106 protein-coding genes and 1 tRNA gene (2 of these 107 only partly in view) are annotated in these 115,343 nt (G+C 51.7%); 55 read left to right on the plus strand and 52 right to left on the minus strand.

The window, feature by feature from the left end; translation table 11 throughout:
* Positions 1 to 461 carry the 3' portion of an IclR family transcriptional regulator gene (locus DHf2319_RS10075; protein ID WP_243478083.1) on the plus strand. It extends 355 nt beyond the left edge of the window, so 461 of the gene's 816 nt are visible here — the last part of the coding sequence; its start codon lies off the left edge, out of view; it ends in the stop codon at positions 459 to 461.
* An 18-nt stretch (positions 462 to 479) separates the two neighbouring features.
* On the opposite strand, the gene phnE (DHf2319_RS10080) is transcribed toward DHf2319_RS10075, so the two are convergent.
* The 5 genes from phnE (DHf2319_RS10080) to glpQ (DHf2319_RS10100) all read right to left on the minus strand — a co-directional run bounded on the left by phnE (DHf2319_RS10080) (position 480) and on the right by glpQ (DHf2319_RS10100) (position 5,148).
* Positions 480 to 1,292: a phosphonate ABC transporter, permease protein PhnE gene (phnE, locus tag DHf2319_RS10080; protein ID WP_243478084.1), complete on the minus strand. Its 813-nt coding sequence runs from the start codon at positions 1,290 to 1,292 to the stop codon at positions 480 to 482.
* Between the two features lie 7 nt (positions 1,293 to 1,299).
* Positions 1,300 to 2,112: a phosphonate ABC transporter, permease protein PhnE gene (gene phnE, locus DHf2319_RS10085; RefSeq protein WP_243478085.1), complete on the minus strand. Its 813-nt coding sequence runs from the start codon at positions 2,110 to 2,112 to the stop codon at positions 1,300 to 1,302.
* 5 nt (positions 2,113 to 2,117) lie between these two features.
* On the minus strand, positions 2,118 to 2,939 hold the full coding sequence (gene phnC, locus DHf2319_RS10090; protein ID WP_243478086.1) for a phosphonate ABC transporter ATP-binding protein: 822 nt from the start codon (positions 2,937 to 2,939) through the stop codon (positions 2,118 to 2,120).
* Positions 2,940 to 3,040: 101 nt separating this feature from the next.
* On the minus strand, positions 3,041 to 3,991 hold the full coding sequence (phnD, locus tag DHf2319_RS10095; protein WP_243478087.1) for a phosphate/phosphite/phosphonate ABC transporter substrate-binding protein: 951 nt from the start codon (positions 3,989 to 3,991) through the stop codon (positions 3,041 to 3,043).
* A 122-nt stretch (positions 3,992 to 4,113) separates the two neighbouring features.
* Complete coding sequence (gene glpQ, locus DHf2319_RS10100; protein ID WP_243478088.1) at positions 4,114 to 5,148, minus strand: glycerophosphodiester phosphodiesterase; 1,035 nt, start codon at positions 5,146 to 5,148, stop codon at positions 4,114 to 4,116.
* 233 nt (positions 5,149 to 5,381) lie between these two features.
* Between glpQ (DHf2319_RS10100) and DHf2319_RS10105 the strand changes: the two genes are divergently transcribed.
* The 9 genes from DHf2319_RS10105 (at position 5,382) to DHf2319_RS10145 (ending at position 15,394) form a co-directional block, all read left to right on the plus strand.
* Positions 5,382 to 6,377 (plus strand): Bug family tripartite tricarboxylate transporter substrate binding protein, encoded by a 996-nt coding sequence (locus DHf2319_RS10105; RefSeq protein WP_369810182.1) that lies wholly within the window; start codon positions 5,382 to 5,384, stop codon positions 6,375 to 6,377.
* 131 nt (positions 6,378 to 6,508) lie between these two features.
* Positions 6,509 to 6,952 carry a tripartite tricarboxylate transporter TctB family protein gene (locus tag DHf2319_RS10110; RefSeq protein ID WP_243478089.1) on the plus strand — a complete coding sequence of 148 codons (444 nt, stop codon included), beginning with the start codon at positions 6,509 to 6,511 and terminating at the stop codon, positions 6,950 to 6,952.
* Positions 6,949 to 8,472: a tripartite tricarboxylate transporter permease gene (locus DHf2319_RS10115; protein ID WP_243478090.1), complete on the plus strand. Its 1,524-nt coding sequence runs from the start codon at positions 6,949 to 6,951 to the stop codon at positions 8,470 to 8,472. The genes DHf2319_RS10110 and DHf2319_RS10115 overlap by 4 nt, the downstream gene beginning before the upstream one ends.
* A gap of 196 nt (positions 8,473 to 8,668) precedes the next feature.
* Positions 8,669 to 9,973, plus strand: a complete 1,305-nt coding sequence (ugpB, locus tag DHf2319_RS10120; RefSeq protein ID WP_243478091.1) for a sn-glycerol-3-phosphate ABC transporter substrate-binding protein UgpB — start codon at positions 8,669 to 8,671, stop codon at positions 9,971 to 9,973.
* Positions 9,974 to 10,012: 39 nt separating this feature from the next.
* Positions 10,013 to 10,897 carry a sn-glycerol-3-phosphate ABC transporter permease UgpA gene (gene ugpA / locus DHf2319_RS10125; RefSeq protein WP_243478092.1) on the plus strand — a complete coding sequence of 295 codons (885 nt, stop codon included), beginning with the start codon at positions 10,013 to 10,015 and terminating at the stop codon, positions 10,895 to 10,897.
* Complete coding sequence (ugpE, locus tag DHf2319_RS10130) at positions 10,897 to 11,748, plus strand: sn-glycerol-3-phosphate ABC transporter permease UgpE (protein ID WP_243480092.1); 852 nt, start codon at positions 10,897 to 10,899, stop codon at positions 11,746 to 11,748. The genes ugpA and ugpE overlap by 1 nt, the downstream gene beginning before the upstream one ends.
* A gap of 25 nt (positions 11,749 to 11,773) precedes the next feature.
* Positions 11,774 to 12,838 (plus strand): sn-glycerol-3-phosphate ABC transporter ATP-binding protein UgpC, encoded by a 1,065-nt coding sequence (gene ugpC, locus DHf2319_RS10135; RefSeq protein WP_243478093.1) that lies wholly within the window; start codon positions 11,774 to 11,776, stop codon positions 12,836 to 12,838.
* Positions 12,839 to 13,145: 307 nt separating this feature from the next.
* Positions 13,146 to 14,762: an APC family permease gene (locus DHf2319_RS10140; protein WP_243478094.1), complete on the plus strand. Its 1,617-nt coding sequence runs from the start codon at positions 13,146 to 13,148 to the stop codon at positions 14,760 to 14,762.
* Between the two features lie 29 nt (positions 14,763 to 14,791).
* Positions 14,792 to 15,394 (plus strand): CIA30 family protein, encoded by a 603-nt coding sequence (locus DHf2319_RS10145; protein WP_243478095.1) that lies wholly within the window; start codon positions 14,792 to 14,794, stop codon positions 15,392 to 15,394.
* Between the two features lie 41 nt (positions 15,395 to 15,435).
* Here the strand turns inward: DHf2319_RS10145 and DHf2319_RS10150 are convergent, their stop codons facing one another.
* The 7 genes from DHf2319_RS10150 to DHf2319_RS10180 form a co-directional block, all read right to left on the minus strand.
* Entirely contained in the window at positions 15,436 to 17,355 is a 1,920-nt protein-coding gene (locus tag DHf2319_RS10150; protein WP_369810183.1) for a sensor histidine kinase, read from the minus strand.
* The gene (locus DHf2319_RS10155; protein ID WP_243478097.1) at positions 17,336 to 17,557 is read right to left on the minus strand and encodes a hypothetical protein; all 222 of its coding nucleotides are present in this window, start codon (positions 17,555 to 17,557) and stop codon (positions 17,336 to 17,338) included. Before DHf2319_RS10155 ends, DHf2319_RS10150 begins: the two co-directional genes overlap by 20 nt.
* A 268-nt stretch (positions 17,558 to 17,825) precedes the next feature.
* Positions 17,826 to 18,521: a response regulator transcription factor gene (locus tag DHf2319_RS10160; protein WP_243478098.1), complete on the minus strand. Its 696-nt coding sequence runs from the start codon at positions 18,519 to 18,521 to the stop codon at positions 17,826 to 17,828.
* A 265-nt stretch (positions 18,522 to 18,786) separates the two neighbouring features.
* On the minus strand, positions 18,787 to 20,052 hold the full coding sequence (locus tag DHf2319_RS10165) for a DUF4214 domain-containing protein (RefSeq protein WP_243478099.1): 1,266 nt from the start codon (positions 20,050 to 20,052) through the stop codon (positions 18,787 to 18,789).
* Positions 20,053 to 20,341: 289 nt separating this feature from the next.
* Entirely contained in the window at positions 20,342 to 21,604 is a 1,263-nt protein-coding gene (locus tag DHf2319_RS10170; protein ID WP_243478100.1) for an ATP-binding protein, read from the minus strand.
* A 232-nt stretch (positions 21,605 to 21,836) separates the two neighbouring features.
* The gene (locus tag DHf2319_RS10175) at positions 21,837 to 22,910 is read right to left on the minus strand and encodes a PLP-dependent cysteine synthase family protein (protein ID WP_243478101.1); all 1,074 of its coding nucleotides are present in this window, start codon (positions 22,908 to 22,910) and stop codon (positions 21,837 to 21,839) included.
* Positions 22,911 to 23,271: 361 nt separating this feature from the next.
* Positions 23,272 to 24,360, minus strand: coding sequence for a DUF6817 domain-containing protein (locus DHf2319_RS10180; protein ID WP_243480093.1), 1,089 nt, complete (start codon positions 24,358 to 24,360; stop codon positions 23,272 to 23,274).
* A gap of 236 nt (positions 24,361 to 24,596) precedes the next feature.
* On the opposite strand from DHf2319_RS10180, the gene DHf2319_RS10185 reads away from it, so the two are divergent.
* Entirely contained in the window at positions 24,597 to 25,646 is a 1,050-nt protein-coding gene (locus DHf2319_RS10185; protein ID WP_243478102.1) for a hydroxyacid dehydrogenase, read from the plus strand.
* 112 nt (positions 25,647 to 25,758) lie between these two features.
* Here the strand turns inward: DHf2319_RS10185 and glpQ (DHf2319_RS10190) are convergent, their stop codons facing one another.
* Positions 25,759 to 26,871: a glycerophosphodiester phosphodiesterase gene (gene glpQ / locus DHf2319_RS10190; RefSeq protein WP_243478103.1), complete on the minus strand. Its 1,113-nt coding sequence runs from the start codon at positions 26,869 to 26,871 to the stop codon at positions 25,759 to 25,761.
* Between the two features lie 162 nt (positions 26,872 to 27,033).
* Here glpQ (DHf2319_RS10190) and DHf2319_RS10195 point away from each other — a divergent pair, with 162 nt between their 5' ends.
* Positions 27,034 to 27,564: a hypothetical protein gene (locus DHf2319_RS10195; protein WP_243478104.1), complete on the plus strand. Its 531-nt coding sequence runs from the start codon at positions 27,034 to 27,036 to the stop codon at positions 27,562 to 27,564.
* Between the two features lie 16 nt (positions 27,565 to 27,580).
* Positions 27,581 to 28,645: a S1C family serine protease gene (locus tag DHf2319_RS10200; protein WP_369810184.1), complete on the plus strand. Its 1,065-nt coding sequence runs from the start codon at positions 27,581 to 27,583 to the stop codon at positions 28,643 to 28,645.
* A gap of 67 nt (positions 28,646 to 28,712) precedes the next feature.
* On the opposite strand, the gene DHf2319_RS10205 is transcribed toward DHf2319_RS10200, so the two are convergent.
* Entirely contained in the window at positions 28,713 to 29,315 is a 603-nt protein-coding gene (locus DHf2319_RS10205; protein WP_243478105.1) for a glutathione S-transferase, read from the minus strand.
* 178 nt (positions 29,316 to 29,493) lie between these two features.
* Complete coding sequence (locus DHf2319_RS10210) at positions 29,494 to 30,519, minus strand: TerC family protein (protein WP_243478106.1); 1,026 nt, start codon at positions 30,517 to 30,519, stop codon at positions 29,494 to 29,496.
* 395 nt (positions 30,520 to 30,914) lie between these two features.
* Between DHf2319_RS10210 and DHf2319_RS10215 the strand changes: the two genes are divergently transcribed.
* Positions 30,915 to 31,691, plus strand: coding sequence for a putative hydro-lyase (locus tag DHf2319_RS10215; RefSeq protein WP_243478107.1), 777 nt, complete (start codon positions 30,915 to 30,917; stop codon positions 31,689 to 31,691).
* Between the two features lie 108 nt (positions 31,692 to 31,799).
* On the opposite strand, the gene DHf2319_RS10220 is transcribed toward DHf2319_RS10215, so the two are convergent.
* From DHf2319_RS10220 to DHf2319_RS10235, 4 genes are all read right to left on the minus strand, one after another.
* Positions 31,800 to 32,477 carry a DUF2848 domain-containing protein gene (locus DHf2319_RS10220; RefSeq protein ID WP_243478108.1) on the minus strand — a complete coding sequence of 226 codons (678 nt, stop codon included), beginning with the start codon at positions 32,475 to 32,477 and terminating at the stop codon, positions 31,800 to 31,802.
* 77 nt (positions 32,478 to 32,554) lie between these two features.
* Positions 32,555 to 33,838 carry a TRAP transporter large permease gene (locus tag DHf2319_RS10225; protein WP_243478109.1) on the minus strand — a complete coding sequence of 428 codons (1,284 nt, stop codon included), beginning with the start codon at positions 33,836 to 33,838 and terminating at the stop codon, positions 32,555 to 32,557.
* Positions 33,835 to 34,419: a TRAP transporter small permease subunit gene (locus tag DHf2319_RS10230; protein ID WP_243478110.1), complete on the minus strand. Its 585-nt coding sequence runs from the start codon at positions 34,417 to 34,419 to the stop codon at positions 33,835 to 33,837. Before DHf2319_RS10230 ends, DHf2319_RS10225 begins: the two co-directional genes overlap by 4 nt.
* 40 nt (positions 34,420 to 34,459) lie before the next feature.
* Entirely contained in the window at positions 34,460 to 35,491 is a 1,032-nt protein-coding gene (locus tag DHf2319_RS10235) for a TRAP transporter substrate-binding protein (RefSeq protein ID WP_243478111.1), read from the minus strand.
* Between the two features lie 415 nt (positions 35,492 to 35,906).
* Here DHf2319_RS10235 and DHf2319_RS10240 point away from each other — a divergent pair, with 415 nt between their 5' ends.
* The 4 genes from DHf2319_RS10240 (at position 35,907) to DHf2319_RS10255 (ending at position 40,404) form a co-directional block, all read left to right on the plus strand.
* Positions 35,907 to 37,055, plus strand: a complete 1,149-nt coding sequence (locus DHf2319_RS10240; protein WP_243478112.1) for a porin — start codon at positions 35,907 to 35,909, stop codon at positions 37,053 to 37,055.
* A gap of 29 nt (positions 37,056 to 37,084) precedes the next feature.
* Positions 37,085 to 37,924 (plus strand): hypothetical protein, encoded by an 840-nt coding sequence (locus DHf2319_RS10245; protein ID WP_243478113.1) that lies wholly within the window; start codon positions 37,085 to 37,087, stop codon positions 37,922 to 37,924.
* 12 nt (positions 37,925 to 37,936) lie between these two features.
* The gene (locus tag DHf2319_RS10250) at positions 37,937 to 39,337 is read left to right on the plus strand and encodes an inorganic phosphate transporter (protein WP_243478114.1); all 1,401 of its coding nucleotides are present in this window, start codon (positions 37,937 to 37,939) and stop codon (positions 39,335 to 39,337) included.
* Positions 39,338 to 39,447: 110 nt separating this feature from the next.
* Positions 39,448 to 40,404, plus strand: a complete 957-nt coding sequence (locus DHf2319_RS10255; protein WP_243478115.1) for an alpha/beta hydrolase family protein — start codon at positions 39,448 to 39,450, stop codon at positions 40,402 to 40,404.
* 224 nt (positions 40,405 to 40,628) lie between these two features.
* On the opposite strand, the gene DHf2319_RS10260 is transcribed toward DHf2319_RS10255, so the two are convergent.
* Positions 40,629 to 42,893: a DUF945 family protein gene (locus DHf2319_RS10260; RefSeq protein WP_243478116.1), complete on the minus strand. Its 2,265-nt coding sequence runs from the start codon at positions 42,891 to 42,893 to the stop codon at positions 40,629 to 40,631.
* A 235-nt stretch (positions 42,894 to 43,128) separates the two neighbouring features.
* Between DHf2319_RS10260 and DHf2319_RS10265 the strand changes: the two genes are divergently transcribed.
* Together DHf2319_RS10265 and DHf2319_RS10270 are read left to right on the plus strand one after the other, a co-directional pair.
* On the plus strand, positions 43,129 to 44,730 hold the full coding sequence (locus tag DHf2319_RS10265; RefSeq protein WP_243478117.1) for a gamma-glutamyltransferase family protein: 1,602 nt from the start codon (positions 43,129 to 43,131) through the stop codon (positions 44,728 to 44,730).
* 81 nt (positions 44,731 to 44,811) lie between these two features.
* Positions 44,812 to 45,060: a hypothetical protein gene (locus DHf2319_RS10270; protein ID WP_243478118.1), complete on the plus strand. Its 249-nt coding sequence runs from the start codon at positions 44,812 to 44,814 to the stop codon at positions 45,058 to 45,060.
* Here the strand turns inward: DHf2319_RS10270 and DHf2319_RS10275 are convergent.
* The 5 genes from DHf2319_RS10275 to DHf2319_RS10295 form a co-directional block, all read right to left on the minus strand.
* Positions 45,057 to 45,593 (minus strand): chromate transporter, encoded by a 537-nt coding sequence (locus DHf2319_RS10275; protein ID WP_243478119.1) that lies wholly within the window; start codon positions 45,591 to 45,593, stop codon positions 45,057 to 45,059. The genes DHf2319_RS10270 and DHf2319_RS10275 overlap by 4 nt on opposite strands.
* Before the next feature lie 2 nt (positions 45,594 to 45,595).
* On the minus strand, positions 45,596 to 46,192 hold the full coding sequence (locus DHf2319_RS10280; protein WP_243478120.1) for a chromate transporter: 597 nt from the start codon (positions 46,190 to 46,192) through the stop codon (positions 45,596 to 45,598).
* Positions 46,189 to 47,022, minus strand: a complete 834-nt coding sequence (locus DHf2319_RS10285) for a CYTH domain-containing protein (RefSeq protein ID WP_243478121.1) — start codon at positions 47,020 to 47,022, stop codon at positions 46,189 to 46,191. Before DHf2319_RS10285 ends, DHf2319_RS10280 begins: the two co-directional genes overlap by 4 nt.
* Before the next feature lie 146 nt (positions 47,023 to 47,168).
* Positions 47,169 to 47,531: a Rap1a/Tai family immunity protein gene (locus tag DHf2319_RS10290; protein WP_243478122.1), complete on the minus strand. Its 363-nt coding sequence runs from the start codon at positions 47,529 to 47,531 to the stop codon at positions 47,169 to 47,171.
* Between the two features lie 40 nt (positions 47,532 to 47,571).
* The gene (locus DHf2319_RS10295; RefSeq protein WP_243478123.1) at positions 47,572 to 48,687 is read right to left on the minus strand and encodes a DUF3300 domain-containing protein; all 1,116 of its coding nucleotides are present in this window, start codon (positions 48,685 to 48,687) and stop codon (positions 47,572 to 47,574) included.
* 301 nt (positions 48,688 to 48,988) lie between these two features.
* On the opposite strand from DHf2319_RS10295, the gene DHf2319_RS10300 reads away from it, so the two are divergent.
* Together DHf2319_RS10300 and DHf2319_RS10305 are read left to right on the plus strand one after the other, a co-directional pair.
* Entirely contained in the window at positions 48,989 to 50,857 is a 1,869-nt protein-coding gene (locus DHf2319_RS10300) for a potassium transporter Kup (RefSeq protein ID WP_243478124.1), read from the plus strand.
* Between the two features lie 285 nt (positions 50,858 to 51,142).
* Positions 51,143 to 52,729: a cation:proton antiporter domain-containing protein gene (locus DHf2319_RS10305; RefSeq protein WP_243478125.1), complete on the plus strand. Its 1,587-nt coding sequence runs from the start codon at positions 51,143 to 51,145 to the stop codon at positions 52,727 to 52,729.
* A gap of 67 nt (positions 52,730 to 52,796) precedes the next feature.
* Here DHf2319_RS10305 and tcuB read toward each other — a convergent pair whose 3' ends face one another.
* The 5 genes from tcuB to dctP form a co-directional block, all read right to left on the minus strand.
* Positions 52,797 to 53,951, minus strand: a complete 1,155-nt coding sequence (gene tcuB, locus DHf2319_RS10310) for a tricarballylate utilization 4Fe-4S protein TcuB (RefSeq protein WP_243478126.1) — start codon at positions 53,949 to 53,951, stop codon at positions 52,797 to 52,799.
* Positions 53,938 to 55,350 (minus strand): FAD-dependent tricarballylate dehydrogenase TcuA, encoded by a 1,413-nt coding sequence (tcuA, locus tag DHf2319_RS10315; RefSeq protein WP_243478127.1) that lies wholly within the window; start codon positions 55,348 to 55,350, stop codon positions 53,938 to 53,940. The genes tcuB and tcuA overlap by 14 nt, the downstream gene beginning before the upstream one ends.
* A 46-nt stretch (positions 55,351 to 55,396) precedes the next feature.
* Complete coding sequence (locus DHf2319_RS10320; RefSeq protein ID WP_243478128.1) at positions 55,397 to 56,701, minus strand: TRAP transporter large permease; 1,305 nt, start codon at positions 56,699 to 56,701, stop codon at positions 55,397 to 55,399.
* Positions 56,698 to 57,321 carry a TRAP transporter small permease gene (locus DHf2319_RS10325; RefSeq protein WP_243478129.1) on the minus strand — a complete coding sequence of 208 codons (624 nt, stop codon included), beginning with the start codon at positions 57,319 to 57,321 and terminating at the stop codon, positions 56,698 to 56,700. The genes DHf2319_RS10320 and DHf2319_RS10325 overlap by 4 nt, the downstream gene beginning before the upstream one ends.
* 100 nt (positions 57,322 to 57,421) lie before the next feature.
* Positions 57,422 to 58,456 carry a TRAP transporter substrate-binding protein DctP gene (gene dctP / locus DHf2319_RS10330; RefSeq protein ID WP_243478130.1) on the minus strand — a complete coding sequence of 345 codons (1,035 nt, stop codon included), beginning with the start codon at positions 58,454 to 58,456 and terminating at the stop codon, positions 57,422 to 57,424.
* 470 nt (positions 58,457 to 58,926) lie between these two features.
* Between dctP and DHf2319_RS10335 the strand changes: the two genes are divergently transcribed.
* Complete coding sequence (locus tag DHf2319_RS10335) at positions 58,927 to 60,573, plus strand: thiamine pyrophosphate-dependent enzyme (protein WP_243478131.1); 1,647 nt, start codon at positions 58,927 to 58,929, stop codon at positions 60,571 to 60,573.
* 10 nt (positions 60,574 to 60,583) lie between these two features.
* On the opposite strand, the gene DHf2319_RS10340 is transcribed toward DHf2319_RS10335, so the two are convergent.
* The gene (locus DHf2319_RS10340; RefSeq protein WP_243478132.1) at positions 60,584 to 62,248 is read right to left on the minus strand and encodes a thiamine pyrophosphate-binding protein; all 1,665 of its coding nucleotides are present in this window, start codon (positions 62,246 to 62,248) and stop codon (positions 60,584 to 60,586) included.
* Between the two features lie 194 nt (positions 62,249 to 62,442).
* On the opposite strand from DHf2319_RS10340, the gene DHf2319_RS10345 reads away from it, so the two are divergent.
* Both DHf2319_RS10345 and DHf2319_RS10350 read left to right on the plus strand, forming a co-directional pair.
* The gene (locus DHf2319_RS10345) at positions 62,443 to 63,225 is read left to right on the plus strand and encodes an SDR family NAD(P)-dependent oxidoreductase (RefSeq protein WP_243478133.1); all 783 of its coding nucleotides are present in this window, start codon (positions 62,443 to 62,445) and stop codon (positions 63,223 to 63,225) included.
* Positions 63,226 to 63,399: 174 nt separating this feature from the next.
* Positions 63,400 to 63,831, plus strand: a complete 432-nt coding sequence (locus DHf2319_RS10350) for a VOC family protein (protein ID WP_243478134.1) — start codon at positions 63,400 to 63,402, stop codon at positions 63,829 to 63,831.
* 242 nt (positions 63,832 to 64,073) lie between these two features.
* Here DHf2319_RS10350 and DHf2319_RS10355 read toward each other — a convergent pair whose 3' ends face one another.
* The 3 genes from DHf2319_RS10355 to DHf2319_RS10365 all read right to left on the minus strand — a co-directional run bounded on the left by DHf2319_RS10355 (position 64,074) and on the right by DHf2319_RS10365 (position 66,244).
* Positions 64,074 to 64,490: a dihydroneopterin aldolase gene (locus DHf2319_RS10355; RefSeq protein ID WP_243478135.1), complete on the minus strand. Its 417-nt coding sequence runs from the start codon at positions 64,488 to 64,490 to the stop codon at positions 64,074 to 64,076.
* Between the two features lie 35 nt (positions 64,491 to 64,525).
* Entirely contained in the window at positions 64,526 to 65,311 is a 786-nt protein-coding gene (locus DHf2319_RS10360; RefSeq protein ID WP_243478136.1) for an SDR family oxidoreductase, read from the minus strand.
* A 570-nt stretch (positions 65,312 to 65,881) separates the two neighbouring features.
* Positions 65,882 to 66,244, minus strand: a complete 363-nt coding sequence (locus DHf2319_RS10365; RefSeq protein WP_243478137.1) for an HVO_A0114 family putative DNA-binding protein — start codon at positions 66,242 to 66,244, stop codon at positions 65,882 to 65,884.
* 333 nt (positions 66,245 to 66,577) lie between these two features.
* Between DHf2319_RS10365 and DHf2319_RS10370 the strand changes: the two genes are divergently transcribed.
* On the plus strand, positions 66,578 to 66,859 hold the full coding sequence (locus tag DHf2319_RS10370) for a type II toxin-antitoxin system RelE/ParE family toxin (protein WP_243478138.1): 282 nt from the start codon (positions 66,578 to 66,580) through the stop codon (positions 66,857 to 66,859).
* Positions 66,860 to 66,873: 14 nt separating this feature from the next.
* A complete protein-coding gene (locus tag DHf2319_RS10375; protein WP_243478139.1) occupies positions 66,874 to 67,173 on the plus strand; it encodes a HigA family addiction module antitoxin in 300 nt (99 codons plus the stop codon).
* A gap of 381 nt (positions 67,174 to 67,554) precedes the next feature.
* On the opposite strand, the gene DHf2319_RS10380 is transcribed toward DHf2319_RS10375, so the two are convergent.
* The gene (locus tag DHf2319_RS10380) at positions 67,555 to 67,734 is read right to left on the minus strand and encodes a hypothetical protein (RefSeq protein ID WP_243478140.1); all 180 of its coding nucleotides are present in this window, start codon (positions 67,732 to 67,734) and stop codon (positions 67,555 to 67,557) included.
* Positions 67,735 to 67,881: 147 nt separating this feature from the next.
* Here DHf2319_RS10380 and DHf2319_RS10385 point away from each other — a divergent pair, with 147 nt between their 5' ends.
* Both DHf2319_RS10385 and DHf2319_RS10390 read left to right on the plus strand, forming a co-directional pair.
* A complete protein-coding gene (locus DHf2319_RS10385; RefSeq protein ID WP_243478141.1) occupies positions 67,882 to 68,160 on the plus strand; it encodes a type II toxin-antitoxin system RelE/ParE family toxin in 279 nt (92 codons plus the stop codon).
* A 16-nt stretch (positions 68,161 to 68,176) separates the two neighbouring features.
* Positions 68,177 to 68,488 (plus strand): HigA family addiction module antitoxin, encoded by a 312-nt coding sequence (locus tag DHf2319_RS10390; RefSeq protein WP_369810185.1) that lies wholly within the window; start codon positions 68,177 to 68,179, stop codon positions 68,486 to 68,488.
* A gap of 58 nt (positions 68,489 to 68,546) precedes the next feature.
* Here the strand turns inward: DHf2319_RS10390 and DHf2319_RS10395 are convergent.
* The 5 genes from DHf2319_RS10395 to DHf2319_RS10415 form a co-directional block, all read right to left on the minus strand.
* Positions 68,547 to 68,622 (minus strand) — tRNA-Lys (locus tag DHf2319_RS10395).
* A 256-nt stretch (positions 68,623 to 68,878) separates the two neighbouring features.
* Positions 68,879 to 69,565 carry a response regulator transcription factor gene (locus tag DHf2319_RS10400; protein WP_243478143.1) on the minus strand — a complete coding sequence of 229 codons (687 nt, stop codon included), beginning with the start codon at positions 69,563 to 69,565 and terminating at the stop codon, positions 68,879 to 68,881.
* Positions 69,550 to 71,490 (minus strand): sensor histidine kinase, encoded by a 1,941-nt coding sequence (locus DHf2319_RS10405; protein ID WP_243478144.1) that lies wholly within the window; start codon positions 71,488 to 71,490, stop codon positions 69,550 to 69,552. Before DHf2319_RS10405 ends, DHf2319_RS10400 begins: the two co-directional genes overlap by 16 nt.
* Before the next feature lie 15 nt (positions 71,491 to 71,505).
* Complete coding sequence (locus DHf2319_RS10410; protein WP_243478145.1) at positions 71,506 to 73,659, minus strand: glycoside hydrolase family 31 protein; 2,154 nt, start codon at positions 73,657 to 73,659, stop codon at positions 71,506 to 71,508.
* A 211-nt stretch (positions 73,660 to 73,870) separates the two neighbouring features.
* Entirely contained in the window at positions 73,871 to 75,076 is a 1,206-nt protein-coding gene (locus DHf2319_RS10415; protein ID WP_243478146.1) for an FAD-dependent oxidoreductase, read from the minus strand.
* A gap of 50 nt (positions 75,077 to 75,126) precedes the next feature.
* On the opposite strand from DHf2319_RS10415, the gene DHf2319_RS10420 reads away from it, so the two are divergent.
* Positions 75,127 to 75,975 (plus strand): inositol monophosphatase family protein, encoded by an 849-nt coding sequence (locus DHf2319_RS10420; protein ID WP_243478147.1) that lies wholly within the window; start codon positions 75,127 to 75,129, stop codon positions 75,973 to 75,975.
* Positions 75,976 to 75,979: 4 nt separating this feature from the next.
* Here DHf2319_RS10420 and DHf2319_RS10425 read toward each other — a convergent pair whose 3' ends face one another.
* Positions 75,980 to 77,620 carry an AMP-binding protein gene (locus tag DHf2319_RS10425; protein WP_243478148.1) on the minus strand — a complete coding sequence of 547 codons (1,641 nt, stop codon included), beginning with the start codon at positions 77,618 to 77,620 and terminating at the stop codon, positions 75,980 to 75,982.
* A gap of 134 nt (positions 77,621 to 77,754) precedes the next feature.
* Here DHf2319_RS10425 and DHf2319_RS10430 point away from each other — a divergent pair, with 134 nt between their 5' ends.
* A complete protein-coding gene (locus tag DHf2319_RS10430) occupies positions 77,755 to 78,960 on the plus strand; it encodes a M20 aminoacylase family protein (RefSeq protein WP_243478149.1) in 1,206 nt (401 codons plus the stop codon).
* Positions 78,961 to 78,980: 20 nt separating this feature from the next.
* Positions 78,981 to 80,453 carry a magnesium transporter gene (mgtE, locus tag DHf2319_RS10435; RefSeq protein ID WP_243478151.1) on the plus strand — a complete coding sequence of 491 codons (1,473 nt, stop codon included), beginning with the start codon at positions 78,981 to 78,983 and terminating at the stop codon, positions 80,451 to 80,453.
* Here mgtE and ydiK read toward each other — a convergent pair.
* A complete protein-coding gene (gene ydiK / locus DHf2319_RS10440; RefSeq protein WP_243478153.1) occupies positions 80,450 to 81,517 on the minus strand; it encodes an AI-2E family transporter YdiK in 1,068 nt (355 codons plus the stop codon). The two genes, mgtE and ydiK, sit on opposite strands and share 4 nt — an antisense overlap.
* A gap of 201 nt (positions 81,518 to 81,718) precedes the next feature.
* On the opposite strand from ydiK, the gene ppk2 reads away from it, so the two are divergent.
* The 16 genes from ppk2 to DHf2319_RS10520 all read left to right on the plus strand — a co-directional run bounded on the left by ppk2 (position 81,719) and on the right by DHf2319_RS10520 (position 98,549).
* Positions 81,719 to 82,648: a polyphosphate kinase 2 gene (gene ppk2 / locus DHf2319_RS10445; protein ID WP_243478159.1), complete on the plus strand. Its 930-nt coding sequence runs from the start codon at positions 81,719 to 81,721 to the stop codon at positions 82,646 to 82,648.
* 220 nt (positions 82,649 to 82,868) lie between these two features.
* Complete coding sequence (locus DHf2319_RS10450; protein ID WP_243478165.1) at positions 82,869 to 84,551, plus strand: acyl-CoA synthetase; 1,683 nt, start codon at positions 82,869 to 82,871, stop codon at positions 84,549 to 84,551.
* Positions 84,552 to 84,588: 37 nt separating this feature from the next.
* Positions 84,589 to 85,365 carry an enoyl-CoA hydratase gene (locus DHf2319_RS10455; protein WP_243478166.1) on the plus strand — a complete coding sequence of 259 codons (777 nt, stop codon included), beginning with the start codon at positions 84,589 to 84,591 and terminating at the stop codon, positions 85,363 to 85,365.
* A 129-nt stretch (positions 85,366 to 85,494) separates the two neighbouring features.
* Positions 85,495 to 87,279 carry an acyl-CoA dehydrogenase gene (locus DHf2319_RS10460; protein ID WP_369810252.1) on the plus strand — a complete coding sequence of 595 codons (1,785 nt, stop codon included), beginning with the start codon at positions 85,495 to 85,497 and terminating at the stop codon, positions 87,277 to 87,279.
* 93 nt (positions 87,280 to 87,372) lie between these two features.
* On the plus strand, positions 87,373 to 88,149 hold the full coding sequence (locus DHf2319_RS10465) for an ABC transporter ATP-binding protein (RefSeq protein ID WP_243478170.1): 777 nt from the start codon (positions 87,373 to 87,375) through the stop codon (positions 88,147 to 88,149).
* A 62-nt stretch (positions 88,150 to 88,211) separates the two neighbouring features.
* Positions 88,212 to 88,925 carry an ABC transporter ATP-binding protein gene (locus tag DHf2319_RS10470; protein ID WP_243478172.1) on the plus strand — a complete coding sequence of 238 codons (714 nt, stop codon included), beginning with the start codon at positions 88,212 to 88,214 and terminating at the stop codon, positions 88,923 to 88,925.
* Positions 88,926 to 88,971: 46 nt separating this feature from the next.
* On the plus strand, positions 88,972 to 90,186 hold the full coding sequence (locus tag DHf2319_RS10475) for an ABC transporter substrate-binding protein (RefSeq protein WP_243478174.1): 1,215 nt from the start codon (positions 88,972 to 88,974) through the stop codon (positions 90,184 to 90,186).
* 23 nt (positions 90,187 to 90,209) lie between these two features.
* Positions 90,210 to 91,124 carry a branched-chain amino acid ABC transporter permease gene (locus DHf2319_RS10480; RefSeq protein WP_243478180.1) on the plus strand — a complete coding sequence of 305 codons (915 nt, stop codon included), beginning with the start codon at positions 90,210 to 90,212 and terminating at the stop codon, positions 91,122 to 91,124.
* A gap of 13 nt (positions 91,125 to 91,137) precedes the next feature.
* A complete protein-coding gene (locus DHf2319_RS10485; RefSeq protein ID WP_243478182.1) occupies positions 91,138 to 92,103 on the plus strand; it encodes a branched-chain amino acid ABC transporter permease in 966 nt (321 codons plus the stop codon).
* A gap of 112 nt (positions 92,104 to 92,215) precedes the next feature.
* A complete protein-coding gene (locus DHf2319_RS10490; protein WP_243478189.1) occupies positions 92,216 to 93,013 on the plus strand; it encodes an HAD-IIB family hydrolase in 798 nt (265 codons plus the stop codon).
* Between the two features lie 134 nt (positions 93,014 to 93,147).
* Positions 93,148 to 94,167 carry an ABC transporter ATP-binding protein gene (locus DHf2319_RS10495; RefSeq protein WP_243478191.1) on the plus strand — a complete coding sequence of 340 codons (1,020 nt, stop codon included), beginning with the start codon at positions 93,148 to 93,150 and terminating at the stop codon, positions 94,165 to 94,167.
* A 16-nt stretch (positions 94,168 to 94,183) separates the two neighbouring features.
* Positions 94,184 to 95,464 carry an ABC transporter substrate-binding protein gene (locus DHf2319_RS10500; protein ID WP_243478193.1) on the plus strand — a complete coding sequence of 427 codons (1,281 nt, stop codon included), beginning with the start codon at positions 94,184 to 94,186 and terminating at the stop codon, positions 95,462 to 95,464.
* 53 nt (positions 95,465 to 95,517) lie between these two features.
* The gene (locus DHf2319_RS10505) at positions 95,518 to 96,393 is read left to right on the plus strand and encodes a carbohydrate ABC transporter permease (protein ID WP_243478201.1); all 876 of its coding nucleotides are present in this window, start codon (positions 95,518 to 95,520) and stop codon (positions 96,391 to 96,393) included.
* Entirely contained in the window at positions 96,390 to 97,235 is an 846-nt protein-coding gene (locus DHf2319_RS10510; RefSeq protein ID WP_243478202.1) for a carbohydrate ABC transporter permease, read from the plus strand. The genes DHf2319_RS10505 and DHf2319_RS10510 overlap by 4 nt, the downstream gene beginning before the upstream one ends.
* Before the next feature lie 10 nt (positions 97,236 to 97,245).
* Positions 97,246 to 98,103 carry an endonuclease/exonuclease/phosphatase family protein gene (locus DHf2319_RS10515; protein WP_243478211.1) on the plus strand — a complete coding sequence of 286 codons (858 nt, stop codon included), beginning with the start codon at positions 97,246 to 97,248 and terminating at the stop codon, positions 98,101 to 98,103.
* A gap of 8 nt (positions 98,104 to 98,111) precedes the next feature.
* Positions 98,112 to 98,549, plus strand: a complete 438-nt coding sequence (locus tag DHf2319_RS10520; RefSeq protein ID WP_243478213.1) for an acyl-CoA thioesterase — start codon at positions 98,112 to 98,114, stop codon at positions 98,547 to 98,549.
* Positions 98,550 to 98,582: 33 nt separating this feature from the next.
* Here DHf2319_RS10520 and DHf2319_RS10525 read toward each other — a convergent pair whose 3' ends face one another.
* Both DHf2319_RS10525 and DHf2319_RS10530 read right to left on the minus strand, forming a co-directional pair.
* On the minus strand, positions 98,583 to 99,020 hold the full coding sequence (locus DHf2319_RS10525) for a methyltransferase family protein (protein ID WP_243478215.1): 438 nt from the start codon (positions 99,018 to 99,020) through the stop codon (positions 98,583 to 98,585).
* 14 nt (positions 99,021 to 99,034) lie between these two features.
* Positions 99,035 to 99,670, minus strand: coding sequence for an RlmE family RNA methyltransferase (locus DHf2319_RS10530; protein WP_243478217.1), 636 nt, complete (start codon positions 99,668 to 99,670; stop codon positions 99,035 to 99,037).
* 17 nt (positions 99,671 to 99,687) lie between these two features.
* Here DHf2319_RS10530 and DHf2319_RS10535 point away from each other — a divergent pair, with 17 nt between their 5' ends.
* The gene (locus DHf2319_RS10535) at positions 99,688 to 100,314 is read left to right on the plus strand and encodes a YhbY family RNA-binding protein (RefSeq protein ID WP_243478220.1); all 627 of its coding nucleotides are present in this window, start codon (positions 99,688 to 99,690) and stop codon (positions 100,312 to 100,314) included.
* A 22-nt stretch (positions 100,315 to 100,336) separates the two neighbouring features.
* Here DHf2319_RS10535 and greA read toward each other — a convergent pair whose 3' ends face one another.
* Entirely contained in the window at positions 100,337 to 100,813 is a 477-nt protein-coding gene (gene greA, locus DHf2319_RS10540; RefSeq protein WP_243478228.1) for a transcription elongation factor GreA, read from the minus strand.
* Positions 100,814 to 101,063: 250 nt separating this feature from the next.
* Positions 101,064 to 102,830 (minus strand): 2-oxo-4-hydroxy-4-carboxy-5-ureidoimidazoline decarboxylase, encoded by a 1,767-nt coding sequence (gene uraD, locus DHf2319_RS10545; RefSeq protein WP_243478231.1) that lies wholly within the window; start codon positions 102,828 to 102,830, stop codon positions 101,064 to 101,066.
* Positions 102,831 to 103,538: 708 nt separating this feature from the next.
* Between uraD and DHf2319_RS10550 the strand changes: the two genes are divergently transcribed.
* The 3 genes from DHf2319_RS10550 to DHf2319_RS10560 are packed head-to-tail and all read left to right on the plus strand — an operon-like array spanning position 103,539 to position 105,653.
* Positions 103,539 to 104,312: a ferredoxin--NADP reductase gene (locus DHf2319_RS10550; protein ID WP_243478238.1), complete on the plus strand. Its 774-nt coding sequence runs from the start codon at positions 103,539 to 103,541 to the stop codon at positions 104,310 to 104,312.
* Complete coding sequence (locus DHf2319_RS10555) at positions 104,309 to 104,968, plus strand: TetR family transcriptional regulator (RefSeq protein WP_243478241.1); 660 nt, start codon at positions 104,309 to 104,311, stop codon at positions 104,966 to 104,968. Before DHf2319_RS10550 ends, DHf2319_RS10555 begins: the two co-directional genes overlap by 4 nt.
* Before the next feature lie 25 nt (positions 104,969 to 104,993).
* Positions 104,994 to 105,653, plus strand: coding sequence for a histidine phosphatase family protein (locus tag DHf2319_RS10560; RefSeq protein WP_243478243.1), 660 nt, complete (start codon positions 104,994 to 104,996; stop codon positions 105,651 to 105,653).
* Between the two features lie 13 nt (positions 105,654 to 105,666).
* Here DHf2319_RS10560 and DHf2319_RS10565 read toward each other — a convergent pair whose 3' ends face one another.
* Genes DHf2319_RS10565 through carA form a run of 3 tightly spaced genes read right to left on the minus strand, consistent with a single transcriptional unit; the run spans position 105,667 to position 110,860 of the window.
* Positions 105,667 to 106,425, minus strand: a complete 759-nt coding sequence (locus tag DHf2319_RS10565) for an SDR family oxidoreductase (protein ID WP_243478245.1) — start codon at positions 106,423 to 106,425, stop codon at positions 105,667 to 105,669.
* A 24-nt stretch (positions 106,426 to 106,449) separates the two neighbouring features.
* Entirely contained in the window at positions 106,450 to 109,692 is a 3,243-nt protein-coding gene (gene carB, locus DHf2319_RS10570) for a carbamoyl-phosphate synthase large subunit (RefSeq protein ID WP_243478247.1), read from the minus strand.
* Between the two features lie 7 nt (positions 109,693 to 109,699).
* Positions 109,700 to 110,860 carry a glutamine-hydrolyzing carbamoyl-phosphate synthase small subunit gene (gene carA / locus DHf2319_RS10575; RefSeq protein ID WP_243478249.1) on the minus strand — a complete coding sequence of 387 codons (1,161 nt, stop codon included), beginning with the start codon at positions 110,858 to 110,860 and terminating at the stop codon, positions 109,700 to 109,702.
* A 49-nt stretch (positions 110,861 to 110,909) separates the two neighbouring features.
* Between carA and tal the strand changes: the two genes are divergently transcribed.
* From tal to mmsB, 3 genes are read left to right on the plus strand one after another with little or no spacing between them, the layout of a single operon-like run.
* Positions 110,910 to 111,863 carry a transaldolase gene (gene tal, locus DHf2319_RS10580; RefSeq protein WP_243478251.1) on the plus strand — a complete coding sequence of 318 codons (954 nt, stop codon included), beginning with the start codon at positions 110,910 to 110,912 and terminating at the stop codon, positions 111,861 to 111,863.
* Between the two features lie 8 nt (positions 111,864 to 111,871).
* Positions 111,872 to 112,648, plus strand: a complete 777-nt coding sequence (locus tag DHf2319_RS10585; protein ID WP_243478253.1) for an enoyl-CoA hydratase/isomerase family protein — start codon at positions 111,872 to 111,874, stop codon at positions 112,646 to 112,648.
* Positions 112,649 to 112,707: 59 nt separating this feature from the next.
* Positions 112,708 to 113,616: a 3-hydroxyisobutyrate dehydrogenase gene (mmsB, locus tag DHf2319_RS10590; protein WP_243478255.1), complete on the plus strand. Its 909-nt coding sequence runs from the start codon at positions 112,708 to 112,710 to the stop codon at positions 113,614 to 113,616.
* A 39-nt stretch (positions 113,617 to 113,655) separates the two neighbouring features.
* Here the strand turns inward: mmsB and recR are convergent, their stop codons facing one another.
* The 3 genes in view from recR to dnaX are tightly spaced (at most 59 nt apart) and all read right to left on the minus strand, a layout consistent with a single transcriptional unit that may run on beyond the window.
* Positions 113,656 to 114,264: a recombination mediator RecR gene (recR, locus tag DHf2319_RS10595; RefSeq protein ID WP_243478258.1), complete on the minus strand. Its 609-nt coding sequence runs from the start codon at positions 114,262 to 114,264 to the stop codon at positions 113,656 to 113,658.
* 3 nt (positions 114,265 to 114,267) lie between these two features.
* The gene (locus DHf2319_RS10600) at positions 114,268 to 114,594 is read right to left on the minus strand and encodes a YbaB/EbfC family nucleoid-associated protein (protein WP_243478260.1); all 327 of its coding nucleotides are present in this window, start codon (positions 114,592 to 114,594) and stop codon (positions 114,268 to 114,270) included.
* 59 nt (positions 114,595 to 114,653) lie between these two features.
* Positions 114,654 to 115,343 carry the final stretch of a DNA polymerase III subunit gamma/tau gene (dnaX, locus tag DHf2319_RS10605; RefSeq protein ID WP_243478264.1) on the minus strand. It continues 993 nt past the right edge of the window, so the window shows 690 of its 1,683 coding nt (coding positions 994–1,683); its start codon lies off the right edge, out of view; the stop codon is at positions 114,654 to 114,656.

Genomic DNA, 115,343 nt, shown 5'->3' on the forward strand with positions numbered 1-115,343 from the left:
TTGGCGGCTATCCGATACGCGCCAACTATCTGGAGGTTGGCACCCGGCGTCCGCTCGGACTAAGTTCTGGCGGATTGGCATTACTTGCCTGGCTACCGGATGAAGAAATCAATGCACTATTAGAAATCACAGCACCAGCCATTAAACGGAATTACCCCCACATCACGCGCAGCTTCATGGAAGACCAAGTGGCCAAGTCCCGCTCGCAGGGATATGCTTGCGTGCTTAATCTCTTGGTTGAACAAATGGGAGGTATCGCAGTACCACTGTTTGGTGCAGATGGCAGGCCATTCGCATCCCTGGTGATCTCTGCATTAGCGCGCCGAATTCAGGAGCGTCGGCAAACACTGGCTGAACTGCTTCACGAAACCGCCGTGTTGTTCGCAAAAGAATACACGGGCGTTGATCATCATGCGGCTCTCGCCCGTTATAACGGGGCAGCCACGGCCCTATCGGCCTAGTCTTGCCTATCGGCTATATCAAATCAATGCCCCGCGCACCTTGGCTGATACCCACTCGCTCACCACCACGGTGGCCAGAATCACCACCAGAATCAGTGTCACCTGCGGCCACGCCAATACATTCAACGAGGCTTGCAATTGAAGTCCGATTCCGCCCGCACCGACTAAGCCCAGGATCGTGCTTTCGCGTATGTTGATATCCCACCTAAATACCGATATCCCCAAAAACGCAGGCATGACTTGGGACACGATACCGTAATGCATCACTTGTGCAGACGATGCACCAGTGGCTGTAACCGCTTCCACCTGATTGTGGTCGATCTCTTCAATCGCTTCATAAAGCAGCTTGCCGATAAAGCCGACTGAGCGCAAGGCGATGGCAATGATGCCGGCAAAAATTCCTGGTCCAATAATCGCTACCAACAACAATGCCCAGATCAAAGAGTTGATCGAGCGCGAGGCCACAATAATCGCCAACGCGATTGGACGCACGAAAAGAACTGAAGGCGTAGTGTTGCGAGCCGCCAGAAACGCGACCGGCACAGCCATCACAATACCGCCGAGCGTACCCAAGGTTGCGATATTTAAGGTGTCCCACAACGGCAACCACAGCTCGTTGATATAGCCCCACCGTGGTGGGAACATACGGCCAGCAATATCAGCAGCTTGGGTCGGTGCATCCCACACAAATACCCACATGGTGTTCGCATTCATCAACTGCCAAGACCACACAAACAAGGCCACAAGTGTTAACCATGCAAACCAAATCACCAATTTGGCTTTTGTGGTGCGGTAGGTCCAGATCTGTGGCAGTGTCACGGTTTGATTCATACCCCCCTCACTGCAACCGGCGCCGGATCAGGCCAGAGGTATATTCGACCATCAGCACAATACCAATAATAATCAGCAATATTGCGCCCGCACTGTCGTACTCGTAACGATCGATAGCCGTATTCAGTGTCGCACCGATGCCCCCAGCGCCCACAATACCGATCACAGAGCTTTCCCTGAAATTAATATCCAGACGATATAACGACAAACCAACCAAACGCGGCATAACCTGTGGCGCCACGCCATAAGTCAAGACTTGCAACCAAGATGCGCCCGTGGCGCGAATCGCCTCGACTTGGGATTTATCGATATCTTCGATATCTTCAGCCAAAAGTTTGGACAAAAACCCTATCGTGGCGAATGACAATGTCAAAAAACCAGCAAACGGCCCAAAACCGAACATCGCCACAAAAAAGATTGCGATGATGATCTCTTGCAAAGACCTTGAAATAGCGATGATGGAACGACAAATCAGGTACATCCACTTCGGCGCCATGTTGGTCGCTGCACCAATACCAATTGGCACGCTAATGACAATACCAACCACTGTAGCAGTCAGCGTCATGGTCAGGCTTTCCACCAAGCCAATCGAGATATCGCGCCAACGCGTCGTGAAATCCGGCACTAGAAACCCAGCAACAAATCGCTGACCTCTTTCCAATCCTTCCCAGACACGGGTCCAATTCACTTCAATTGAACCAATTGCCAGAAATAGATAGAGTGCAATGCCACTAAAAATTAACCGGCGCCATAGAGGGTGAGTAAAAATCTGGGGCGGGCGTTTCCAGCTAGAGGGATATGGCTGACCAATAGAACTCATGACGACTAATCCCCGACTTCCTGAATGGCACGCGCCTGTTCGGCTTCACTAGCCACATCTTCGTCGTGCGACTTGCGCATGGCAGTCCAGTCCTCTGCACCATAAATTGTCGTGAGCACCTCGTTATCAAGTGCCTCGGGCTTGCCATCAAAGACGACCCCGCCAGCCCGCAAGCCAACAATGCGTTGCATGAACTGTTTGGCAAGCGGCACATCATGAATGTTAACAATCGCGGGTAACGCACGCTCAACACACACTTCGGTAATCAATCGCATGATCTGGCGACTCGTCTTGGGATCAAGGCTTGCGGTGGGCTCATCAACGAGCAATAAGTCTGGCTCCTGCGCCAATGCTCTGGCAATACCCACTCGCTGGCGTTGACCACCAGACAAAGCGTCAGCTCGCTTGTCTGCATGCGCCAACAGACCGACCCGATCGAGTAAGGCGTAGGCACTTCGTACATCATTGGCCGGAAACTTGCGCAAATATGAACGCCAAAATGGCACATACCCCAAGCGACCTGACAGAACATTCTCCATTACCGTCAGACGCTCTACCAGAGCGTATTCCTGGAAGATCATCCCAATGCGGCGGCGTGCACGCCGCAACTCCTTCGCCGATAGTGACGCCAGGTCTACATCATCCAAAAGAATCTTGCCACCCGATGGCTCAACCAAGCGATTGATGCAACGAATCAGGGTTGACTTGCCCGCACCCGAAGGCCCAATCAAACCCACGATTTCACCCTGACCGATGGTCAATGACACGTTTTTTAGTGCCACATCTTTGGCGCCATACTGCTTGGTCAAGTTCTGAAGCACGAGCATAGGCATTACTCAAGAAAATCACATGTTCATCAAGTCACGACAGAGACACTCCTGTCAGCTGAACAACTTTCATCTGTCAGGAGTGTCCATCGCGGCAAACTTTACTTGCAGGCGTAAGAGACGCCATTTGCTTCATCAATCTTACGGATCACTTCCCAGTCTTTCTTGAAAGTAATGGGTATGAACTTGGCCTCACCACTTTTTTCAAATTCTTTTTGTAGCTTGGTGCCATCCCAATTAAACGAGAAAAAAGCTTCCTTAATCTTGTCCTGTAACTCAGGCTTTAGGTTATAGACCACGCCATAACCTGTAGTCGGGAAAGTCTGGGAGGTATAGATGATGTTGATCTGTTCCGGCTTGATCACATCACGTGCTTGCATACGCTTGCGCACCGAATTGGCAATTGATGCTGCTGGGTAATCTTTATTGGCCACACCCAGAATCGAGTTGTCATGCTTACCAGAGAAGACGGCCTCGAAATCACGACCAGGCTCCATGTTGAAGTCTGCCTTCAAAATGGCCGAGGGCGCTTTGAAACCCGAGTTTGATGTCTGTGAAGTAAAGGCTAGCTGCTTGCCCTTGATATCTTCGACCTTCTGAATGCCAGAACCAGGATAAGAAATAATCTCCATTTCGTAACCGAAGCTGTCATCAGCACGCGCCATCATGGCAAACGGTTTGAAACCTGCGCAAGCGACCGCCAGCGGATTTGATCCGGTGTTAAAGCCAGCAACATGCAGGCGTCCTGAACGCATGGCTTCAATTTGAGCGGCATTTGACTGCACCGGGAAGAACTGCACCTTCTTACCGGTTACTTTGGACATATGGTCGATGAACTCAGACCATACATCGGCGTAGACAGCGGGGTCTTCAACCGGCGTGTATGCAAAAATCAGTGTCGAAGGATCAATCTGCTTGGACACATCAGTTGGGGTGTCGGCAGTCAAGTCACCATCACTATCTGTATAGCGGGAATCCAGTGTGAACTGAGCACTAGCAGCGGCAGAGAACATCAGGGATGCGGCAACCACACCCATTGTAAATTTACGCATGTCAAACTCCTGATTAAGGTAGAAGCACTAGTAACCAACCGCAAATCGAGCGATAACTACAAAGCTTTCTAACCTTAAGTCAGCAACATGACAGGTTTATGTCAGCCGCACAGCCAGGGGAATCAATCCCGCGCTTTTAGATAAGCGGCCATCAAATCCGGAAAATCGGTGAACACACCATCGACCTGCGCCACATTTAATAGCCAGTCATGCATGACATCGACATCAGCAGCAAATGGCGGCAATGCATCAGCCCTTAACGTGTAAGAATGAATCGTCAAACCTAGTTGCTTGGCCTGTGCAACCCATGGTGCTGCTACTGGGGTATGTGTACCCGCGTAGGCTGGCTCCTCACCTTCAGCTGTTTGGGCGCTTGCATACAAAAGCGCGATCGCTACGCCCACACAGTCAGCATAGGACGCAATCTTTTTAAGGCCCTCTGGCGTGAGCATCCAGTCCGAATCAACTGGCGCCCATTTGCCGCTCGCATCTCGTTCACAGGTTGTATGCCATTCGTTGTAACCAACGAGTTGACCCAGACGTATATCCATCTGCATTTCTGGCATGAGCTCACGTTTTATGCGCTGCAAGGCTTTAGCATCAAACGTCTCCAGAATGACTGCGTCCGTGCGCTGTGCATAGCCGTACTGCTTTAATGTCTCTAGTGCGGCCGCACAAAGATCAAACCCTGCGTCTTCGTGAAACCAGGGGGCTTTAAGCTCAAGGTAAAGGCCCACTTCGCGCTTGAACGATTTATTTAAACCCTGCAACAGCTCTATTTCTTCTGCCAGAGTATGCATCTGAAATCGTGATTTACCTGGCGGAAAACGGCCGGGGTAAGACGCCACACTGCCAGGGCTATCACTGGCCACCCGCTCAGTCAAGTTAAGCGAGCGCAGTTCTTCTAACGTGAAGTCAATCACATAGAAGTGACCGTCGTCTCTTGAACGATCCGGGAACTTGGTGTCCACATCACTTAAGCCCTCCAGATACAGATCGTGTAACACCACCAATTCACCGTCTTTGGAGGCCAGTATGTCGGTTTCCCAGTAATCGGCTCCTTGAGCATGAGAGACCGCCTTGGCAGCTAGCGTGTTCTCTGGCAGATAGCCGCTAGCACCTCGGTGGGCAATGATTAGTGGTTTTTTTAAGCTCATCTGTATCGGTCAGGTATTCGATTAGGGTATCTACCATGCTCGCGGTGACGATCGGTGCCACCACATGCGGTTAATCTAAACAATAACTTGATTCGGCACGCCAGACGTGTTGCGCAAATGACCGGTCCGACAGATAAATGCAACGCAGTTTTTGCGATGCCACTTTACTTTCCTAGACCTGCCCTGCAGAATCAGGCTTAGTTATAACCACAATTGTTATCGGAGACATGAGTATGTTGACCAAATTGACGCGCCGCAGCTTGATCGCAGCCGCCCTTGGCGTTTCGCTTTCAATGGGATTGGGTACCGTCTCGGCACAACCGAGCAAGCCAGAGTGTATTGCGCCGGCCAAGCCTGGCGGTGGCTTTGATTTAACTTGCCGACTAGCCCAGGCGGCGTTTAAGGATGGTGGCGAACTCACCGAACCATTGCGCATTTCATACATGCCCGGCGGTATCGGCGCTGTCGCGTACAACACCATCGTGGCTCAGCGTCCCGACGAGGGCAATACCATCATTGCATTCTCTGGCGGATCCCTGCTGAACCTAGCTCAGGGCAAGTTTGGCAAGTACAACGTCAATGACGTACGTTGGCTAGCCGCCATTGGCGCTGATTTCGGGGTGATGATCGTGCGGGACGATTCGCCATTCAAGAACGTCAAGCAAGTCATGGACGCCATCAAGGCCGACCCGAGCAAGATCGTGTTTGGCGCCGGTGGCTCCGTGGGTAGCCAAGACTGGATGAAGGCTGCATTAACTGCCCGCGCCGCAGGGATTGATTACAAGAAAATGCGATTTGTCGCATTTGAAGGTGGTGGTGAAACGGTCACAGCCCTTCGTGGTGGTCACATTCAGATTTATATGGGAGATGCGGCTGAAGCCGTCACCATGCTCAATGGTGGGGCACCCATCCGGGTGCTGGCTGTCTATGCCGACAAGCGCTTGACTGGCAAATTAGCTGATGTACCCACAGCCAAGGAACAAGGCTATGACATCCAGTGGCCGATTATCCGCGGTTTCTACATGGGCCCCAAGGTCTCGGATGCCGACTACAACTGGTGGGCAAGTGCCTTCAAGAAAGTCATGGCCACGCCTCAGTATGCCGAGCTGCGTGCCAAGCAAGGTCTGTTTCCGTTTGACATGACTGGCGCTGAGCTCGACACATACGTTAAGCAACGCGTCAAGGACTACACCGAAATTGCCGAGACGTTTGGACTGATTAAAAAATAAACATATCCAACATCATCTTCGCCCGAGTAAGTTAGGGCATCAGATATCCGGGGGAGCAGGCTCCCCCGCTTTTTACCAAGCACTGATCACCAGGTTTAAACTTGGTGAGATGACAACCACTGGATAGTTCTGTGCAGCTAAACGACCGTGTACTAGGAGTTTTGGCGATCGCGTTTGGCGCGTTCCTGTTCTGGTTCGGCCATGATCTGGAGGCACCCTTCTCTTACGAACCAGTTGGTCCAAGGGCCTTTCCGATGCTGGTTGCCACCGTGATCACCCTTTGCGGTATTTGGCTGGCGATTAAGGGTGGCAACCCAGTTCAAGGCAACAGTGCGACTGCGAACTGGCGTATTGCGCTCATGGTCGTGATGGTGGCTGCCTACGCGCTGTTATTTCAGACGCTTGGCTTTATCGTGGCGACTGCTTTGGTAACCGCAGCGGTGGGGCGCCTGTTTGGTGGCAGCTGGAGCAAAGTGGTCATTGCCGGCATTGGCGTGGGAATTGGATTTTTTCTGTTGTTTGATCGGGTGTTTGAAGTGGTGTTGCCAACCGGTATCCTGGGGCAATGGCTATGAGCGGCATCATAGAAAACATTGGCTTGGGTTTCGATGTTGCGTTCAGTCCTTTAAACGTGCTGGTGGCTGCCGTCGGCGCTTTTTTAGGAACGGTCGTCGGTGTGCTTCCGGGATTAGGACCCATCAATGGCGTGGCAATGCTCATTCCGATTGCATTCGCCATGAACTTGCCACCCGAAACAGCCCTCATCTTGCTGGCAGCAGTCTACGTGGGTGCCGAGTATGGTGGGCGTATTACCTCAATTTTGCTAAACGTTCCGGGTGAGGCCGCCTCAGTCATGACCACGCTGGACGGTTATCCGCTGGCGCGTCAGGGCCTGGGTAATGTTGCTCTGTCATTGTCAGCCTGGGCATCATTTGCCGGTTCATTGATTGGCACGCTTGGCATTTTGTTCTTTGCCCCGCTTTTGGCGGACTGGGCACTGGCATTTGGGCCCGCAGAATACTTTGTGCTGATGATTTTTGCGTTTTGCGCACTGACCACCTTGCTAGGTGATCAACCCGTAAAGGGCTTGCTGTCGGCAGCGATCGGACTGGCAATTTCGACAGTGGGTGTGGATGCCAACTCAGGCGTCTACAGATACACCTTTGACATTCCCAACTTAGCCGACGGCATGGCATTCGTGGTAGTGATTATTGGTCTGTTCGCTATTTCCGAATTACTGGAGATGCTGGAAAAAAGTGCAAGCGGTGTGTCCATTGAGGTCCCCAAAAGCACGCGCAAGATGTTTAACGCCAAAGAATGGGTCTACACACTGGCATCGACTATTCGCTCAGGTGTCATGGGATTCTTTATCGGTGTCTTGCCTGGTGCAGGTGCCAGTGTGGCCTCGGCGGTCGCCTACGCCAACGAGAAACGGCACTGTGAAGGCAAGGATCCCAACGCCAAGTTCGGCCAGGGAGACCTCAGAGGGTTAACCGCACCAGAGGCGGCGAACAATGGGTCCGCCACTGGCTCATTTATTCCCATGCTCACGCTTGGTGTGCCCGGTTCTGGCACGACAGCAGTCATGATGGGTGCTTTGTCCCTCTACAACATCACACCAGGCCCAGTACTGTTTGACAGCAATCCCAGTCTTGTCTGGGGCTTAATCGCCTCCCTATTCATAGCCAACGTGATGCTGCTCTTTATGAACATTCCGATGGTGCGTGTGTTTGCTTCGATGCTTCGGATTCCGCCATGGCTATTGGTACCCGCTATTGTGGTGATTAGCTTCGTCGGGGTCTATGCACTGCATTCGGCGACCTTTGATCTAGGGCTCGCTATTGCGATCGGTGTGGTTGGCTATTTCTTGCGCAAGATGGGAGTGCCGTTACCTCCGCTGGTGCTGGGCGTAGTGCTGGGCAACCTGATGGAACAAAATCTGCGCAGAGCCCTATCGATCACCAACGGTGAGCTCTTCATCCTCTGGGAGAGCAATATGGCCAAAGGGCTATGGATCGCTTCGGTGCTGATCGTTGCGGTGCCCTGGCTTTACCGAAGGTTTCGAACCCGAACAAAAATGCCGGGAAATCCCTAGCTCTCCCATTTCCCTACCATCTGCCCTTACTCGGTATTTTGTGCTGCGCAAATCATGTGATTACTGATCTTGCTGTCACAAACATTTCATGTTGGGATGATTAACTCTGACGGTTCGAGTCAAGGGTACGTCAGCCCTAGGTAGGAAGCCCTATCGGACTGGCGTAATGGATGGTTCCTTCAATACGGGTTGAAACATGAAAAAATTCTTGCAGATCGGTTTATTTGCCTCTCTATCGAGCTTGGCTATCAGTGCAGTCGCTCAAACTGAAATACAGTGGTGGCATGCCATGGGCGGTAAGAATGGTGAGCTCATCCAGGGTATGGCTGATAAGTTCAATGCCTCGCAAAACAAGTACAAGATCAATCCGGTATTTAAGGGCAGCTATGCTGAAACCATGACCGGCGCAATCGCAGCCTTCCGTGCCAAACAGCAACCTGCCATTGTGCAGGTCTACGAAGTCGGTACCGCGACCATGATGTATGCCAAGGGCGCTGTCTACTCCGTCGAAAAATTGATGAAGGACAACAATCAGCCCTTTGACCGGGGTGCGTTTGTCCCTGCCGTTACCTCCTACTACTCCACCCCTGAGGGTGAGTTACTTTCGATGCCGTTTAACTCCTCGTCACCGGTACTCTGGTACAACAAGGATGCCCTCAATAAAGCCGGCGTCACGAAGGTACCCACCACCTGGGATGAAGTTGGCGCAGCAGCCAAAAAGCTCGTGGACTCGGGCATGAAGTGTGGTCTGTCGGTAGGCTTTCAGTCGTGGGTGTTGATCGAGAACTACTCCGCTTGGCACAACCTGCCTATCGGGACTCTGGAGAACGGTTTCGGCGGGTTGGGCACACAGCTCGTCTTTAACAATGAACACGTAAAAAACCGACTAGCTACACTGGCCGAGTGGACCAAGGACAAGCGCTTTGTCTATGGCGGTCGTGCCGGGGCATCGCTGCCCATGTTCACCAACGGCGAATGTGGCATGTGGATTAATTCGTCTGCCTACTATGGCAGTATCAAGAGCCAGGCCAAGTTCAATTTCGGGCAGGCCATGATGCCCTTAGACACATCGGTAGCCAAGGCCCCACAAAACTCTATCATTGGCGGTGCAACGCTGTGGGTACTGCAAGGTCGCCCGGCCGCAGAATACGCTGGTGTAGCTGAGTTTCTGTCGTTTCTGATTAGCCCCGAGGTGCAAGCACCGTGGGCCATGGAAAGCGGTTACGTGCCTATCACCAAGGCCGCCTCTGATTTGATGCAAAGCCAAGGCTTTTATGCCAACAATCCAGGTACCGACACAGCCGTCAAAGAGCTGTCGCTCAACCCACCAACGGCCAACAGTAAAGGCCTGCGTTTTGGTAACTTCGTACAGATTCGGGATGTGATTAACGAAGAAATGGAAGCCATCTGGGCCGGTACAAAAACCGCTGACAAAGCCATGAACGATGCTGTGGATCGTGGTAACAAGCTACTGCGCCGCTTTGAACAGTCAGTGCAGTAAGTTGCTTGTATAGTTATTGACCAGAGGCAGCAGTCCGTTATGTTGAAACGCTCACATTTCAGACCTGGACTGCTGCCATATTTACTGGTTGCCCCGCAGATCATCATCACGCTGGTATTTTTCATCTGGCCAGCCCTGCAAGCTCTGTACGAAAGCTTCTATATCCAAAGCGCCTTTGGCCTAGGTAGCACTTTTGTAGGCCTGGAAAACTTCATCTCTCTGTTTGAAGACCCGCTCTATATCGAGTCGGTCTGGCGTACGTTTTTATTCTCGGGACTCGTCGCTGTGTTGGCCATGAGCTTGGCACTCACCTTTGCCGCACTCGCTGACCGAGTGATCCGCGGTGCGTTGGCCTACCGGACACTACTGATCTGGCCTTATGCCATCGCACCCGCAGTAGCTGGCGCTTTATGGATTTTTATGTTCGATCCGACGCTGGGGATTGTCAGTTACACCCTCGACATGTTTGGGATTGAGTGGAACCAGGCCGTTAACGGCACCCAAGCCATGGCCTTGGTCATTATGGCAGCTGCCTGGAAGCAGATTGCGTATAACTTTTTGTTTTTTCTAGCGGGGATGCAGGCAATCCCACCATCGGTTTACGAGGCTGCATCGATTGATGGAGCGAGCCCGATTCGCCGGTTTCGTGACATCACACTGCCGCTGCTGGCACCCACGAGCTTCTTCTTGTTAGTGATGAACATCGTCTATGCCTTCTTTGATACCTTTGGCATTATTGATGCCATGACACAGGGAGGGCCTGCCAATGCCACTGAGATACTGGTCTACAAGGTCTATCAAGATGGCTTTGTCGGACTTGATCTTGGCGGCTCGGCCGCGCAGTCAGTCGTACTAATGTTTATCGTGATTGCCCTGACTGTCGTGCAATTCCGCTTTATTGAGAAAAAGGTGCAGTACGCATGATGGTTGAGCGTCGTCCAATGAGCGACTTTCTGACACATGCAGGCTTGATGCTGAGTGTGCTGCTCATTGCATTTCCAGTATGGGTCGCGTTTGTGGCTGCGACACACGATGCTGCTCGAATGACGCAAGTTCCACTGCCACTCTGGCCTGGCGACCATCTCTGGCAGAACCTGAAAGTGGTCTTAATTGACGGTTATACGGGTTCATCGGGCGGTGTGCCGATGTGGTTAACACTGACCAACTCCTTGGTCATGGCCTTGGCTATCGCCATTGGCAAGATCGTGATTTCACTGCTGGCTGCCTATGCAGTGGTGTATTTCAGATTTCCTTTACGCATGCTGTTTTTCTGGTTGATATTTGTCACACTCATGCTTCCAGTCGAAGTCCGAATCTTGCCGACGTACGAAGTGGTGGCTAATCTGGGGATGCTCAACAGTTACGCTGGCCTCTCCATTCCCCTGATCGCATCGGCCACAGCGACTTTTATGTTTCGCCAAGTGTTTCTGACCATACCAGAGGAAATGCTTGAGAGTGCCCGTATGGATGGTGCAGGTCCATTGCGGTTTTTTTGGGATATTTTGTTGCCACTATCACGCACCAACATCGCGGCACTATTTGTCATTCTTTTTACTTATGGTTGGAATCAGTATCTCTGGCCCTTGCTGATCACCACCGAGCCGCACATGACCACGATCGTCATGAGCATCAAACAAATGCTGGCTGCAGCTGAACAGTCACCGCAATGGAATTTGATCATGATGACGTCGTTACTGGCCATGCTCCCGCCATTGCTGGTGGTGGTGGTCATGCAACGACTGTTCGTCAAAGGCCTGACCGAGACGGACAAATAGCAACATATACCAAGACAAAAATATTATGGCTGACATCATTCTCGACAATCTCAGGAAGTCCTACGGCAATACGGACGTGATTCACGGCATCAATGGCCAAATCAATGACAGTGAGTTTGTGGTGGTCGTTGGTGCCTCAGGTTGTGGCAAATCGACGCTTCTACGCATGTTGGCAGGGTTGGAGACAGTCACTTCCGGTGATATCCGAATTGATGGCGTACGGGTCAATGACCTTGAGCCGTCACAGCGAGATATTGCCATGGTGTTTCAAAACTATGCGCTCTACCCGCACATGACCGTCTTTGAGAATATGGCCTATAGCCTCAAAATCCAGGGGAAATCAAAAGCCCAAATCAAAGACGCGGTGCAGCGTGCAGCCGATATTCTTGAAATCACGGCTTACCTTGATCGCAAGCCCAGACAGCTGTCTGGCGGACAACGACAGCGTGTGGCGATGGGGCGAGCTATTGTGCGCGAGCCTAAAGTGTTTTTGTTTGATGAACCGCTTTCTAATCTTGATGCCAAGCTCAGGGTTCAGATGAGAGTCGAAATCAAACAACTGCAAAAGCGGCTAGGCACCACGAGTGTTTATGTCACCCATGATCAAGTTGAGGCCATGACCTTGGGTGACCGACTTATGGTACTCAACGCCGGCAAGGTCGAACAGTTTGGTGCGCCAATCGATCTCTACGAGCAGCCACAAACGCAGTTTGTAGCTGGCTTTATTGGCAGTCCGGCGATGAATTTCTTTGCCGCCAGGATCACAGACTCTGGCGCCAAAGTCCTGGTGGGCAGTCAGATCGAACTCCAACTCGCCAAGCCATTTACAACCAACGAGCCTGAAGTGACAGTAGGCATTCGCCCGGAGCATATGTTTCTCAACAGCGACGGTCCATTTGAAATCGAACTACAGCTGCAAGAGCATCTCGGCGCAGAGACACTATTGCACGCCAAACTCACCGATAGCGGTCAGTCTGTTACGGTACTTGTTCCTGGCTACCAACAGTTCGATCAGAACTCAAGGCTTAAAGTTGGCTACCAGCCAGACAAAGTCCATGTGTTTGGAAGGGATGGCGGTCGGTTGAATTAAACAGCGCTGACGCCTCAGTTTCTATCGAACCACGCAGCATACGCGGTTGCCTGTTCTAAAAATAAACGCGCGAGGGGCACACCACAGCGATGGTGCATCAAAGCATCAAGCAGTGGGGGTGTCCGCCCGCTTGTTGTTTTATCAATTAACCGCTTTAACTTCGAATCAAGTAAGCCTAACGCAGTTTGTTAGTCGACCGACTCCGACAAAGGCACTCCAAAAAACACTAGCTAAAGACCGAGCCTAAAGGGCATACTGACACCAAGGATCTAACAAAGTGCACCATCGCTCAAAACTTTACTATTGAATGTCTATCGACCACACAGCCCCCACCCTAAAAAAGCAAGCTAGCTTCATTGGTTTGTTGTTCGCCGGTATCGGTGGCATGATCGGTTCAGGCTGGCTCTTTGGTCCATTAGAGACTGCCACCCAAGCGGGGCCGCTGAGCCTTTATTCCTGGATCATTGGGGGTGTGGTAGTGCTACTAATCGCACTGGTATTTGCTGAACTTGCCACCCTATTCCCTCTGTCGGGTGCGTTGGTGCACATGAGCGACGTCAGCCATGGACCACTGGTCGGGTTTGTATGGGGCTGGATACTAATACTGGCCTATATCGCAATTGCACCGATTGAAGCCATGGCGATCGTCAGTTACGCCAGCGCCTACATTCCTGACCTGACGCACGCATCAGACGGGGTGCTCACTGCCAAAGGATTTACAGTGGCGGCCATCATTCTGGCAGTCATGGTAGCGCTTAACTTCCTGATGATTAAAACAATACTTTCCGTTAATTCGTGGATCACCATCTGGAAAATCTTTGTGCCCATCGCCACTGCGATTGTCTTAATCACTTATTCCTGGCATCCCGAGAATTTTTTCTCGCAAACACACAAAGTTGGCACTGAAGGAATTTTCACGGCGATTGCCACTGGCGGCGTCTTCTTTAGCCTTTTTGGATTTCGGCAAGCGCTCGATCTAGCTGGCGAGAGTAATAACCCACAGCGTGATGTGCCAATAGCCATCATTGGTACGGTGGTGATCGGTACCTGCATTTATCTGCTGCTTCAATTTGGCTTTATCGCGGCACTCGACCCCGACATGCTCAGCAAAGAGGGCTGGGGAGATTTGCACTTTAAAGGTATAACCGGCCCCTTGGCGGCCTTGGCTACGGCTGTAGGCGCTGCCTGGTGGGCAACCATTCTGTATGCCGATGCCATTGTCTCGCCAGGGGCCTGCGGCTTCGTGTACACCACGACGACTTCGCGCATTGTCATGGCCAGCGCAGAAAACCATGCCCTGCCCCGATTTTTTGCCAGGGTCAACGATCATGGCGTCCCATGGGCAGCATTAATCCTCACGTATGTGGTCGGACTGCTATTATTTCTGCCATTTCCTTCCTGGCAAAAAATGGTGGGATATATCTCTTCGATCACGGTACTGTCATACGGAATTGGGCCTATCTTGCTGGTCTGTTTACGCAAGGCACTGCCAGATACTCCACGGCCATTTAAACTGGCAGCAGCCAATTGGCTCGCGCCAGTCGCATTTGTTTGTGCCAACTGGGTCATGCTGTGGGCCGGGCTCGATACATTACAGTTCATTTTTGGGATAGTGGCAATCATCATCGTTGTTCACGCCGGGCATCATTTCATCTGGCAGCGCAAAGATTGGGGTAGCTTTCAAGCACAGCATGCCTGGTGGCTAGTACCCTACTTTGCTGGTCTATGGCTTTTGGCGTGGTTGTCTCCGGCTACCCTCGGTGGTACTGGCTACTTGTCATTTGTTCTAATCATGCTGGTATCGGCCATGTTCAGCATTGTGATATTTTTTCTGGCTATCCGACTGGCTCAGTGCCCACAGCAAATGCGCATAACCTTTGGACGCAAGGTTGGTGCAACGACAACAACTGACTCTCAAACCTAACGGTGTGCCATGAGCGAGGATAATTTTCGATGAAACAAAACCTCAGAGATATCAAGCATGCAACCACATCTGTATTCAGTGCTCTATTGATAACCTTTACCATGACCACTCACTCGAATGCCCAAGCCATCATCGAAGATTTTTCTGGCACCCCACAGACGCGCTGGGAGTTCATTGCCGACACCGTCATGGGTGGGGTCTCGAGTGGCCAAGTGCAGTTTGTGCGTGACAACGGACAGACAGTTCTTAAGCTCTCTGGTGCGGTCAGTACAGCCAATAACGGCGGATTCATCCAGGCACGTTTACCACTGGACCAAACAGCCATCAAGCAGCTGCCTGACACAGCCAAGGGCATCTGGCTCACAGCACGTGGGAATGATCAAACGTATTTTGTACATATCAGAACATCTGGCACGGTACTGCCATGGCAGTACTACCAAGCTCAGTTCAAAGTCACCGAGCAATGGCAACAGTTCACGCTTGACTGGGATGATTTCAAGCCCTCAGGCGGCCTATCTGGCAGCCTGTTGCGTGATGTGCCACTGGCAAAAAAGATCAAATCGATTGCCATCGTCGCTTTCGGCCGTGATCATCAAGCCAATGTCGAGGTGGCAAAGATCGGGTATGAATGAGCTTGCTGCCGATTACACCGCACCGTATCGCACTGTGACAGTCAAATCTGCTTGGGCAATCTGACCTCAAACGAAAGTTCTTCTTTGCCTGGCTCAAACACTAGGTCACCCCCGAGAAGTTGGGCGATGTTTTTTGAGAGGTAAAGTCCGAGACCTGAGCCACTTTGGCTCAAAGCACCAGAAGCCCGGTAGTACTTGTCAAACACATGCTCGGGGTCAGGCACACCAGAGCGACCAACCGAATTGGTAAAACGCATAACCACCGAGTTGTCCGCAGATAAGCCAATCGATACTTGGACAGTCGTATTTGACTTGCGATATTTCATTGCGTTATCAACCAGATTCGCCACAATGACGCGCACTAGGGTGGGATCTGACCAAATAGATAAATCAGTATCACCCAAGATCACAATAGCATCGGGCTGATTGCTGTTTCGCGCCACATCACGCACCAGATCATCCAGATTAAGCGCGACTGGTTCAGAAATGGTGGTCGTGTCTAACAAAGCCTCTGCTTGTATGCATTTCTCTAACAAGGCATCAATATTACGGATGGCATCGTTGGAGTAATTCGATGCTCTGTGATCAAGCGCGGCCGATCCCAGCACCATCTTGATGATAGAAAGCGGGGTTTTAAATTCATGAGCCAACATGCCAAGAAACATGGCCTGTTCCTGACTGCGTTGCTGTTGCAGTTTCAGTGCCATGGCAGAAGCTGCAGCCTGCCTTGATTGCGCGCGTGCCCTATAGAGCAACAGTGTTGACATCAGAATGCCAGCCGTCGCTGTAGTGAAGAAGAAACCTACAAATGCGTTCTGAAACACAGGCTCAACACGCAAAGTGACTGATGTGGCTAATGGCGTCGCAAATCCAAACAGTACAAAGAAAAACACGACTAACCAGCGTGGTAACTGTGATGTATGGTCTGCTGACCAATCAATTGCAAACAATACAATCACCAAACCAAGGATCGAATAGGCAATCACCATCAGAGCATTGATGGACAATGCCAAGCGGTCAAAGCCGAACAAAACGGCTAGTAACAAAGGCGTAAAAACTAACAACGGCGAATACACCAACGGTTTGACCCATGACTTTACCGGGAACTGCCCCAGAAAAATCATGCCAAACTGGAATATCGACCACGAATACAAAACCACCACAAAATTCGTGAGCCCATCGACAGAATCCAGACCCAACAACGGCCCCAAGTACTGGCGCGTATAGCCCATCAGCGTCAGCGACCAAATGATCGCCAGACCCTGCTGAACGATAAACATATTCATCACCCGGTCAGGCTGTCCGACTCGAAGTGCAATTGCCAACACAAAGAACACCACCAAAAGACCCAGGTACCCACCGCCAAACAAGTCATAGGTGCGGTTGTGTTTGAGCGCCGCTTTGACTGGCTCCAATACCACCGAGAACACCATGGAACTTGTCGTACTGACTGCAACATAAACATCTCGGAGGGTATCACCACGGGGCAACAGAAAGGTCAGCGAGGATAGATCTAGCTCGGTTAGCGTATTCGGATGTGCATCGCCCGTGACGATGGGCTGACCATTGTTTTGTAGGGGATCGTACAGACGCACTTCATTTAGCAAGGGGTTGGTTAGCCGCAGCACCAATTGATTGCTGTCGATGGTGGCTTGATCTCTTCCCGCCGTCGGATCGATGCGCAGACGCAGCCATACGGTGGCATCGGTATAGCCCAGACTTAAAGCACGTTCAAATGGTTCGAAGTCAGCGTCTGGCTTAGCCCTTACTTCAGCTATGCTCAATTGACTCGTTGGGTCAATAAAGTACCCGCGTGGGTTGGGCTCAGCGGCTGCACCTGCGCTCCATACCAACAAGTAACCTAGCAGTAACAGGATTACCCGCAACTGCGGCGCAGGACTGAACCAGGATTTTATCGGCGGACAGATCATCCGTGCGTCGCTAGAACCCGACACTGGCATTAAGCCAGAAGCGATTGTTCGCCGAGCTGCCGTCCTGGTTTAAGCCGTACGTGTTGGCAAACGGGTTGCTGCCCAGCTGAATCGCCCAGGTGGCGTTGATCAGGATGTTGTACGGTGCTTGCCACGACACACTCAAGCCCACGCCTTGCAAGGTGCCCGAGTTCGGTTGGGCAGCACCAGGGAATTGATTGAACTTACTCACCTTTTTATCTACCTAAGTTACCAATAGAACCGACTATCTTCTGGAATTGTTAAGGACATAATTGACCGTACTCGTGACCGCCCGTTTGATCGTAGCCACGCTGCATCGAACTCGGTGTTGACCTCAATCAAACTTCATCAACTGGTCCTGCCACTAGGGCTGGCTCTCGAATAGCAAACCCATTGACAGAGCAACTTAAAATCAGATTTCCGATCAATTTGATGAGGTGTACCAAATCAAATATGGGATCAGTGATACCAAGACCGCCTCAAACTACCTCTAGCTCAAAACCAAGTCTATAACCCACTCCCCTGATTGACACAATCGGATACTCACTTTGCGTGAAGTCAGATAATTTTGCTCTAAGGCGATAAATCCGTACATCGAGTGTTGAGCGCGACACTTGGTCCGTATTCGTGCTTAGCAGCTCCATGATTTGCCAATGCTCAAGTTGCTTGTCGAGTGAAGTCGATAATGCCACCAGGATTGCGGCTTCACCGGCTGATAGCTTCACAGAACGGCTGCCACATGAGAGCACCTGAGTGGTTCTGGATAAAAGGTAACGCTCACTGGTAAGAGGGTTTACATCGACATACTGTCGCTTGCGACGGATCAGGCTATTGACCGCATCAACCAGTTCGTCCGGTGACACCGGTTTGGGGAGGTAATAGTCTGCGCCTGCCTCGTAGCCTTCAATACGGTTGGTGTTAGAAGTTCTTGTCGTCAAGATCAAGATACCCAAGTTCGGCATTAAGCCTCTTAGTCGTTTGGCTAGCTCCAAACCACTCTCGCCAGGCAACTGAACATCGAGCACAATGACGGCGGTGTCTTTGAGTTGCGCGTACTCGGTGACACTTTCAGCATCAAGAAAACCTTGAACCTCAAAGCCAGACTTTCGCAACGCATCGCAGAGCAATTCGTTTAATGCTTCACTATCTTCAACGACAACGATACGGTGTGACATGCGAACACTAAAAAACATTAATCAGCGCAAGGTTTTATAACAACTTCAAATTAGTCACAACTGTTTTATTTAAGACAAGAACTCACCCAGCCTTAGTGTTGAGAGGCATTGTTTTAAATTACTTAGGACGCACCCATCGGTAATCGTCAATTGGGCGGCATTTTTACAACAACATCAACAAGCAGCCGAGGTCGTTCGCGCGGACAACGATACGGAAATTTAGCAATGCGCTTAACGACAGCGCTCTGGCCGTGAGACTGTTTGGTTAATCAAGAAACGGCGTATACACAATCCCTTGGCTGACATACTGAGCGACGTTCAATTTGTTTTCTGGGGACTCACTGAAGTGGATCAGCACCTGCTCGCGCGTCATGCCATCGGCCATTTTTGATTGCCAATATGCAAATCCCTCGGCATCGGGCGCTCGATCAAGTACGTTGGCATAAAGCAAGTCGATAAACGCAGCGTCGTTCACAGTTGCACCATAGGTAGCTTGAAACTCAGCGCTACTCACGAACCCTGCTGCTGCATCTGTCAGTGACAATACGCTGTCTAGTTTCGCAATCCAGTAACCGAGACCTTCAGCCTCTGGAAGGCGATCGAGTGCGGCTTTGTACAACCTGAAGGCTTGACCAGCGGTGCCGTTGATATCTAGGGCCAAGGACGTATCCTCAAAACTCAGGCGTTCAATATCGATTAATTGATAGTCAGTGGCATTGCCGGCATCATCAAACTCCCGAATCCAGGTTGCCTCCGAATCAACAGTCACCTGAACCTTATCTCGCGTCGTTTGAGCAAACAAGATATCGACTCGTTCTGATCCCTGAATGCTCAATGATTCAGGCGGCCCTTCGCTGGTCACTAAATCTTCAATGGGCACCTGACTGGATGCTTGGTAAAACGGGCTTGAAACTGTGATGCGCAATGTCTCAGCGCCTTCGACCTGATCGTCAGCCAAGATGGGGATAGAGATCGTTGCTTCGTGGTTTTTATCGAGGACAACAAACCCGGATAGATTTCCAAACACCAGGTCAGATGCATCGACCCCGGAAATCACATAGTTCAGGCGATCGCCAGGCCGGTAAACCACATCGTGGTGGGGACTCTGGGCGTTGACTACAAAGGAGGCAGTCCTCCCCTCAAGCACCGATAGATTCTGGGCAACGACATCAAAACGATACACAGGCGTTTGCCATGCACCATCGAGCACTTTCATTTGATTGGTCACCGACCATTGGTCGTCAAACACCCGTAGCCTGAGTATTTCCTCTCCCTCCTGCACACCATCGATCTTTAAGGGAATGCCGACAATCGCTTGCAGATTGCGGTCTAGCGTGACCGTGCCTGACAAGCTCGCAGAGTCAATATCATCTAGCGTCAAACCGCTAATCTGGTACTGAAGCACGTCGCCCGCGCGATAACCTGTGTCGCGATGAGGGCTGCCCGCATCAATGAGAAACTCTGCCACCATGCCTTCGGTGCGCGAGAGGTTTTGTGCAACGAGATCAAACTGAACTTTAGAGGTCGTCATAGCTGTTGATGGATCATTGCTGTCGTTGGTTAAGACTAGTAGCCAACTCACCCGCGACATGTAGTTAATCAGATACTTCTGACGCTAGCAAAGTCCGTCGATTATCACATGAACGCTGTCCAATGATGCCTATGGTCACTGTAGACGCATTCTTTCTAGCGACCTTGGACTTGTGCTCGGTCATCCCAGCTCGTCAGAAAAAGACCCCAAAAACGCTTTCGCAAAAAATGAATCAAGCAGTGTGTCGGGGCACTGAAGGCCGTAAAGACCGGGCTAAATATAGCCAGAGTTACAAAGCCGTTGCGGGCAAAGCCATGACAGAATCGGTGAGTTTTAACGGCTCTTGTATTAGACAAACGACAGCACCGTTGCCTTGACGCTTACCCATGGTTTCAATGACTTGAAACTGCTTGTATGCCTGTCGCGTCGGTGTCGCAGTGCGCTTGATTTCAACAGGGTACAAGGTGTCTCCTGACTCAATCAGCAGATCAATCTCGCGGCCATCCGTGTCACGGTAGTAATACAGTGGCGCCTCCTTGCCGTTATGCCAATAAGACTTAAGCACTTCGCTAACCACCCACGTTTCAAATATCGCACTAGACAAATTACCAGCCTGCAAGGATTCAGGGTCTGGCCACCGAGTCAGGTAAGCGGCTAACCCCGTATCGAGAAAATACAGCTTCGGTGCTTTGACAATCCGCTTGTTCAGATTACTGAAATAAGGTGTTAAGAGATACACCAGCCCAGAGGTTTCGAGCACTGACAGCCAGCTTTTGACAGTTTTATTGTCAACACCTAAGTCTCTAGCCAGAGTGGCATAGTTCAGCAGCTGGCCAGTATGTGCGGCCACAATACCCAGAAACCTATTAAACGCAATGTGATCAGTGACTCGTAGCACGTCTTGAACATCCCGTTCTATGTAGGTCTGCACATAGGATCGATAAAATGCATCGCGTGCCTGGCTACCAAGTTCATTGAGCTTGGGAAATGATCCGAGCCAAATCTGTTCATAAACACTTTGCAAGGTGGCTTGAAGCAATGGCTCTACCCCCTCTGCGCTGACTGCTGAGATTGGCTGGTGAGCTTGCATCTCCGAGAAAACGCCAGGCACGAATGGCTTAGATTGCAACCCGCGTCCTTTGAGTTCAGCCCCAGAGAGTCCGAGCAAGTCGAGCAATCCGACCCTGCCAGCTAAACTCTCGGTCACACCCCTCATCAGGGCGAATTTCTGCGAACCTGCTAGCCAGTACATACCTGGTCGCTTATGACGATCAACCTCGACTTTGATCGCTGACAGCAGTCCCGGCGCATACTGGATCTCATCGATAATGACAGGCGCGGGCCATTGCTGCAAAAACAAAGCAGGATCATTGACGGCCAGATCACGAGCGTTCAAATCATCGAGCGTGACATAACGTCTAAGCTCAGAGTCATCAGTGGCGCAGGTTTGCAGCAATGTGGACTTACCAACCTGTCTTGGACCGGTCACCATCACCACCGGAAACATCTTGGAGAGCGCTAACACTGACTGACGCAAAGTTCGGTCGAACATAATTATTCAGTTAATTTGGACTGATAACCCAATACAACGGATTATTTTAAGTTTCAGAATGAGCGGCAATTAGCAAAAACTACCGCTCAACTAGGATGGCCACAATGGATCAGCTATGGGTTCAGCAAAGCAAACTGCACCCATTTTCTTAGATTCGTCTGTCGTTTTTTCTGTTTTTCGAGGTTGAGTTTCTTGCGGAGAATCTCTTGGCGCCAATCGGTAACTACCCAGCTTATCGAGCCAGTGCACTTTTACGCTCTTGGATGCCGGGGCCATAGTGCTCATCAACCCAAGCATCGTCGTACAAGTGAGCATAACGATCGCCCCCATCACAAATCAGTGACACGATGCTCCCTCGCTCACCGTTGGCTTGCATGCGGCGCATAAGGTTGATGACCCCGATCAAATTAGTGCCGGTTGACGGCCCGACTCTGCGACCCAGCCAGTCAGACATCATGCGCATGGCCGCAATGGAATCGAGATCCTTAATGGGCAAGACATCGCTGACCACCTGACGAATAAACGAAGGCTCAACCCGAGGTCTGCCGATGCCCTCGATGCGACTTGAATGTGAGGATGTGACAGTCGCGTCACCCGTTTCGAAATATGGGTAAAACACTGAGTTCTCAGGGTCGACCACCGCAACCTGGGTTGGCAAGCGCTTGTAGCGCACAAACCGGCCAAAAGTGGCTGACGTACCACCCGTGCCTGCACCAACGACTACCCAAGATGGCACGGGGTAACGCTCATGGGCCATCTGGGCAAACACCGATTCGGCAATGTTGTTGTTACCGCGCCAATCGGTTGCTCTTTCTGCAAATGTGAACTGATCCATGTAGTGGCCACCCGTTTGGACTGCCAGTTCACGCGCAGCCTCATATACCTCGCTTGCTCGCTGCACAAAATGCACCTGCCCGCCGTAAAACCGAATCAGGTCACACTTGGACTGGGCGGTTGACTGCGGCACTACCGCGATAAACGGCAGACCAATCAACCGCGCAAAATAAGCCTCACTAATAGCCGTCGATCCGGACGATGCTTCTACGAGCGTGGTCTTGGGTCCGACCCAGCCATTGCATAGCGCATACAACAATAGTGATCTGGCCAGTCGATGTTTAAGACTGCCGGTCGGATGGGTCGATTCATCTTTGAAGTAAACATCGATCCCGTCGAGTGCCAAGGGTGGTGGCAAATCCAATGTGATCAAGTGTGTGTCCGCCGTGCGGGTGAAGTCGCCTTCGATTTTACGAACCGCTTCCTCGACCCAGGCACGGTCAGATGAATTGAGTGAAAAAGCTGATGACATAAAGCACCTATACCGATAGACAGTGATAGAGGAGTTTGTGAATGGTTTGGTACTAACGGTTTGCCGTGGTTATAGCACCATCAGCTCTTGTGTAGTGGATAGTGCTTGCAAGTGATGGTTGTCAGAAACAACAAGCCCTCAAATGGAGTCGATCAACAAACTCCGGCTTTGGGACGAGAACCCCGGGTGACCGGCTGAACGGGTAAATATTGTCCGAGATCACGGGCGCCATGATTCCATCAACCTTAGCTGCAACAATCAAACGCACACTGCGCGAGGCGATTAACGTCTAGACTTGGCGCGATGCGCATCGCATGTTGACAGCTAGCTGCTCAGCATAGGCACAGGGCAATATTTACCTCTAGCCCAAATCAAGCGCCAAGTTGTTTAGCTTGTTGATGTCTTTAGGCCAGCTGCGCTTTTGTGAACACTGCAACAAAATCCGTCCCCACGCCATCCAGGCATCCCAGCCAATACGCTTATCCCACGTATTACCCCAAATTGACGCTAATTGCACACCGCTTGCTGCCGCAGCCTGCGCATCATCAAACTCATCAAACGTCAGATGCAACTGGGCCAACAACATGTAGGGCTCGGCTACCCAAGGGTTTAAGGCAATGGCTTGCTTTAAGGTTGCTCGGGTGGCATCAGGTGACACCAACGGCTGGTTTTGCTGAGCAACTGACCAGTAGAGCGCACTGGCCGCCGCCTCGTCATCGCGGTCAAGCACAGCCGTGCATTGGTTAAACACGGGTGGCGTGGGCAATATTCCCTTGATCGCCGGATGCTGCAGGATTTGCCCGAGCCTGGACATTTGACTGACACGGTACGTTGTTGGGCGCATGGGACCTGGCCATAGGCCGGCGGCCCAATGGACTTTACCCGGCAAGAACTCGTAGTCCGGATAACCCGAGTAGATGTCATCCTGCCAGCTATACCACTGCTCACAAATGTCAGCCATGGTCATGACGGTAAAGATCGCCACATCACGGGCCGGGAGAATCAGGGTCTTACCACCGTTCTCGAGTGTCACACTGCCGTCGTCAGCGACCTTACCCGTAAAAAGGTTACGAACAAACTCAACCCGGGAAATCGTGCAGAAGGTGTAAATCAATCGCTCGACTTCAGCACCCACCAACTCGGCAAGACGCCCGCGCTCAGACTTGGGATCAAACTTCATGAGATCCACATGCGCATTTCCGTACACGCTATGCAAGAGCCCGAGTAAGCGGACCTCGTCGGGCTGCTGCCAAAGCGTCAACGTGCGGGTCACACCAATCAAATGATGACGAAATGTGCCTGCTTTGTGCCAATCTTGCCCAACGCCACGCCCAAGCACCACTGGCATCACGGCAGCGATTTTAGGATCATCATTCATCCACTCGTCATCGAGCATGTGGATGGCTTGGGTCAACGCCTCAGGCGACAAGGTGTGCAGATCGATTTGCATATCGGAATTCCGTAAAAAATGGTCTTGCCAGTCACCATGGCCAGCAGTGCTTGCCACCCATTTGTGCATGAACCCGACTAGCGTAGTGAAGTTAAGCACTTGACGCAAGCTCGATTCAAGTCGGACTCAAGTTGTGTCAGCCAAAACTTAGTGATTCACCAGCGCGCGTATCGATTAAGCTCAATATTGGTGTGAGAGCACCCAACCAAATTCAAACCATATTCTTGAGCGGCCCTATGCAAGCACAACTTGTTCGTTTTAACTTCTGGCTTGACCCAGTGTTTGATCAGATTGTTCAGGCTAATCCCCACATCAAACAAACACTGTGCCAGTTTGAAGACGCCGATGAACAATCATGGGCAGTGATGGCTAAAGCCCACGCATATCACATCTGCGCTGCACGTGATGAGGTGCCGCCCCAGTGGCAGGTGACGTCCGAGTTTCTGGCACGCACACCGGAACTCTTGTGTGTATCGAGTTCAGGCGCGGGATTTGACCCTGTCGATGTCGCTGCCTGTACCAAGCATGGTGTGCTCGTGCTCAATCAAAGCGGCTGCAATTCGAATTCGGTGGCTGAGCATACGTTTGCACTGTTGTTGGCGTTGCGTCATCGGGTCGGGGAGTCAGAACGCGTGATGCGGTCAGGCAACTACGGGTCTCGCGAAGATCTGATGGGCAACGAGATCCAGGGCTTGACCCTGGGCATCGTTGGGGTAGGCAATATCGGCTCGCGCGTTGCTGAAATCGCACGCGTATTTGGCATGCAAGTACTCGGCTGTGATCCGTATGTGGATAGACAGGAGTTGGTTCGTCGGGGTGTGGAGCCAGTGGGTTTAGATGAATTGATTAATCGTAGCGATGTAGTCACCCTACATTGCCCAAGAAATCATGAAACGTTAAATCTGTTTAACGCCGAGCGGTTTGCACAGATGAGGTCAGGCGCCATCTTTCTGTCCACAGCCCGTGGCGGTATTCATGATGAAGACGCGCTAGCTGATGCACTAGCAACAGGTCACCTATCTGGCGCCGGTCTTGATGTGTGGACGGTTGAGCCGCCTGCCGCTGACAATCCACTGCTGACCATGGAGAACGTGGTGGCCACCTATCACACTGCAGGCGTAACCCATGAAGCCAGACGCAATGCAGCGCGCATGGGTGCTGAGCAACTGTGTAATTTGTTTACCCCCGGCAGAGCACCAACCCGACCACCGCGGCTAATCAACCCCGAAGCATGGCCTTTATTCGAGAAACGGTTCGCGAGGTTTATGTCGGGATCTGGCATATAGACATACGTACCTTTACGTCCATGGTCTTAGCCGTTTGTCCCAGAATCGCTTTAACATCGCAACTAGACGACATTGATACGTGCATGCAGATACGAGTGTTGAGCAATATTGACTAGCGCCCCAAATACTGAACTGCCAAATCAGGGAAATCAGTAAATACGCCGTCGACCCCCACCTGCTTAAACAACAATTCATGTAGTTCATCGATGCTGTTGACTCCCTTGGGCAAAGCATCAGCTCTAACTGTGTAGGGGTGTACGACCAGACCGCGGGCTTGAGCCTGCTTAACAAGTGCATTGGGCGCAAGCTTGGCATCATTGCTATCGAACAGCATGCCAATGTGGGGCCCGATACCATCGGCATATTGGGCGATCACCTCCATAGCACCGGGTGCGAGCATCCAATCGTAGTCATAGTTGGCCCACTGACCATTCGGTAGTCGCTCTTGAGTAAGTTTCCAATTGGTGCGGGCAATCAGTTGCACCAATGGTAAATCCATTTGCATCTGGGGCATGAGCTCAGTCTTCACCCGTTTAAGCTCATGGGGATCAAATGACTGCAGATAAACTGAACCGTCGTTTGTGGTGTAGCCATGATCCTTAAGCGTTTGCAGAGTAGCTGCAGCAATGTCTTGGCCATTCTGATGATGAAACGAGGGGGACTTGATTTCCGGGTAGATGCCAACCGTCTTGCCGGTGGTGCGGTTCAGCTCCCGAATAAGTTCGAGTTCTTCAGCAAATGTATGGATACCGAAGTGAGATTTGTGTAGACCAAACCGCCCGGGAAATGCCATTGTCGGGTCTGCAGCGTTATCGGTCTTGCGACGCTCGGTGATCTTGATCTGCCTGAGTTCATCCAGCGTGAAATCAACCACGTAATGACGTCCGTCCTCACGTGCGCGTTCCGGAAATTTTGTGGCGACATCCGAGACTCGATCAAGATATAAATCATGCAACACAACCAACTCGCCGTCTCTGGTCATCACCAGATCCTGCTCAAGGTAGTCAGCACCCATGGCATGTGCCATGGATTTGGCGGCAATCGTATGTTCGGGCAAGTAGCCACTCGCACCCCGATGGGCGATGACGATTTGTTGCGCGAGGGCTGCCATTTGAAACAACATCAACAGCACACCCGACAGGACACGGATAGACCAAGCGCCAGCTCGCTTTGGGCAAGTACTAACCACACCGGAAGAAAAAAATCGGCTCGATTGGTATCTCATAAGCGATGGAACAAAACAAAATCAGGATTAGAAACTTACAGATAATGCCGTGCACTACGCTCTGGTTGCACTACACTTTTTAGCAGAGGTTTGGCAAACAAGCCACTTGACTTAGCCAAAACCATCAGCTCGAAAAACACTCAAACCAGGCAGTGACATGTCATGCAAACAAGACCTATTCTGAAATACGTATTCATGCTGACTTTATTACTGACTGGCGCGACGGCGCTAGTCGGGTGTGGCGCCATGTCACCACCGAAACCCTCGGCTGAACGCTCGGTATTCCCTAACCCGACCCACTGGCAGGCCTTAAGCCGAACCGCCTCTGGCGTTACAGGTGATATTACGCTGACCAATACGACACTGACGTTCGGCAATCAGGCATCACTGAGAATCTCACCAATTGAACATGATGCTGACACCGGACAGACACTGTTTCGGGTTGACAGCAAAACCAATCCAGAATTGCTCAATGGTAACTTCATGTGTGGTGGCAAACCGATTGACTATATTGTGGTGCAGGTCACTGGTGACGTACCTGGGCAAAGTGACATGCAATTGATGGCCTACTACTACCCAGGACCCATGCAGCTAGCGGATCTACCATTAAAAGACCAGAACGATTTGAATCGGATGATGTGCGCGCTCTATACCTATGTGGGTATAGAGAGCAAACCGATGAAAGCCAAATGAAAGCAGGACATGTGAAATGATGCGTCGCCTATTGAGCTGCCTATTGCTGTATTTGCCACTATCGCTTACCAGCGCCCCCGTAGCAGCCCAATACGAGGCGTTGGTCGCCTATGAAAAAGCCCTCATCGAGCTATTTGAGCGCTCACGAGACTCCGTTGTCTTTATCAGTACAAGTCGCACCGTACGCGATGCCTGGACTCGCAACCTGACCACCATTCCTCGAGGATCAGGGTCAGGTTTCTTGTGGGACGACAAAGGGCACGTCGTGACCAATTTTCATGTCATTCAAGGCGCCTCGCAAGCCACCGTGACACTGGCAGATAGTCGTGAATATCAGGCTCGTCTTGTGGGTGCAAGCCCAGCCCATGACCTGGCAGTTCTGCGGATCGATACCAACTTTAAACGCCCGACCCCAGTGCCATTAGGGACCAGCAACAACCTGCGTGTGGGTCAGCATGTCTATGCGATCGGCAACCCGTTTGGTCTGGATTGGACACTGACCACGGGTGTGATCTCAGCGCTGAACCGATCATTACCCAATGAAAACGGTACCCGTATTATCGAGGATCTGATCCAAACCGATGCGGCCATCAACCCCGGTAACTCGGGCGGGCCGCTACTTGACTCTCGCGGACGGTTGATTGGCATTAACACGGCGATCTACAGCCCATCCGGGGCATCGGCTGGCATCGGGTTTGCCGTGCCCGTCGATACGGTTGCACGCGTGGTTCCACAGTTGATTAAGACCGGCCAATACAATCCGCCCGTGTTGGGCATTGAGATCGATGATCAACTCAACCGGCGCTTGGTTCGTGCACTCGGAACCGAGGGCGTTTTTATCTTGGGGGTTCGACCGAACTCGGGTGCAGCGCAAGCTGGCCTGAAGGGACCAACCCGAGATCGCAGCGGATCAATTGTGCCGGGCGACATCATTGTCTCAATCAACGGGCAGGCCGTGCCATCAGTGGCCAAGCTGCTGTCGACGCTTGATGCCTTTCAGCCTGGACAGACTGTGCGCCTTCAAATCCGCCGAGGACAACAGACTATTGAGAAGTCTGTGAAGCTACAGGCCGCAGGTTGATTTGTTTGAAAAAAATGCTGAAATGCATATTTAGAAATCATTTAAGCGATTTTTTTAATCAACCTAGTCAAGCTGGCTGCGTTGCTTTCATCGATGGTCGTTCGCTAAACGCATTAGTCCATTTGGCGAGATTCGGGCGGTTAGCCAACCACTGCCCTTCCGGATGCCTGAATGCCAACCACTCGAGAGTGCACGCCAAGGCAATCGCGCCGATTGTGGGTTCTTTGGGCAAAGTTTGTGGATTTGCCTCCAACTGATCAAGTGTGCGGTTGATTTTGCCGAACTGCTTGTCGTTCCAGTCTTGCCACTGCAAGTGCTCAGGACGGGTTTTTTCCATACGAACGGCATAACCCGCGTCAAGCATGCCTTGTGCTGTAGCCGCAAAACACTTGTCAGCCAGGTCAATGACCTTACCTGGACCGGTTGCACTCGATGTATAGCCATCCAGATATTCGCAGATCACCGGTGAGTCATGAACCACCCCATCTGCTTGTGTCTCAAGCGCAGGCACTCTACCTAGCGGATTAACCTTCATCAGTGGCCCCGCGAGATCAGCGGTGCTGACTTCGACCAATTCAATCTGATCGGCAATGCCACGCTCAATCGCCAGCACACGCACTTTACGCGCGTACGGAGAGTTTGGTGAATAGTAAAGCTTCATTTGAGCCATCGGATGTCTCCATGATGAGTGTCACTGTCAAAGGCGTTGTTAAGCGCCAAATAAACTTCTGCTCACTCTAAGGGATAGGCAGGGGGCAACACAAGAGATTATTGGTGGCGTCATTAGCAGTTACTTGTAAAGTGACATCCGATCCCCTGCTCTTATGAATGCTTTTCGCCAAATCCAACTACTTGGTCTCATCCGATTCACCATCTCTCTCTTTAGCAGAGAAAGGGAATGCAGTGCCCGTATGCCCTGCCCTTGGCGGTATACGTAATGACAGAATCATCGTCACTGCCAACACAGTCACGGTAAATCCCAAAGAGGCTGCTACCGGAATCTTGTAGATATCAATCAGCAGCATCTTGGCGCCGATGAACACCAATACGATAGCCAAGCCATACGAGAGCAAGTGAAAGCGCTCATGCATGCTCGCCAGCACAAAGTACATGGCGCGCAACCCCAAGATAGCAAAGACGTTAGACGTCAATACAATGAAAGGGTCGGTGGTGATCGCAAAAATGGCCGGAATTGAATCCACCGCAAAGATGACATCCACAATGCCGATCAAGGCAATCACCACCAGCATCGGGGTAGCCATTTTGATGCCGTTGTCTACGGTAAAAAACTTTTCACCATCGTAGTTGGGCGAGATCTTGAAGTGCCGGTTAATCCATTTGAGCGCCGGGTTGTTGTCTAAATCCGGCTCTTCGCCGGTCGCCAACCACATTTTGATGCCGGTAAAGATAAGAAACGCCCCGAAGATGTACATGACCCAGTGGAACTGGTTGACTAACCACGCCCCCACCAGAATCATGATCGCACGCAATACCAGGGCACCAATGATTCCAATCATGAGCACACGCTTTTGATAAGCGGGTGGCACAGCAAAATAGGTAAACAACATCAAGAAAACAAAAATGTTGTCAACGGCCAGAGCCTTTTCAACCAGGTAGCCGGTGATAAATTCAAGCGCCTTGGCATTGGCCAATGTCTTGGTGGCTAAGTCGCCATCAAGCCCTCCCAAATACCACCAAAGCCAGCCCACGAACACAAATGAGGTGGCCACCCAGATCAGCGACCAGATAACCGCCTCACGCATGCTGACCGTGTGTGCGCCTTGCTTGCTCATGGCAAAGAAATCCACGAACAGCGCTACAAATACGAACGCCACAAATAGCGTCCACAACAAAGGGGTTCCAACCGAGATCATGAGGACATGCCTTTATGCCAAAAGGGCAAAGTTTGGCAATTTGTTATTGGTTTTTCTGTAGGCACTCACCAGTCTTGCTGACAGCCGATCAGCAGAAACTCAACAAATAAAAACTGAATTTCCGAATCGGGCAGCTCACGGCACCGGACACGACTGACTGCCAGTTCAGCCGCTGTCGTCTTGACGACACCGTAACACCAAACACAAGACACTTTGGAGCCTGAACTCGTGTTTGGCGCAGCTACTCCCTTTTAGAGGCTTCACGATTAGACCAGTCGGTCAACGCGACGTCAAACCGATTCTCGGGGCTGACAGGTCTGAGCAAACCAGCACAAACCGATCGCCAGACGCTATGATCGATCAACCAATCCCCTGAATTGAACCTAAGGTCCACCATGCTTGAGTCTGAACAAATCCGCTTAGCTGCGAGAAATGGCACCCTCAACCAACCCACGACGGGTCTGGCTTACGGCTTTGTGCAAGCCAACCTGGTGATCCTGCCAGCAGCCGATGCCATGGATTTTCTGGTGTTTTGCCAGAGAAACCCCAAGCCCTGCCCACTGCTTGGGGTAAGCACGCCAGGCGAGCGGGGCATTCCGAGCTTGGGCGTCAACCTAGATATTGCCACTGACATCCCCAGGTATCGAGTCTGGCAGGATGGAGAGATGGTGAACGAGTGCGCAGATGTCAGCCACCTGTGGCGAGATGATCTGGTGAGCTTTGCACTCGGTTGTTCATTTTCATTTGAAGAGGCACTACTTGAGCAAGGCTTGGAATTACGACACATCACTCAGGGCCGCAACGTGCCGATGTATCGCACCAACGTGCCAACCAACACGGCAGGCAAGTTCCACGGCCCGTTAGTCGTGTCGATGCGGCCATTCAAGCCTGCCGACGCTATCCGTGCGATCCAGATCACAACACGCTTCCCGGATGTGCACGGCTCACCCGTACACATTGGCGACCCCGAACTCATTGGAATCAAAAATATCAACCAGCCAGAGTACGGTGATGCCGTGGACATCAAGGAGGGTGAAATGCCGGTGTTCTGGGCCTGCGGCGTTACACCACAATCAGTGCTCATGGATAGCAAGCCTAAGTTCTGCATCACCCACGCGCCAGGCTATATGCTGGTGACTGACCTAAAGAATGCTCAATTAGCGGTCATGTAGGAATTGGCAGTCCTGGCAACGAGATGGTGGCGCTGCTGATTGCCACCCCGAACCGAATTGTTAAAACACAGAAAGGTGGTCTCAGCGCGCCACTACCCCATCCTTCACTCAGGCAGCCACTGGCAAATAAGTACAGTGATACTCATGAATAATCGACTGCCCGAGCACAGGATCAGCAATTTCAAACTTGAAGTACTTTGCTGGTGCAATCGTGCCAATCGTGGGCACTGTGCCACATAGCATCACAGACAACGTCCCGGGCCTATGTTCTCGCGTCATCTGCGACAGTTCAAGCAACTGACCCAAAGGCATGATTTGCATTAGCGAGCCGTCTTGGTACAGACGCCATGAATCAGACTGACTATCTCGCACCCAAGAACGGATGGTTAATTGGTCCTGATGCTCTTTGACATCATTGAATCGCCAGGCTGTGCTTGCAATCGGCTTAGGACACATTTGCTTGGACACTGCGACTGATTGGGTTTCCCAGGCGCGGTCGGTATGGTCTGAACCCGTGCCCAGATATAAATCCTTGCCGTCAAAGATAATCACAGGCTCAACTTCACCCGAGGCGGTATCACCCAGAAAATATTGCTCAGAATCCGCTGAAGCGAGCTCAGGGCTGACTCGATAGAATAATGGAGTCGTTGAGGGTGGTGGTACACCAATGGCTTTCAACTCCTCAATATGGTGTTCAACTGCGGCGCGGTTGCGCCCAGTCCAGCCCGCCACAATCAGGTTACCGACGGGTGCATCGAGATATCCGTTAGGGGTCGAAATTTTCATATGGGTGTGATCTTTTTTAAGAAAGAGTTGAATGCGACCAGTTAATTCAGAGCTTTCGAGCCCATCAGATAGTCCTATTACTTCAAACTAGATGGCAGCCACAGCGCAATCTCTGGCATGGCGATGAGTGCGGCCACCATCACAAACATCACCATAACGTAGGGTAACGCCCCCATCATGACTTGACCAATTTTCCCCTCACCGCGGGCACTTTGCACCACGTATAGGTTCAAGCCCACAGGCGGAGTGATCAGTGCCATCTCTACCAGCACAATCATCAGTATCCCGAACCAGATCACATCAAATCCAAGCGCAACTACCAAGGGCACCACAATCGGGATAGTCACCACCATGAGTGACAAGGTCTCAATGAACATACCCAATACCACGTACATCAGCACAATCACCAAGAGCGTGGTTAATGGTGTCAAGCCCAGACCAGTCAAAAAGGCATCAAGCTTGGTACCGAGACCAGCCGATGCCAATGTGAAATTAAGAAACGATGCGCCGATCACAATGAGCATGATCATGGAAGTAATCTTCACCGTACCCACGACACTTTGAGTCACCATCTGCCAAGAGAACTTGCCAAACGAGATGGCAATCAGCACCGCACCGCCAACACCCACAGCAGCCGCCTCCGTTGGGGTTGCAATCCCGTAGTAGATTGAACCCACAATCGTCACAAACAACAGCAGAATCGGCACTAAATCCTTTAAAGATTTGATACGTTCGCCCCAGCCGAAATGCCGGCGCGGGCCACCTAGGTTTGGTCGAATGGCGCAAATCATGGCCGTCATCAACATGAAACCAACCGCCAATAAAAGGCCCGGGATAAGACCTGCCAGAAACAATTGCGGAATTGAGCTTTGTGTCAGAAAGCCATAGACAATCAGATTGATTGACGGCGGAATCATAATGCCAAGGGTGCCACCGGCGGCGATCGCCCCGGAAAACATTCGCGGGTCATACCCTAAAGCTTTGGCCTGTGGCATCGCCACGGTACTCACGCTCGCAGCTGTCGCCACTGAAGATCCCGATGTGGCCGAGAACATTGTGGCAGTGGCAATGTTGGCATGTACCAGGCCACCCGGCATCCAAGACACCCAGCGATCCAGCGCACTGTAGGTCGTACGTGCAATCCCGGAGCGCACCAGGATTTCTCCGAGCAAAATAAAAAACGGAATAGCGATGAGCGACGATGAGTTCGATGTCGCCCATACCATACGCCCCAGCCCCTTCATGAGCGGAAATGCGCTAAAGAAAGCATCAATCCCAAACCCTAACAGGAACAGCACGATGCCCACTGGAATGGTCAACGCCAACAATCCTAGCAGCCCCACGACCAGATAAGTCATCATGGCTGGGGTCCCCTTTGAGCACTTCGATCGTCATCAGATAGATCATTTAACTCATTGGCAGTACCGATCAGATCAAACGCTCGCAACTTCTCGCTACGAACAATAAAAACCAGAGCGGCCAGAAACTGCACCCACGCAACCAAGGCAAACCATGCCCATCCCAGAAACCATGGCAGTTGCACGGTCCAAAGTAAAGTCTCCAGTGGAGTGTTGGCGCGCGAGTCACTTAGCCAAGAGCGCTCAAATACCGGCCAACCTTTAACGGCAATCAAAGTGACTACCACCGCCACCGAGGCAATGGCCAAGACATCGAGTACGAGTTTCAAATCGGTACCACAACGATCGCGCAATGCTTCGATACGGATGTGGCCCAACGCAGTTAGGGTATAGCCCATGCCCCAAGCTGCAAGAATAGCCATCAGGTAACCACTGATCTCATCAGTGCCACCCAAAGAAGAACCCGCAAGGCGCAGGGTGATGTCTAACAACACAATCATCACCCCGCCCCATAGCAGGACACCCAGCCCTATCAGAATGACGCGGTTGACCGCTTTGATACCTCTCAAAACCGCGTCAATCATGGTTGGTTAACCTGCCTTTCGCGAGTGTGTCAATGCGGACTTATTTAATGGTGACGCCAACAACTTTACCCACCGAATCACTCCAGCGCTGACCCCAATTACCACCAGCACGGGCAGACCACTCCGGCAAAACTTGCTCAATTAACACGGTCTTGGCGCGGTTGAAGTCTGCATCAGAGACTTCGACCAAAGTCATGTTGCGGGCCTGACCAGCCGGGCAAGGCCCATTGCCCGTCAAACAGGCGATGTCGTTGGTCAATGCTGTTTGCGCCGCGGCCCAGGCCGGATCCTCGAAATCCTTCTTGATGGTGTCGGTGATCAGTTTGCGCTGCGCGTCTGTCAGGCTATTCCATTTGTCCAGATTCACAGCGGTAATCACTGGATCCCAACCACCAAGCGGAATGGCCATCAAGTGCGTAGACACTTCCCACCAGCCCGCCGAATAGCCTGATCCAGCGCCTGTGACGGCGCAATTAACCACACCCTTTTGCAGAGCGCCCGGCACTTCGGAAAATGACACATTTACACCCTCAGCGCCCAAGGCTTCAAGAAACTTCGCCGTCATACGACCAGAGCCGCGAACTTTTTTACCTTTCAGATCATCAAGGGTTTTAACCTCTGCGTTGCAAAACACTACTTGGGGTGGATAGGGTGCAATGGCCAGGACGTGGCTGTTGAATTTTTCTTTAAAAATCTCGTCGACCATGGGACGAGCCGCGTCTACCATGGCCCGCGCCTGATCAGCCGTCAATGCCACAAGCGGAACATCAAGACCCTCTAGCGCAGGCGCATCAGCAACCGCGTAATCACCCACCGTCATGGCAACGTCATACACACCGTCACCGAGCAAGCGGAATACGTCACCGACTGCAGTACCCATTTGATTGTGTGTAGTCATCGTGACAGCAATGTCACCGTTGGAGGCTTTAGGCAGTACTTCGGTCCAGTATGGCTTTTCATATTGGTTGTAGAGCGGCAGGCTAGACCAGCTGCCAACCACTGATAACGACTCGGCGTATGCACTGACACAAAAAACTGAAGCCACGGCGGTCATGACGAGCTTGGATTTCATTGGAACACCTCATTATCTAGAGTTAATCACTGAACCAAAATTGTTCTGAAAAGTCTGGCCACTGACCGTCTACTGTAACGAAGTGCGACCCATTTGAATATCCGTTCACAGGTAAACCCCCATAAACTTGGTTAAATCAAAGCCTCATTTACCACACTCTCCACAAAACATACTTAGCTTTGATGCCAACTTCCCGAGGAGGTAGCCCTCCCGTACTCATTGCCTGTAGCAGTCCCACTGACTTGCGCTGACTTAGCCTTACCTGAGCCGGCTTTACAAACACACTCGCCGTTCTTCAGGAGCCAGAACACACTTCAAGGTGCATCAATGACACCAAAACTTCATCGCTAGTTCGCCAAAATGTCATCTAATGCTTGCACACTAAGCAAAATGACGTTTTGTGGGGATAAACACCATGTTTTCGGCTCGCCGTTTACTCACTGCCATGCTGCTACCCACTGCCGCTGGCCTAAGTTCATTTAGCTGGGCACAATCATCGGTCACACTGTACGGATTGATTGATGTGGGCCTGGCTTACCAGTCACGCACAGCCGGGTCTGATGCCAACGTTTTCAAAAATCCCGGCAAAACATATAGCCAGTTTGGACTCGCCTCAGGTCAGGCTGCATCCTCTCGCTGGGGACTAAAAGGCGTTGAAGATCTAGGCAACGGTTTAAAAGCTAATTTCGTTTACGAAAGCGGTGTGAATGCTACAACGGGCACATCAACAGGATTCACCCGACAGGCCACACTGGGCTTGAGCAGCGCTAGCTTGGGATCGATCGATTTAGGCCGTCGCTTGACTCCCGGCACCTACGCCTTCGCGGGCATAGACCCTTTTGACTACAACTACGACCAAGCCGCATTGAGTAGCTCGATGGGCGCTACCAACATTCGACTATCGAACATGATCGCCATCACCACAGCAAGCTTCGGTGGATTCAGTTTACTTGGCGGCTATTCGTTCGACACCGGCCTAGGTGCGATCAATTCGCCCACCCAAGCAGGTACTTTTGGCACATCCAACAAATTCCGGGCACTTTCACTAGGCGCTCGGTTCACTTCCGGCCCCATACTGATCGGTGCCATGTATGACATGTACTTCACGCCTTCGGGGGTCAACGCCATGTCGGTCAAACAATGGAACGTGGGTGCGACCTATGATCTCAAGGTCATTAAGTTACATGCCGCCTTCGGTCAAAACATCGATGGCCGTGTGAACGGTGTAAAGGTTCTGACCAACGTCGAAACATCAGGCGGTGATGGGAATACCAATGGCGCCGTGTTCTACGAGCCTGGGGCGAGAACTAACCAATGGATGGTCGGTATCTCGGCACCACTTGGTGACACCGGAAAAGTTTTTGCGTCTGTCCAACAACTACGCCCAGGTGGTGACTTCACATTCGGTGAGCGAGGCTCACAGACCACAAGCTCGATCGGCTACAACTACAGCCTTTCCAAACGCACCATGCTTTACGCCTACTACTCGTACATGTCTGCACCAGATATGTATGCGAGTGCAAACTCGCAAATCCTCGGTGCTGGTATTCAGCACAAGTTTTAGTGCAACCCTGCCCAAGAGAGACTTTCTGTATGCAAACTTCAATTCAACAAATGGCTGTGGGCTTGTCGGGCAGTAAATACGATGGTGTGGTTATGCATCTAGCCATGCGCCTCGCACAACAAACCGCAGCCAGTATCGATGCCTATCTGATTCGGCCGGTCCCGGATGATCCGCAGTTATTGATGGCAAGTGGTTTCTTGGGACAGACGTTTCAGGATTTTGTGGCGCAAGCAGAAAAAACCATCGCTGAATTTGATCGTACAGCACGCACTTCATTTGAGATGGCAGAGAAGGACTTCCCCACGGTTACCGCCCGCTATCACAACCCCCTGAAGGATCTCGCACGTGAATTCGCAACTGCTGTTTGGGCAACCGATCTAGCTGTCATGGCCCATCCAGCGCTCGTGAACCTGCATTACTACAAGACCGCCGTACTAGATGCCATCGCAGACTCAGCCCGCCCGGTACTGTTGCTGCCAGAGGATAAGCGTATCGGCGACTTCAAACATGCACTTATGGTTTGGCGTGCCGACACGCAGCACGCCAGAGCGTTAGCCAGCGCTTTGCCTATGTTGCACTTGGCGCAGACCGTCACGCTCCTGAGCGTCAATGATGAAGACTACTTGAGTCCATGCAATGACGTTGCGCTGCAATATCTGCAAAACCACCACATTGACGCCTTGGACTTGGTGCTTCCAACCGACGAACGACTAACCCCAAAATTAATCAATGCTATCTGTGATGAGCGTGAAGCGTCGTTACTAATTATTGGTGGTGGCTTGCAAAGCGATTTAATCGACTCATTTGTGACGGGCATTGGCAGACGCGCTGCCAAAAAGCCAACACGACCCATTTTGGCCATTGGCTAATTGGAGATACCCATGGATCAATTGGCAATTGACTTTACATCACTGACCGGCATCATGTTGATCACGGTGTTCGTGCTCATTGTGCTGCAAGAAGCGATCAATGGATTTCACGATGCAGCCAATGCCATCGCGACTGTTATCTACGCCAATGCTTTAACCCCCATGCAGGCAGTCACGCTATCGGCTGTGTTTAACTTCCTAGGCGTACTCATTGGCGGCACGGCTGTCGCTTTCAGTTTGGTCTACCTTCTCCCGGAAAACCTGGTCGCGGGCATTAATACCCGAGGTGAAGCTGCCCTATTTGCTGCCATGATTGTGTCAGCTGTTGTTTGGAACTTTGGTACTTGGTGGCTGGGCATCCCGAACTCCACAACACACGCCTACATTGGATCAATCATCGGCGCAGCCATGGCTGACGCGTTTATACATGGTCAGGCCGTCGCGGGTCAGATTAATTGGTTGCAAGGTGAAAAAATCATGATCGCCTTGATTGTCTCTCCCATCGTTGGTTTCCTGCTTGGATACATACTACTGAAGGCGTTGCGGGCCGCTGTCAAAGATCCAGACCTCTACACCCCTGTGCAAGAAGGACACAAACCCACCCGAGGTATCCGTGCAATCCTCATCGCAGGTGCGGCTGGTGTAAGCATCATGCACGGTTCAAACGACGGACAAAAGAGTATCGGACTCATGATGATCGTGATGTTCGGACTCTTTCCCGCGCTTTATGGTCTGGATCCTGATCGACTCAATGATCAGGATTACTCCGCTATGAAGCAGGTCGTTACTAACGTAGAGGGTATCGGCCGTTCGCTGGGCAATACGCATTTGACCGAGGCTGCTGTCAACTTGAATAGCCATCTCAATGGAAACCTCTACCGACCTGGTGGCTCAGATCAAACAGCAGTTGCGACGCGCGCGGAAATTCTGGCTCTACACACCTCAATCACAAAAGCACTAAAAGACCAGACCACTGCTATCAAACTCAGTACTGAACAGCAACAACAACTGCAATACGCACATGCATTGTTGAAGGATTTTGTGGAGCATGTCCCCTTCTGGATCATCCTGCTATCGGCATTAGCCTTGGGCGGTGGCACTGCAATTGGCTATCGGCGCATTGTCACGACTCTAGGTGAAAAAATGGGCAGCTCGCGCATGAATCCAGGCCAAGGCACCGCCGCTCAACTTTCGGCTGTCATCAGCATCGGCATGGCTGATGCAGGGGGATTGCCAGTGAGCACCACTCACGTACTGTCGTCTTCAGTGATTGGTTCGGTAGCCGCCACACCCCATCAACACATCAACCTGCATACGCTTGGTCGAATTGCGATGACTTGGGTGACCACACTGCCGGGCACGGTGCTGCTGTCATTTGGTCTTGGCGTTGGATTTTTTGTGGCGTTTGGCTAATCAATTTTCGGTAGTGCCACTGGTCTGCGGGATCGAAATTATCTGACCATGGCTTTATGATAAAGGCCAGCTAGGACAATGTTTGTTTGGACCATGAAGGTTGACCGTCGATGATCTCGCCAGCCACAACGGCTAGTGCCCAGCCCATTACATTCAAAGCGGCTGACGGCTATGTGCTGGCTGGGCATTGCTGGACAAATCACCGGGTGCAAGCGCCTGTGGTCGTCATCAACGCAGCGACTTCCGTGGACAGTCGTTACTACGCCAGATTTGCAAGGTATTTGTATGAGCATGGTTTTAACGTCATCACGTATGACTACCGCGGTATCGGCGGTTCACGTCACGGTGCGCTCAAAGAATTGAAAGCTGGATGGCTAGACTGGGGAGAGCTGGATTTTGAAGGGGCGTTATATGAAGTGCAACAGCGATTCCCGGGCAGCTCAATACATACAGTTGGCCACAGCGTTGGTGGTGTGCTGGTAGGTCTGGCGCCGTCAAACCAGCGACTGTCTCGGGTCTTCACCATGGGCGCACAACACGCTTATTGGCCTGACTACCTTCTCTCACAACGTTGGGCAATGCGCCTGCGCTGGCATGGCATCATGCCGATATTGACCAGGCTATTTGGCTACTTTCCGGGCAAGCGTCTTGGATGGCTCGAAGACACACCCGCGGGCGTCGTGCGGGACTGGACTATCGCTTCTGAGGATTTTGTTGACACCTATCTCCCCTCAAAAGGCTACTTGGCTTCAAGACAACTAACCGCGTCGCAATGTGAAGAACTCAGAGGTCGTTTTGCACAGATGACCGCACCAACACTGGCTTTCAGCGTCACCGATGACCCTTACGGTACAGTGCCTGCCATTGAGCGCTTGTTGTCTAATTTCGTGGGCAGTCAAACGACCCACTTACGTCTTTCACCAAATGACATCAACGTGCAGCAGATCGGGCATTTCGGTTTTTTTCATAGTCGGTTTGAAAAAACCCTATGGCCAATTGTTCTAGAGTGGTTAAAAGATGGCAATGTCCGTGAAGATCTTCGCGCCCATTTGGTGCCTTCAGCCTGAACGAAATACCAGCTAGGTTCGACTGCTCCAAGCTACGACTTTGCAGTGAGTTGCAGCCTGAGAATTTTATTTTTTGGTGTGTTCCCCACTAGTCGGTCAGGCCATTAATCGGTGAATTCGAGGCGCAGAGGCAAGACTGGAAACACCTTGACGGCATCAGTGCCCGAGGTGGCGTTCTGGTTCGAACCGATGGTTACGTTTGCGCCCGGATGAGCTAGTCGGGATTAATTGCCAGCCCCACGTCTTGGGCGTTGCGCTGTGCCAGACTGATTGGCACTTCCTCCCTCGTTTTGTAGCAGTTCTTGTGCAACCATCTGCTGCACCACCAGATTAGCGACCAATACGAACTTGGCAACTGGTACCGACAGGCCATTGAGGCGTAACTGTCCATCCACGAATTGGTAATTACCTTTGACCAAGTTGTTATCTACACCGAGCAAACCCATGATTAAACCCTGCTGCACCCAAGGATCAAGCCATGGGCTTTGACCTTGAACTGTCATCTCAGCCTGCATTTGCGCTAAGCGAGCCAAGTCAAAGTTTGCTAATGGAGCCTTACCTAGCCCGGTCAATATAAAGTCACCCCGCCCGGTAACCTGGGCACTATCGATCGCTAATTGCAGCGTCGGAACAGCGAGCACAAATCCGCTGGCTATTGCGCGCCGGACAATTCGGGCGAGCTCTGCTGATTGGGCCTGATCTAGCCCTTGCTCAAATTCAGGCGCCAATTCCGCAAGACGTCGCAAATCTAGTGCCGATAGTCCCGTCAGTTGTACCGTCAGTGCTGAGCGCCCTAAGCGAATCAGAGAGCTCTCCAAAGCGTCGATTGACTTCTCAAGTCGATAATCGGCTTTCCCATCAACCACCCGATTATTGGCGGTAAGCTGATAGTTAAGAATACGGGGGATATCGGTCATGTTCGGACCGCTGGCCGCCAGCTGCTTTAAAGCCAGATTCACCTTGCCAGCGCCCGTATTCACATCTTCAAGTTCAACTTGCAGGTTCAGTCCTTCAAGCCATAACGAATCAGGCGTATCCACACCCGCGTTGACGGTGGCTTTTAACAGCGGTATTTCAAACGCCAAGCCATCACTTGCTGTCGCTTCAAGCACTTGTACCAATCGAGCCCTCTGATCAGATGAGAGGTCACTCATGTCACCATTGGCCTCACGGATCACACTAAAGAGGGTGGCAAGACCCTCGGAGGTGAGTCCTTTGAGCCCGACTGCGAACTGAAGATCACGCACTGACTGACCCTGATACTGGATACTCGCAATCGATTGCGTCAGACGCAAGTCGGTTCGGTGGTTGGCAAGCACATTATTGAGATCAAACTTAAATCCCGTTAGCTCAGGCATGATGTTCTGCAACCATGGAGGAATCTTTAATGTGCCAAGCATCACCCTCAGGCTACCGATGCCACGCATAAGATCGTCGCTTTGAACACGGACACTCAAATCCTCAAGTCCAATGGTCTGGGCAATATCGTCATCCATAGGTTTGATGTCGGCTTTAATGACAGGCGCAGTAAAAGTAAGACCGCGAGCCAGCATATTTGATCCGATTCGCTCTGCACGCAGTTGCTGCCTGTCGGATAAGTTGAACCATTGACCATCGATATCATCCGCCAGAGATAACAGCTCAAGCAAGTCGCTTCGATATACTCCATCAATGCCTAAACTCACCAGGACGTTACTTGCCTGATGGCCCATCGCTCTTAGCAAAGACATGGTTTGTCGTGCGGCGATTTCAAGTCTGCCATCCTTTTGAGTGACATCGAAAAATACCCCGAAATCCGACGACTCGTAGGTGTCACCCGCCTCGGACATGATTACGCCATGACCGAACACAAAAGCCGCGGACACCTGCTCGTTAGCGATATCATCGGATCGAACATCAAAAGTAAGCTCTTTGAGTTTGATCCGTTCAGCACTAGCCCTTTGACTGAAATCGAGATGCGCAACTTCTGCCTTGATCTGAAAAAAGTTTTTGCTGGCAGTCACAAAACCAGCTAATGGCGCCATGTTCAACATGCCGTTATTGGTTTGGGCGTTATCAAGACCGGCAAAAACCAGGGAGCTTGTTGCAACACCAGACCAATCGAGTGTGCCTTCACCATTAAAGCTCGGGAGTTTGGGCAACAGTGGCAGTGGCTCTTTAGCCAATAGCTGTTGCAACGTGATCGACCAATTAAACCGGGCCAGGCTTGCCCAGTGCAGATAATGGTCAATGCTGTATTCGATCTGAACTTGTAGCGGGTTTTGATTGTCAACCCTGATTTGATCAAACACCACCCGCATCGTACCAGTGGAGGTGAATAAGCCACGATGACTCTGAGTTTGCTCCCAGGTCATTTCGTGGTTAGCTTGCGCCTGAGCTTGATGCATCAGAGCCACGAGTTCAGTTTCAGTACGCCAGCCGACATAGTAGCTACCGCCGATATAGGCAGCGCCTAGAAGAAGAACTGTCAGAAGTATTTTTTTAATCACGTGCTATCTCATTCGATGACGGGCAAGACCTGGCTTGCCGATCAAACAGCGGACAAACAGATGCTACCGCCAAAACCTGTCAGGCAGATAGATAGATCGCACTGACTTTGCAACGCCGGTGGGCATAGCTTAGGTGGCGCAATCGATTTAACATGCTCTAGACTAGCAAACAATGAATAACTGTCGTTTTAACGACAATAACGCCGAAACCCCTACCGAATTCCATAGGCCTACCATGTTGAACTCTACCCTAGCCACTCGTGGCATAGCAGTTGCCCCCCACAGCTTGGCAGCTCAATCTGCGGTTGATGTTATGCGTGAAGGTGGCAATGCGCTAGAGGCAATGATTGCCGCTGCTGCCACCATTGCAGTGGTGTACCCACACATGAATTCGATTGGCGGTGACGGCTTTTGGGTCATTAGCCGCCCCGGCTTTGCACCTGGCGGTATTGACGCTGCAGGTAAGAGCGCGATGACCGCCTCGATTGACTGGTATGCCAAACACGGTCTGACCGACCACATTCCGTTTCGTGGTCCGATGGCGGCATTGACAGTGGCAGGTACCGTCTCAGGCTGGGGCAAAGCCCACGAACTTGCCAAATCTGCGGGTGGGCGTTTGCCCATGTCACGCCTACTGGCTGATGCGATTTACTATGCGCAGACCGGCATTGCCGTGACGCCTAGCCAGTCCCAACTCACCAGCAAGAAGCTTGCCGAACTACAAGATCAACCGGGATTTGCTCAAACATTCCTGGCAAACGGCAAAGCACCCCAAGCCTATAGTCATCTGAAGCAAGCCGCCCTGGCCCAAACGCTGAAAGCCATCGCAAAAGACGGTACTGAAAGCTTTTATCGCGGCAAACTTGCTCGCAAGATCGCTAATGACCTGCACACACTGGGATCGCCCATTACACTGGCAGATCTAAACGCACATCACGCCAAACTGGTCGACCCCCTAAAACTCAAACTCGGTAGAAATACGCTGCTGAACATGCAGCCACCCTCTCAAGGACTGATCTCGCTCATGATCCTTGGCATTATGAGCAAGTTACGAGGCTGGGATGATGACCCAGAGGGACCGGCCTTTATCCATGCCCAAGTTGAAGCGACCAAGCAGGCATTCAAGATTCGTGATGCCCACCTGACTGACCCTGCCTGGATGAAATCACCCGCGCACAGCTTCCTGGACGACACGCTTTTAAGCGAGCTAGCTGCCAACATCGATCCGCATGAAGCAGCCCCTTGGGGCAGTCGTACCGATCCAGGTGACACCATCTGGATGGGCGTAATTGACGGATCCGGCATGTCCGTGTCTTTTATCCAAAGTATCTATCATGAGTTTGGCTCGGGAATCGTATTGCCTCAAACAGGGATTAACTGGCAAAACCGTGGCTGTGCATTCTCGTTAAACCCGACTCACATCAACCATCTGGCCCCCGGCAAAAAAACCTTCCATACGTTAAATGCAGCTATTGCCGAGCTCGCAAACAATCAGGGCACCCTGGTCTATGGCACCATGGGCGGTGATGGCCAACCCCAAACACAGGCAACGCTTTATCAGCGCGTCATGCAATTCGGTGACCATCTACAGCAAGCGCTCTCACGTCCACGCTGGCTATTGGGTCGCACCTGGGGGCAAACTAGCGAGTCACTAAAGCTCGAGAGTCGCTTTAGCTCCACCACGTTCGAAACCCTGAAAGCCATGGGCCATGACGTTCAATGGCTCGATGACTGGGATGAGGCTGTTGGGCATGCTGGCATGCTCATGCGCGATGCGCGCGGCATAATGACCGGAGGATTTGATCCGAGGTCCAATGGGGTCGTGGCTGGGTTTTAAGGTCTCTACAAAAGACCGAGCAGACACCAATCATCATCCAAACAGGCGCATGTTGCACAATACAGTCGTCTGGTGGTTTTAGTGCATCTCATCGTAGCCGAAATACTCAATACGATGAAACAGGCACAAATCAATCCGCAGGTCCGCGAAGACATCGCAGACGCACTCCAGATAATTGCTCAATCATCGAACGTGGACGACATACCCGCCACCGTCATCTGCAGCCATGACAAAATGGCAAATCCTCTGCTTGATTGGATATTTGCAGTACAGCAACTGCGGGATTCATTACGACAAGCAAATGAAATTAAGCTGACCTGTCTGGCCTAATGTGGCAAGGAAAGCCAGTAATTAATGCCAGCGCCTGCCCCACCCAAGCCCAGAATGACATACACCGGATTAATGCGGCTAAACAGAATAATCACGAACGAAATCACAGCCAAGATAATCGTCAATGGACTGATCAAAGCTGCTTTGGCAACAGCATAGACGCCTGAGCACATGAGACCTATGGAAATCGGCTCCAGAGCACTTTGAACGCTGCGCCGCCATGGCGTATCACCAATCCGATTCCAAATGCGGCCAATCCAAAAGCACAAGAAACTTGAGGGCAGAAAAAATGATAGTCCGACTAATGCCGCACCAAAGGCACCCGCAATCTGAAATCCAAATATCAACACCATGGTCATATTTGGGCCAGGCGCCAACTGGCCAACGCTGTATACATGCACAAATGTCTCAGCACTGATTTTGTATGTTTGCTCGAGCACTTCTTGCATTTCATGCAAAACAGCCGTGCCGCCACCAACTGCTAACAGCGACAACATTCCAAAGGTCAATGCCAGATGGATCAATACCAGCACGGCTAGTCTCCTCCACCCTTTTTAGGCCGATAGAGATAAATTGCAATCGGCGCCACAATGGCCAACACCACTGGAAGCGACAAAGACACAATACTCATGAGAATAAAAGTCACAATGAGTATGACGAGAGCCTTGAATTCCTTGAATTGCTTGTGTCCAATCTTGTAGGTGATTGCGCTTAAAAGACCCGTTGCTGCCGCCGCCACACCTCCAAGGATCAGGTTAGCGGTTGGATGGTTAGCGTTCTCCAGATAGATAAGACCAACCACCATTACAAAAGTACATCCTGGTATGAGCAATCCCAAGGTGGCGACTATGGAACCCATTACGCCTCTGAGCTTGTCACCACTTAATACGGCTAGATTGACCGCATTCAAGCCAGGCATGGTCTGACTAATCGCCAATGCCGCCATGAACTCATCGTCAGATAACCACCGCTTTTTCTCAGTGAGCAGAATTTTTTCGTAGGCGATGATGCCACCACCAAAACTGACTGCACCAATGATCAGAAACTCAAAAAACAGTTCCCACAGACTTGGTTTATTGGCAGTCTCGTGATTTGAATTGGATGAATCACCGCCAACGGTTGGGACATTCATTCGGGCTTACCGTAAACGAGTGCTGTTTTAGTGGAGCCAGTGGCCAGCCAATTAGCGATCGCATGCTGCAGATTCAAGAAAAACTTATCTGCACGCTTATGTGCTTTTTTGTCATCCCGATTTTCATCGTTGACTCGATAAGCGAATGCAAGCTCACCAACTAGTGGCTCACCCACATTTCGCATCCAGATCGCCAGGTCACAGTGAGCGTGCACTTGGTCACCAAACGAAAGATTACCGAGCGGCAAATTAGCTTCCAATATCTTGTTAACTCGGCCACCAACTACCCGAACCGGCAAATTCTTGGGTAATTTCAATCTTTTAAGATCCGGGAAGTTCTCCGTAATGCTCAAAAAATTTCGCTCAAATACGTCTTCAACAGGTATCGAGTCCATGATGGCGTTATTCGAATAGATGGTTCTTACGGAACCGATGCCATCCCCGCGAAGAATTTCCTCTTTCAGACGTCGGCGGTACTTGTACTTGGTGTTGGGAGTCGGATCATAACTAAGCGACTCCTTCAGGCTGTCAGAACGGCACTTTAAGGTGACCTCACACCAATCATCGACCCAGACATTGGACCGAGATTCGCGCACCCGCAAAATCAGTTTGTTGTGCCTAAAGTCTTCGCCTGGCGTATCAAAAAAGAATACGTTACGCAAACCCGTTGAAGCGTTATCAAGATGAAAAAAATCGACCTCTTCCCTCTCACAAAACGCCCTGACCTTACCAATCAACACATTCACTTTGGAGCGATGATCTAGATCTTCGGGCTCAAGCAAGAGCTTGAATTCCCGGTTGGTAATCCTGGGGTCTAGTTTCTTAGCCATACTGTTATTTTTCTCGTTGAACAGGCAGCGCCATGTCATTCAGTTGTGATGCCTGAGTTTTATGTAGCGACAGGTCTATGTCAAGTCGAGTTTACCCCCTTACCCCGTCAACCCGAGCATGTGAACTGACCAGTCACTCACCCTGTTTAGCGGCTAGGTTGGCAAGGGAAGCGCTGAGTCAGAAACGTCAGCATGCTTTGGGCGGCAGGCTCATTTTGAACCTTGGCATTGCCTTGAGCCCACTTCACGTACTCCGTGATGACCTCAGTGCGCGAAGGGGCTGGCTGTTTGACGCAAATTGTTTTTAACGCTTGTCCACTGCTGCTCATCACCAGGTAAGTGTCGTAGACCGCCTGACCATAGATTTCACAGGTGACAAACGAGCCACCTGCGCCATCGCAGTATTGGAGCATCTCAGCAGTGGTGATCGCTTGCTCAGCCTTGGCAACAGGCCAAACCAGAAAAGCAGCCATTGATGCGGCAAGCGAAATAGTCAGTTTTTTGTACATGCAAGACCCCGATTTCTATTCAACGAATTTTTTAAGGCTGTTAGCGACGAAAACCACCGAAGTGACCGCCCCCAAAGCCCCCGAAATGCTCCCCGCCTCCGAACCGGGCGCGACTAACATCGCCAAATCCGCGATCACGGTTGAAGTTACCGAAATGCTCTGGGCCAGCATCGCGAAAGTCCTCGCGACGATCATTGTTGGCCATCCAGCCACTACTATCGAGATTGCGCCGTAACTGATCACGCTCGGCATTCAAACGTGGATTGTTTTCCAGCGAGGAACGATTCTGCGACACACGCTGAGCATCGGCGCGCCAATTCGATACTTGCGATCGGTTGTTATTGACCCAGTTGTTCACGGTGTTTCGGTTGAAGTTATTGAACGTATTGTTATTAATCGTGATTGAACCGCTACCCCAGTGACAACCGCCCCAAAGAGCAGCACCCACAGCCATGCCGACACCGAACGACAGCATTGCAGTGCCGGCGACGTACCCAGGTGGGTAGTAAGAAACTGGCGGGTAGGCAGGGTAAGGCCAGCCGCCATAGACCACGGTTGGGTTATAGGTCGGCACATAGACAACCTGGGGGTTGGCGGGCTGAATCACAACGGTGGAATTAGCGCCACTGCCCTGGGTTGACACCGTCTGTTCGGGTGTGGATTTCAGTGCACCACTAGCTTGTGCTTTTTTACGCAAATCCTGTATGGCATTCATCACTTCTTTTTGCTGCGCTAGAACCGCATTGCCAAGTTGTTGCGTCCAACTTAGCTGCGAGCCCATCATCCCCAACACAGCCGGAAATGACACTAATGATTTGACCGAAGCATCCCAGGTTTGCTGCTTGAGGGCTGCGTTTAGAGCACTGCCTTTAAGCTGTTGATTAGATTTTTGCCAGTCATACGCTTGGCCAACCTCCAGTGGATAGGTCGCTGCCATCAGGATTTGAGCTACCAAGGGATCCGGGTACAGCGCAATGGGCGCCACCAGAGAAGCTAATTGCGCCTGACTTAACTGTTGGCCACTGGGCTGTGACACTGATTGTGCAAAAACTTGCGCGGCCGTGTTTGGCAATAGCGTTGGCAGAACAAGTGTCGCAGAAACAGCCAAAGCAATGAGCTTGACCGAGGGAATAAAAGATCCAGAAGGTAAGCTCATAAAAGAAGCTCCGACACTTTGTGATTGCCGGATTCTATACGAGACGCTCAAACAAAGCGACGGAAATTTTTACTGCTTTATTTTGCACCGCAACAGTGCAAACAATGGTCGCTGAAATGATGACGCTTATGGCCCGTCATAGGGGACGTCATCGTAGCAACTCACTATTTGGGGGTTGAGGCTTGCAGCATTCTTGATGCATCACGCGAGGAAATAAACCCCATAATCAAATAAACACTCGCTTAGGTTAAAGTCAATAAAAATTTGATTAAGACCTTATACAAACAAAAGGAACCCGGTTTTGAAAACCACTCAGAAGCCTGCCGCCTTAGGGCTTGTACTCGGAGCCCTAGGCGTGGTGTTTGGCGACATCGGTACAAGCCCACTGTACGCCTTCGAAGCGGTATTTTCCGATGCCTTACACCCTGTTTCGGTTACGCCCGAGAATATTTACGGTGTGCTGTCGCTGTTTGTTTGGTCATTGATCATCATTGTTACCCTGAAGTATGTGTTCTTTATCATGCGCTTTGACAACGATGGTGAAGGCGGCATTGTGGCCCTGATGACGCTGCTATTGGGCAAAGCGACCCGCACCAGCGCATTAAGGCGGTGGTTTTTGCCACTCGGCCTCATCGGGGCTGCTCTCTTTTATGGTGACGGTATCATCACGCCCGCCATCTCGGTTGTATCGGCCGTGGAAGGTCTTGAGACCATTTCGCCGCAACTTAGTCCGTATGTAGTGCCAGTCTCCCTTGTGATTCTCAGCGCACTTTTCTTGTTTCAAAGGCAAGGTACAGAAAGAATCGCTAAGCTTTTTGGGCCAACCATGCTGATATGGTTTGTGGTCCTTGCGCTTTTAGGGATTAAAGCCATTGCCGGCAATCCAGAGATCTTGCGCGCCATCAACCCAATCTACGCACTTGAGTTTATCCAAACACAAGCTCTTTTAAGTTTTTTCGTTCTGGGTGCGGTGGTGCTTTGCCTCACGGGTGCTGAGGCGCTGTACGCGGATATGGGACATTTTGGAGCACACCCAATCAGGCGTGCCTGGATTCGGATTGCGTTTCCGGCCCTGCTGCTGAATTATCTCGGGCAAGGCGCACTAGTATTGCAATCTCCAGATCACATTCACAACACATTTTTCCGAATGGCACCCGACTGGGCATTGCATGGTCTTGTGGTGCTTGCCACACTGGCCACCATCGTGGCATCTCAGGCGGTGATTTCCGGCGTGTATTCCATGACTCAGCAGCTCATCCAGCTCAGGGTTGTGCCTCGCATGCGCATCGTGCACACCTCCACCCAAAATTCCGGACAAATCTACATGCCCGCAGTGAACTGGATGATGCTTGGACTAGTCATCACACTGGTTTTGTATTTTCAGTCGTCCAACGCCATGGGCGCAGCCTACGGCATTGCTGTGACCGGGACCATGTTAATTACTGATTTTTTTGCCATTGCAGCGGTGATCAAATTAAAGCGCTGGCACTGGGGCATCGCACTTCTTGGTGCACTGCCGTTTATGGTGATTGACGGACTTTTCTTTAGTGCTAACGCATTAAAGTTTATCGATGGCGGCTGGTTCCCGGTTGGATTCTCCGTGTTGATCTTACTAATCATGACAACATGGATGCGAGGAGTACAGGCCATACTGTCGCATGAACAAAGACACAGTCAGTTGCTGGCTGAGTTTGTACAAAAACTGCAGACCATACAACCATACAGAAGCAAAGGCACGGCGGTTTGCCTGACAAGTGACGATCAAGTCGCCCCCATGGCTCTGGTTCTCATGGGTGAGCGACTGCATGCTGTGCCGGAGAAGGTTATTTGCTTACATGTCGTTATCGAGGAAGTGCCCAGGGTGACACCGTCACATCGTCAAACACTTAAAGACATGGGACAAGGCATTTACCTCTTAATATTGAAATACGGCTATGGTGACCAGATTAATCTTCCGGCGCAACTCGAACATTTATTTCCACAGGATGATCCAACCAATCGTTATGGATATCTGATCAATCGCTGGTCCGTGGATTTCGAACCCGGCGGTTGGGCTCTATGGCGCAAGAAGCTGTTTGCGTTGCTTCTTAGAAACGCCACACCTCAATCTCGTATGTTTGAAATGCCGCCAGATCGTGTCATTGAGATGGGGTCACGATTAATACTGTGAACCTTACGCCTGCAAAAGTCGTGTCTAGTCGGCACGGCGCACAACCGAGTCAATCAAGCGTCGATGTTGATGCCTCCCCATTCGAAAATTACGGCTGAATCCAACAAAGACTTTGTGTGTGGCGTCATATCCGCGGTTGATACAAATCAAGCACCGCTGCGTTGGACGAACTAATTCGTACAAATACTTACCGCAACCTGCTAGATGTTGGAAAATGATGCATGAGCAGTCAAATAGAACGGCTAGATGATTTGAACCAATGATGCACAAGGTGGAGAAGGACACATGCTCGTTACCCTGGTTGGGTTCGCTTTTTTCTTCGGAGTACTGATTAGCCGGTTTGGCTTGCCACCCATGATTGGGTTTCTCGTGGCCGGCTTTGCCTATAACCTTGCCGGTCTCGAGCACCCAGATGGTCTGCAGCTGATTGCTGACTTGGGTGTGACCTTACTGCTTTTCACGATCGGACTCAAACTCAATCTCAAAGACTTCGCAACAGCTGAGATTTGGGGCACTTCCCTAGCGCACATCGCCTCTTCAACATTATTTTTTGCCGTTGTGATTTGGCTCGCCAAAACGCTTTTGCCAATTCCATTATTTGATCTTTCTTGGCTTGCCATTTGGGGACTCGCCTTTGCCCTATCGTTCTCCAGTACGGTCTATGCAGTCAAAGTGTTGCAGGATAAAGGTGACTTGGCAGCTTTCTACGGCAAAGTCGCAATTGGCATTTTAATCATGCAGGATATATTCGCTGTTGTCTTTCTGGCAATCAGCGAAGGCAAGTACCCTACCGTCTGGGCACTTTCCGTTTTTCTACTATTTGTGCCTATTGTTCGTAAGCTGATCTATAAACTGTTGGATTCAGCCGGGCATGGTGAACTACTGGTTTTGAGTGGCCTGTTTTTTGCATTGGCGGCAGGATATGAGTTTTTCTATGCTGTCGGGCTCAAGGGCGACCTTGGTGCGTTGGTGCTCGGTGTTGTCATAGCCAACCATCCGAAGGCTGCAGAGTTGTCGAAGTCTTTATTCAGCTTGAAAGAGCTGATGTTGGTTGGTTTCTTCCTTTCAGTAGGCATGCAAGGTTTACCCACTTGGCCAATCGTTCTAACGGCAGTCGCTCTGGTGATGTTGCTCCCATTTAAAACTTTTCTCTACTACGCCATCATGACCCGTTTTGGCTTAAGGGCCAGAACCTCATTATTTACCTCACTGAGTCTGGCCAATTTTTCGGAATTCGGGTTGATTGTGGCTGCACTAGGCGCCACACAAGGCTGGATCTCGGTCGATTGGTTAATCGTCGTCGCCATTGCAGTGAGCATCAGCTTTGCCTTCGCCTCGCCGTTTAGCCTCAAGTCCGAATCAGCGTATCAGAAACTAAAACAGTTCTGGGACCGTTTCCAACTAGGCACCCTAAACCCAAAAGACCAAGTATTAAACACCGGAGATGCAAAAGTGCTAATACTTGGCATGGGTCGTGTTGGAACTGGTGCTTACGATGAGCTTCAAGCCGTATGGCCAGATCAGATTCTGGGCATTGAACATAACTCGGAAAAAGTAGACGCGCTGATACAAGCGGGCCGTCAAGTTAAGGTGGGTGATGCCACTGATACCGATTTTTGGAACATGATCAAAACAGACAACTCCAAAGATTTAATCGTATTAGCTATGCCGAACCACAACAGCAATGTGTATGCAGCACAGCAGATTCGCAGTGCGGAACTGGCATGCAAAGTGGTGGCGATTGCTAAATTCTCGGAAGAGGTTCAAGAGCTAGCTGCGCTTGATGTGCCGTCATTCAACATGTACTCGGAGGCTGGGTCAGGATTGGCTAGGCATGCTTTGTTAGCATTCAAAGCCCAGGCACCTGACTAAGATCAGGCTCCTCACCTTGGCACTACACGAGATCTCTTTCGTTTAGCCCAACCGATCTAAGTTGTGATCAATCAGACAGCCCGGCACGATTAGGTTGACGCTTTTCGATTGCCCATTTCAACAGTGCTGCGCTGCGATACACACCGTGTGCAAACTTGCTGTATGGCAGCGTTACAAAAAACGCCATAACAAACCCAAGGTGAATTGCAAGCAACAAGGCCATCGCAGAGGTGTCTCGCCACACCATCAATGCCAAACCAGTCAAACTCACCCAGAACAATAGTGCAATAAAGCCTCTATCCATGGATTTCTGGTCAGGATCTCCATGCAACGGCGAGCGCCGTGCATTCAACCAAAAGAGTCCTGCAGGCCCAATTAACAGGCCGATACCGCCCACAGTGCCCAATATCACTGGCAGACTCGTATAAGGGTATGGCGCCTGCCAATCGAACACGTAGTGATAAATGGTAGCCACCGAAGTGGATGCGAAACACAGCATGAAACCGTAGAAAGTCAAATGGTGAAACAACCGCCTGCGTTGAGTAAAACGATCATCCTCGTCGTTACACCCCAGACCATGACCACCATCTAGATACTTAAGTTTCAAGGCATCGTGCGCGGCCTCCGCCACAGCCTCACCGGTAGCACGGCCTGGCGTGATGTCACGCCAAAATCGCCTCACACCGATCGCCAATGCGAGCACTGCCAACAAAAACACCGAGCCAAACATAATGACCAAGGTGTTGTGGGGAAAAACAGCATAAAAGTCCCCAGCCAGCGGTTCATGCCAAAGCGTGCCTTGCATCGCAAGTGCCAAAATTAAAAACAAGATTAATCCAAGGGCGGTCGCAACCGACAATGTTAATCCGTTGCGCTCGTAGAGCTTGCCGAACGGTCTTGGCCATGCGTACTCAGTGTAAGTTTGCTTTCTAACCTTGGCCATTGCTCGAGGCACGTTCACACCAAAGTCATGCGGTGGTGCGTATTGACAAGCGTGCAAACAGGCACCGCAGTTGTGGCAGAGGTTTGCGAGATAATTCAAGTCTGCTTTGTTATCAAACGCCAAGCGTCGCGTCATGGCAGGAAACATGGCGCAGAACCCTTCGCAATAGCGGCAGGCATTACAAATTTGCATCACCCGAGCCACTTCCTGCTCATCATCTGTAAGCGGACTGCGATGCCACTCAATAGCCTGTTCAGTAACCTGCTCAAGCGCTTGCATTTGCCTCTTCCTGTATTAACTGATTGGCAGCTAGGGCCGCTTCGCGACCTGCAATACGACCAAATACCGTACCAATCGACATTCCAACACCAGCTGTGTATCCCTTACCTAAAACATTGCCCGCATTAATTTCACCTGCAGCATACAGGTTGGGACTACGCACACCATTAAAGAACACACTGGCCCGAGCATCCGTCTTTAGCCCCAGATACGTGAAGGTCACGCCTGGCCGCACTGCATAGGCATAAAAAGGTGGCTTGTCCAAAGGCAACGCCCAGTGCGTCTTGGCTGGCGTAATGCCTGCCGTGTGACAATCGTCTAGCACGGTATGATCAAAATGACCGGGCTGACAGGCCTGATTGAAGTCATGCACTGTTTTAACCAGGGTTGACACATCAAGCCCGATTTTTTGTGCGAGCTCCTCAATTGTCTGCGCCTGTGTGCCCTCAAATACCGGTGGCATAAAACGTCCCACGGCCTTTGAATCAATAATCGAGTAAGCCAATTGACCAGGTTGTTGGGCAACCAGACGTCCCCAAATGGCATAACGCTTTGGCCAGAAATCTTCGCCCTCGTCATAGAAGCGCTCAGCTTGCGTATTGACCACGATACCCAGCGAGACACAATCGATTCGGGTGCAAATACCACCGTCATACAACGGCGCGCGCGCATCGATCGCCACACAGTGTGATTGCGAAGGGTCACCGATGATGTCGGCACCCGCATCCATCATGCACTTGAGCACAGTGCCCATGTTGTAGCGAGTACCGCGAATCAAGAAATTGTCTGCAGGCCACTCCCCCTGCTCGTTTTGCCCCCAGGCCTGCCTTAGCCATTCGCGGTTTGACTCAAAGCCGCCAGCGGCCAAAACGCAACTCTTGGCTTCAAACCGCTGCTCACCTGAGCGCACTGCAACAAACCGGACACCGTCAAACTCCACCGCGTCCACCGGTGTCTCATAACGTATGTCTACCCCAAGGTTTTCCGCACTGCGATAGTATGCATTGACCAGAGCTTTACCACCGCCCATAAAAAACGCATTGGTACGGGCGACGTGCAATGCACCTGACAGTGGCGGTTGAAACCGCACCCCATGCTTTTGCATCCAGCCCCGGCAGCGCGATGACTCACGAATCACCATCCGAGCCAGTGCCTCATCGGTCAAACCGCCAGTGACCTTGAGCAAGTCCTGCCAATACTCCTCTTCAGGATATGCGTCTACCAACACATCCTGCGGACCATCATGCATACACCTCAGGTTGCGCGTATGCTGCGAATTACCGCCTCGCCAAGCTTTAGGAGAGGCTTCAAGCATCAGAACCGATGCACCTGCTTCACGCGCAGTGAGCGCCGCACACAGTGCGGCATTTCCACCACCGACGACAACCACGTCCCACATGTCTACCGCCTCACTTGTTTGACTTCATCTGCTTTGGGCTACAGATCTAGCCGCCCATCATGAGACTGGGCAACCAAGTGACGATTTCTGGGAAAGCCAGCAACAATGCAATCGTTGCTACGTCAGCCACAAAGAACGGACCCACTCCCTTGAATACAGTACTTAGTGGTATGTCCGGCCTGACTCCATTCACCACAAAACAGTTCAAGCCAATTGGCGGTGTAATCAAACAAATCTCGGCCATCTTGACCACGATAATGCCAAACCAAATCGGATCATATCCAAGACCAATAACAGCCGGGTAGACCACAGGCAGGGTCAACAGCAGCATGCCAATGGCATCCATGAACATGCCCAAAACAGCGTAGAAGAGCAGGATACCGATAATGATGTAGATGGGCTCATAGGGGAGATCGACCACCCACTTGGCGAATGCATCTGGCAGTCCCGCAAAACCCAAGAAACGCACGAAGACCAAGACACCCCAAATAATTGAGAAGATCATCACGGAGAGTTTGGCCGTCTCCATCAACGCATCTTTCAGGTTGTTGTACTTCATGCCTTTGATCAGGGCCATCACAAACACAACCGCGGCACCCAAAGCTCCGGCTTCAGTTGGGGTTGCCCAACCCTCGTACATAGCCGTAAAAATGATCATGATGACCAGGAAGATGGGGAACGTACCAGGCAGCGACTTCATGCGCTCGCCCCATGTAAACCCTTTAATCGGCTTGCCAAGATCTGGCCAAATTGCTGCCATCCCTACAATCAAAAGCACGTAGATGAGAGCCGACACAATGCCTGGTAAAAATCCTGCCACCAGCAAAGCTCCGACCGACTCTTCGACAATAATGGCGTAAATCACCAAAATGGCACTAGGCGGAATTAGCGTCGCCAGAGTTCCGCCAGCCGCCACAACCCCGGCTGCTAGTTGCCGGCTGTAGCCGTACTTCAACATGTCAGGGATAGCCACTCGCGCAAACACTGCCGCCGTTGCCGTACTGGCGCCTGAAACTGCAGCGAACCCTGTGGCAGCCATGACCGTCGCAACCGCAAGGCCACCCGGCAACCATCCCAACCATTTACGCCCGGCATCAAACAAGGCTTCGGTAATGCCTGCGTGGAAAGCCAGGAAACCGATCAAGATAAACATCGGCAACACACTAAGCGTGTAAGTCACGGCTTTGGAGTGAGGAATCGTCCCAACCATCCCAAGCCCAGACTCCCAGCCAATGATCGCCACAAGTCCGACAGTCCCGACCAAGGCGGCTGCAAAAAACACCCGCATGCCCATGAACACCAGTACGATCAGTGATACGACACCGATGATTCCAATATCAAAGCTGCTCATGACCGGCTCCCCCCTGCTGCATCTTCAATTTCTTTTTCAGCGATGTCTTTTTCTGTGAGGATGAGTGGAACCGCCACAGGCGCTGAATCAGGGTGAATCACCAATCTGCCGTAACCGATCGATTGCACAATCAGACGAAGCAATAGAATGGCAAATGAAATCGGCACCACGATTTTCGAGGGCCAGGTTGGAATCTCCATATCGATTGTGCTGTCACCGAACTGATAAGCGCGCAGAAAGTGAGTCCAGCCGAAATAAATCAATATCAACACCAAAAAGATCGGCGCAGTCGTCGTGACAAACTCCAAAATCCAGCGCGCTCTGCCGTGAGCCATCCGCACAAAAAGATCCATGCGTACATGACCGCCCAGACGCTGACAATACGCCACCGCCAGAAACGCAAACGTCACCATCGACAACTCAACAAAATCGATGTAGCCCGGTAATGGCATGTTGAATAACTGTCGGCCAAGGACTTGTGTGATGCCGAGCAACATAAGAAAAAAGATGCAGATGGCTGCCAATATTGCAGCGGCATCCTCAATTTTGGAGAGCCATTTATCGGCGAATACCAAACCGGCCGGCGCATCAGCCGGTATCGGGGGCGTGTGTGTTTGCATAATGTTTGCTGCTTATTTTTGATGCAAACAAACCGAAGGGCTAACCCTTACGGTTTGTTTGCATTCTTAGGTTTTATAACGATCTATCAGTCACTACTGCTTAGTTCTTCTGCTTGGCAGTCTCAAGGATGATGTTAATGAGCTCTTGACCATCAAACTTATCCTTGTTTTCAGCAACCCACTCATCCCACACGGGTTTAGCGGCCACAGCGCGGAACTGTTCGAGCTGTTCCGGTGTGTAGACAATTCCCTCGAGAGTCGCCGCAAACTTTGGCAAATTGACCTTGTCGATGTCCTGATATGCCTTGATCTGAACGTCATAGACCTCAGGCTTCAAGTCCTCAAGCAATTTTTTGTACTGCGGGGGCAGCTTCTCATAAGAGGTTTTGCTAAAGACCGTGGGGCAAGAGGAAGTACCAGGTGACATATTGGTGGTGTACCACTTCGACACCTCAGGAATCTTGTAGGCCGCTTGAGCGTAGGTGTAAGGGAACGAGGCAGCGTCCATAGAGCCACGTTGCATTGACGTGTAAACCTCGGTAGCCGTCGTCGTGGTCTTAATAGCACCTAACTTTTCCATGGCATCACCAATACCACCGCCGGCGCGCACACGCATACCTTTCCAGTCTTCAAGGTTCTTAGGTGGCTTGCCGTTACCCAGGAACTCATACTGAGGCATCATCGCAGCAGCGTAAACCATGGCATTCCAGCGATCCATATCCGCAACTAACGCGGGGTGCTCATGCAATTTCATACGGGCCTGCTTGTTCACATCCCAATCACCAAGCGGCAGGAATGGCAGCGAGAACACCATGAATGCTGGGTTTTTACCTGGGTGATAAAAGTTGCAAAAAGAAGCACCGTCTACGGCACCTAACTTGATTGCATCAAGGTTTTCACGCGCTTTTGAAAACTGTTCACCGTAACCAATCGTGATGGTAAATTTGCCACCGGTTTCTTCACTGACGCGCTTGGCCAGGTGTTCAATTCCAGCCGTGAATGCACGCGGATTGCCCCACATGGAGTAGCGCCATTCGACCTCTGGGCCATCAACATTGGCCGCAGATGCAGAAAAACCAACCGCTGTAAAAGTCATGGCTAAAGCCGACGCTAGCAGTTTCTTGTTAAGTGTCATATTGCCTCTCCCGTGTGTTGTGCGGCTGCATTACGCAACCCTAGCGTTAACAAATCACAAATCGCTTATCGGCTATTTTTCAGTTGATAGCTCGACAGTTTTTTGCTTGATAAAACAACCGAATACTACTATTCAGAACAGCCGGTGATTACTGGGGTAATCCCCGTGTAAGCAAATGCGAAGCCCGCCTTTCAAAATGCAAATCCCCCGAGCGACGCCGTTGGCATATCCTCACTGCTGCCTTACGCGATACGGCGTCATACCCTTGCGCTTGCATGGGCGACATAACCAAATCGGTGAGTCTTTTTCTGGATGGTGAATAACGTCGTCGATTCGGCGAGTGACCCAAGCATACGCATGACCTGACAGATAAATATCCACCCAAATGGTCGTTTGGCCGAACACGCCAGCATCAAGTAATGCCAATCAACGTTGAATAAGCACCAAAGAACCCCGGGAATTCAGTCAACATGCAGCATAACTACACCTCAAGTCACGCCTTGATAAACGCCCTGCACCAGGCCGGTATAGACAGAGCTTTTCTAGTACCTGGGGAGAGTTACCTTGGCATACTGGATGCCATGGTGGATTTCCCAAAGTTAGATGTTGTGACCTGCCGACACGAAGCAGGCGCTGCATTTATGGCGATCGCGGATGGGCGTCTTACCAACCTTCCCGGTGTAGCGTTGGTTAGTCGAGGGCCTGGCGCATCGAATGCTGCCATTGCTGTACATACAGCACAACAAGATGCCATTCCCTTTATTCTATTAATCGGACAAATCGCCGAAAAAGACCTCAGGCGGGAAGCATTCCAAGAAATAGACTACCAAAAGATGTTTGGTGGCATCGCAAAATGGGTATTTGAATGTCGTCACCCAGAACAACTTGGAGAAACAGCTGCCAAGGCTGTGCGGGTGGCAACGTCGGGCACACCAGGTCCAGTGGTTATCGTATTGCCAGAAGATATCCAACAACAGCCCGTTGCAAAAAATCCTGCACCCTTTGTTCGCTCAGTCACCGGCACACCGGCAGCGAACACCCTCTCCGAGGTCAGGCAGGCGCTCGCCAATGCGAAACGCCCCTTAATTTTGGCTGGGGGTGTGTTCGAACAGCCAGGCGGTCGACAAGCCTTGCAATCTTTTGCAGAGTCCTTCAACATCCCTGTGGTTGTCACATTTCGACGCCAGGATCTATTTGATAACACGCATCCGTTATACGGCGGCAACATGGGTCTGGCTAACCCGCCAGAGCAAATGGCCCTACTCGAACAGACCGATCTTTTGCTGGCATTGGGCACCCGACTTGGCGATATAACCACGCAAAACTACGCTTTTCCCACCTATGCCAGGACAAAGCAAACGTTTTTGCATGCACACCCGGATAGTCGGATCGTCGGCTGGGATACGGCAGCTGACTTCCCGCTCGTTTGTGACCCCATCGACTTGGCGGGCAGTCTAGCTGCGGAGGGACCAAAGCAAGTCAGCACTGACCCCACCTGGCTGCAAAGCTGGCAAACGTTTCGCGAGCAATACATGGAGTGGCCCTCGTTTGAGCAACGTGATGATGGTGTTGAATTCGCTGAAGTTGTCAAAGCCATCAGCGATATGGCCGATAAAAACCTGACGATCTGCCTTGATGCTGGCACATTCGCTGCACCCGTATATCGTCATGTGCCTTTCACGCCGGGCAGACGACTCATGTCACCACTTTCAGGTGCAATGGGCTACGGGACACCAGCCGCCATGGCATGTGCCTTACGTGACCCAACTCGCGAAATTGTCTGCATGGTCGGTGATGGTGGCATGCTCATGACTGGTCAGGAAATGATTCTTGCCGTTGAACGAAAGCTGCCGGTTCTGATGGTCGTGTCATCAAACGGGACTTACGGCTCCATCCGCAAACATCAGGAACAACACTACCCTGGGCGAATATCTGGCACCAGTCTCTTTAATCCCGATTTTGTGGCGATGGCTAAAAGCTATGGGATGCCCGCCTGGCGCATCGAAACCCAGCATCAAATCAGAGAGATAATCAGTCAGGCCAGAGATCACATCCGCAGTCAGTCGGGGCCAGCCCTGATTGATGTGAAGACAAACCTCAAAGCAATCAAGGACTGAGGTTGACTACTCAATAACCATTGTCGATCACAACTTCAACAAGATTTGGTTTGCCACTAGCAATGGCCTTCTCGATGGCGGGTCTAATGTCGACACCATTTTCCACGCGAACGGCATCAATGCCAAATCCATTCGCAATATTGACAAAATCGACCGCCGGGTCTGTCATGTCCATCGCAACAAACTGATCCGTGTGGCGCATAGCTTGGAGGCGGTCTTTAATAATACGGTAGCTTCGATTATTAAAAATGACATACGTAATCGGAAGTTTGAAGTGTGCTGCAGTCCAAAGGCTTTGAATACTGTAGAGCGAGCTGCCATCGCCGATGGTCGCCACCACAGGTCGATCAGGCTGACCTAGCGCAACGCCAACCGCACCGGCCATTCCAAACCCTAAGCCGCCGCTAGTGAGACCAAAAAACGCTAATGAGTCGTTAGCTGGGTACAACTTGTTTAAGGCTGGATTGGTCGTCAAGGTCTCATCAACAACGATGACATTATCGGGTAATGCTTGCACTACTTGCCAAACGGCGTAATCAGGCTGGGTCGGTTGCTGATCAGCACGCTGCTGAATCGCTGACACAAATCGTTGACGATTACTCTGCCAATTATTCGTTTGGGCACTGGCGAGCCGACGACTCGCCTCTTCGATTTCCGAGCTAGTCAACTGTCCTTGTAGTATCGGCAGCAGTGCCTGCAAGGTGTCTGCCACATTGGCATGCACTGCAATTTCAGTCGGATAATTTTTACCGAGCTCCCAGTCACGTTCGGTAATGTGCACAACCGGCATGCCATCAGGCAGTGGCTCAACATCAGCCTTGGGAGACATTCGAAGTAAATCACCCCCTAAACAAATCAGCAAATCATAGGCTGACAAAGTCTCGCGCACCTTATGTTGATTACGCGTGATGTCGCCCATGTTGGCTGGATGATTGGCCGGGAAGCGAGTGTTATAGGGTACCGACTCAAGATAAACCGGGGCTCCGATTAACTCAGCAAGTTTGCCTGCCTGTTCAAAACAGTCATAGCGCGCCAACTCTTGGCCCGCCAAAATCACTGGACGTTTTGCCTGCCGCAAGCGATTGGCCAATAGCTCAAGCCATTGTTCATTGGGTCTTGTACGACTATGAACAGCAGTTGGCTGACCCAAATCCATTTCAACCGTTTCATCGAGAATGCTACCTGGCAAACTGATGAAGACTGGACCACACGGGGGAGTGAGTGCAATCTTGGCTGCTCGATGGACTATACGTGGCAAGTCTTCGGCCCGCTCAACTTCCACGGCCCACTTGACCAATGGATCAGCCAGACGGACCAGCGGCTCGTATAGCAGGGGTTCTGTCAATCCATAACCTTGCTCATATTGCCCCGCCGTTACGATAATCGGCGAATTATTGAACTTTGCCGTGTAGAGCGCCCCCATTGCATGGCCCAGGCCAGGCGCACAGTGCAAATTACACGCTGTGAGACGGCCGGTTGCCCGCGAAAAACCGTCAGCCATGCCCAACACAATACTTTCTTGCAGACCCAGCACGTATTTCAATTGCGGATACTGGGGAACAACTTCCATAAGTGGCAACTCGGTGGTGCCCGGATTACCAAAAAGATGGGTGACGCCCTCTTGGATCAACAACTCCAAAAAAGCTGCGCGACCAGTATAGGTATGAATGCTCATGATGTATGGGTTCCAAATAATCAAAAACGTGCGCGTCTGAACTACACTGCAACACAAATCGCAGGGAATTCAAACTTGCCTTACCGCGATGCCCTGTAAAACAAAAATTTTTATTAGCCTATACAACGGCGTGGTATTTGCAAAGCCACGCCGACAAACAAAGTAGCAACGAAGAACCTAGGGGAGCGATACAGATGCATATTTCACTGGAAAATAGGGTCGCATTGATTACGGGTGGCAGCCAAGGTCTGGGTAAAGCCATGGCCGAGCGTTTTGCCGCTTCTGGCGCTGATGTCGTTTTATTAGCTCGCCGTCAAGCACTGCTTGACGAGGTGTCAGCAAGCATTGCGAAACAAACCGGCAAAAAAATCAGAGGTTATTCCTGTGATGTAAGCGACATCGCTCAAATTGAAGCCACATGGAAATTGGTGCAGGCTGAGTTCGGGAAAGTCGATATCCTTGTAAACAACGCTGGAGCATCCGCAAGACATCCTATAGATACTTTGAGCATCGACAAGCTGCAGGCCGATTTTGACATGAAGGTCAAATCAGCCCTCAGGCTCGTTCAATTGGCTGTACCCTCCATGAAGGCTCAAAAATGGGGGCGGATTATCAACGTAGTCAACATTGGCGCTAAAGCGCCTGCAGCGGGAACCGCCCCAACCACGATGAGCCGAGCTGCCGGTATTGCCATGACCAAGGTGATGGCCGGAGAGTTTGCACCGGAGAACATCTTGGTCAACGCACTGTGTGTGGGGCAGATCATGTCCGAGCAATGGGTGGGGTATCACCAACGAGACAATCCTGACATGCCATTTGATGAATATGTTGCAATGCGTGGCAAACCACTCCCCATGGGACGCATTGGCCAAGCAGAAGAATTTGCCAACGTCGCATGCTTTCTGGCATCAGACGCAGCTTCTTATGTCACCGGCGTTGCCATCAACGTTGATGGTGGGTTAAGTCCAGTGCCATAAACAAAAAAGAGCGTTAACACTATTTATCCAGGGAGCCCCAGCCAATGCAAGGTGAGCTTACGCACCCAAGTTACCGGATTCGATTTATCGTAAACGCACAGGTCAAGGCATAGCATTTCTGCTCTCACTCTTCTGAATCTACCGCCAGGACAATGAAATTGACGGGAAACAAGCATGAAATTACGCACGGGTGATCCCTGGATGAGCGCGAAAGACTACGCGAAGACCCTCTGCGGGCTCTCATTAAACTTGATCGTTAAAGACGTTGACGAGTCGGTACGGTTTGCAAAATCAGTGCTTCAAGCCCACGCGATCTATACGGACCCTGATTTTGCTGTCATGCAGGTGCACCAAACACAGTGGATGTTGCATGCCGACCACTGCTATGACCAGCACCCCATGGCTAAATTATTGTCTGCAAACGGCAACCGCGGCTGTGGGATAGAGATTAGGCTACACGGACTGGATCCTGACGAAGCCGAAAGTCGAGCTGCGGAATTTGGCTATACCGTTTTAAGTGAGGCCCAAGACAAGCGGCATGGTGTTCGGGAAACCTACCTAACGGATCGGGACGGTTACGTATGGGTGCCAGATATAGCCATATAGATATCCACCAAACCGAGATTGTTGGCATCGCATTTCGCCCGAACCGTCTCGTCAAGGATCCAACCGGAACGCCGCACGGCGAGGTGAAAAATCCTAGTCAACGTGAGCTGTTTGGAGCGCGTTTCTGAGGTAGGTCCAGCAGGATGGCTGCCCGGCTCATTGCCACTCCTGTCGAGCACTTTTCGCTTGATGAGTGTGTTGAACCATTTTGAGGGGAAAGTTTTCGCTGATATTGACCCTGACTAATCCGATGAAGGCACCGCCCGTGCTCGAGTGGCGAAGACTTCAACACCAACGCCCTCACAATCGTCATAGACGTCAGGCTTCTCGGTGGAGACCCGGGCACCGAGAACCAAGTCATGTTGAAGCAGCCGATTGACGAGTTCATCGCAGAGGGTTTCTTGCAGTTGGATATGACCCTTGGAGACAATATCTGTAATTGTTTCGCGCACAAAATCGTAGTCGAGCACTTCGGTCAATTCATCGGCTCTGGGTGTGGTCTTTTTGAGTGAAACGTATAGATCGACATTGACGATAACCCTTTGGGGGGCTTGTTTTTCGAAGGCGTGAACGCCAATGTTCATGTTGATTGCAATATTACGTAAAAATATGCGCCGAACGGTTGTTATCGGCATATCTAAAAATTCAGCTAACTGCATGATGTGACCTATCAGTAAAGAGCAGGCGCTTGAGCCTACCCGGTTAAAAACATGACATCACGATCCGACGGCTGCAAGTGTTGCCCGCCATCAACGTAAAGCGTTGTGCCTGTGATGGCATGCGCGCTAGCGAGGTATACGACGGCCGCACCAATATCGGACGGTGTTGATGATCGGCCCAAGGGTGTTTGTTGATGGGCCTGAACAAAGGACTCATCGGTTTGATCGCCTGAAACGAGCGTGATGCCAGGCCCAAGACCCACCACCCGGGTTTGCGGCGCCAATGCTTGCGCCAGTAAGCGGGTGGCTTCAAGCAGCGCTGCCTTGGAGAGGGTGTAGGACAAGAAGTCAGGGTTAGGATTGATTAACTTTTGATCAAGTAAGTTAATGGCAACGGCTGGTTGGGGGAAAGCATATCGGCTCTCTACCCGAAGTTGATGCAAAGCATGGGTCAGTGAAATTGCCGCAGCAACATTAATGGCCATGTGCCGTTGTAGCTGTTCATAAGTAAAGCTGCTGGCGTTGTCATATTCGAACAGCGAAGCATTATTGACCAAACAGCTCGGCTCTCCCAGTGTGCTGGCACATTGACCGATGACGCGGTTGACATCGACTTGGTTAGCCAAATCGGCGGCAATCAGGCAGGTACGGCGTCCCAAATTTTGTATCTCAGCAGCTGTATGTTCGGCCTCTTTACGGGAACTGCTGTAATGAATGGCTACATCCCAACCAGCGCGAGCCAAGTCTAAAGCGATTTGCCGACCGAGACGTTTGGCGCCACCGGTCACCAGTGCAACATGAGGCAAAGTTGATTCAGACAAAACGGACTCCACGAAAAATTAGTGGTGGACTAATTAATAGCCGGCATTCGATATTAACGCGCCATCAGCTAACCTTGGATTCACTCAAAGTGGGTCAGCATCACTATGTTGACAAATCGAGGCCTGAGCAGAATTCCGGATAAGACTTTAGTTTGGACATGGCAGGTTGACGCGTGTCGCACTCAAAGAACGCTAGCTAGAGATGTGAAAATTAAACCATACATTTCAACGGGTTAAATCACCCTTACCGCGGTGTATGGCAAAGTGTGTAAACAAAAAGTGGTTCAACTATTCGATAACAATTTGAAACGGGCTGCCATTTCTCGTTTGCTCTTTCGAAGCAATTCTATCTCGAATAGTGTCGGCGTCCGAGGTGTTTGTAGGTATCAAGCCTCTGATTGAGTAAGGCAGTCGAAGGCGTGATCGAACCGGTCTTCCCACCATATTTCGAGATCTTTGCCATCTTTGCTCCTTGACTCTACAAATTGCTGCAACACAGTAAACATCGCCTATCTTTATCAACAAGGCTCCACAGATTCGAAGGCAGCCAGCCTGATAAACCATTCGTTACTACGATGCCATCAAAGACACACTGGCGCTTAGTTCAATCCATGGCGCTGAAAACCTGCGGCCATCGCGCAGTAGCAGGCCAGCGGACTCGAGCACCGAAACATCTTGGTGGACGTTTTTGTAGTCACGGTTCAGCGCAGCTGCAAGTTGCTTCACATTCTCCGCACCATGCTGATGCACATATTTGAGCAATTCGAGACGACGCAATGAAAGTGTCTCAAGCAAGGTTTGAAGATCTAGAAAGGTGACGTGTGTTTCATTGACTTTTTTGCCCGACGCCGCTCGATTCCAAGCGTTTGTAAAACGCCTGCCCATGTCAGAAATGTTGCTGACGTGCACCGTAACCTTACTTGCCTTTTGCATGATTAACCCCTTCAACGCCTGCCAAGAAGTCGGCCATTAACTGTTCTACTGTCGTGAACCCTTAAGGCATCGCTATGTTAACGATATGCTTGTGATCATCCTTGACACGCTCATTGTCGTAGCCATCAGGCAAGCACCATCTTGTACGCCACGGCATGTCAAGACAAATTTGAATGAACCCTATGGTCAACACTACCGAATCGGAGCGCCAAGTCCGAAGACTAGCTTTATACTCCTCGCCTTGTGATGATTCGCTGACACATCAACCTAAACAAGTATGCTTATCAAATATGTCTGCTTGACGTACATATACGCTTAACGTTACTATTACTTATGCCGATCAAGACCTTCAAATGTGCAAAAACCCAACGGCTATTCTCTGGTTACTCCGTAAAGGGATGGGCATCATTTGAACGGCAAGCCTTGAGAAAGCTTGAGCAACTCGAGTGGTCTGAACGGATTGACGACTTGAGAATTCCGCCAGGCAACCGACTAGAAGCGTTAAGAGGAAGCAGAAAAGGTCAATACAGCATCCGAATAAACGATCAATGGCGATTGTGTTTCCGGTGGGCTGCCGACGGTGCTTATGATGCTGAAATTGTGGACTACCACTAGAGTAAGGAACGGAAGTGAAACGAATTGACCCTATTTCCCCTGGCGAAATGCTGCAAGAAGAGTTTTTGAAGCCGCTTGGCATAACAAAATATCGGCTTGCGAAAGAAATAGGGGTTCCTCCAGGGCGAATCAGTGAAATCGTATCGGGGCGCCGGGCGATTACGGCAGATACCGACTTACGGCTATGCAGATACTTTGGACTAAGTGATGGTTGGTGGCTTCGCGGACAAGCACGTTTTGATACGGAACTAGCAAAGCGAGCTTTGCAAAAAGAACTACAAAAGATCAAGCTGTGCCCATTACTAGCAACGTGATGGAGCCCGGCGATACTTAATCAGCTCGCACATAAAAACCCCGCCAACTCAGCACGGCGCTGATCGGTTCAACCACGACCCTACGCATCCGAGCACCCAGGCAAGTGGCGTTGTATGTGATCTTGAGCGCTAACTTTGGCAAACAAACATCGAGTTCTTGCGTACCCAGCACGCCTGATAAGTGGCACCAGCATCCTAGAAACAACAAAGCCCAACCTTGTGAGCTGGGCTAAGTTATTTGATACGTATGGTGGGTCGGCCGGGACTCGAACCCGGGACCAACGGATTAAAAGTAGAGAATAGTGAAATTAAAGCTTCTATTTCAATAGATTAAATTACTCTTGACGCGGTGTGTGGCAAAGTGTGTAAGTAAAAAACGACTTAACCGTTTGACAACTCTTTGAAACGCGCTGCCATTTCACGCTTGCTTTTACGCAGCAATTCGATCTCTAACGGTGTCAGCATGCGAGGTGTTTGTGCGGTATCGAGCCTCTGATTGAGTAAGGCAGTCGAAGGCGTGACCGAACCGGGCTTCCCACCACTTTTCGAGATCTTGATCATGTTTACCTTTCAAGTCAGATCAATGGCTAGTCTGATTTTTGCTGAGCAGGGAATACCAGTCAAGGATATTGCACCTTAAATGAATGCCGCACGAAAAGCACAAACAGGTAAGATTGATGTGTGTAGCGTTACAGGCTACAATTATTCATGATCAAAAGTTTCAAGCACAAAGGCATCGAACGGTTCTTTAAAACCGGATCTAGAGCAGGTATACAAGCAGTGCATGCTCCTAGGCTAGCTCGTCAGTTATCTGCTCTGCACGCTGCGAGGAGAGGCGAAGACATGAATCGTCCCGGATGGAATTTGCATTCATTAAAAGGCTCGCTAGCTGGACATTGGTCGGTCAGTGTCAATGGAAATTGGCGTTTGACTTTTACATTTGAAAACGATGATGCCGTGCTTGTCGATTACCAGGACTATCATTGAGGTACGTATGAATACCATGTTTAACCCCCCTCACCCAGGACTAACATTGCGCGATGACATTCTTCCTGCCCTGGAGCTAACCGTGGGCGAAGCTGCATCGCAGTTGGGCGTTGACCGCACCACCTTGTCCAAGGTGGTGAATGGTCGTGCATCAATTAGTCCTGCAATGGCATTGCGCATAGAGCGTTGGCTTGGTCGAGATAACGGTGGTGCTGCCGAAGTCTGGCTAGACCAACAGACTGCCTACGACCTCTGGCACGCAAGGCAAGCTGCGAAATCCTCGAAAACACTATCGGGCGTCAAAGCGCTGCGACTGCAGCTAGCCTAATCAGAGGGGGCAAAAGCCAAAAATCCCAGCCAACTCTCGCTGACTGGGATTTATTTACTGGTGGGTCGGCCGGGACTCGAACCCGGGACCAACGGATTAAAAGTCCGCTGCTCTACCAACTGAGCTACCGACCCCGAAGCCCGCTATTATGTACTGATACCCAACCCATGTCAAATCAGAGCCCATTCCAACATGACATGCGTCTGAAGGGGGGCGACGTGTTTCTAACATGAGATGCGTCTAAAGCGCCTTGTCATTTGTCGTCGATCATTACCAAATGGTGATCGACATGAATGAAGAAAGACTCGAGACTCGATTGCATCGATCAATTGGCCTGGCATCCAAGACCAGAAGCAGCAACTAACCGGCGTGCATTTGACGATAAGGCTCTCAAACCATCAGCAACACATCAATAAGCTGATAACCGTCGTTACGAATCGATTTGATCGCTGGCGCAGGGAATCCGGCTTGGGTCAGCTTTTTGCGAAGACGCGCCATACAGACCTCCAGACTCGCCTTGCCTTTGGCGTCTAGATCGTGATCAATTAACTCCATCAGCCTGAAATACTCAAGCTTGAGCCCTGGCGCTAGAGCCAGACCTTGTAAAACTCTCGTTTCCACTGCACTTAGTGGCACTGTCCCGTTGCCTGTTAACTCGCGGGCTTGTACGTTCAGGTACACACGCGGTTCAGCAAGCCGCTTTGCGTCCGTACGACGTCTCCAGCTATCAATCGCAGCCAACAGTTCTTCACCTGACGATGGCTTGGAGATATAGACATCAGCGCCGCTCTTGTATCCAGCCACTCGGTCTGCCGTACTGTTGCGTGCCGTCATCATTACGATAAATAAGTCAGGACTCGCCGTTCTCAATCGTTGCGCGATACTCAATCCGTCTTCGTCAGGCAAATTCAGATCAAGCACCACGGCATCAAATGATTGTCGAGACATCGCGTCTTGCAACCCTTCCGCATCTGAAACACCAACGGCTTGACACCCATGTTGCACGAGATGCCGTACCAAGATCTCCCGCAGCCGATCATGGTCTTCAACAATCAACACATTTAAATTGGCAGCCATAGCTCAAACAACACTAATCCGTTGGTTGGATGGTAATCCAATTGCCCACCCAACCTGTGGGCAAATGAACGAGCGACGTAGAGCCCTAGGCCGGAGCCGGTTTTGATATGAGCCCGTGGCGCGCGATAGTACTTTTGAAACAGCCGGGTTGGGTCTGGAAATCCGGCCGGGCCTGGTGGGTTACTGACACGAACCAGCAACCCTTGTTTCGTACTGTTATTGCTGAACAACACGTCCACTTTGACAGTCGCATCAGCAGGCGCATATTTGAGAGCATTATCAATGAGATTATTGAGAACCACCTCAAATAAGGTGATGTCGGTGCTAACTAGAGCATCTGGCGGGGGTTCAATTTGCCACTGAACCCGATCCTCACTGAATCGTGCCCTCGATGAGTGAAAAACAGCCTGAACCGTGGCCTTGCTCAGCACAACTTGCAAACTGGCCTGATCAACACGATCGGCCTGCACACAGCGTTCAATCAACTCATCAATTTCCCGAATTCCAGATTTAACGTGCTCCCCAAGTTGCCCATCTGGCAAATCAGTTTTAGCGGCGTAAGCCATGACTGTCAGGGGCGTTCGGATTTCATGGGTCAGCATCGCCAAAAATTGCTCGCTTTCCTCGCGTCGACGTTTCTCCGCAGCCGCCGCTTGCTCTGCTCTAGCCACCTGCAGTTGCTGCTCCTTTTCAAGTCGCCGGTTCCGTAGATGCACAATTGCCGCCATCAATGAAAATGGTACCGTTCCCTGGATGATTGAACGGTACAGCGATGTCTGTGTTGCCTCGATCCACCCAAGCGCTGGCAGGGCCAAGCCGCCAAACAAAAAAAGCAGGATCAAGCTGTATGTCAAGACCCAGACACGCGGCAGCAATGGTTTGCGTTGAACTCTCTGATCAGTAGATTTAAGGCCACACAGCAATATCAAACAAATCCATGCCTGTCCAAATATCGCAATCACTGTATTGATCGACAATGCCACCGTCTCATACCCTGAGAGCAGCAAAAGACCACCCAACACGAAATAGTACTGAACCGGCAGTAGGACGCGCATCATCCATGGCCGGGGGCTATAGTCTGCCAAAATCCGCCGGTTAAACAACATGTAAGCAGCCAGCATCAGCATCAACAAAAAAGAGTGTGCCCTGTCTAGCCAAGCCGCAGAAAAAATCTCGCCAAGGAATATACGGTAGTAACCCACGTAATTGGATGCGTAAAAAAACGACGCCACAGCCACTAATAAAAACGCGCCCACCAAACGATCGGATCGCACCGCAAACAAGAACGCTGCCCAGATAATAAAAAACAGTGCTAACGCAAGATCGAGTGCGTTCAGTATCTCCTGGCGTTTCTCTATCGCCCGCATCTCACCATACGGCAACACATCCACACCAACCAACATGGTGCTTGTGGCTGACACCCTAAGCCAGACATCACGAGGTTCATTGGAGCGGGGAATGACAAAGGCGTGGTTAAGCGATCTAAATTCGCTGTCCAGCCATGGCGTGATGTTACCGGTCACACGGCGAAGTCTATCTGGCTCAAGCGGATCAAAAAGTTCGATCCGATCCAAAAAAGGCGGACGCACCCTCAATACCCATTCATCTGATCGGTCACTTTGATCATGAATTGCCGGAGGGAAACCACCTGCAGGCACGACTGCAGACCGACTATCTGCCAAGGCTGGATCGATGCGTAAACGAATCCAATATACCGACTGGGTAAAACCGGCTGTCAGAATACCTGTGTAGGGTGTAAAAGGCAGATCGCGAATTTCGTTAAATGTCAGTTTGCCGGTCGGGTCTTTGAAGTAGGCACGCGACTCAATCAGATCACCTGCCCAAAGCCTGAGAGGCAACAAAAACAAAACGACACCCAAAACAACAAACGGGGCAGTTCGTAAAAAGTGCCCTTTGCTCATCATGAATAGATCAGGAACCTATCGTGCCCGAGAAATGCGGACTTCAGCGCCTCGGCGTTTAACCTCGAGACCCTCTGAAGGCAGGATCTTCAAGCCCTCTAGTCCTTTGATGTAGCTAGACCCTTGCATTTGCATAACGCGAATCTTGTTACGCATGACCACAGGGTTGTGAATTGGCATACCGAACATCCAGACTTCATCGAGCAGTTTGGCGGAGTTGAACTCGGCCGTACTGCGTGTGGCTGGACCAAGACACAACATATGTCCTTCACGACCGAACACTGGAATCATGTCTAGGCCAGCATCGATTTCAAGCGTCTGCCCACCATCGTACCGCCATCCAGTGCTTAAATCCCACCAGCCTTCTGACTCAGGTAAATACACCTGCACTTTGTTACCAGGTTCGGTGATCGGTGCCACCAGCAGTGCGGGACCACACATGAATTGCGTATCCCAGCGATGGGCCTCTCGATCCTGCGGAAAGCACATAGCCATCCCACGCTCAATTGGAAGACCAGTACGTGCAGCATCCTCCATAGCACCTAACACATAAGGAATCAGGCGATAACGCCACTGCATCCAGTGCGCAAGCAACTCCTGATGTGTATCCTGCAGCTTTCGAAGTTGCGCAATACTTTCAAATTGAAAATTCCCAGAAAACACACAAGCTGCCAACCAGCGTAGATACAACTGAGGGTCCACGTCGTTGGAAGCCTCATCGCCTAGCGCATGCATCTGAAGAGGTAGACCACTCGCCCCAACGGATAATGCAGCACGGATACTTTGGCGCATGCCTGCCCATGAGAATTCTGTTTGCTTGCAGGCCTGCCATGGGTATCTCTGTCCGGCCGGTACCAAATCGTGGGTGAGCACTAACCCCTCCGGTGGCACTTTGTGACCAGCGCAAGCTTCGTATAAAGCCTGCCGTGCCAGCATGGGATATAAAGTGCGCAACATGGCGCCGGATTCAGCACCTCGACAAGTAACGTCATCGGGGAAATCGAACTGTACGTCACAAACCACAGCCGCCACACCGTCGTCAGCCAACTGTCGATGACGCTCTACCCACTGTCGATAAACATCCTTGTGGGTTAGGTCAAGCAGGGCAAAATCCTGCCCTGCAGTAGCCTCATTACCTTTGCAAACGTATGCGTCACCACTGTCGCTAGCCAAAAGCCAACCACGGTCCTCGAGCTCCTCAAATGTCGGCGTGCCGGTCAAGACAGCGGGCAAAGCCGGCAATGCGATCTGGATGGACTTGGCTGCAAAGAGATCTAGCACCTGCTTTGGGTCGGGAAACCGGTCACTGTCCCAGTCGATCGCAAGCTTGGACTCCTGCAGGCGCCAAGCCATGGGTGGGCACAACATCACGTTATCTATGGCTATGCCATTGGAGCGCAAACCCTCAACTTGCTCGATGACCTGCGTTAAAGAAGTGCCAGGCGATTGTTTTAGCCAAGCGCCCATCGCCCACAAAGAAACCTGTCCGGCACGGCCAGTGATGGCAGTGTATTGATTTAGTATCTCGCTAGGTTCGCCAGTAAACAAAAACAAATCAAGCACATGCGCTTGGGCATGTATCTCGTAGACGCCAGAGTCTGATTCAGCCACATCATGGTCAACGCGACCAATCGTGTTGACATACAAGCCCCACCCTTTGGGGCTCCACGCAAGTGGTAGCGCCTGATGCAACGGATCGTCAGAGACCACATACTCACCACGTCGATTTAAATCCATCTCGGTGTAGCCCAAGCCGTAGACGGTATCGTCGCCAGATAACGCTACGCCAAACGCCCAACGGCCATCATCATGACCGATACCATCAGGCGTTAATGCCATCAGCGGCTCTGAGTTTTTGACTACATTCAGACCGAAAGCTTGCTTGCCGATTTGCAAGATCGTCTCGCCCTGGCACACCTCCCAACACGAACCGTCATCAGAGACCCGAGTTTCGGCCTCACTGATAGCCTCTGCGCGGGCGATTAACATGTCAGCATGGACTTTGGCCCGTCCGGACACTGGAAGATCATGCGCCACAGCATCTGCCGCGCCAAGTCTTACACGGAACACCCCAGGCGCATGCGGTTCTACCACCAGCCTGAATCCAGCGCCCGCATCAAAGGTCACTTTAGCTGGGCTACTCTGGACAAGTTTGAGTGAATCAAGATTCATAAGAAGAGGGTTGGGTCCAACGGCAAAACCTCTATTTTGACGGATTTATCGGTTTTTATAAACTCGGACCCTTGGTTTAACCCCAAAAATGCGGGTAAAACCCGGTATGCCCGGGATCGGCAACCCTGAAATCTCCACCCCTTACCCACTAAAACCCCCAAAAAAACCAGTGACGATCGATATTTTGGTTTGTCAGTAAAAATAGGGGTTCTCACGGCTCAATAGCAGACAACATTCGCTGATCAAGTTCACCGATGCTGATTTTTTGACCAGTCAGAGCGTCGCGAATCAACATCGCCCCTAAAACGGACCAAGTCAAACCACGTGATGCGTTTGCGGTGAAGACCCAGAGCTTGGGCATAGAGGGTATTTGCCCAATCGCGGGCAATCTCCCTGGCAATACTGCTCGCCAGCCAGCCCAGCCTGGCAGGTTCTGGTATCGATCGATCTCAGGACTCAAGCCCAATAGTTGACCTGCTCGGTCAATGTTGGTTCGTATGCCCATCTCCGTGCACTCGGCGCGCTGAGCGCCACGCACATAGGTACCGCCGCTCACGCACCAACCGTCAATAGCGGGTAAAACATAGCCATCGCCTCCGACAATACAGCTAGGGCCACCGCGCAGTCGATCAGCAGGCAACAAAGTGATTTCACCAGCCAAACGATGAAGCGCCGCCAACCGGCTACAGGCAGACACTGCCTGCTCAAAACCTGAACGCTTCAGCAACCCGGTTACATCACCTGCATTGGCCAATACGACCGCATCCCCCTGCGCAAGGGGATTTCCCTTTACGTCCTTGACGAGCCAACCTTGGCCAGCTCGCTCGATGCTGTTGACCTCACAAAACATCATCTGAACACCAGGGGTCGCTTGCAATAAGCCAATGAGCTCGGGCACTTGAATTAGCCAACCACCCGGATACCAAATGCCACCTCGCGGCAATTCAATTGCAGCCAACTCACTGGCTTGGTCACGCTCGACCCAACGCGCCCAGTGCGGTTGAGCAAAGACTTCGGCTTGTGCCTTGAGATCCTGGGCACGCTTGGACCCATCGGGACGTTGCAACTGCAGTGCCCCGCAGGCAGAGCCAAACCGCACGCCAGTTTCCGCCTGAAGGTCGCGCCAATAGCGATCGGCAAGCCTCGCCCCCAAACGAGACAATCTCGATCGTGGATTGTCGTCACTGGAAATCACCGGCGTTAAGGCTGCAGCAATATGACCCTTGTGTGCCGCCACGGCGTCAATGACTGTGACTTTAAGCCCGCTTTGGGCCAGCATTGCCGCTACCGTAGATCCGCAAATACCACTACCCACAACAATCACATGGTTCGCATGAGCAGAAGCATCAACAAGGTATCGATTCATTTTGGCATTTAACAGGTAGGCTGCATCAAAACAGTCTGTGACGTGAAACATTAGCGCTTTAACATTAGGGTAACTCACCAAGTTAACTGGAGCTTGACCCTATGTTGCCCTACGCCAAATATCTTGAGGTAGCTGTACGCGCATGCCATGCCGCAGCGGCAGTGCTGCAGAGCCACCGACTCTCACGCACGCACCTTGTTATTGATCAGAAAGGCCGCAATGACCTCGTCTCCCAGGCTGATCGTGAGGCAGAGCAAGCGATTATTGAGATCTTGCGCGCCGAAACTCCTGAACTAGGCATCATTGGTGAAGAATCAGGCGGCTCACGCGGAGAACAAGCAACCTGGTTTGTCGACCCGCTCGACGGCACTACCAACTATTTGCATGGCTTGGAACATTATGCTGTTTCGATCGGTTTGGTGGCTCATGCTAACGCACCCGACTCGGTGGGCAACACGTTGACCAGCGATCAACCAATTGTCGGTGTTGTTTACGACCCGAGCCGCGAGGAGCTTTTCAGCGCACTGCAGGGCGTGGGTGTCTGGCTAAATGGACATCGGATCAGCCGATCAAACGTGACAGACATCAGCCAGGCACTAGTTGCGACCGGCATCCCAGTGCGTACCTTTGAATATCTGGATCAGTACCTCGCGGCACTCAAAGATCTCGTACTGAACACCAGAGGCATTCGCCGTCAAGGGTCGGCCGCACTTGACCTGTGCTGGCTGGCGGCTGGCCGAGTCGATGCCTATTGGGAACAAGGTATTCAAAGCTGGGACGTCGCCGCTGGCACAGTGATCGCCCGCGAAGCCGGTGCCAGTGTCAATGATCCCTATGATCTTCAGGCTAGCTGGCCAGCACGCGGCAGGCTCTTGGCTTGCGCGCCTGGTATTGAATCGGCGCTTCTGGACCTAATCCTGCCCCACATGAACGAGGCGCCGGGCTTGTAGGCGTTCATTGATCGCGCAGCATCCTGCGCAAAGTTTTGCCAACCGTATTTTTAGGCAGTGACTGCACCAACACGATTTCTCGAGGTCGCTTATAGCCCGTCAAACGCTCGCGCGCCCATGCCTGCATGGCCGTTGTATCCACGTTTGACTTGGCCGGCACCACAAACAACTTGATGGCCTCCCCGCCCTCACCGTCAGGCACCCCTACAGCCGCACACTCGGTTACATCCGGGTGGCTGGCGAACACAGCATCGATCTCGGCAGGATAAACGTTAAACCCTGAGACCAGAATCATGTCTTTTTTGCGATCTACGATCCTTACTTGGCCACTCGGCTCACGCACACCAATATCGCCCGTGAGCAGATATCCGTCAGCCGTCATGGCTTGCGATGTCGCTTCTGGCGCTTGCCAGTAGCCCAGCATCACTTGCGGTCCCCTGACTGCGATCTCGCCAGGCTGACCATCAGCCACAGGCTGCCTGTCATCGTCAAGAATCTTGACCTCAGTCCCGGGCAAAGGAAAGCCCACGGTACCCGTAAAGCTCGTGGCATCGGTTCGATTAGCGCAGATGACCGGTGACGTCTCAGACATGCCATAGCCCTCCACAATCGTGCGTCCTGTCAACCGCTGCCATTGCTCAGCAACTGGCTGATGTATCGCCATCCCGCCACCCAGCGAAATCCTCAAATTTGAAAAATCTAGCTGCTTGAATGGCTCATGACGCAATAACGCCGCAAACAGTGTGTTGACGGCCGGAAAAATATGCGGCCTCTCGGTGCGCCATATCTTGGTCAATGCTTTCAAGTCACGGGGATTAATCACCAAAACAATCCGCATGCCGGCATACAGTGCATAAAGCTCGCAAACAGTCATCGCAAACACGTGATAAAGCGGCAACGCAGTCAACATCGTCAGAGGTTTAGGCAATAAATCACCAAGTGCTGGCTGAGCTATCTCATGCACCTGCAAAATATTGGCTATGACGTTGCGGTGACTGAGCATCGCCGCACGTGGCTCACCCGTAGTGCCGCCCGTGTATTGCAAAAAAGCCAGATGCTCAGGGGTAATCTGCACCGGGGTAAACGAGGCATTCGCTCCGAGCTTTAAGACCTCGGGCAGCCGACTGGCACCATCTAGTTTCCAAGCTGGCACTTTGCGCTGCACATGCCGCACGACAAAATTAACCAATCCACCTTTTAACCGCGGCATCAAATCACCAGCCGCGGCCAACACCACGCGACCAGGTCGATCTGAGGCTGGCACTTGCTGCAAGGTCGCAGCAAACGCCTCAAACAAAACAATGACGTCAGGTCGACTGTCTCTGAGTTGCGACTGCAGCTCGCGTGCTGTGTAGAGCGGATTGACATTTACAACCACACAACCTGCCCTAAGCGTCCCAATTAGGGTCACCGGGCTAGCCAGCATGTTGGGCAACATGATGGCTACTCGATCTCCAGGCTTTATTCCTTCAGACTGCAACCAAGCTGCCCAGGCAAGTGATAGCCGATCTAACTCACCATAGGTCAATTGCACGCCGAGCGAGACCAATGCAACGCGGTCCCGATTAGTGTTCATCGCCTCGTCAAGCAATTGCACGAGCGAACTGTAGTGATCCAAAGAAGCGTAACTATCGGTTAACTTCAATTTACTCCCCCCATACCGTCCGCGCAGACTGTCTTGGAGGCAATGCAAAGTATGCGCGATTTTTAGAAGTGACTGTTTTAAGACGATGGTTTGCCGTCATAATACATAGCAGTCGACTTTAGGCGGAGCATTTCATGAAATTGCTTGAACCTTTTTTACAATGGCAAGAAGAAATCAAAACCGTTAGGCGTGATATTCACGCGCATCCAGAACTTGCCTATCAAGAACAACGGACCTCTGACTTAGTTGCCAAAATGCTAACCGAATGGGGCATCCCTGTTCATCGGGGCTTGGGCGGCACTGGCGTGGTCGGCACCATCGAAGGCAGCCGAACGCATGAAAAAGCCACCGCGATTGGCTTGAGAGCCGATATGGATGCTTTACCGATGCAAGAATTGAACACATTCGATCACGCTAGCCGGCATCCCGGTACCATGCATGGCTGCGGGCATGATGGCCACACTGCCATGCTACTGAATGCGGCTCGGTATCTTTCACAACACCGTGATTTCGCGGGGACGGTGTACCTGATTTTCCAGCCAGCCGAGGAAGGCGCTGCTGGAGCGAAACGCATGATAGAAGACGGCCTATTTGAAATGTTTCCAATGAAAGCCGTGTTTGGCATGCATAACTGGCCAGGTATGGCAGCCGGCACGTTTGGGGTGACGCCTGGCCCGATTATGGCCTCAAGCAACGAATTTGTGATTGACATAACCGGCAAAGGTGCTCATGGCGGAATGCCACATCTGGGTCACGATCCGATCATGGCTGGCGTTAGTGTGGCTCAAGCGCTGCAAACCATTGTGAGCCGCAACTGTCATCCGCTCGAAGCGGGTGTGGTTAGCGTGACCCAATTTCATGCCGGCAGTGCCATGAACGTGATTCCCACCGAGGCTCAACTATTAGGCACAGTGCGAGCCTTTAGCAATGAGACGCTTGACCTGATTGAACGCCGTCTGGGTGAAATTGTCGAACACACCTGCCGCGCCATGAGCTGCGACGGCAAGCTGACCTTCCGACGCAACTATCCGCCCACCATTAACTCCGAGGCGGAAACTGCTTTTTGTGTCGAGGTCATGAAAGAAATCGTGGGCCCAGACAATGTCAACGCTCGTGTGGTACCCACCATGGGTGCGGAGGACTTTGCATTCATGCTAGAGAAAGTTCCCGGATGCTATCTCTGGATTGGCAACGGCATGGGTGACCACCGTGACGCGGGTCACGGCTTGGGTCCTTGCATGCTGCACAATGGATCGTATGACTTTAATGACGAACTGCTACCCCTAGGCGGCACTTTTTGGGTCAAAGTCGTTGAGCGTTGGTTTGAGCGCCACGCTTGAGAAAGTTGGGACAAGGCAGCATGACTGAAGATCATCCACACGAGGTCGAAGACGCGGTCGCTAGGCGCCTCGACCCCGAAGACGCACAACTGGCTCTGGCTCGGGTGCAGGACCAGTTGCGTCGTCACGCATTGGTTGAGCACCTGGTGCACAAGCAAGAGGACGGCGACGAGCGCGCACCGCTCATTGAAGGCATGCTGCAACGTCAGCATGAAAACGAGCTGCGCGCTCTTGTCAATTCGCTGCATCCAGCCGATATCGCTTTTATTCTTGAATCGCTCCCCAAAGAAGACCGCCAGATGATCTGGCAACTCGTGCGGGCTGAGTTTGATGCCGACGTATTACTGGAAGTGGCTGACTGGGTCAGACAGTCACTCATTGAAACCATGGATCGGGCTGATCTGGTCGCCGCTACCGAGAACATGGATGCCGACGAGATCGCGGACCTGATCGCCAACCTGCCTCCCGATGTGGTGGCTGAGGTTCAGAAAGGACTGACGCCGAAGGAGCGTGCGCAACTGATCGAAGCCATGGGCTACCCCGAGGACAGCGTGGGCGGCATTATGGACTTCGAGATGGTGCGCGTACGCGACGATGTGTCCCTGGAAGTCGTGTTGCGTTACCTGCGTCGACAAGAAGCACTACCAGACCACACCGATCAAATCTTCGTGGTCGACCGAACCGACAAGCTATTAGGCACACTGTCGCTCTCGGCATTGCTGGTGAGCGACCCTGATGCCACTGTGCGTGATGTCATGAGCACAGACTATCTCACGCTTGACCCGATGGATGCTGATGCAGAGGCTGCTCAGGCATTTGAGCGCTATGACCTGGTATCGGCCCCAGTCATTGATCGACGAGGAAGACTGATAGGTCGCGTGACAATTGCTGACGTGGTCGATGTCATTCGAGAGGATTCGGATGAGCAAGCGCTGTCGCGCGCCGGGATGCAGGAAGAAGACATCTTCGCGCCTGTTGTTCGCGGTATTCGTAATCGGGCACCCTGGCTGCTGCTGAACCTTTGCACGGCTGGCACTGCAGCATTTGTCGCTTCGCGCTTTGAAGATACTGTTAGCCATATCGTGGTTCTAGCCTTTCTGATGTCAATCGTGGCGGGCATCGGTGGCAACTCAGGCAACCAGACAATGACTCTGATCATTCGGGCCTTGGCAGTAGGTAGAGTCACATCACAAAATGCCTGGCAGCTGATCAAGCGCGAATTGGTTGTGACATTGCTGGTTGGCACGATGGGCAGTGTGGCAGCGGGCGGCTTCGCTTGGTGGATCTCGGGCTCCGTGCCAGTGGCGCTGGTGATGATGGCAGCCATGATTGGCAATATGCTGGTTGGAGCCATGGTTGGCGTGATGGTTCCGATGGTGCGATCACGCCTTGGTAAGGACCCAGCCATGGGTTCATCGGTGCTTTTAACGTTTGCGACCGATTCGCTGGGATTCTTTATTTTCTTGGGCTTGGCAACAATATTTTTAATCTAGACTGGATCGAGGTGGTCTGGCTTGCTCTGGGCGAGCCACGCCATCATGAGCGTGTAAGTCACGGCCAATACCACTGGCCCCACGAAGATGCCGATCAGCCCAAAGGTCAACAAGCCACCAATCACGCCCAACAGAACCAGCAATAGCGGCAGGTCAGCGCCGCGACGGATCAGCCAGGGTCGCAAGAAATTGTCGAGCATGATGACTACGGTGCTGGCCACTGCCAAAAATATCGACCATCCCATCGACTCACCCTGCCAGAACATCCAGATAACCAACGGCACCAACACGGGCGAAGGTCCAATTTGCGCCACACACAACAGCAACATCACCGCCCCTAAAAAGCCAGCGTATGGAATGCCGACAATGGTTAATGCCAAAGTTCCAAGTAAGCTTTGCACCAGCGCAGTCACAAACACCCCTAGCGCAACACTCCGAATCGCTTGACCGGTCAGCGTCACGGCTGCGCGTCCACTAGGACCGCCAAGACGCTCACCGACACGGCGGGCTAGCTCAGCACCTGCCTCGCCTTGCGAATACATCACTGCCGCCAACGCAGTCATCAGGAAAAAAGATATTAGGACACCACCCAATCCACCGACCTGACCCAAAACCCACTGGCCCGCCTGAGCCATGTGAGGCCCAACATATTCCTGAAACAGTTCACTAGTGCCGTGTGCCGCAAGGTCGTTCCAGGTATCCGCGATCCGGCTACCTAGCACAGGCAGGGCACTGACCCAATCCGGTGCCGGCGGCAGCCCCTGGGCAATCACACCTTTGACCCAAGCCGAGACCGAGTCGCTATGCTCTATGACTGCGGTAATCGCAAGCCATAGCGGCACAATCAGTAGCAGGACGATCGCCAGTGTCATGATCAACGTCGCCAGCATCCTGCTACCACCGAGCAGCTTTTGTAGGGCGAGCAATAATGGCCAGGTTGCCACCACAATCATTGCGGCCCATACACCTGCGGCCATGAAGGGCAATAGCACCCAGCCTGAGAGAAACAACAAGCCAGCGACCACTGTGACTGCCAGCACGTATCGCATAAAGTCAATTTGCATGTCTGGGCGAACCTTGATTTGAGTTATTTACTCAAGCACACTTTTGTCTAGACATCATTAGAACATGAGCACCTAATCGTTCTGCGTTAGACGACACTCGTTGTCACAAATCAGTCACACCCGTTACATACGATACTTATGCGACGCGCCGCGCTTGCAGCCAAGTGCACTTGAACTTAAACAAAGACAGGAAATCAACCGATGGCATCGTCAGACAAGCAAAATCCCACATATAACGACCGACTTGCCGCAGACCGCATTGATAGCTTTGACGAAGAGCTAGAGATGGAGCTCGACGATGATCGGCTCGATGAGCTGTTGCTCGCGGTGCCGCCGCAAGGCGAAGAATCTGAACACGCCATGAATCGGCGCCTGTATTTCAAAGAGCTGTTTCGCCTTCAGGGCGAGCTCGTCAAGCTGCAAGACTGGGTAGCTCACAAAAAGCTAAAAGTGGTCGTGCTGTTTGAAGGCCGCGACGCTGCTGGCAAAGGTGGTGCCATCAAACGCATCACCCAGCGATTGAATCCGCGCGTCTGCCGTGTGGTTGCCCTGCCAGCCCCTAGCGAGCGAGAGAAAAGCCAGTGGTACTTTCAGCGTTATGTCAGCCACCTCCCGGCTGGCGGCGAAATGGTTCTGTTTGACCGCAGTTGGTACAACCGCGCGGGGGTAGAGACGGTGATGGGGTTTTGCACCGAGGATGAGCGCGAGGAATTTTTTCGGACTGTTCCCGAATTTGAAAAAATGCTCGTCCGATCGGGCATCATTCTGATCAAGTATTGGTTCTCAATCACTGACGAAGAGCAGCACGCCAGGTTTACGATGCGGATCAAAGACCCGCTCAAACAATGGAAACTAAGCCCCATGGATCTGGAGTCACGCAGGCGCTGGGAAGCCTACACTAAAGCAAAAGAGGATATGCTCGAGCGCACTCACATCCCCGAAGCGCCCTGGTGGATTATCGAAGGCAACGACAAAAAGCGTGCTCGCCTGAACTGCATTGCCCACCTGCTTACCCAAGTCCCGTACAGTGAAATAGACCATCCAGAAGTCATCTTGCCGGAACGCGTCCACAACCCAGACTATCATCGGCACCCGGTTCCGCGTGAAATGATCGTCCCGGACCTTTACTAGAGTTAGTACCCTACAGGCCCGAAAGTCAGCTACCTTGCTGTAGCACACACCGCACGCAAAGCCCCGATCAATAGGGCCTTTAGTCTATCGGTCACTTGCTTATAACGCGAGGTTTGAGCCCTGAAAATTTTTGCTCTTGGGTGTAAAGTGAGAGCTAGCGGTTGATTCATCGAATAGTCACACGCTAAAGAACAAGAACACCACCCTCGGAGCCAAAACCATGTCCACGGTGCGCACCATACCGACTCTGCCGGCCAATCACATGTATGCCCAAGGTCTGGACCAGACCCCAGCCAACCATGTCGCTTTATCACCGATTTCATTTATTGAGCGCGCCGCGCTGGTGTTTCCCGAGAAATTGGCCATTGTTCACGGTGAGCTTCGACAAAACTGGCTGCAGACCTTCTCCCGCTGCCGCCGTCTGGCTTCAGCGCTGCAGGCCAAAGGTATCGCAGTAGGCGATACCGTCGCCGTGATGCTACCCAATACACCCCCCATGGTTGAGGCGCACTTTGGTGTGCCGATGGCCGGTGCCGTCCTAAACAGCCTGAACACCCGACTAGATGCCGCGAGTATCGCGTTTATGCTGAATCACGGTGAGGCCAAATTAGTCATTGTTGACAGCGAATTCGCAGCGGTCATGGGTCAAGCGCTTGAGATTCTTCAGAAATCGCATGGGCGAACACCGATCGTTATCGAGGCTCAAGACGAACCATTCGTGGCGCCGACTGGCATCAGCCGAGAAACCTATGAAGACTTAATCGCCTCAGGTGACCCCGAGTTTGAGGTGGTGCTGCCTGAGGACGAATGGCAGTCGATCTGCTTGAACTACACATCAGGTACCACGGGCGACCCCAAAGGTGTGGTCTACAGCCATCGCGGTGCTGCCACCAATGCGATCTCGAATATCCTCGAATGGGATATGGCTCGTCACCCGGTTTACCTGTGGACCCTACCCATGTTCCACTGCAATGGCTGGTGCTTTCCATGGACAGTCGCCGCACGGGCCGGCGTCAACGTTTGTTTACGCAAAGTCGATGCACAAACCATTTTTGATTTGATTCGCCGTCATGGGGTTACGCACTACTGTGCCGCGCCAATCGTGCACAGCCTTTTGATTAACGCCCCGCAAGAGATGAAGGCCGATGTACCTGCAGGTGTCAAAGCAATGGTAGCCGGTGCAGCACCACCAGCAGCCATGATCGAGGGCATGGAGAGCCTGGGCTTCGAACTGACCCACGTTTACGGCTTAACCGAGGTGTACGGTCCTGCGGCCGTGTGCGTCAAACATGACGAGTGGGAAAGTTTGGATATCTCCGAGCGGGCGCGCTTGAATTCCCGCCAAGGTGTGCGTTATCACCTACAGGCAGATGTGCGGGTACTAGACCCAGAAACCATGCAACCGGTCCCATGGGATGGCGAAACAATGGGTGAAATTATGTTCCGCGGCAATATCGCGATGAAGGGGTACCTCAAAAACCCTACAGCCACAGAGGCCGCGTTTGCTGGTGGCTGGTTTCACTCTGGGGACTTGGCAGTGCAGTATCCCGACGGCTATGTCAAGATCAAAGACCGCAGCAAAGACATCATCATCTCTGGCGGGGAAAACATCTCCTCGATCGAGGTCGAAGATGTGCTGTACCGTCATCCGGCCGTGCTTGCTGCGGCTGTGGTTGCCATGCCCGATCCCAAATGGGGTGAGACACCTTGCGCTTTCATTGAACTTAAACCCAATGCAAAAGTAACCGAGCAAGATATCGTGGACTTCAGCAAACAGCACCTCGCACACTTCAAGGTGCCTCGTGCCGTTATCTTCGGCGAGGTTCCAAAAACATCGACGGGCAAGATACAAAAATTCGAGCTACGCAAACAGGCTGGATCGGTCAAAGCGATCGACAGTTAAAAGAGTCAAACAATGCCACCGGTGCTAGGAGAAGAAGATGAATGAACTGGTGTTACGCGAAGCGATCAAGCCTGGCCTTGTGCGCCTGACATTGAACCGTCCAGATGCATTTAACTCGCTGTCCGAAGCGATGCTATCCGCAATCAAGACCGAACTTGACGCCTTGGCCAAGGATGAAGCTACCAAAGTCGTGGTGATTGCTGGCGCTGGCAAAGCGTTTTGTGCAGGACATGACCTAAAAGAAATGCGTGCTGCGCCTTCACAGGATTACTACGAGGGACTGTTTAAGCGATGCAGCGAGGTGATGCTAGGCATTCAACGCCTACCACAGGTGGTGATCGCCCAAGTTGAAGGTGTGGCCACAGCCGCTGGCTGCCAGTTGGTGGCCATGTGTGACCTTGCTGTGGCCGCTGAGAGTGCCAGGTTTGCAGTATCCGGTGTGAATTTGGGGCTGTTTTGTTCTACACCTTCTGTGGCGCTGTCGCGCAATATCGGTCGCAAGCAAGCCATGTCTATGTTGATGACAGGTGAGTTCATTAGTAGCGAGCAGGCCCGCGATTGGGGCTTGATCAACGAAGTGGTTGCCAAGGATGCTGTCTCGCAAGCTACGGAAGAGCTGGCTGACAAAATTCTCAAAAAACCACTGCCTGCCCTGCGTCTAGGCAAACGATTGTTTTATGAGCAGATCGAGGGCAATATCGCTCGCGCCTATGAGCTTGCAGGCCAGACCATGGCTTGCAACATGATGGATGAAACTGCGCTGGAAGGGGTGCAAGCTTTTATTGAGAAGCGACCTCCGAACTGGCAGAAATAGCTGCGCCACCAGGTCATCGGAATAATCATGACATCTGGCTGGCGTAATTTACATGTAGATTTTTTTTGAGCTTGCGTTCGTTGCACCTAAAAACGGCAAGACTGTTGCTTGAGGAACCGGATCATGGCTGTGCAATACCAACCACCCACCGAAGATATGGCGTTTGTGATTCGTCATGTGATTGATTCACAGAAAATCAGCGAACTGCCTGGGTATGAAGAATTCTCTGAAGATGTGATCGATGCAGTGCTAGAAGAGGCTGGCAAATTCAATGCCGGCATGATCTCACCACTTAACACGGTCAGTGATGAGACAGGTGCCTCGCTTGGCGATGGCCATTCGGTCAAAACCCCAACAGGTTTCAAAGAGGCGTATCAGCAATATATCGAGGCTGGCTGGAACGGTTTGGCATGCAGCCCTGAGTATGGAGGTCAAGGACTACCAGAGTTGCTGGCAACCGCCACCAACGAAATGCTGCATAGTGCGAGCATGTCCTTTGGCCTTTGCCCCATGCTGACCGCCGGCGCGATTCACGCGATTGAGCATCACGGTAGTGACGAACAAAAGCAGACCTATTTACCCAACTTGGTGTCAGGCCAATGGGCCGGCACCATGAACCTGACCGAGCCGCAGGCGGGCTCTGATTTGGCGGCTGTGACCACGAAGGCCGTACCCAATGGTGATCATTACCTTATTTCCGGCATCAAAATCTATATCACCTACGGCGAACACGACCTCACGGAAAACATCATCCATCTGGTGCTCGCCCGACTGCCCGATGCGCCGGCTGGCGTTAAGGGAATATCGCTCTTTATCGTTCCTAAATTTCTGATCAATGACGACGGCTCACTTGGCGCTCGCAATGACGTCAAATGTATTTCACTCGAACATAAGCTTGGCATTCACGGCAGCCCTACAGCGGTCATGAGCTATGGGGAAGCCGGTGGCGCGATAGGCTACCTTGTCGGCAAACCGAACGAAGGCCTCGCTTACATGTTTACCATGATGAACCATGCGAGGCTAAATGTCGGTTTGCAAGGGGTAGCCATTGCCGAGCGCGCATTACAACAGGCATTGTGGTACGCCTATGATCGCGTGCAAGGCAAAACACTCATTCCCGGCGATCAACCTAACTCGGCCGCTCCCATAGCCTACCACCCCGATGTGCGCAGGATGCTCGCTAGCATGCAATGCCGCGTACAAGCGATGCGGGCGCTTGCCTATGAAGCAGCGGCCCACATGGATATCGCGGCAGCCAGCGAAGATGCACAAGTTGCTAGCGCGGCGCAATCACGGGTCGATGTATTGATCCCGGTGGTTAAGGGCTGGTGCACCGAGCAATCACAAGACATTGCATCACTAGGTATTCAGGTCCATGGCGGCATGGGGTACGTGGAAGAGTCTGGCGCAGCCCAGCACCTGCGTGATGCCCGCATCACCACGATTTATGAAGGGACTACCGCTATTCAAGCCAACGACTTTATAGGCCGTAAGATTCTGCGCGATGAGGGTCAAGGTATTGGTGCTTTGATCAACGAAGTCATGGATACGGGCACAACACTAGGTAATTCCGAAGACACGGCACTCGCTCGACTTGGTCAACAGTTGCAGCAAGGTGCTCAGACTCTACGAGACTGTGTTGATTGGGTTCTAAAACATGGCAAAGAAGATGCAGCAGCGGTCTACTTTGGATCAGTCCCTATGCTGCTGCTCGCCGGCGATGTGCTCGGTGGCTGGATGATGGCGCGTGCTGCGCTGGCCGCCAGTAAACCCGAGCTGATCAACGACCCGGTTGCCATCAAAAAGCGAAAAGCTGCACTTGTGTATGGCGATTTGGTGCTGACGTGTGGTCTAGGACGCGCACACCAGGTTATTTCGGCTGGCACAACAATTAAACAATCTTTAGCATTGTGATCTGTTTTGGATAGGGGAAAGCCCTCGAATCAGGGAAAGTCCTCAGACAAACCGCTATATGCGTAACCTACGAGTCAGGTATAAACGACGGCTATGGAACACTCTACTCAATATGTCATTGAGACCAGCAACCTGACCAAGGAGTTTCTTGGTTTTGTAGCGGTCAACGATGTAAATCTGAAAGTCAAGCGACACACGATCCACGCCATCATTGGTCCGAACGGTGCGGGCAAGAGTACTTGCTTTAACTTGATTACCAAGTTCTTAACACCCACGACGGGCAAAATCCTTTTTAACGGGAACGACATCACGGGTCACTCATCATCACAGATTGCCCGCGAGGGTATCGTGCGCTCGTTCCAGATCTCGGCGGTGTTTCCGCACATGACCGTGCTTGAAAATGTCCGTATAGGCCTGCAACGACGGCTAGGGACCACCTTTCATTTCTGGAAAAGCGACAAGACCCTGGACATATTGAACGATCGCGTGCTTGATGCGCTAGAGAAAGTTGGTTTGGCTGATTTTGCGCACGAGCAGGCAGTCAATCTGCCATATGGGCGCAAGCGGGCGCTTGAGATTGCCACCACAGTGGCGATGAACCCTGAAGTGATGTTGCTTGATGAGCCGACTCAGGGAATGGGCCACGAGGACGTTGAACGTGTGACTGAACTCATCCGCAAGGTTGCCGAAGGTCGAACCGTCATCATGGTGGAACACAACATGAAAGTGGTGTCCAACATCGCCGACACCATTTCGGTTCTGCAACGTGGCGAACTGATCGCAGAAGGCAATTATGAGACCGTGTCAAACAACCCGCAGGTGATGGAAGCCTATATGGGCTCGGCTGACACAGAGCTTCAAGGACACTGATGCACTGACGGCATCGTGCTCCACCTCTTGAATCCAACATACTGACCGAAACAACGATACCTATGGCTACAACACCTGTGCTTGAAATCAAGGACCTGCATTCGTGGTACGGAGAATCTCATGTCCTGCACGGCATCAATTTATCGGTCAATGCTGGTGAGGTAGTCTGCTTGCTTGGGCGAAATGGTGCGGGTCGCACATCTACTTTGCGAGCGATACTCGGGCTGACTGGGTCGAACAAAGGATCAATAAAAATCAACGACATTGAAGTCATTGGCAAACCCACCCATGAAATTGCTGGCCTAGGAATCGGTTACTGCCCTGAAGAGCGCGGCATCTTTGCAAGTCTGACCTGCGAACAGAATCTGATGCTGCCACCCATGGTTGGCTCAGGCAAAAGCGCCATGTCGATAGATGAAATCTACGACATGTTTCCCAACTTGAAGGAGCGCCGTAATAGCCCCGGCGGTCGACTTTCTGGTGGAGAACAGCAGATGCTGGCAATCGCCCGGATCCTGCGCACGGGTGCCCAGTTATTGTTGCTCGATGAGATTACCGAGGGTTTGGCACCGGTAATTGTGCAAAAACTCGGCGAAGTCGTACGCACACTCAAAGAAAAAGGCTTCACGGTGGTTTTAGTGGAACAGAACTTCCGTTTTGCGTCCAAACTGGCTGATCGCAACTACGTGATCGAGCACGGCGAGGTCGTCATGATGGTCGAAAAAGAAAAGCTCGAACAAAGTCAAAAAGAGCTTGAAACGCTTTTGGGGGTCTAAGCCCTGCACTTGCAGCACTACCAACTTCGTGTTTAGGAGACATCGCATGAAAAAAACCCTGATTTCCCAAGTCGTCGCGGGCGCCCTGTTCGCAGTCGGCACCAGTGCCTCGGCACAATTGAGTAATGACGCCGTCAATATCGGTGTGCTGACTGACCTCTCTGGTATCTACTCAGCCATTGAAGGCCCCGGTGCCGTTGTGGCCGCAGAGATGGCCGTATCCGATTTTGGTGGTTCAGTGCTTGGCAAGCCAATCAACATCACGTCTGCTGACACCCAATCAAAGGCTGACCTCTCGAGCTCCAAGGCTCGTGAAATGTTCGAGCGTGACAACGTTGACATGATTGTCGGCAACGTCTCGACAGCTTCCGCTTTGGCTGCCATGGAAGTCGCAGACCAGATGAAGCGTGTAGCATTGGTCACTGGTGCAGCCTCGCTGCCAATCACCAACGAACGTTGCAACCCCTACACCGTGCACTGGGTCTATGACACCTATGCATTGGCTCACGGCACCGGCGCTGCAGTGGTTGCAACCGGCAAGAAAACCTGGTTCTTCGTGACCGCTGATTACGCTTTCGGCCACACCTTGGAGCGTGACACATCAGAAGTGGTGAAAGCCGCGGGCGGTGAAGTGCTCGGTAGCGTCAAGCACCCCATCAAAACGACTGACTTTGCCTCATATTTGGCTCAGGCACAGTCCTCTGGCGCGCAGGTGATTGGCTTGGCCAACGCCGGTGGCGACACGATTGGCTCGATCAAACAGGCTGCTGAATTGGGCATCATGGGCTCAGACCAAACTGTTGTGCCATTGCTTATGTTTAGCGCTGACATTCAGGCTCTGGGCTTGCAAGAAACTCAAGGCATGAACTTCACAGTGGGTTGGTACTGGGACTACAACGAGTCGAACCGCAAGTTTGCTGAGCGATTCATGAAGAACTTCAAAGGCGTTGCTCCCACCTCAGTTCAGGCAGGGGTCTACTCGGCAACCTTGAACTATCTCAAAGCTATTCAGGCTGTTGGCACCGATGATTCGGACAAGGTCATGGCGTACCTGAAATCAACACCCATCGACGATGGTTTGTTCAAGGGCGTTATTCGTAAAGACGGCAAGTTTGAGCATGACATGTACCTCTTGCAGGTCAAGTCACCCAAACAGTCCAAGAACCGTAACGACATCGCGACAGTGGCCCGCGTGATCCCTGCTGCTGATGCAACCTTGCCGTTGTCGCAGTCCAAGTGCAAACTGGTTACTGGTTCTTGATAGGTCAGTTAGGGAGATAGATCATGTTTGAGTTGCTTGGCGTATCACCGCAAGCATTTACTGCCCAGATGTTGATTGGGCTCATTAACGGCTCGTTTTACGCGCTGTTGAGTCTCGGGCTGGCGGTGATCTTCGGGCTGCTCAACGTGATCAACTTCACGCATGGCGCCCTCTACATGCTGGGTGCCATGCTGACCTGGATTGGCCTGACACAGTTGGGCTATTGGATCGGGATGCCGGAACTCGAAGTGCCCTACCTCGTGGCGCTCTTTCTGGCACCGCTGATCGTTGGTGCTTTTAGTATCGTCGTTGAAAAAACGATGCTAAAGCGCCTCTACCACCTCGATCATCTGTACGGTTTGTTACTGACATTTGGTATCGCCCTGGTGCTCGAGGGCTTATTCCGGCACTGGTTCGGCGTTCTGGGCAACAGCTACCCGGTACCAGACATGTTGCGCGGCGGTCTGCGCGTTAACGGGCTATTCTTGCCATACTACCGCCTCTGGGTAGTGGGTGTCGCCCTCCTGGTGTGTTTTGCGACCTGGTACTTCATCGAGCGCACGAAGTTAGGTAGCCTGTTGCGTGCTGGAACGGAGAACCCGCGCTTGCTGCAAGCGTTGGGTGTGAACGTACCGCTTATCATCACATTGACCTATGGTGCCGGATGCGCGCTGGCTGCATTCGCTGGCGTGCTCGCAGCCCCGATCTACCAAGTCACAGCTGTTATGGGGTCTGAGCTGATTATTGTTGTATTTGCCGTTGTGGTGATTGGCGGCATGGGCTCAATCGCTGGGTCAATACTAACGGGACTGGGTCTGGGTATTGTTGAGGGCTTGACCAAAGTCTTTTATCCCGAAGCCTCATCTGTTTCGATCTTTGTGATCATGATTATTGTGCTGTTGCTCAAGCCCGCCGGGCTGTTTGGCAAAGTCCGCTAAAAAGGCCCCAACCATGAACACAACAACTGTTACGACTGCCACCTCCAATTCGATGTCGACATTCACCAAACTGTCCATCGTGATTTTTGTGTTGCTAGCGCTGCTTCCATTTCAGAACTTTGTTTATGACTTGTTCATGATGAAAGTGTTCTGTTTCGCGATATTTGCCGCCGCACTGAATCTCTTGCTCGGTTACGCAGGCTTACTATCGTTTGGGCATGCCGCGTTTTTCGGCTCTGCCTCCTACGTCACGGCCCATGCCATGAAGGAATGGGGTGTGACCCCTGAGATTGGCCTGTTCATTGGTGTCATTTGCTCAACGGCACTGGGCTATGTATTTGGCTATCTAGCCATTCGTCGTCAGGGCATTTATTTTGCAATGATTACGCTGGCTTTGGCTCAGATTATCTACTTCTTGGCGACACAAGTGCCGTTTACCAATGGCGAAGACGGCATCCAGGGCGTACCTCGTGGCGAATTCCTTGGCTTGATCGACTTGAGCCCTTCTTCACATATGTACTGGTTCTCACTCGGCGTGTTTGCGCTGGCTTTCTTGCTGGTGATGCGAGTAGTGCGCTCGCCGTTTGGCCAAGTTCTTAAGTCCATCCGCGAAAACGAGCCTCGTGCCATCTCGCTCGGGTATGACGTAGATCGCTACAAGCTAATGGCTTTCACGATTTCGGCTGGTCTGGCTGGATTGGGCGGTGGTCTGAAAGCGTTGGTGCTGCAACTGGCCTCACTGACGGACGTTGCCTGGCAGATGTCCGGTGAAGCTGTGCTTATGACCATTCTAGGGGGCATTGGCACCCTGTGGGGTCCAATCGCTGGTGCCGCAGTGATCATCAACCTGCAAAACTACCTGGCCAACTTGGGTGGCTGGAGCACAATTGCCACGGGTGCGATCTTTGTGGTCTGCGTGCTGGCATTTCGCCGCGGCATTGTGGGCGAGATCGCACATCGATTGAAGATACAGCTGTAAATCGGATACCAAGCGTTCTCAGCTAACGCGGGTAATAACAGGGGATGATCTTGATCATCCCCTGTTACTTTTTGATCATCGAGAGCAAATCAGAACTTCGAGGCACTGTATTGTGAAACCGCTCATCAAGTTACCCACAGCAATAGCAGCCAACATCGAATACGTGCTGTGCGACATCGACGACACCGTGACTACCGAAGGCCACCTCACAGCCCAAGCCTACAGCGCCATGCAAAGCCTGCACGACGCCGGCATCCACGTAATTCCCATCACAGGCCGGCCTGCTGGTTGGTGCGACCACATCGCCCGCATGTGGCCAGTTTCAGCTGTGGTCGGCGAGAACGGTGCATTTTTTATGCGCTACGACCACAGCGCACGGAAGATGGAACAACAGTTCTGGACCGATGCGGGAACTCGGGAATCAAACCGACAAAAGCTCGATTTGTTGGCTAAAACCATCCTTGCCAAAGTTCCAGGTTGCGCATTAGCTAGCGATCAGCCTTATCGCATCGCGGACTTGGCCATCGACTTCTGTGAGGATGTTGAGCCGTTACCTGAATCAGCAATTGAAGAAATTGTGTCGTTTTTCAAGGCAGCTGGAGCCACAGCCAAGGTTAGCTCCATTCATGTTAACGGTTGGTTTGGCCAATATGACAAACTCACCATGACCAAACAGTTGTTTGTCGACGTATTTGGACAAGTCATCACTGACTTGCAAGAGAAGATTCTGTTTATCGGTGATTCCCCAAACGATGCACCCATGTTCGGATTTTTTGACAATTCGGTGGGTGTGGCCAATGTTCGGGACCAGATCCATCGATTGCAACACCTGCCCAAGTTTGTCTGCCAAAACCGTGGGGGTGCTGGGTTTGCAGAAATGGCAACCTATCTGCTCACAACGAGAAAATAGCCAGCACAACAAATGCCAAGTATTGATTTAGGTGTCAGAGTTCGAGCTTCCTAACTAGGTGTTTCCCCTGATCGGTGTCACATACATGTCACACTGCCCTACTATCGTAGGGACTAAATATAAATGTGACTGACATGACAGCTGTTGAATTCAAACAAGTCAGCAAAACCTGGGGAAGTACGACTGCCTTGCAACCCACCGAGCTCGAACTTGGAGCCGGTGAGTTCTCGGTATTGCTTGGCCCCTCCGGTTGCGGCAAGACCACTACGTTGCGCCTAATTGCTGGGCTCGAAACGCCATCAACTGGCACCATCCGTATATTTGGCGACGATGTTACACATGCGCCGCCTGCTGCGCGCGGCGTTTCGATGGTGTTTCAAAACTATGCGCTATTTCCTCACCTCTCGGTTCAGGAGAACGTGGCCTTTGGCTTAAAAATCCGCAAGACTGAGAAAGGGGAGATTGAGGAACGGCTCTCACGAGTCTTAGATTTACTCGGTCTGGGTGCCTTGCGTGAACGCAAACCCTCCCAGTTATCTGGCGGGCAGCAACAGCGGGTGGCACTGGCTCGTGCCCTCGTGGCTGATGCCAGGCTTTGCCTGATGGATGAGCCGCTCTCTAATCTGGATGCGAAACTGCGCCAGTCCATGCGCGAAGAGCTCCGTGCGCTACAACAAAAGCTTGAATTGTCGTTGGTCTACGTCACACACGACCAAACCGAGGCCATGAGCATGGCTGACCGCGTGGTTTTGTTAAGAGACGGCAAGATTGAGCAAATCGCTTCGCCAACGGAAATCTACCAACAACCCGCTTCGCTATTTGTGGCGCAGTTCATCGGTAGCACCAAAATGAATGTGCTGCCAGTCAGGGACAAATGCATCGAGAGCACCGACGTTACAGTGTCGGCCCCAGAGAATGCCGTATCGCTTGGCATTCGTCCTGAAGACATTAGTTTTGAGGGGTCTGTGGATGCCACTGTCACCCATACTGAGTTCACCGGCGCTGACCTGCTTGTGCACATGCAGGTAGGCCACCACCCGATTACAGCTCGAGCCGATGGCAAGGCTGTGATCCAACCCCACACGCAAGTCAAGCTGGGCTGGCAGCCGTCAAGCCAGCATTGGTTTGATGCCCAGGGCTTGCGTATTTCATAACCCACGGAGATCTGCAATGAAAAAGCTCGTCAGCCTTGCATCAACGCTAGCGGCTAGCCTGTGCGTGAGCACAGCGGCCCTGGCGCAAACCGAAGTATCTTTTTATTTCCCCGTTGCCGTTGGTGGCCCAGTCACTAAAATCATCGATGGCTACGCCGCTGAATTCAACAAAGAAAACCCGGACCTTAAAGTCGTACCAGTCTACGCAGGCAGCTATCAGGAAACCGTGGTTAAAGCCCTGACGGCGCACAAAGCCAATAAGCCTCCAGCGGCAGCTATCTTGTTGTCGACCGACACCTTCACGCTGATTGATGAGGACGCCATTGTCCCATTTGATAATTTTGTGAAGACCGATGAAGAGCGCAAATGGATGAAAGACTTCTTCCCGGCGTTTTTGTTAAACGGTCAGATTGACAACAAAACCTGGGGCATCCCGTTTCAGCGCTCGACGGTTGTGATGTACTGGAACAAACAGGCATTCAAAGAGGCAGGCCTAGATCCAAATACGGCTCCGCAAAACTGGGAGCAACTCGTCTCCATGGGGCAAAAGCTGACCAAGCGTGATGCCAGCGGCAATGTCGAGCGTTGGGGTATTCAGGTACCCTCCAGCGGTTTCCCATATTGGCTATTCCAGGGTTTTAGCACCCAAAATGGCGCGATCCTCGCCAATTCTGAAGGTACGCAGGTGGCATTTGATGACCTTAAGGTCATTGAAGCGCTGCAGTTTTGGGTTGACCTGTCACAGAAGTACAAAATCCACCCGCCGGGTGTGGTGCAATGGGGAACGACGCCTGCTGACTTCATGCAAGGCAAGTCCGCCATCATCTGGACCACCACTGGCAACCTGACCAACATCCGCAAGAACGCACCATTTGAGTTTGGTGTGGCGATGCTCCCAGAAAACGTACGTCGTGGTTCACCCACTGGTGGGGGTAACTTCTTTATTTTCAAGAAAGCTCCTGAAGCTGAGCAGCAAGGTGCTTTTCGCTTTGCCAAGTGGCTGACACAGCCTGAGCGCGCTGCCCAGTGGAGTATCGATACCGGGTATGTCGCCGTGTCGCCAGCTGCTTATGAGACGCAGGCTCTCAAATCCTATGCAGCTGATTTCCCGCCAGCGGTGGTAGCGCGTGACCAATTACCATTCGCCGTGGCTGAATTGTCAACGCACGACAACCAGCGTGTCACCAAGGCATTAAACGATGGGCTGCAGGCCGCCCTGACCGGTGCCAAGACGCCACAGCAAGCAATGAAAGACGCTCAGGCTGAAGCCAACCGCATTTTGCGTGCTTATCGTTAACCTAGTAGCCTAAATCGGTGGTCCGTTGTCTAAACGGACCACTAGTCGCTCTGATGAACATAAACTCCAAGCAACTTCAGGCTTATTTATTGCTTCTGCCCGCTTTTGTATTTTTGGTGGGCTTTACGCACTACCCTGCTTTGGCGACTATATTTGACAGCTTGATGTCAACGCCGCGCGCTGGTCGCGCCCCAGTATTCGTAGGCCTGGAAAACTATCAGGTCATGATTGAAGATCCGGTGTTCTGGAAGTCAGTCACCAACAACCTCTGGTTTGCACTAGCGACCATTCCCCTATCGATGGGGATCGCCATTTTTATGGCGCTCTGGGTCAATGACAAGATTGCGGGACGCTCATTTTTACGGATGTCGTACTTCCTGCCGACAGTCTTGCCCATGATCGCCGTAGCAAACATCTGGATTTTCTTCTACACCCCTGACTATGGGCTGATCAATCAGGCGTTACAACTCTTCGGATTAAAGAGCCAGAACTTTCTGGGCAATCCCGATCTGGCGCTCGCCTCAGTCACTGTCGTAGCGATCTGGAAAGAGGCTGGCTTTTTCATGATTTTTTATCTGGCAGCATTGCAGACCCTAAGTCCGAGTTATCGGGAAGCTGCCCAGATTGAAGGGGCGTCAAAGTGGTACTTCTTCTGGAAAATTCAATGGCCACTGCTGATGCCAACCACTATTTTTGTGCTGGTCAATGCGCTGATCAATGCCTTCCGTATGGTTGACCACATTTTTGTGATGACCAATGGCGGACCAAATAACGCGTCATCACTGCTGCTGTTTTACCTCTACGAGGTGGGCTTTAAGTTCTGGGATCGAGGCTACGCCTCAGCGCTCACCATGGTGCTGCTGGCAATCCTGGCCATTGTCGGGTTGTTGCAATTCTTTCTGCTCGACAAAAGGACGCACTACCGATGACAGCCCGCGCCTACACTGCAAAACCGGCTAGCAGCCTGACTGAAGCTGGATGGCTGGGCACTCTCGGTGCCTGGGTGTTGGCAATCGCCTGGATATTACCGCTGCTTTATGCTCTGTGGGCAGCCTTTCATCCAGCTGAATATGCGACTACGTTTTCTTGGTCAGCGCCATTGACACTAGATAACTTTGTGGCCGCCTGGCACGCCGCACCTTTCCCGAGGTATTTCTTAAACACCATCATCCTAGTAACAGGTATCCTCGCCATTCAGTTATTCCTGTGCACGCTGGCCGCCTATGCATTTGCCCGTTATGAGTTTGCCGGCAGCAATGTGCTGTTCTCGCTGATGCTGGTGCAATTGATGGTGATGCCCGAAATTCTGATTGTGCGCAACTATCAGACCTTGAGCTCTCTAGGCTTGGTCGATACCCTGTTTGGTATAGGTTTGCCCTACTTCGCTTCAGCGTTTGCCATTTTTTTGCTGCGCCAGACATTTAAGACCGTACCCAAAGAACTGGTAGAAGCAGCACAGATGGAAGGGGCATCGACGCTACAGATCCTTCGCCATGTCTACATCCCCTTGGCTAAACCGACTTATCTGGCGTTTTCTCTGGTGTCGGTGAGCCATCACTGGAATAATTTCCTTTGGCCACTGGTAGTCAGCAACTCGGTCGAATCACGGCCATTGACGGTTGGCTTGCAAGTATTTTCTTCTGCCGATCAGGGTATTGACTGGTCGATTATCACGGCGGCAACATTGATGACATCGGCACCGCTTCTGATCGGATTCCTGATCTTCCAGAAGCAGTTTGTGCAGTCATTCATGCGAGCTGGCATCAAGTGAGAAGCATTCGATGAAACTTGTGACATGGAACACCCAGTGGTGCAAAGGCCTTGATGGCGTGGTCAGCGCTGAGCGTATCGTGGCAGGCGCGCACGCCATGGGCGACTTTGATGTGCTTTGCCTGCAAGAGATCTCACAGAACTACCCCAACCTGACCGGCGACACGCCACAAGACCAGCCCGCTGAGCTTGCACGACTCCTGCCAGGGTTTCATGTCGTATTTGGCGCGGCGATCGACGAGCAGCCAACCCACACTGCAACCAGGCAGCGGTTCGGCAATCTCATTGCCTCTCGTCTGCCAATCCTGCAAATCCAGCACTTTGCTCTGCCCTCGCCCGTAGGCCCGGTTGCTCCCCACCCGTGGATGCCAAGGCAATGCACGGTTTGCACAGTTCAGGCGACGTGGGGTCCAGTGCGCATCATGACCACCCATCTGGAGTACTACAGCGAAATTCAGCGTCTGGCACAAGCCCAAGCCTTGAGACAAATTCACCAAGCCCTCTGTGACCAAGCCCAGCACCGTCCTTTGGTAGCACCTGAAGAGGCAAACACACCTTATCAACCCAAGCCCTACACCACGGACGTGATCTTGTGTGGCGACTGCAATTTCGAGCCGCACAGCGATCCCTACGAAGCACTGACCACACCAGAACAAGCTCACGTATTTCATGATGCATGGTTGCTTGCCCATCCTGATGAATCGCATCCACCGACTTTCAGGCTGTACGACGACACTTACGGGCCTGATGCAGTCAGTTGCGATTTTTGCTTTTTAAGCGAATCGGTAGCTAAAAGGCTTAAGGCCATCTCAGTTGACACCACCACGCAAGTATCCGATCATCAGCCGGTAATGATTGAACTTGAATAATCCGGCAAATGACACCCCCCGTTGATCGACCTACACAAGCGCTGCGTAAAGACTTTGAATTTTTTGAGGTTATCACCCTGCGATACGCCGATAACGACGGCTATGGCCATGTGAATAACGCTCACTACTATTCATTTTTTGATACGGCAGTTGAAGGTTATCTGAGAGCAAAAGGCATGCGTGATGTGCTCTCAGGTCAGATCTCAACCCCTGTAGTTGCCTCAAGCTGTCGCTATTTCGAGGAGGTGGCTTTCCCTGGCACGATTGCCGTTGGTGTCAAAATCGACCGCATTGGGCGCTCCAGCATCACGTATTTAGTCGCCGTCTTCGTTAACGATGAAGAGCTTGCCCGAGCACAGGGGACGTTCACGACAGTGGCTACATCCAAGGAAACTGGCGGACCAGTGGACGTACCTCTGGTTTTTCGGAAAGCGCACGAGAACTAACTTGCTCGTGACTATTACCTGCTCTATCCGGTCTCACCAAAGCATAGGCACAAATCGCTTTGACCTTTGCCGATAAGCCTCATATTGTCGGAATTGCTTAATGAGCAGATGCTCTTCAACTTCTGATTTGAACCACAACACAAGAACGAGAGCACCGCAGGAATACCAAGCCCACCAACCATCAATCACGGTTGCACAGCCAGCTGCAAACAGCATCAGACTGCTGTACATCGGGTGTCTTATCCACTGATATGGTCCTTGAGTCACCAGCTGACCACCCTCTCTGGGTTCAGGAATAACATTGAAATTACCTGGACGATTGACCGTCAGCGTCCAAATGCCAAGCGCAATCGATACCGCAAACAAAGTTGAACCTGTTACACCGAAAGTCAGATTGGGCCAGGCTTGATAAGCCTGCCAAACAAGAGCGGCCAACAAGCCAAATTGCGCGAACACTAGGCCGTAGGACATATTTGAGACTCCATCTATGCCTTTAGCCCCCGCGCCACCAGAAAAGTCTCGGAGGATTTGTCTCGCGAAGCCTTAGGCTTTCGTTCCACCACTTTGACGAACTGCGTTTTAAGGTTCTGCACGATCTGTGAAAAACCGCTGCCGTGAAATGCCTTCATGATGAGCGCACCATCGGGCTTTAAATGCCTGGCAGCAAAATCCTGTGCGAGTTCACACACATGTGCAATGCGGGCCGAGTCAGCGCTAGCGACACCAGTAAGGTTAGGGGCCATATCAGACAGCACCAGATCGACCGACTTACCTTGAAGTTTGTCTTCTAGCGTGCGTAGCACACTGTCCTCTCTAAAATCACCCAGAATAAATTCGACACCCGCAATCGGTTCCATCTCCAGCATGTCTAATGCAATAATCTGACCGTTGATCGAACCGTCAGAACGCTTCAAACGCTCGCGAGCCACTTGTGACCAGCTTCCGGGCGTGGCGCCGAGATCGACCACCACATCACCTGGTTCAAGCAATTTTTCTGAGTCCAGGATCTCTAGAAGCTTGAAAGCAGCACGTGCCCGATAACCCTTTTGTTGGGCTAGCTTCACATAGGGATCCTGAATATGCTGATTTACCCAGTTTTTTGAGAATTTCTTTTTGGCCATTAACGTACAATCTCGACATGTCTGAATCACACACACCCATTAGCCTGACCAGTCAGGCTCGCAGCGCACTTAGAGGTGCTGCACATAGCCTGCGTCCGGTCGTACTGATCGGTGACCAGGGGTTAACGTCTGCTGTGCTCAAGGAAATTGACCTGGCACTGACGGCTCACGAACTCATCAAGGTTCGCGCGGGTTCGCAAGAACGAGAAGAGCGTAACGAGATGCTATCCCAAATCAGTGAAGAGCTTGGTTGCGCACCGATTCATCACCTCGGTAAAACCCTGATCCTCTACCGTCCTGGTAAAAAGGGATTGTATTCGGTTGCTGCAGGTATCGCAGTTGCCAAAGAGCCACGTACGACCCGCAAGGCGAGCGAGCCCCATACGCCTAAGAAGCTGGCCGCCCAAGGAAAAAAGGCTGGGCGCAAAACCGCCAGTAAAACGATGGCAACTCCGTCTGCCAGAGAGTCTTCATCAGGTAAGCCTTCGATCAAAGCCTTCTCGGCAGAACGTTCAGGGGTCAAGGCCAAACCTAAGCGTGCGGCGAGCGCTGGTAAGCCGGGTTCGAGACTGCGTTCGCCCGCAAAAAAATCGGCACGCAGTGCTCTGAGCTTGCGTGCCGGGGCTAGACGCGGCGCGAAGTGAGGCGCCGCTAATTGGCTGACTTTTATTCGTAGCGAACCGACAAAATCTCGTATTCTCGCTGACCCGATGGAGCACTAACTTCCACCACGTCACCCTCGTGTTTGCCAATAAGGGCTCTGGCCACAGGACTGGAAACAGAGATCTTGTTGTGGCGGATATCCGCCTCAATATCTCCCACAATCTGGTAAACCACCTTGTCTCCCGACTCGAGGTCTTCAATTTCGACTGTAGCACCGAAGACAATCCGTCCGTCTGTCTCAAGCTCTGTAGGGTTAATCACCTGGGCATTTGATAACACCCCATCGAGCTCACTGATGCGACCTTCGACAAACCCTTGACGTTCACGAGCGGCGTCGTACTCAGCATTTTCTGATAGGTCTCCCTGCGCCCGAGCCTCGGCGATCGCCTCAATAACGGCAGGACGCTCAACATGTTTTAAACGATGGAGCTCTTCTTGCAGGCGTTCAAACCCTGCAACGGTAATCGGAATAGCAGACATAGAATTTCCAGCCTCAAAATAAAACCCCGGCCAACACGAACCGGGGCGCGACTTTCTAGACGTATTTTGTGGGAAGTTTGGCAAGTTTGCAAGTACACCCGGATGTTTCTAGCCTGCCAATGCAAATCTGCTGGTTATATAGGGTAGCCGGAGCGCTCATAAGTGCCTCGCGCGACGTGCTTAGCGAGACGTCACTGGTGGTCACAGACGCAAAGAGACTAGGACATTACCAAATCGCAGACTGGTATTGTCATTTGATCTGACCGAGTACATGCATGAAAGCCTGCACGCACAAATGGGCATCATCATTGGTAGTCATCTCCAGCGGATTATGGCTGATACCGCTGTTTAACCCACGCACAAATAGCATCGCTTGCGGCATGATGTCGTGTAGTTTCATTGCATCATGACCAGCACCACTAGGCATTCTAAATACGGGTAGCCCAACTTCCTTGACTGCTCTCTCCCAGCGTGATTGCCACTCAGGCGCTGATGGCGCTGCGGCTACACGCATGATCTCTTCCAGTTCAAACTGGACGCCACGGCGCTGACAGATTGATGCTAACTCAGCCTTGACATCTGCCACGCAAGCATCTCTAACCTGATCGGTTGTGGCGCGAATATCGAGGCTAAACCGGCATCGCCCGGGCACCACATTGATTGAACCGCTAGGCACCTCGAGCATACCGATGGTACCGACCAAATCAGGCACGGATGCCGCTCGCTTCTCAAGGTATAGCGCCAACTCAGCCACAGCGACAGCAGCATCACGGCGCATGCCCATGGGAGTCGTACCGGCGTGGCTAGCCATTCCACGCACCTCACACAAAAGCCGAACGCCGCCGTTTATAGATGTCACCACCCCAAGGGGCAAGTCCAACTCATTGAGAACTGGCCCCTGTTCAATGTGCACCTCAACAAATCCCAGATAGTTGTTTGGATCACGCTTGATGGAAGCAATATCGTCAATCGATAACCCCGCATTTTGCATGGCTTGTCGCATGCTGATCCCATTGGCATCGATTTGATCCAACCAGTCCGGGTTAAATTGGCCGGTCAACGCACCTGATCCTAAAAATACTGCTTTGTAACGCTGCCCTTCTTCTTCAGAAAATGCCACCACTTCGATACCGAAGGACAAGCGCTTTGCCTGATCGGCCAGTTCCTTGACACACAACATAGGGGCAAATATCCCTAAACGACCGTCGTACTTGCCACCATTGCGCACAGTATCGTAGTGGCTTCCGGTCAATAGTCGCTTGGCATTCTTATCCATTCCATGATAGACGCCAACCACGTTGCCAACCGCATCAATGCTGACGTCATCAAAGCCGCATTCATCACGCATCAACCGGGCAATGTGTTGAGCACAGGCTTGGTGTGCCTCAGTCAGATACGTCACTGTCAACTCACCACGCTCTAAGTAGCCCGGTTCGCTGTGTACGGCCAGCTCCTCACACCAATCCCAAAGCTGATTACCTAGTACTGGCTGCGCATCGAACTTATCGTTCAGTCGGAGCTCGGCGATGCGATGAATGTTGCGTAATGCCTCGCGTCGCTCAAAATCAACGGGATTATTCAACCGTCGCGCCAATGTCGAGATAATTTCAGCTTTTCCTAGTCCCGTGCCTCGAGGACCACGAACAGCCAATATGAATGGAAATCCGAACTTCGCTTTATAGGCTAGGTTTAGCCTCTCTAGCTCTTCTAATTCTTCAGATGTAAAGTCAATTAAACCTAATTTATCCTGTGCATAGGCAGACTTTGCCATGAGCGAGTTACAGTGCATTATCTCGCACGCAATTTCTGGATAAGCGCGGATCAACTCAAGCTGAGCATGTTCTGCAGCCTGATTGACTATTTCGGTCAATCCGTGCTTGAGTGCTGTGAGGGAAGCAAATGGTCGTTTACCTGCCGCATGTCGAACAATCCAGGCTGAGTGCTCATAAATACCGTCAAGCAATGTCACCAAGTCCGCTTCGCCCGCCCCATTTATTTGGTCAAGCGTTATTGTCATGTCACTTTCCCCAGAATCAAGCGTCACCAACAAGTTTTACAAAAGTTTGACAGATAAACCGCAAGCAAATTGTATACAAGAATTTTTCACTACAGCAATAAAGAAACACGGCTTGCCATGGACACACTCAACCCCTATCTTTTCTCCCCAATACCGGGATAACAACGCAGGCATACACATATTCAACGCTTGAAGTTCAACAGTCGCTAGGATAACGCTGACTGCTCAATGCTTTAGCACGACACTTTGCTGACAGCAGTGACCGACGTGCTACTGAATCGCGTCTTTAATGATCCAAAAGGGAGTCTCCAGGCATCCTGCCTTGGCAACTCATGGTGCTGCTGCAACCATTCACACTGCCAAACCTTGCGCGCACCCTTAATGGGGCCCACAACACGTCGCTGTTGTCGGGCTCACTTTTTCGCCCCGACAATCGAGCGGGCGAGCATATGACTGGTCACTATTCTAAGAATCATGGCAAACACTTGATCTATCTCGTGAAATAGCGAAGTTTTTGTGACCGGAGATACACGTCAAAAGTTAAATTGTAATAAGTCGATTGGTTAGTCTGATATCGAAACCCATGAAGTTTGGTGATTACCAAACTTTGGCTTTCAATCAGAACCCACTTTGGCGCTGTTGTGGCGCGATTCGTCTAAGTGATTTGTATCGAAGCGATTGATTACTGCCTGACATTTGGATTAATTCATGAGTGCCTTTTGCGAAGAACGTGTGTTAAGCGTCCATCACTGGACCGACCGGCTTTTTTCCTTTACGACGACCCGAGACGCATCCCTTCGCTTTAGCAATGGTCACTTCACCATGATTGGCCTGAAAGTAAATGACAAACCTCTTTTGCGTGCATACAGCATCGCAAGCGCCAACTATGAAGAGCATCTGGAGTTTTTCAGTATCAAAGTACCTGATGGACCATTGACGTCCAGGCTCCAGCACATTAAGTCAGGCGACACAATCATCGTGGGTCGCAAGCCCACAGGCACACTATTGATTGACTATCTTTTACCAGGCAAGCGTCTCTACCTACTGGCCACGGGCACCGGGCTGGCACCCTACTTGAGCATCGTGCGTGACCCGGAAACTTACGAGAAATTCGACGAAGTCATTGTGGTGCACGGTGTCCGAGAAGTTGCTGAGCTCGCGTATCGCGATCTTTTTATACGCGAATTACCGGAACATGAGTTTTTGGGTGAATTAGTGCGCAACAAATTGCGCTACTACCCAACTGTGACTCGCGAAGCATTCGAACACCAGGGTCGGATAACCGATCTGATTGAGTCGGGCGAGCTGTTTACTAACCTTGGTCTACACACACTGGATCCAGCCGTTGACCGAGCCATGATCTGCGGCAGCCCGGCCATGCTGCGTGATTTAAAAGCCATATTTGAGACACGTCACTTCAAAGAAGGGAGCACGACTACACCTGGTGACTTTGTGATTGAACGAGCATTTGCCGAACAGTGAACACTCGAACAGGCCGAACTCCCAGACAAAGTCGAGGTCAAGATACCAGGGCGAACCTTTTACAAGCCGCTGTCTCAGTATTTTCTGAGTCAGGGCTGCATGGCGGCAGTGTTTCGCGAATTGCCAAGCTCGCCGAATCGTATGACCGAATGATTTATTACTATTTCGGCAGCAAAGAGGGTCTGTTTGTCGCGACGCTCGAGGAAATGTATCGTCAATACAATGAAGCGGAGTCATCGGTTGAGCTTAACCTCGAACAGCCTGTCGATGCGCTTAAGAAAGCCACCATATTTTTTGTTCGCTATTTCCGCGACCACCCTGAATTTGTCACGGTTCTCAACAGCGAGAACCTCCACAAAGGTAAACATATCAGCCAATCACTATTGGCAAACCAGTTCTCCAAGCCTGCCATTGGCTTGGTGCACCGAGTGCTACAAGCAGGTAAAACCAAAGGGATTTTTCGGGTCGATATCTCGCCTAGGGATATTTACGTCATGATCTCGGCCATGGGTTACTTTTACCAATCAAACCAGTACACTCTATCGGCATTTTTAGATGAACCGCTACGCGATCCTAAGCTTTATGATCAGTGGGAAGCGTTTGTAGTAGATGCGGTTTTGCGTACAGTGCGCACCAATCTGGTTGAATTGGGATAACTTAAATAGGCAATGGTAGTCATACATGAGCACCGAATTCCTGATTGTTCGCCATGGCGAAACGCCATGGAACGTGGAACGACGAATACAAGGTTGGCGTGACATCGATCTAAATGACAACGGTCGCAAACAAGCCGCGCAACTAGCGCAACGCCTAAGCCAACCTGACACTCCGCACGCACCATTGCACGCCGTCTACAGCAGTGATTTGTCCCGCGCGCGATCAACCGCCCAGCCAGTAGCCGAACGCCTGAATTTGCCTCTTGGATTGATCCAAGGAGTACGCGAGCGTAACTATGGCATTCTCGAGGGAGTCCCATTTGATCAGATGCAACAGCGCTACCCGGATATCGCCAAGATCTGGCAATCACGCGATCCTGACGGCGTAATTCCAGAGGGTGAAACTTTGCGCGAGTTTCACGCCCGAGTCACTGAGGCACTTGAGGCACTCGCTGCAAATCATCCACAGCAGCGTGTACTGGTTGTCACCCATGGCGGTGCCATGGATATTTTGTGGCGCATAGCCTCCGGTGAACCAATTCAGACGCCACGAAAGGTCATCATGCTTAATGCCAGTATCAACCGTATCCTGATTAAATCAGACGCTGATGGTTTTAAGTGGTCTTTACTCGACTGGGGTGATGTGAGTCACCTGCAAAAACCTGCAGATGATCTAGTTTCCTGACCACTGGCGTTAGTCAGGTCGGACGTCTTGGTTTTCTTGGTGCGTTCATGGCCAATCGATCATAGAGCCACACTGGCAACAGTTTCATGAGCCGTGACACGATAGCCATTTGCCAGGGAATCACGGCGTATCGACGCTTAGCTGCAACAGCCCGAACAGCACGTCGCGCGAATTCATCAGCATCCAGCAAAAACGGCATGCTGTAGGGATTTTTTGCAGTCATCTCACTTTTTACATAACCCGGGGCAATAGTTACCACATCAATACCTTTGGGCTTTAGTTCTAGTCGCAGGCTCTCGCAGTAGGTAGTGACTGCAGATTTTGAGGCACTGTATGCACCTGCACCCGGCAGGCCTCGTACCCCAGCCACACTCGAAATACCAACCAATGTGCCTTGCCCGTGTTTGGTCATGATGGGCACAAATGGCTCGAATGTTGAAACCATCGCCAGAAGATTGATATCGAAGATGTCTTTGAATACCTCAAAGTCTTCGTCACACTCGGTCAAGGTACCAGCACTGACACCCGCATTGGCTATCACAATATCCACATGACCAACTTTTGCAACGAAATCCTGTGCCGCAGCATGCAAGGCCGCTCGATGACGGACATCAACGGCGTAAATATGAACCTCACTACGGAGATTGCGTGCCATCTCGTCCAGACGATCACTGCGGCGTGCAACCAATCCAAGTACGTGTCCCTGACTTGCATATTGTCTCGCTAGGGCCTGCCCTATGCCACTAGAGGCGCCGGTGATGAATACCGCCATGTCTCACCTGCCTCTCATGAACAACTAGGCCTGCAGAGATTGATGCAGACTTTGTAGCGAATAGACCTGCAACCCTTTGCCATGGCGAAGGTAATGCATACCCTGCACCGCAGCCCAAGCGCCAGCGATGGTTGTGTAGTAGGTCACCCGGTTTGCCAGCGCCTGCGTACGAATTGCACGAGAATCGGCAATTGCATTTCGACGTTCTTCAACGGTATTGATGACCAAGCCGATCTCACCATCATTCTTAAGCATATCAACCACATGGGGTCGGCCTTCAGCCACTTTGTTGACAGCAACCACCTCAATGCCCGCCTCTTTGATCACAGCAGCGGTGCCGCGGGTAGCTACAATACTGAAACCGAGCTCAGACAGCATACGGGCGATTTCAACGGCCCTCGGTTTGTCTTGCTGTTTAACGCTAATGAAGACTCGACCCGACTCTGGTAGTTTGACGCTCGCCGCCATTTGTGACTTTACAAAAGCCTCACCGAAGCTTTCGCCCACTCCCATGACCTCACCGGTGGACTTCATCTCCGGGCCGAGAATGGTATCGACGCCTGGGAATTTAACGAAGGGAAATACAGCCTCTTTGACCGAAAAGTACTTCGGTATGACCTCTTGGCTCAACCCTTGGTCGGCAAATGACCGGCCCGCCATAGCGCGTGCAGCGATCTTCGCCAGTTGCAGGCCAGTCGCCTTGGAGACGAATGGAACAGTACGCGACGCCCTCGGGTTCACCTCAAGGACATAGACTTCGCCATCCTGAACCGCAAACTGCACATTCATGAGGCCATTCACATTCAGGGCTCGGGCCATTGACGCAGTCTGACGTTTGATTTCCTCGATAGTCTCAGATGGCAACGAATAAGGCGGCAAGCAGCAGGCGGAGTCACCGGAGTGCACGCCTGCCTGCTCAATATGCTCCATGACACCACCGATAAACACGCGTTGGCCATCACACAGACAATCCACATCAACTTCAATAGCGTGATTCAGGAATCGATCAAGCAACACGGGCGAGTCATTGCTGACTTTGACCGCTTCGCGCATATACCGCTCAAGATCGATTTGCTCATGCACGATCTCCATGGCGCGGCCACCGAGCACATAACTTGGGCGAACGACAAGCGGATAACCGATTTCCTGCGCATGTGCTAGTGCCTCCTCTTGAGTGCGAGCGGTGCGGTTGGCTGGCTGCTTTAGTCCAAGCTTTTGCAGGAGTTTTTGGAATCGCTCCCGGTCTTCCGCCATATCAATCGAGTCAGGGCTTGTCCCAATAATCGGCACACCATTGGCTTCTAATGCACGAGCAAGCTTCAAAGGCGTCTGGCCGCCATACTGCACAATCATGCCAACTGGGTTTTCTTTATGGACGATTTCAAGTACGTCCTCGAGAGTTAATGGCTCAAAATACAACCTGTCGGAGGTGTCGTAGTCAGTCGACACTGTTTCGGGGTTGCAGTTAACCATAATGGTTTCGAACCCGTCCTCGCGCAGCGCAAGCGCTGCATGAACACAACAATAATCAAACTCAATGCCTTGTCCAATTCGGTTTGGACCACCACCAAGCACAATGATCTTGCGTTTGTCGGAGGGCTCAGCCTCACATTGTTCCTCGTAAGTCGAATACATATAAGCCGTGTTGGTGGCGAACTCGGCGGCGCAGGTATCCACCCGTTTGTACACGGGACGCACTCCGTATTGATGGCGCAACTTGCGGATTTCAGCCTCGGTAGTATCAAGTAGAAACGCAAGACGGCGATCCGAGAAACCGCGCCGTTTTAACTGCCACAGCGTATCGCGATCCAAGTCGACCAGCGTACGTTGTTCAAGCGCTAGTTCGATATCTACTATTTCCTGAATTTGGGCTAGAAACCACGGATCGATCTTGGTTAGCTCATGCACCTCGTCGAGTGTAAAGCCCTGCGCAAATGCATCACCCACGTACCAGATACGTTCAGGGCCAGGCTCTCCGAGTTCAATTTGAATTTTTTCTCGATCGGTTGTCATTTGATTCAGACCATCGACCCCGATCTCCAAACCACGCATCGCTTTTTGCAGGGACTCCTGGAAAGTACGACCCATGGCCATTACTTCACCCACTGACTTCATCTGCGTCGTCAGGCGAGCATCAGCCTGCGGGAACTTCTCGAATGCAAATCGCGGGATCTTGGTAACGACATAGTCTATCGTTGGCTCAAATGATGCTGGCGTAGCACCACCCGTGATCTCATTCTTGAGTTCGTCAAGCGTGTAGCCCACAGCCAGACGTGCGGCCACTTTGGCAATCGGGAACCCTGTCGCTTTGGATGCCAGTGCGGACGAACGCGACACGCGAGGATTCATCTCGATCACGATCAGGCGACCGTTTTGCGGGTTCAACGCAAACTGTACATTTGAGCCACCCGTATCAACACCAATCTCGCGCAAGACCGCGATCGATGCGTCACGCATGATCTGGTATTCCTTGTCAGTCAGTGTCTGAGCAGGCGCAACCGTAATCGAGTCGCCGGTGTGAACGCCCATAGGGTCCAAATTTTCTATGGAGCAGACAATGATGCAGTTATCAGCCCGATCACGTACCACCTCCATCTCGTACTCTTTCCAGCCAAGCAGCGATTCCTCAATCAGGAGCTCATTGGTTGGCGAAGCCTCGAGGCCGCGACGACAAATGGTTTCAAACTCCTCAGCGTTGTAGGCAATACCGCCCCCGGAACCGCCAAGCGTGAAACTCGGACGAATCACCATAGGGAACCCTATTGACCCAGTTTCCTCTGAAATTCGACGCTGAACAGCCCAAGCTTCGTCCATCGAGTGCGCTACACCAGACTTGGCAGACTCCAGCCCAATGGTGGACATGGCATCCTTGAATTTTTGACGGTCTTCGGCTTTTTCAATTGCGTGCGCGTTAGCGCCGATCATCTCAACGCCGTGTTTTTGCAACACTCCGTGGCGCTCAAGATCAAGCGCACAGTTCAACGCAGTTTGCCCACCCATTGTTGGCAGTAATGCATCAGGCTTTTCTAGCTCGATGATTTTTTCCACCGCCTGCCAGGTTATCGGCTCGATATACGTGACGTCCGCAGTTTCCGGATCAGTCATGATGGTGGCTGGGTTACTGTTAACCAAAATGGTCCGAAAACCCTCGGCTTTAAGAGCCTTGCAGGCTTGTGCGCCAGAATAGTCAAATTCACAAGCCTGGCCGATGATGATAGGGCCTGCGCCAATAATCAGAATGCTTTGGATGTCAGTACGTTTGGGCATGAGCTACTCAGTGCGTCGCATTGGCCATCAGGCCCATGAATTTGTCAAACAGCACGACGATGTCGTGCGGACCGGGACTGGCTTCAGGATGTCCTTGGAAACAGAAGGCTGGGCGATCGGTCAATTCAAACCCCTGCAAGGTGCCGTCAAATAGCGATATGTGGGTAACGCGCGCATGGCCAGGCAGCGTTTTTGCATCCACTGCAAATCCATGATTCTGGGCAGTAATAAACACCCGGCCAGAATCGAGATCTTGCACTGGATGGTTTGAACCGTGGTGACCCGTCTTCATTTTGACTGTTGATGCGCCAACCGCTAGACCCATGATCTGGTGTCCCAGACAAATACCGAACAAGGGTATCTTGCGATCCAGAAAAACCTTGGCTGCCTCAATAGCGTAATCACAGGGATCCGGATCACCCGGACCATTAGATAGAAATACACCATCTGGAGCCATGGCAAGTACTGCGTCTGCGGGTGTCTGAGCCGGAACCACCGTGACTTTGCAGCCACGCTCGACCATCAACCGCAAGATATTGTGCTTAACGCCGAAGTCGTATGCCACAACATGTGGCCCACTACCGATACCCTGCCCAAAACCCTCGCTGAGCTGCCAAACCGACGAATTCCAGTCATGCTGCTCCTGAGTCGAGACGGTTTTGGCTAGGTCCTGACCGGACATTCCAGGGAAACCTTTCGCCAGCGCCAAAGCCTTTTCAATGTCGTCACCAACAAATAGGCAGGCGCCCTGCGCACCCTTATCGCGCAAAGCGCGGGTCAGTTTTCTGGTGTCAATGCCTGTGATGCCCACCACGCCTTGCGCTTTGAGGTATTCTGGCAATGACTGCTGTGACCTGAAGTTTGAAACGCGCAGGGACAGATCGCGAATAACCAGTCCGGCTGCATGAATTTTGGTGGATTCGGTGTCTTCATCGTTAACACCGGTGTTGCCGATGTGCGGATAGGTAAGCGTGACCAATTGCCCGCTGTAACTCGGGTCGGTCAGGATTTCCTGGTAGCCAGTCATTGCAGTGTTGAAGACAATTTCGGCAACTGTATGACCAGAGGCCCCGATCGAATAACCGTGAAATACGGTTCCGTCTGCCAAAGCTAGAATTGCAGGAGGAAACCGATGACGGTCGTCCCCAGGAAAAAGAGATGGCAGCACGCTAAACCCCGGATTCAAAATCGATATTCAAACCTTTCAAGTATAACCTATGCCAACTTTGCTCGATGCACTCAAACAATCCACCACAGTAGTGGCCGACACTGGTGATTTTGAGGGGATGAGACGCTTCTCCCCTACTGATGCCACAACCAACCCATCACTGATCCTGAAGGCAGTTCAGTTACCCGCCTACCAGGATTTGCTCGATGCAGTCACCTCGCAGAGCAAAGGCCTACCCATCGATGAGGTTGTCGACCGCCTGTTAGTCGCCTTCGGCAGCGAGATCCTTAAAATCGTGCCGGGTCGAGTCTCCACCGAAGTGGACGCACGGCTGTCGTTTGACACGCAAGCCACCATTGAACGAGCACGCCGAATTATTGCCTTTTATAGTGAACACAATGTCGATAAGTCTCGTGTGCTCATCAAAATAGCCGCCACTTGGGAAGGCATCGAAGCAGCAAAAGTATTGCAGCAAGAAGGCATTGCTTGCAACCTGACATTACTGTTCAGTCTTGTACAAGCGGTGGCCTGCGCCAATGCGCAGGTTCAACTCATTTCCCCTTTTGTGGGACGCATCTACGACTGGCACAAACAACAGGCTGGCGTTCACTGGGATGAAGCTGCGCATTCCGGTGCTAACGATCCCGGGGTGGAGTCGGTCTCGCGAATCTACTCATACTTCAAGACCCACGGGATCACCACGGAAATTATGGGGGCAAGTTTCAGGAATATCGGCCAGATCCTAGCGCTGGCAGGTTGCGACCTTCTGACCATCAGCCCCGAACTGCTGACCGAACTTGATGCAGCCGAAGGTGTGCTCACCTCGCGACTGACCCCTGCCTTTGCCAGCGCCAACGCACCCGAGACCCTGAAACTTGATGAGCCTAGTTTCCGCTTTCTGCTAAACGAAGATGCGATGGCTACTGACAAACTTGCCCAAGGAATTCGGGCATTTGTAGCTGATGCCCGAAAACTTGATCAGCTTCTGATCGCGCGGCTATAGAACCTGTCATGGCTCAAGCCCACCCAACCGACGGCATGCCGCAACTGACCCTGGATGGACCGGTGGCAATCATTGAGTTTTGTCGTCCGACTGTGGCTAATCGCTTGAGCCCCAATGACTTAGAGGTGCTTAACGCTCACATCCAGACGGTTGACCAGAACCCTGAGATTCTTGTTCTGCTACTGAAAGCTCAGGGTAAATACTTTTGTTCAGGGTATGACATTGGCGCGCTCGGGCAAAGTAGTGCACCAAGTTCACTGTACTTCGGACAAACAGTTGACCGTCTCGAGCAAGCACGACCAGTCACCGTTGCAATGATCCAGGGCGGAATCTACGGTGGGGGCACTGATTTGGCGCTTGCCTGTGACTTTCGGATAGGAAGCTTCGATTGCAATATGTTCATGCCAGCCACGCGATTAGGATTGCACTTTTATCCTGGCGGCTTGAGGCGCTATGTCACCAGACTAGGCATTGACCAAGCCAAACGACTTTTTCTGACTGCTGAAAAAATTGATGCGTCAGAGATGCTGCGCATTGGTTTTTTGACGGATCTAGTGCCAGCAACGGAACTGGGCATCAAAACACAAGCACTTCTTGAAACGCTAACACAAATGGCACCGATCCCATTGCTTGGCGTGAAATCACACCTAAATCAAATTGCCAATAATGATATGGATTTTCAGGCAATTGAAGCCTTGGTGCGGCAATCAGAAAGATCTGAGGATTTGTTAGAGGGCGCACGGGCGTTTAAGGAGAGACGGCCACCAAAATTTTCAGGACGATAAAGAACACAATAAATCGCTCAATCAGAAGCGTGTCTTAACAGTATGGAGGAGGACTTAACATGAACACTGTCGCTTTTATAGGGTTGGGCAATATGGGTGGACCCATGGCACGCAATCTTATCAAGGGAGGTTTGAAGCTACGAGTGTATGACCTGGTGCCATCACTATCAGCACCATTTGCAAACCTCGGTGCTACTGTTTGCGACAGTGCGCAACAAGCGGTTACCGATGCACATATCGTGATCAGTATGCTGCCTGCCAGTCAGCACGTACAAGCACTCTACCTAGGTGAAGACGGCATACTTAATAAGCTAGCCCCCGACACGCTAGTATTAGATTGCAGCACTATCGCGCCTGCGACTAGTCGTCAGTTGGCACAAGCTGCTCACAGACTGAATCTGGATATCATCGATGCACCTGTCTCCGGTGGCACTCATGGAGCAGCCGCAGGCACGCTAACTTTCATTATTGGGGGGAAACCAGATGCGGTTGAACGGGCGCGCCCCTTATTGGAGCTGATGGGCAGCAATATCTTTCATGCCGGTGAAGCAGGGGCCGGGCAAGCCGCAAAAATAGCGAACAACATGGTGCTTGGGATTCAAATGATCGCCACAGCTGAGGCCTTAAACCTCGGTGTAGCCAACGGACTGGACCCCAAAGTTTTATCAGACATTATGACGCGTAGCTCAGGGCGTAATTGGGCAGTTGAAGTCTACAACCCATGGCCTGGCGTGATGGAGAACGTACCAGCAGCCAAGAACTATGCCGGTGGGTTTGGTGTGGATTTGATGATCAAGGATCTGGGCTTGGCACTTCAAGCAGCTGTACAAAGCGATTGCTCTGCCCGCCTTGGTGAACTAGCACATGATCTGTACGCACAACACAGTGAAGATGGTCACGGCAAGCTTGACTTCTCTAGCGTTTTGAAACTTGTACAAAAAAGTCCGACTAATAAAAAGTCTACTTAGCGAACAGGGTTTAAATTAACCGCTCGCACGTATTGAATACTAGGCTGGCTTGCGCTCCATCAGCGCCCAAGCCACCGTACCCGCGTCGACGTACTCGATTTCACTACCAGCTGGTACGCCTCTGGCTATCCGGGTAACCGACAGACCCTTGGCTCGCAACACCTCAGACAAATAATGAGCCGTCGTATCACCTTCGGCAGTGAAATTAGTCGCGAGGATGACTTCCCGCACTAAACCATCACAAGCCCTTTCGAGTAAACGGGCTAACTGGATCTCATTGGCGCCCATGCCTTCAAGCGGAGCAATACGACCCATCAACACAAAATAAAGACCTTTGTAATTATGTGTTGACTCAATAATATTCTGGTCAGCTGCCGTTTCCACTACACATAACAAACTCGTGTCACGGTTCGGGCTCACACAGGTAGGACAAATCACTTCTTGCGTAAAACCATTGCACTTTTCGCAATGCTGTAAGTTGTTGAGCGCTAGCTCTAGCGCATTGCTGAGGTTATGTGCCGCATCGGGGTCGTGTTGCAAGAGGTGATAAGCCATTCGCCTGGCAGTTCGCACACCTACACCCGGTAGTGCACGCAAGGCGTCTACCAACGCAACTAGCGCTTGGGGCTCGGGCAGGTGCGGTTGCATAAACTAGAAAGGCAGTTTCATGCCCGGCGGCAATGGCATGCCAGCGGTCACTGACGCCATTCTCTCCTGAGCGGTGGCTTCAGCCTTGCGCAACGCGTCATTGAAGGCCGCAGCCACCAGATCTTCCAACATATCCTTGTCTTCACCAAGCAAGCTTGGATCGATCTCAACGCGCTTGACATCATGCCTGCATGACATGGTCACCTTAACCAGATTACCTCCGGCGGCACCCTCGACTAGCAGGTCAGCAAGTGCCTCCTGAGCTTTCTTTAGATTTTCCTGCATTTGTTGGGCCTGACGCATTAAGCCGGCCATCTGTCCTTTCATCATGTCTTCAGTCCTTGAACAACCCACACAAAAACGTAGTCAAACTTAAGTCAACACTCACTCTAACCAGACCCATCGGCCGCACGCACCGATCCAGGTACAACGTGTGCACCAAACCCTTCGATCAATGCGTTCACGAAAGGATCATCGCGCACAATTTCTTCCGCCTCTAGCTGTCGCTCGCGTGCCTGAGCGTCCGCAATCGACTGGGAGGAAGCCCCCTCGCCCAATTCACCCACCATCAACTTGATCTGAATGGGCCGCCCTAGTGTCTGGGCAAGCACTTCGGACAAACGTTTAACGTGAGCGCCCTGGGTGAGTGCCTGTGTTGGAACAACTAACGATAACGCATCATCGCTTGCACCCGCGCAGGCCGACTGGGTGGCGAGCTGCTGAGCCATACCGGTCAGTGGCAAGCCAACCGCAAAATGAGGCCAATTAAGTACGAATCGCTCATCTAGCTTAATCTGAGTATCTGGGATTGAATCCTCAAGCGCCTTGGTTTGAGTCTTGTTTTCTGACGCTTGAATCGGAACAGTCGATTGGTCGCTTTGGTTTTTAATGACGCTAGACCGAGCAGGACTTTGATCAGCTTGGTCGATTTGCTCATACGTCAGAGTTTTTTTTTCAGCCGACGGCTTGGGTTGCATGTCTGATGCATTAACGTCGACAAACGACAACATTTTCAGACAAACCATCATAAATCCAGCATATTCATCGGGCGCCAGTGACATCTCCTGGCGACCATGAAC

The sequence above is a fragment of the Orrella daihaiensis genome (assembly GCF_022811525.1).
Classification (GTDB): Bacteria; Pseudomonadota; Gammaproteobacteria; order Burkholderiales; family Burkholderiaceae_B; genus Algicoccus; species Algicoccus daihaiensis.

Coding starts and splice junctions, on each gene's coding strand:
- DHf2319_RS10535 (WP_243478220.1), top strand. CDS start 99,688: ATGTCTGAATCACACACACCCATTAGCCTGACCAGTCAGGCTCGCAGC.
- DHf2319_RS10290 (WP_243478122.1), bottom strand. CDS start 47,531: ATGTACAAAAAACTGACTATTTCGCTTGCCGCATCAATGGCTGCTTTT.
- glpQ (WP_243478103.1), bottom strand. CDS start 26,871: ATGAGATACCAATCGAGCCGATTTTTTTCTTCCGGTGTGGTTAGTACT.
- tal (WP_243478251.1), top strand. CDS start 110,910: ATGCCAACTTTGCTCGATGCACTCAAACAATCCACCACAGTAGTGGCC.
- DHf2319_RS10525 (WP_243478215.1), bottom strand. CDS start 99,020: ATGTCCTACGGCCTAGTGTTCGCGCAATTTGGCTTGTTGGCCGCTCTT.
- dctP (WP_243478130.1), bottom strand. CDS start 58,456: ATGACACTTAACAAGAAACTGCTAGCGTCGGCTTTAGCCATGACTTTT.
- DHf2319_RS10390 (WP_369810185.1), top strand. CDS start 68,177: ATGTTTAACCCCCCTCACCCAGGACTAACATTGCGCGATGACATTCTT.
- DHf2319_RS10265 (WP_243478117.1), top strand. CDS start 43,129: ATGTTGAACTCTACCCTAGCCACTCGTGGCATAGCAGTTGCCCCCCAC.
- DHf2319_RS10475 (WP_243478174.1), top strand. CDS start 88,972: ATGAAAAAAACCCTGATTTCCCAAGTCGTCGCGGGCGCCCTGTTCGCA.
- DHf2319_RS10220 (WP_243478108.1), bottom strand. CDS start 32,477: ATGAAAATTTCGACCCCTAACGGATATCTCGATGCACCCGTCGGTAAC.
- DHf2319_RS10115 (WP_243478090.1), top strand. CDS start 6,949: ATGAGCGGCATCATAGAAAACATTGGCTTGGGTTTCGATGTTGCGTTC.
- DHf2319_RS10400 (WP_243478143.1), bottom strand. CDS start 69,565: ATGGCTGCCAATTTAAATGTGTTGATTGTTGAAGACCATGATCGGCTG.
- DHf2319_RS10160 (WP_243478098.1), bottom strand. CDS start 18,521: ATGTCACACCGTATCGTTGTCGTTGAAGATAGTGAAGCATTAAACGAA.
- DHf2319_RS10470 (WP_243478172.1), top strand. CDS start 88,212: ATGGCTACAACACCTGTGCTTGAAATCAAGGACCTGCATTCGTGGTAC.
- phnD (WP_243478087.1), bottom strand. CDS start 3,991: ATGCGTAAATTTACAATGGGTGTGGTTGCCGCATCCCTGATGTTCTCT.
- DHf2319_RS10550 (WP_243478238.1), top strand. CDS start 103,539: ATGAGTGCCTTTTGCGAAGAACGTGTGTTAAGCGTCCATCACTGGACC.
- ugpA (WP_243478092.1), top strand. CDS start 10,013: ATGTTGAAACGCTCACATTTCAGACCTGGACTGCTGCCATATTTACTG.
- recR (WP_243478258.1), bottom strand. CDS start 114,264: ATGCAACCGCACCTGCCCGAGCCCCAAGCGCTAGTTGCGTTGGTAGAC.
- DHf2319_RS10295 (WP_243478123.1), bottom strand. CDS start 48,687: ATGAGCTTACCTTCTGGATCTTTTATTCCCTCGGTCAAGCTCATTGCT.
- ugpB (WP_243478091.1), top strand. CDS start 8,669: ATGAAAAAATTCTTGCAGATCGGTTTATTTGCCTCTCTATCGAGCTTG.
- DHf2319_RS10455 (WP_243478166.1), top strand. CDS start 84,589: ATGAATGAACTGGTGTTACGCGAAGCGATCAAGCCTGGCCTTGTGCGC.
- DHf2319_RS10200 (WP_369810184.1), top strand. CDS start 27,581: ATGATGCGTCGCCTATTGAGCTGCCTATTGCTGTATTTGCCACTATCG.
- phnE (WP_243478084.1), bottom strand. CDS start 1,292: ATGAATCAAACCGTGACACTGCCACAGATCTGGACCTACCGCACCACA.
- ugpE (WP_243480092.1), top strand. CDS start 10,897: ATGGTTGAGCGTCGTCCAATGAGCGACTTTCTGACACATGCAGGCTTG.
- DHf2319_RS10280 (WP_243478120.1), bottom strand. CDS start 46,192: ATGAATGTCCCAACCGTTGGCGGTGATTCATCCAATTCAAATCACGAG.
- ydiK (WP_243478153.1), bottom strand. CDS start 81,517: ATGCAAATTGACTTTATGCGATACGTGCTGGCAGTCACAGTGGTCGCT.
- phnC (WP_243478086.1), bottom strand. CDS start 2,939: ATGCTCGTGCTTCAGAACTTGACCAAGCAGTATGGCGCCAAAGATGTG.
- DHf2319_RS10365 (WP_243478137.1), bottom strand. CDS start 66,244: ATGCAAAAGGCAAGTAAGGTTACGGTGCACGTCAGCAACATTTCTGAC.
- DHf2319_RS10430 (WP_243478149.1), top strand. CDS start 77,755: ATGAAATTGCTTGAACCTTTTTTACAATGGCAAGAAGAAATCAAAACC.
- DHf2319_RS10285 (WP_243478121.1), bottom strand. CDS start 47,022: ATGGCTAAGAAACTAGACCCCAGGATTACCAACCGGGAATTCAAGCTC.
- DHf2319_RS10235 (WP_243478111.1), bottom strand. CDS start 35,491: ATGAAATCCAAGCTCGTCATGACCGCCGTGGCTTCAGTTTTTTGTGTC.
- DHf2319_RS10405 (WP_243478144.1), bottom strand. CDS start 71,490: ATGATGAGCAAAGGGCACTTTTTACGAACTGCCCCGTTTGTTGTTTTG.
- ugpC (WP_243478093.1), top strand. CDS start 11,774: ATGGCTGACATCATTCTCGACAATCTCAGGAAGTCCTACGGCAATACG.
- DHf2319_RS10180 (WP_243480093.1), bottom strand. CDS start 24,360: ATGCAAATCGATCTGCACACCTTGTCGCCTGAGGCGTTGACCCAAGCC.
- DHf2319_RS10255 (WP_243478115.1), top strand. CDS start 39,448: ATGATCTCGCCAGCCACAACGGCTAGTGCCCAGCCCATTACATTCAAA.
- DHf2319_RS10250 (WP_243478114.1), top strand. CDS start 37,937: ATGGATCAATTGGCAATTGACTTTACATCACTGACCGGCATCATGTTG.
- DHf2319_RS10150 (WP_369810183.1), bottom strand. CDS start 17,355: ATGCCAGTGTCGGGTTCTAGCGACGCACGGATGATCTGTCCGCCGATA.
- DHf2319_RS10420 (WP_243478147.1), top strand. CDS start 75,127: ATGTTGCCCTACGCCAAATATCTTGAGGTAGCTGTACGCGCATGCCAT.
- DHf2319_RS10350 (WP_243478134.1), top strand. CDS start 63,400: ATGAAATTACGCACGGGTGATCCCTGGATGAGCGCGAAAGACTACGCG.
- DHf2319_RS10210 (WP_243478106.1), bottom strand. CDS start 30,519: ATGATCTCGGTTGGAACCCCTTTGTTGTGGACGCTATTTGTGGCGTTC.
- mmsB (WP_243478255.1), top strand. CDS start 112,708: ATGAACACTGTCGCTTTTATAGGGTTGGGCAATATGGGTGGACCCATG.
- DHf2319_RS10230 (WP_243478110.1), bottom strand. CDS start 34,419: ATGATTGACGCGGTTTTGAGAGGTATCAAAGCGGTCAACCGCGTCATT.
- uraD (WP_243478231.1), bottom strand. CDS start 102,830: ATGACAATAACGCTTGACCAAATAAATGGGGCGGGCGAAGCGGACTTG.
- tcuB (WP_243478126.1), bottom strand. CDS start 53,951: ATGCAAGCGCTTGAGCAGGTTACTGAACAGGCTATTGAGTGGCATCGC.
- DHf2319_RS10145 (WP_243478095.1), top strand. CDS start 14,792: ATGAAACAAAACCTCAGAGATATCAAGCATGCAACCACATCTGTATTC.
- DHf2319_RS10195 (WP_243478104.1), top strand. CDS start 27,034: ATGCAAACAAGACCTATTCTGAAATACGTATTCATGCTGACTTTATTA.
- DHf2319_RS10495 (WP_243478191.1), top strand. CDS start 93,148: ATGACAGCTGTTGAATTCAAACAAGTCAGCAAAACCTGGGGAAGTACG.
- DHf2319_RS10485 (WP_243478182.1), top strand. CDS start 91,138: ATGAACACAACAACTGTTACGACTGCCACCTCCAATTCGATGTCGACA.
- DHf2319_RS10170 (WP_243478100.1), bottom strand. CDS start 21,604: ATGTTCGACCGAACTTTGCGTCAGTCAGTGTTAGCGCTCTCCAAGATG.
- DHf2319_RS10510 (WP_243478202.1), top strand. CDS start 96,390: ATGACAGCCCGCGCCTACACTGCAAAACCGGCTAGCAGCCTGACTGAA.
- DHf2319_RS10500 (WP_243478193.1), top strand. CDS start 94,184: ATGAAAAAGCTCGTCAGCCTTGCATCAACGCTAGCGGCTAGCCTGTGC.
- DHf2319_RS10385 (WP_243478141.1), top strand. CDS start 67,882: ATGATCAAAAGTTTCAAGCACAAAGGCATCGAACGGTTCTTTAAAACC.
- DHf2319_RS10530 (WP_243478217.1), bottom strand. CDS start 99,670: ATGGCCAAAAAGAAATTCTCAAAAAACTGGGTAAATCAGCATATTCAG.
- DHf2319_RS10480 (WP_243478180.1), top strand. CDS start 90,210: ATGTTTGAGTTGCTTGGCGTATCACCGCAAGCATTTACTGCCCAGATG.
- DHf2319_RS10240 (WP_243478112.1), top strand. CDS start 35,907: ATGTTTTCGGCTCGCCGTTTACTCACTGCCATGCTGCTACCCACTGCC.
- DHf2319_RS10340 (WP_243478132.1), bottom strand. CDS start 62,248: ATGAGCATTCATACCTATACTGGTCGCGCAGCTTTTTTGGAGTTGTTG.
- DHf2319_RS10215 (WP_243478107.1), top strand. CDS start 30,915: ATGCTTGAGTCTGAACAAATCCGCTTAGCTGCGAGAAATGGCACCCTC.
- mgtE (WP_243478151.1), top strand. CDS start 78,981: ATGACTGAAGATCATCCACACGAGGTCGAAGACGCGGTCGCTAGGCGC.
- tcuA (WP_243478127.1), bottom strand. CDS start 55,350: ATGTGGGACGTGGTTGTCGTCGGTGGTGGAAATGCCGCACTGTGTGCG.
- DHf2319_RS10380 (WP_243478140.1), bottom strand. CDS start 67,734: ATGATCAAGATCTCGAAAAGTGGTGGGAAGCCCGGTTCGGTCACGCCT.
- DHf2319_RS10335 (WP_243478131.1), top strand. CDS start 58,927: ATGCAGCATAACTACACCTCAAGTCACGCCTTGATAAACGCCCTGCAC.
- DHf2319_RS10140 (WP_243478094.1), top strand. CDS start 13,146: ATGTCTATCGACCACACAGCCCCCACCCTAAAAAAGCAAGCTAGCTTC.
- DHf2319_RS10355 (WP_243478135.1), bottom strand. CDS start 64,490: ATGCAGTTAGCTGAATTTTTAGATATGCCGATAACAACCGTTCGGCGC.
- phnE (WP_243478085.1), bottom strand. CDS start 2,112: ATGAGTTCTATTGGTCAGCCATATCCCTCTAGCTGGAAACGCCCGCCC.
- DHf2319_RS10505 (WP_243478201.1), top strand. CDS start 95,518: ATGAACATAAACTCCAAGCAACTTCAGGCTTATTTATTGCTTCTGCCC.
- glpQ (WP_243478088.1), bottom strand. CDS start 5,148: ATGAGCTTAAAAAAACCACTAATCATTGCCCACCGAGGTGCTAGCGGC.
- DHf2319_RS10415 (WP_243478146.1), bottom strand. CDS start 75,076: ATGTTTCACGTCACAGACTGTTTTGATGCAGCCTACCTGTTAAATGCC.
- DHf2319_RS10450 (WP_243478165.1), top strand. CDS start 82,869: ATGTCCACGGTGCGCACCATACCGACTCTGCCGGCCAATCACATGTAT.
- DHf2319_RS10245 (WP_243478113.1), top strand. CDS start 37,085: ATGCAAACTTCAATTCAACAAATGGCTGTGGGCTTGTCGGGCAGTAAA.
- DHf2319_RS10185 (WP_243478102.1), top strand. CDS start 24,597: ATGCAAGCACAACTTGTTCGTTTTAACTTCTGGCTTGACCCAGTGTTT.
- DHf2319_RS10225 (WP_243478109.1), bottom strand. CDS start 33,838: ATGATGACTTATCTGGTCGTGGGGCTGCTAGGATTGTTGGCGTTGACC.
- DHf2319_RS10515 (WP_243478211.1), top strand. CDS start 97,246: ATGAAACTTGTGACATGGAACACCCAGTGGTGCAAAGGCCTTGATGGC.
- greA (WP_243478228.1), bottom strand. CDS start 100,813: ATGTCTGCTATTCCGATTACCGTTGCAGGGTTTGAACGCCTGCAAGAA.
- DHf2319_RS10345 (WP_243478133.1), top strand. CDS start 62,443: ATGCATATTTCACTGGAAAATAGGGTCGCATTGATTACGGGTGGCAGC.
- DHf2319_RS10565 (WP_243478245.1), bottom strand. CDS start 106,425: ATGGCGGTATTCATCACCGGCGCCTCTAGTGGCATAGGGCAGGCCCTA.
- DHf2319_RS10560 (WP_243478243.1), top strand. CDS start 104,994: ATGAGCACCGAATTCCTGATTGTTCGCCATGGCGAAACGCCATGGAAC.
- DHf2319_RS10520 (WP_243478213.1), top strand. CDS start 98,112: ATGACACCCCCCGTTGATCGACCTACACAAGCGCTGCGTAAAGACTTT.
- DHf2319_RS10465 (WP_243478170.1), top strand. CDS start 87,373: ATGGAACACTCTACTCAATATGTCATTGAGACCAGCAACCTGACCAAG.
- DHf2319_RS10105 (WP_369810182.1), top strand. CDS start 5,382: ATGTTGACCAAATTGACGCGCCGCAGCTTGATCGCAGCCGCCCTTGGC.
- DHf2319_RS10165 (WP_243478099.1), bottom strand. CDS start 20,052: ATGACGACCTCTAAAGTTCAGTTTGATCTCGTTGCACAAAACCTCTCG.
- DHf2319_RS10600 (WP_243478260.1), bottom strand. CDS start 114,594: ATGATGAAAGGACAGATGGCCGGCTTAATGCGTCAGGCCCAACAAATG.
- ppk2 (WP_243478159.1), top strand. CDS start 81,719: ATGGCATCGTCAGACAAGCAAAATCCCACATATAACGACCGACTTGCC.
- carB (WP_243478247.1), bottom strand. CDS start 109,692: ATGCCCAAACGTACTGACATCCAAAGCATTCTGATTATTGGCGCAGGC.
- DHf2319_RS10175 (WP_243478101.1), bottom strand. CDS start 22,910: ATGTCATCAGCTTTTTCACTCAATTCATCTGACCGTGCCTGGGTCGAG.
- DHf2319_RS10585 (WP_243478253.1), top strand. CDS start 111,872: ATGGCTCAAGCCCACCCAACCGACGGCATGCCGCAACTGACCCTGGAT.
- DHf2319_RS10410 (WP_243478145.1), bottom strand. CDS start 73,659: ATGAATCTTGATTCACTCAAACTTGTCCAGAGTAGCCCAGCTAAAGTG.
- DHf2319_RS10325 (WP_243478129.1), bottom strand. CDS start 57,321: ATGCAAACACACACGCCCCCGATACCGGCTGATGCGCCGGCCGGTTTG.
- DHf2319_RS10320 (WP_243478128.1), bottom strand. CDS start 56,701: ATGAGCAGCTTTGATATTGGAATCATCGGTGTCGTATCACTGATCGTA.
- DHf2319_RS10205 (WP_243478105.1), bottom strand. CDS start 29,315: ATGGCTCAAATGAAGCTTTACTATTCACCAAACTCTCCGTACGCGCGT.
- DHf2319_RS10370 (WP_243478138.1), top strand. CDS start 66,578: ATGCCGATCAAGACCTTCAAATGTGCAAAAACCCAACGGCTATTCTCT.
- DHf2319_RS10305 (WP_243478125.1), top strand. CDS start 51,143: ATGCTCGTTACCCTGGTTGGGTTCGCTTTTTTCTTCGGAGTACTGATT.